The sequence below is a fragment of the Dactylosporangium sucinum genome (assembly GCF_014647515.1).
GTDB lineage: Bacteria > Actinomycetota > Actinomycetes > Mycobacteriales > Micromonosporaceae > Dactylosporangium > Dactylosporangium sucinum.
The window spans coordinates 55,868-169,706 of record NZ_BMPI01000009.1 but is presented as its reverse complement, the minus strand read 5'-3'; the positions used below and the strand labels follow the sequence as shown (position 1 = coordinate 169,706).

Below are 113,839 nucleotides of genomic sequence, written 5' to 3'. Positions count from 1 at the left end.
GTCGGCCACGGCGAGCTGGATGCGCTGCCGGTCGGCGGCGATGATCGCCTCGGCCAGCTGCTCGGCGAGCAGCCGCTGCTCGGCGACCGGGTCGACGCGGTCCCGCTCGGTGAGGGCGGTGAGCCGGGGGTCGGTGGCGAGCGCCTCGATCTCGGCGAGCAGCGGGGTGCGCTCGGCGTCGAGGGTGGCCCGCCGATGGGTGAGCTCGGTGATCGACGACTGCACGGCGCTGCGCTCGCGCTCGTGGGCTGCGCGGTCCTCGGCGAGCCGGGCCGCGGCGGCCGGCAGCTCGCCCGTGAGCCGCTCGTCGGCCTCCCGGTCCTCGTCCCGCCCGGCCGCGAGGGCCGCGTCGAGCTCGCCGTCCGGCGGCAGGTGGCCGGCGGCGACCGCGGCGGCCAGGTCACTGTCGAATGCGGACAATGCCCGGGCGACGGTGCCGGCGCGGGCGTCGAGCCCGCCGAGCTCGGAGCGCAGCGCGTCGGCCTGGGCGCGGGCCGCCGCCTGCTCGGTGGCCGCCGCGTCCGCCGCCGCCCCAGCCGTCGCGACCGCGGTGTCGAGGCCGGCGCAGGCGGCGCGCAGCGCGGCGACGTACACGGCGGCGGCCGCCGAACGGGCCCGCCGCAGCGGTGCGGCGCCCTCCTCGGCCTCCTGCTGCTGGTGGCGCAGGGCGGCCAGCCGGCCGGCGAGCGCGTCCCGCTCGGTGAGCAGCGGCACCAGCTGCCAGGCCCGGTGCGAGCGGTGCCGCTCGTGGACGACCGTCGCCGACGCCCGCACGTGCAGTACCGCTGCCGCCAAATGCTGGCGGGCGGCCTGGAACCGCAGGTCCCGCACGCGCGCGTCCAGCGCCCGCGCCGTCGACGCGGCGCGCTCGGCCTGCGTGAGCGACGACGCCCCGCCGGCCCGCGCCGCCTCCGCCGCCTCGTCCGCGACCGTCGCGGCGAGCGCGAACGCACCGGCCAGCCGGGCCGCGGCCGCCCGCTCCGCCGCCGCCAGCTCCTCGGCCGCGCCGAGCGACGAGCGGGCCTTGCCGAGGTCGGCGAGCAGCCCGGTGGCCTCGTCGCAGAACGTCACCTCGGCCCGCAGCCGCGGCTGGCGGGCCAGGCGCTCGCGGGTGCCGCGCAGGATCGTGGCGACCTTGGTGGCCGAGGTGGGCTCGGTGACCAGGCTCAGCAGGTACTGCACGAAGTCGTCGGACGTCTTGAACTTGAAGTGGTGCTCGATGCCGCCCTCGGTGGCGTTGATCTTCAGGATCGCGGTGAACAGCCCCGGGTCGAGGCCGCGGTCCTGCAGTGCCTGCGCCCAGCGGTCCTGCTTCGCGGTCACCACGGCGTCGGTCTCGGGCGGCAGCGTCTCGACGGCCCGCACGAAGTCGCGCAGGTCGGTCGGCAGGCCGCCGAGCCCGGCGAACGGCAGCTGCTCGATCTCGACCCCGGCGGCGGGGGTGAACGCGTACCAGCTCTGCTTGAGCCGGTCGTGCGCCGCGTTCGGGTCGGCCGGCTGCGCCCGGTCGGTCCACTCGTAGACCGCGCCGGTGACCAGCCGCCGCCCGTCCGGGTCGGTCCACTCGACGACGACGTGGCCGGTGTCGGCGCCGAGGACGCAGTCCTCCAGGTGCCGGCCGGTCGTCGCGGTGGCCAGGAAATCGCGCCGGTCCGGGCGGACGAGGGCGCAGACGAGCGCGATGAGCGTCGACTTCCCGCCGCCGTTGCGCATCCACAGGATGGTGTCGAGCGGGCGGCCGTCGCGGCCGGTGAGGTCCAGCCAGACGTCGCGGAACCGGGCGGCCGGCGAGCCGACGCGGTCGAGGTGGATCCGGCGGATGCGCCACAGCCGGGCGGGCGCCGCCATCAGGCCGCCGCCCGCAGCGCGGAGAGCGCCTCGCCGCCGGCCATGTCGGCGACGAGCAGCCGGAAGCGGTCGGTGAGCTGGTACGTCGACGGGCCCATCTGCGGCATCGCGCGGGCGGCGCCGCGCTCGACGAGCCAGCCGAGCACCTCCTGCACGGCGAACTGGGTGCAGCCGCGGGCCGGCCCGGGCTGGCGGTCCTTCGGCCGGAACGCGGCCGTGCGCCGGTAGACGTCGGCGGCCCGGCGGTGCTCGGCGTCGCCGCCCTCGGGAAGCCGCTCGATCGCGTCGCGGATGAACCGGTCCAGCGCCGCCACCTCGACGATCTTCACCTCGGTCGCGTCGAGTTCGGCGTCGGTCGGGAACGCGTACGCGGCGATGCCGAGCACGGCCAGGCCCGCGACGAGCTTGTCGTCGGCGCCGAGGTTGCCGCCCCGCAGGTCGGCCATGCGCACCGCGAACACGCTGCCGGGCTGCGTGGTGAGCACCAGGCCGGTGCGCGGCGGGGCGCCCAGGACGACCAGGCCGAGGCCGCCGGCGACGGTGTCGACGGTGTCGCGGAAGGCGGTGCTCGTGCGGTACCGCTCGAGCAGCAGACCATAGGGGTTGCCCTCGGTCGGCCGGGCGCCGGGCCGCAGCCCGAACGCGACCAGCTCGGCCGCCGCCCACACGTCCTCCATCGGCACCGTCACGCCTCGGGCTCCTCTCGCCGGTACGTCACCATCAGGTCGTCGCCCCACACCTCGGGGTGGTCGAGGACCGCCCCGGACCGCTCGGCCGCCACGCCGGCGGTGAGCGCCGTCAGGTCGTCCTCCTCGTCGGCCGGCGTGCCGTCGGGCGCGTACGCCCACAGCGCCGACAGCAGCACCAGCTCGCGCTCGTCGGCGTCGCGGGCCTCGGCGAGCAGCGCGGACAGCGGGACCGGCCGGTCCTCGGCGCGGCGCAGGATGCGGGTGGCCGCCGCCACCACGGCCGGCGGGTACGACTGCAGGTCGACGCCCTCGGTGTCGCCCGGCAGCTCCGGCTCCGCCTCGGCCGGCTCGGTCACCCGCGGCGGGGCGAGCAGCATCTCGGTGAGCCCGTCCAGGTGCAGCAGCCGGGGCACGCGCAGGCCCAGGATCCGGTCGCCGAACGCCTCCGCCACCGGCTGCGCCCGCTGCTGGGTGAGCTGCAGCACCGGCCGGAACAGCTCGGCCTCGACGTTGAGCAGCCGCAGCTGGACCCGGCGGGCGAAGACCTGGCTCAGCTGGGCCTGCAGGAACACGCCGCGGGCGCCGGCCACCCGCTCGGCCAGGTCGAGGTGGACCTGGCGGATGCGGCGCAGCGTGTCGACGAGGTCACCCGACGCCCGCCGCACCGCGCCGTCGGTCTCGGTGTCGATGCCCGCGGCGACGTGGTTGAGCACCTCGGCGTCGGCGGCGATGCGGTCCTCGACGTGCTCGCGCGCCCGTTCGAGCCGGTGCGGCACGTCGGTCACCCAGTCGAAGGCCCGCACGTCGCGCCGGGTGGCGTCGAGCACGTCGGCGAGCGACGCCGACATGGCCACCGACACCCGCTCGGCCTGCGTCGCGGTGCGGCCGGCGGCCTCGAACCTCCGGTCGCGGAGCTGTCGCTGGAGTACCACGGAGAACGCGGCCTCGGCGTCGTCCACGTCCAGGTCCAGGCCGTTGAGGTACACCATGACCGCCTGCGGCGACGCGAGCACGACGGCGCCGTCCGGCCCGTCCTGCAGCTGGAGCAGCTTGAACGCGTACTCCTCGGCGGCGCCGCGCTGCGTGTCCACGAACGGGTAGACGAACGCGCTCTGGTTGTCGGCGTCGTTGAGCAGCCCCTTGATCACCCAGCGGGCCGCGTCGAGCGCCGCCGCCGGGTCGGGGTGCATGAGCGCCGCCAGCCCGGCGATCTCGTCGACCAGCTCCGCGAGGGTGACCTGGCGGGCGAACCCGAGCGAGGCGACCGCGATGTCGATCGCGGCCAGGGCCAGCTGGCGCAGGTCGTACGCCTCGTGCACGCCCGCGTGCGCCGCGTTGCGGACCAGCCGGGCGACCGGGTCGGTGAGGATGAGCGCCCGCCAGCGCGCCCGCATCGAGGCGTCGGCGACCGGCGAGCGGACCTCCGGCGCGTCGGACCGGACGACCGGCGACACGTCGAAGAGGTCCGGCTGCACCGGTGGAGGATATCGGGACCCGGGGTTTCACGATCGGGCGACGGGTATTCACCGGCCTGTGACCGGAACCGTGAACCCGGACCGCGCCGAGTGGGACGTCGTCGTCATCGGCACCGGGCCGGCGGGGGAGACCGCCGCCCTGTACGCCACCCGCTTCTCCGGCCTCGACGCCGTCATGATCGAGCCGGAGCTCGTGGGCGGCGAGTGCCCGTTCTGGGCCTGCGTGCCGAGCAAGGCGCTGCTCGCCCCGGAGCACCTGCTGAGCGCCGGGCGCGACCTGGGGGGCGTCCGCGAGCTGCTGGCCGACCGGCACCTCGACGTCGAGGGAGTGCTGCGCCGCCGCGACGCGCTCGTCGACCACTACGACGACACCGGGTTCGTCGGCACCGCCCTGTCGTGGGGCGTCGACGTCATCCGCGGCAAGGGCCGCGTCACCGGCGAGAAGACCGTCGAGGTCAACGGCCGGACGATCCGCGCCCGGCACGCGGTCGTCGTGGCCACCGGCAGCGTCCCGTACTGCCCCGACAACCCCGGCCTGGCCGAGGCCCGCCCGTGGTTCTCCCGCGACGTGACCGCGGTCCGCGAGGTGCCCCGCCGCCTGCTCATCGTCGGCGGCGGGCTGGTCGCCTGCGAGTCCGCCACCTGGCTGCGCGCCCTCGGCGCCGTGCAGATCACGATGGTCGAGCGCTCGGACCGCCTCCTGCCGTCGCAGGAGCCGTTCGCGGGCGTGGCGGTGGCCGACAGCCTGCGCGCCTCGGGCGTCGACGTGCGCCTCCGCGAGTCGGTCGAGCGGGTCAGCCGGGAGATCGTCACCGACGCGGGCGCGGGCCTGGTCCACGGCGGTCCGGCCGTGGTGCTCCTGGCCGGCGGCGAGGAGCTCGTCGTCGACGAGATCCTGGTCGCGGCCGGCCGCCGCCCGGCGTCCACGGCCGCCGGCCTCCCCGAGCGGTTCACCGTCGACGAGCACCTCAACGTCGACGGGCACCCCTGGCTGTACGCCGTCGGCGACGTGAGCGGCGAGTCCTACCTGACCCACATCGGCAAGTACCAGGGCCGCGTCGCCGGCGAGGTGATCGCCGCCCGCGCGACCGGCGCCGCCCTGGACGAGACCCCGTTCAACCGCCACACCGACCGCATCCGCGCCGGCAGCGTGGCCCAGGTGATCTTCACCGACCCCGAGGTGGGCGTGGCCGGCCTGACCGAGGCGGCGGCGCTGGCCCGCGGCCACGACGTCGAGACGGTCGAGACCGACCTGTCCCAGGTGTACGGCGGCCGCGTCCAGCGCGACCACTACCGCGGCCGCGCGAAGCTGGTGGTGGACCGCCGCACGGACACGCTGCTGGGCGCGACGTTCGTCGGCACCAACATCGCCGAGCTCACCCACTCGGCCACGGTGGCGGTCACGGCGGGCGTCCCGGTCCGGGCACTGTGGCACGCGATCGGCAGCTTCCCGACGCTGAGCGAGGTCTGGTCGTACCTCCTGGAGGCCCTCGACACCCAGCGCATGGCCTGGACGAGCCGCTCCTAGGCGCCTCTCCCGCACCCGTGCGAGAGCCGCGCCGGGACGGCGAGGCTGTGCGGGTCGAACCCGGTCGTCCAGGACACGTTCGCCTCGGTGCGGATCTCCACCGTGGCGTTGTCGGGGAACCGCGCCGAGGCGAACGTGTCCGCCGGCCCGAGCGGGTCGAACGGGAACGCGAAGCAGGCGACGTCGTCGCGCGACTCACGGCTCAGCAGCCCCGCCCGGGACCGCAACCGGTAGACGTCGAGCTCCCGCATGAAGACCGGGTAGTGCCGGACGGCGAGCTCGAACCGCCCGTCCGGCGACACCGCGACGATCTCGGAGCCGGCCTCCGGCTCGCCCCCGTACACCGACCGTGCGGTCGAGAGGTACCCGCCGGCGCACACCGTCACGATGGACAGGCCGGCCGCGACCCACCCCACGGCGATCCGGGCTGCGCGATCCCGCGTGAGCAGCCCCACGGCCACGGCGACGAGCACCGGCGCGACGGTGAGCACGGCCACCACGACCGGCGTCCGGCCCAGCTCCAGCAGGTAGACGTACCGCCACGGGTTCACCGCCGCGGCACCGGCCAGGGGTACCGCGACGGCGACCGATCCGATCAGGACGTACGCCGTGACCCGCCGCCTCATGCGGAGATCGTCCACGGCCCGGCGCACACCCCGCAACCCCGGGTCAGCCCGGGCGCTCGGCCGTGACGATGACGGTCGCCTCGGCGCGTGTCCATGTCGGAGAGGAGCGGCTCTGAACAGCAAGAATACGTGTGCCGGGTGCACTCGGGTACGGTGGTTCGTCGTGACGGAATATCTGCAGGTGTCGACGGCGTTCACGGCCCGGCAGGACGCGGCGTACGTCGCGCGGTCGGCAACCCACTCGCGGCTCGCCGCCGCCGCGCAGGTGATCGGACCGGTGCTGTCGATGCGGTGGCAGGACGGCGCGCTGGTCGAGACCGAGGAGTGGCAGCTCATGCTGCGCACGCGGGTCGATCGGTTCGACGAGCTGACCGCCTACCTGGTCGAGCGCCACCCGGAGCCCAACCCGGAGATCGTCGGCGTGCCGATCGTCCCGGGCACGCGGTCGTACCTCAACTGGCTGGACCAGCGGGTGACCCTTTAGGTCGCGGCGACGACACCGCCCCACAGCAGGGCGACGATGACGCCGCCGAGCGCGGCGCGGTAGTAGACGAACGACGCGATCGAGTGACTGGCGACGAACTTCAGCAGCCAGGCGATCGACGCGTACGCGACGACGAAGCTCACCACGAGCCCGACCCCGACCGGCACCCAGCCGACGGTCTCCGCCACCTCGCCGGCCCGCTGCACGCCCTCGAGCGCGCCCGCCGCGGCGAGGGCCGGGATGCCGAGGAAGAACGACAGGCGGGTCGCGGTCACCCGGTCGAGGTCGCGGAACAGCCCGGCGCTGATCGTGGCGCCCGAGCGGGACACGCCCGGCACCAGCGCGATGCACTGGGCGATGCCGATGACCAGCGAGTCCTTCCAGGTCACCTGCCCCTCGCCGCGCCGGTGCCGGGCCAGGTACTCGGCGGTGACCATGACCAGGCTCCACACGACGAGCGCGCCGGCGACGAACCACAGGCTGCGCAGCGCGCCCTCGATGAGGTCCTTGAACAGCAGCCCGACGATCGCGATCGGCACCGACCCGATGATCACGTTGACCGCCATCCGCCAGCCGTCCTGCTTGCGGCCCTCGGCGCTGGCGACCCCCTTGACGAACCCGGTGATGAACCGCCCGATGTCGGCCCGGAAATAGATGATCGCGGCGATGATCGCGCCGACCTGGATGATCGCGGTGAACGCGGTGACACCCTTGTCGTCGATCGGGATGCCCATGAGCTTCTCGGTGATCGTCAGGTGCCCGGTGGAGGACACCGGCAGGAACTCGGTGACCCCCTCGACCACGCCGAGCACAACCGCCTGCCAGATGTCCACCGGGGCAACCTACCGGACAATGGCGTGATGGCCACCCCCGACTGGGCGTCGCTGCGCCACGCCTACGGCCCGGCGACCAGGCCATGGGTGCCTGAACTTCACCGAGCTCATCGACGAGCACGGGCTCACAGCGCCTGTACCCCAACCGGGAGCGGACCGCTGGCCACGTGGTTGAGCAGCGTCTCGCGCATCGCCTGGGCGGCGTGGGACAGGACCGAGCCGCGGCGCCGGGCCAGGGCGATCGTGCGGTGCACGTCCGGGTCGGCGAGGGGCGTGGCGCGCAGCAGCGGCCGGTTGACGAGGGCCATGCTCGGCACCAGGGCCACGCCCAGGCCGGCCTCGACGAAGGCGAGCACCGCGTCCATCTCGCCGCCCTCGACGGCGTAGGTGGGCGTGAAGCCGGCCCGGCGGCACGCCTCCAGGGTCGCCTCGCGCAGGTCGTAGCCGGTGCGGAACATGACGAGCGGGGTGTGCCGCAGCTCGGCGAGGGAGAGCCGCTCCGGCAGCGGCGCGACCGAGGCCACGACCAGGCTCTCGCGCAGCAGCGGCACCGCCTCCAGGGCCGGGTCGGTGCCCCGCGCCGGCTGCACCACCAGGGCCAGGTCGAGCGCGTGCGCGACCAGGTCGGCGACCAGGTCCTGCGAGCCGCCCTCGTCGACGTGCAGCTCGATGTCCGGGTGGCGGGCGTGGAACTCGCGCAGGACGACCGGGACGAGCGACGTGCACAGGCTCGGCGTCGCGCCCAGCCGGACCCGGCCCCGGCGCAGGCCGACGACCTCCTGGACGGCGTCGCGGGCGGAGTCGGCGTCGGCCACCACGCGGCGGGCGAGCGGCAGCAGCGTCTCGCCGGCGGTGGTGAGCACGACCGTGCCGCGGGACCGGTCGAACAGCGGCGCCCCGAGGGTTGCCTCCAGAGTGTGAATCTGCTTACTCAGCGTTGGCTGGCTCACACCCAGCAGCTCGGCCGCCCGGGTGAAATGTCGGTGTTCGGCCGTGGTTACGAAGTATCGGAGCTGTTGGAGCTGCACCTTGATAGCCTACGGCTATCGCGGGTGCGGTCCTCATGCATTGGACGAATGGGACCTCCGACCCTAGCGTCGGGCTCGTGGCGGTACTCACGGCCCCGCGCGCGGTACCGAAGAAGCGCAACCGACCCGGCAGACGTACGTCTTCCGTCGGGCTCAAGCTCGTCATGGCGGCGAGTGGCATCCTGCTGGTGCTCTTCCTGTTCGCGCACATGCTGGGCAACCTGAAGATCTTCGTCGGCGCCGAGGCGTTCGACCACTACGCGGCCTGGCTGCGCGAGCTCGGCTCGCCGGTGTTGCCGCACCAGTGGTACCTCTGGATCCAACGCGGCGGCCTGACCGTCGTCGTCGTCGCGCACGTCGTCGCGGCCACGATCCTGGCCCGGCGCGCCCGCGCCGCCCGGCCGGTCCGCTACGCCCACCGGCCCAAGGTCCAGGGCAGCTACGCCGCGCGCACCATGCGCTGGGGCGGCGTCATCATCCTGCTGTTCGTCGTCTTCCACATCCTGGACCTGACCACCGGCACGGTGAACCCGGTCGGCGACCCGCACCACCCCGCCGCCAACGTGGTCGCCGACTTCGCGCCGGCGCGGTGGTACGTCACCCTCTTCTACACGCTCGCGCTCGTCGCCGTCGGGTTCCACCTGCGGCACGGCGTCTTCAGCGCGCTGCGCACCCTCGGGCAGCGCACCGCGCGCGGCGAGCGGTTCGCTCGAACCGCCGCGCTCGCCGTCGCCGTCGTCCTCGTCGCCGGCTACCTGTCGGTGCCGTTCGCCGTCCTCACGGGGCTGGTGTCATGACCATGAATCTCTGGAACGAGGGCGACCCGATCGCCGACACGGCCGCGCCGGACGGCCCGATCGAGACCCGCTGGGAGCGCCGCCGGTTCGGCGCCAAGCTGGTGAACCCGGCCAACCGCCGCAAGCTGTCGGTCATCGTCGTCGGCACCGGCCTGGCCGGCGGCTCGGCGGCGGCGACCCTCGCCGAGGCGGGCTACCGCGTCCGCTCCTACTGCTACCAGGACAGCCCGCGCCGGGCCCACTCGATCGCCGCCCAGGGCGGCATCAACGCCGCCAAGAACTACCGCAACGACGGCGACTCGATCTACCGGCTGTTCTACGACACGGTCAAGGGCGGCGACTTCCGGGCCCGCGAGTCCAACGTGTACCGCCTGGCGCAGGTCTCGGTGAACATCATCGACCAGTGCGTGGCGCAGGGCGTGCCGTTCGCCCGCGAGTACGGCGGCCTGCTCGACAACCGCTCCTTCGGCGGCACCCAGGTGTCGCGCACCTTCTACGCCCGCGGCCAGACGGGCCAGCAACTGCTCCTCGGCGCGTACCAGGCGATGGAGCGGCAGATCGCCGCCGGCAACATCGAGATGTTCGCCCGCCACGAGATGCTGGAGCTCGTCGTCCTCGACGGCCGCGCCCGCGGCATCGTGGTGCGCGACCTCGTCACCGGCGAGATCACCACCGACCTGGCCGACGCCGTCGTGCTGGCCAGCGGCGGCTACGGCAACGTGTTCTTCCTGTCGACGAACGCCAAGGGCTGCAACGTCACCGCGACCTGGCGAGCACACCGCAAGGGCGCGCTGTTCGCCAACCCCTGCTACACGCAGATCCACCCGACCTGCATCCCCGAGTCGGGCACGCACCAGAGCAAGCTCACGCTCATGAGCGAGTCGCTGCGCAACGACGGCCGCGTCTGGGTGCCGCTCCGCGCGGGCGACGACCGGGCCCCGGCCGACATCCCCGAGGACGAGCGCGACTACTACCTCGAGCGGATCTATCCGGCGTTCGGCAATCTGGTACCGCGGGACATCGCCTCCCGCGCCGCCAAGAACGTCTGCGACGAGGGCCGCGGCGTCGGCCCCGGCGGGCTGGGCGTCTACCTCGACTTCGCCGACGCGATCGGCCGGCTCGGCCGGGCCGCGGTCGAGGCGAAGTACGGCAACCTGTTCGAGATGTACCAGCGGATCACCGGCGAGGACCCGTACGTCACGCCGATGCGCATCTACCCCGCGGTGCACTACACGATGGGCGGCCTGTGGGTCGACTACGACCTGCAGTCGACGATCCCCGGCCTGTTCGTCGTCGGCGAGGCCAACTTCTCCGACCACGGCGCCAACCGGCTCGGCGCGTCGGCGCTCATGCAGGGCCTCGCCGACGGGTACTTCGTGCTGCCGAACACGATCAACGACTACCTGGCCTCCGGCCCGTTCCCGTCCGTTGCCGCCGATCACCCCGCGGTCGTCGACGCTCGCTCGTCGGTGCGGGATCGTCTCGCGAAGCTGCTGTCGGTCGACGGCGACCGGACCGTGGACTCGTTCCATCGCGAGCTCGGCCACATCATGTGGGAGTACTGCGGCATGGAGCGCACCGAGGAGGGCCTCACCAAGGCGATCAGCCTGATCCGGTCGCTGCGCGAGGAGTTCTGGACCCGCGTCAAGGTCCCCGGCACCGGCGAGCAGCTCAACCAGAACCTGGAGCGCGCCGGGCGGGTCGCCGACTTCTTCGAGCTGGCCGAGCTCATGTGCATCGACGCGCTGCACCGCGCCGAGTCGTGCGGCGGGCACTTCCGGGCCGAGAGCCAGACGCCCGACGGCGAGGCGCTGCGCCACGACGACGAGTTCTCCTACGTGGCCGCCTGGGAGTTCGCCGGTACCGGCGAGCCGCCCGTCCTGCACAAGGAAGTGCTCGACTTCGAGTACGTCCACCCCACTCAGCGGAGCTACAAGTAGATGGACATCACCCTGCGCGTGTGGCGCCAGGCTGGCCCCTCCGACCGCGGCCGGATGGTCACCTACCGGGTCGAGGGCATCTCGCCGGACGCCTCGTTCCTGGAGATGCTCGACGTCCTCAACGAGCGGCTCATCCTGGAGGGTGACGAGCCGATCGCGTTCGACCACGACTGCCGCGAGGGCATCTGCGGCATGTGCGGCATGATGATCAACGGCTCGGCGCACGGCCCTTCCCGGTTGACGACGACCTGCCAGCTCCACATGCGCGAGTTCAAGGACGGCGACACGATCGACGTCGAGCCCTGGCGGTCGGCCGCGTTCCCGGTGGTCCGCGACCTCGTCGTCGACCGCTCCGCCTTCGACCGGATCATCCAGGCCGGCGGGTACATCACCGCGCCGACCGGCGCCGCGCCCGAAGCGCACGCCACCCCGGTGCCGAAGGCCGACGCCGACGCCGCGTTCGAGGCGGCCACCTGCATCGGCTGCGGCGCGTGCGTGGCCGCCTGCCCGAACGGCTCGGCGATGCTGTTCACCGCGGCCAAGGTCGCCCACCTCGGCCTGCTGCCCCAGGGCCAGCCGGAGCGCGACACCCGGGTGGTCGGGATGGTCGCCGCCCACGACGACGCGGGCTTCGGCGGCTGCACGAACGCGGGGGAGTGCACCACGGTCTGCCCGAAGGGCGTCCCGCTGACGCTCATCGGACGCTTGAACAGCGACTACCGGAAGTCGGTGACCGGGCGGGGCCGATAGGGTACCGCCATGCACCTGTCCGAACTGCGCGGCCGCCGGGTGGCGGTCTGGGGCACCGGCCGCGAGGGCAAGGCGGCCGTCGCCGCGATCGCGCCGGTCGGGCCCGCGAGTCTGGTCGTCGTCCAGGACAAGGCGACGTTCCTGGGCACGCCCTGGGACGCGACCCTGGCGCCGCTGGTCGAGGGCGACGCCGCCTGGCCGGCGCTCGACGACGTCGAGATCGTGGTCCGCTCGCCCGTCATCGGCGAGTCGCACCCGTGGGTCCAGCGGCTGCGCGAGCGCGGCGTGCGGATCACCGGCGGCACCAGCCTCTGGATGGCCGACCGGGCCGGCCGCACGATCGGCGTCACCGGTTCGAAGGGCAAGAGCACCACCACGTCGCTCATCCACCACCTGCTGGTGGCCTCCGGCCGGCCGGCGGTCATCGGCGGCAACATCGGCATCGCGGCCTTCGACCTGCCGGACGCGCCGCTGTACGTCCTGGAGCTGTCGATGTACCAGTCGGCCGACCTCGACGACTCCCCGCGCGTGGTGGCGCTGACGTCGCTGTTCGAGGAGCACCTGGACTGGACCCGCGACGGCCTCCCGGCCCAGTACTATGCCCACAAGCTCAACATCGTCGCGCACGGCCCGTCAGCGGTCGTCTACAACGCGACCGACCCGGTCCTCGCCGCCGAGCTGGCCGCCCGCCCCGGCCTGCCGCTGCGCCCGGCGGCCGTCCCGGCCGGTTTCCACGTGCGTGACGGCCGCGTCCTGCTCGGCGCCGACGACCTGTTCCCGCGCGAGGCCTTCCCGCTGCGCGGCATCCACAACGACGGCAACCTGTGCGTGGCGCTGGGCGCGCTGCGGGCCTGGGGCGTCGACGTGCCGGGGGAGCGGGGCGCCCTGGAGGCGGGCCTACGCTCGTTCCAGCCGCTGCCGCACCGCCTGACCCCGATCTCCGACCCGTCGGGCGTGGAGTTCGTGAACGACTCGCTGTCGACGGCCCCGCAGACCGCGATCCACGCCATCGAGGCCTACGCGGGCCGCCCCCTGGTGGTCATCGTCGGCGGCCAGGACCGGGGCATCGACTACACGCCGCTGCGCGACTACCTGTCGTCCCGGGCGGTCTCGCTGACCCTGATCGGCGTCCCGGACAGCGGCGAGCACATCCTCGACGTGGTGGGCGACCTCCCGGGCGTCACGCGGGTCCTGGCCGACGACCTGCCGGACGCGGTGCGCCGCTCGCGCTCGATCGTGCCTCCGGGCGGCGTGGTGCTGCTGTCCCCGGCGGCGCCGAGCTACGGCCGCTACGACAACTACGAGGCCCGCGCGAGGGCCTTCCAGGAAGCCATCACCGCGACCGCGCCGTAGCCCGCCCACTTTTGCGTCGATCTTGCAGTTGTGGTGCCGCGACACTCCCGGAATGCCGGCTTTGCGGCCAACCACAACTGCAAGATCGACGCGGTCAGGAGTCCGGTGGGGCCGTCTCGCGCAGGGTGCGGGCGCTGAGCGTGAGCCACCTGTCGACGGCTATGTCCCGCAGGAAGCGTTCGTCGTGGCTCACCACCACGAACGCGCCGCGGTACGCGGTCAGGGCCGCCGTCAGCTGCTCGACGCTCGTCAGGTCCAGGTTGTTCGTCGGCTCGTCCAGCAGGAGCAGGTGCGGGGCCGGGTCCGCGCACAGGACGCACAGCAGCGTCGCGCGGAGGCGTTCGCCGCCCGACAGGGTGGCCACCGGCTGGGCCGCCCGGTCCGGCTTGAACAGGAACCTCGCCAGCAGGTGCATCTGCTCGGTGCGGGGACGGTCCGGCGCGGCCGCGCGCAGGTGGTCGGCCGTCGACACCGACGGGTCGAGCAGGTCCAGGCGCTGGGAAAGGTACGCCACCCGGCCGTCGGCGCGGGTCACCGTGCCCGAGGACGGGGACTGCAGGCCGGCCAGGACGCGCAGCAGGGTCGACTTGCCGGCGCCGTTCGGGCCGGTGAGCGCGATGCGTTCCGGGCCGCGGATCGTCAGGCCGGCCCCGTCGAAGAGGTCGCGGACGCGCACGTCCGTGGCGGCGACGACGGTGCGGCCCTGCGGTACCACCGTGTCCGGCAGCGACAGGGCGAGCGTGTCGTCCTCGCGCAGGGCGCGGTCGGCCTCGTCGACGCGGGCCCGGGCGGCGTCGACGCGCTGCCCGTGCAGGTCGTCGGCGCGGCCGGCGGACTCCTGCGCGCGCCGTTTCAGGCCGCCGGCGATGATGCGCGGGATGTCCTGGCCCGCCCGGGCGCCGGCCGTCGCGCGGCGGGCCGCCCGCTCGCGGGCCTGCTGCAGCTCCCGCTTCTCCCGCTTGAGATCCTGCTCCGCGGTGCGCAGCCGCTGCTCGGCGACGTCGCGGGCGGCACGCTTCGCCTCGTGGTACATCGTGAAACCCCCGCCGAACATGCGCAGCTCGCCGCGGGTCAGCTCGGCGATGCGGTCGACGCGGTCGAGCAGGTCGCGGTCGTGGCTGACGACGAGCAGGGCGCCGCGGAAGTCGGCGAGCGCGTCGAGCAGGCGCGCGCGGGCCGCGCGGTCGAGGTTGTTCGTCGGCTCGTCGAGCAGCAGGACGTCCGGGTGCTTGAGCAGCTGGGCGGCGAGGCCGAGCGACACGACCTGGCCGCCGCTGAGCGTCTCCAGTGGCCGGTCGAGGGCGACGTCGCCGAGGCCGAGCCGGTCGAGCTGGGCGCGGGCGCGCTCCTCGACGTCCCAGTCGTTGCCGACGGTGGCGAAGTGCTCCTCGGCGGCGTCGCCGGCCTCGATGGCGGCGAGCGCGCGGACGACGGGGGCGATCTCGAGCGCGTCCGCGACGGTGAGACCGCCGTCGAGCGGGAGGTTTTGCGGGAGGTACCCCAGGACGCCGTCGACGGCGATGGTCCCGCCCGTCGGCGTCAGGTCACCGGCGACGAGCCGCAGCAGCGTGCTCTTGCCGGCGCCGTTGGGCGCGACGAGGCCGGTCCGGCCGGGGCCGACGGCGAAGGTGAGGTCGTCGAAGACGGGGGTCGCGTCGGCCCAGGCGAACGACAGACTGGTGGCGACGATGGAAGCCTTGGACATGAACCGATCCAGGAGAAGAGAGCGGAAAAGGGACGTCGAAAATCCGGGGCTCACCCGGAGATGTCGTCCTCGCTCAACACTGGTCTCGTCCTCACGTTTCGGGCGCCCGTCCCACCACGGTGGCCGGCGCCCCCCAAGATCTGCTCGCACCAGGTTACCACCAGCAACCGATACGGCAAGGTTTCCTCAAGGTCGTCTCGCTTGCCTGGTTCGCGTGCATCCGCGGCACCTACAGTCCTCGCGGCCGTCTCTCGGGATCCGGAGGACCAGTGACAATCAGTGCGACGCAGGCACACAGGGCGCGGTCGACCGCCGTCGTCCTGGTGGCGGCGGTGACCCTCGCCGGCTGCGGCACGAAGCGCGAAGGAGCTGGACAGGATCCGGACACCCCGGTCCATGTCCGGCTCTACGGCTCGGACGCCAACATGACCAACTCGCTGCGAAACAAGCTCGACGGGAACCCCGGCCTGCTGTCCGGCATGACCGGCACCGCGCCGCTGCTGAAGCTTCCCGAGACGTTCAAGACGCGGCTGCGCTCGGTCGACGCGTCGCTCGCCGACTTCGGGTACGCCGCCGAGGCCTACGACGCCGTGATGATCGCGGGACTGGCCGCGGAGTCCGCCCGTACCGTCGAGGCACCCACCGTCGCGAAGTTCATCGTCCCCGCCACGACCGGCGGCGCCGAGTGTGACAGCGCGGCCACCTGCCTGCCGCTCGCCAAGTCCGGCCGCGACTTCGCCTACCGCGGCGTCTCGCTGAGCCGCAGCGGCCTGACCGACCAGGGCGAGCCGTCGTCGGCCTCCTACGGCACGCTGCACTTCGGCCGCGACGCCACCATCAACGACAACCTGACCGAGTACGTGGGCGCCGGCGACGAGCGGTCGGCGAGCACCGCGGCCGCGCCGCCGCCCGCGGCGAACCCGAACTCGAGCTCGAACAAGAAGCGTGCCCTGAAGGTCGGCGCGCTCATGCCGCACACGGGCCGGCTCGCGTACCGCAGCGGCCCGCGCTTCGCCGGCGCCAAGCTCGCGGTCGCCGACCTCAACGCCGCCGGCGGCGTGCTCGGCGAGCCGGTCGAGTGGATCGACGGCGACGACGGCACCGACGCGGCCGTCGCCGCGGCCACCGTCGACCGGCTCGTCGGCCTCGGCGTGCAGGTCATCATCGGCGCGTCGTCGTCGAGCGTGACCAAGGCGGTCATCCCGAAGATCGCCGCCGCCGGACGCATCCTCATCTCGCCGTCGTCGACGTCGGACGAGCTGAGCGCGGTGCCGGACGGCGGCATGTTCTTCCGCACCGCGCCGCCGGACACGCTGCAGGCGCGGGCCCTCGCCGACGTCATCATGCGCGACGGCCCGAAGCGGGTGGTCGTCGTGGCGCGCGAGGACGCGTACGGGATGGGCCTGCAGCAGAACGTGAAGGCCGACCTCGTCGCGGCCGGGATGGCCGGCGACGACATCGCGCTGCTGAGCTACCCGGCCAGCGCGGAAGACTTCGCCGGGATCGCGGCCGGCGTGCGCGAGGCGCGGCCCGACGCGGTGCTCATCGTCGGCTACGAGGAGACGGCGACGATCGTGCGGGCCCTGGCCGCGCGCAAGGTGGGCACGGAGAGTGGCCTGGCCGGCTACTGAGCCGGTGTGATGCGGGCGCGGCCGGGCTGCCGGTCGCGCCCGCACCGGTGTCGGCTTCCCGACACCAGCCGTCCCTCGCCGGCCCGCTCCGGCAGCCGCACAGCCGTCAGCGTGCGGTGCCGTAGCGCTCCGCCGCGCGAGCCTTGGCCTTGGCCGCCTCGACCTCGCGGTCGCGCGGCGGGCTGTTGGTGACCAGGGCGTCGAGCAGCACGCGGGTCGCGTCGGCGACGGCGGCCACGGCGGCGTCGAACGCCTCCTGGTTGGCCGCCGAGGGCCTGGTCATGCCCGCGACCTTCCGCACATACTGCAGCGCGGCGGCCTCGATCTCGTCCTCGGTGGCGGGCGGCTCGAAGTTGTTGAGCACGCGGATGTTCCGGCACATGCCTCCACCTTGCCAGGTCTTTTCCAAAACTGTCGCACCCGATGGCTAGTCTCCCGGGGTACTTGATGCTGTTCCCTCATTTCCGCATCAATCCGATTGATCCCCCCTGAGATCGGTGAGGCAGTGATCGCATGACGTGGTTGGCGGCGAGTGGTGGCTACGAGGTCACCCTGGTGTCCGGGCAGATAGCCTGCCGCAACGCGAAGGGCAAGGTGCTCAAGTCGGTGCCACCGGCGCTGCGCGACGACCCGGCGGTGGCCGGGCTGCGGCAGCTCGTCGAGTGGCTGGGCCGCCACGAGGCGCAGGTCCGCGAGCAGGTCGACCTGTGGATGGTCCGGTCGCTGCCGGTGCCGGCGGCGGTCCTGGCCCGGGTCTGGGCCGACGAGACGTGGCGGGCGGCGCTGACCGACCTGGTCGTGGCCGTCCTCGACGACGACGGCGGCTGGGACCCCGACGAGGTCGGCTTCCTGCGCGACGCGTCACCTGACGGCGTCGGCATCGTGAACCTCGACGGCGAGACCGTCCGGCTGCCGGCCGAGCGGGTCGCGATCCCGCACCCGGTGCGCCTGCCCGACCTCGACGACCTCCGCGAGTTCGCCGCCGACCTCGGCGTCAGCCAGTCCGTCGACCAGCTGTTCCGCCAGACGTGGGTGCGCCCGGCGGTGTTCGACGCCAACGCGCGGGCCGTCCGTGACTACGCCGGCGGCCGGTTCGCCGAGCTGCGGCACCTGCTCGGCCGGGCTTCCTCGCTGGGCTATCCGGTGAAGGGCGGCTACGCGGTCTGCCGGGTGTTCGAGGGCGGCGACGTGGTCGAGGCCCGCAGCTGGGTCGGCGCCGACGACCCCTGGTCCGAGGCCGAGACCGGCGACCTGGTGTTCGTGCGGGGCGACGGCGCGGGCCTGCCGCTCGCCGAGGTGGGGCCGGTGGCGTGGTCCGAGGGCATGCGCATGGCGGCGGCGCTCTACGCCGGCCGGGTTGTCGAGGAGAGCGGCGAGGAGGCGGCGGCATGAGTGAGGCGATGCTGGATGCGGGAGCGGTGCTGCTGCCCGGGGCGGAGGCGGTGGCCGACACGGTCGACGTGCTGACCACCCGGGCCTACCGGCACCCGGTGCTCGGCGAGCGGACCGTGGTGCGGCTGGTGGCCCGCACGCTCGGCCCGGCCGAGGACCTGACGATGGAGTTCCTCGGCTTCGCCGCGCCCGAGGAGGTCGCCGAGGTCGGCGTCGTGCGGCAGCAGGCACTCGGCTTCCCGGCCTGGGCCCTGGTCCACGACCCGGCCAACGGCCACCACGCCCTCGCGCTGGTGAAGGACATCGAGCGGCTCTCGCGCGTGGCGAAGTCGCGCATCGGCCCGGCCCGCGACGGGTTCAACGAGCTCGGCGAGCGGCTCGCCCGGTCGGTGCCGCACTTCCTGCCGACGTTCTACGAGGAGGCGGCCCGCGCGTTCCTCGTCGCCGACAGCACCACCTATGCGGCCACGATGTTCGGCAAGGCCCGCGAGGCCGAGCGGCTCTTCGCGCTCACCATCGACGAGGAGCGCCAGCACACGGTCTTCCTGGAGTTCGCCCTCGCCGGCGCGCTCACCGCGAAGGCGCTGTCGGCCCACGCCCGCGACCTCGCCGGGCGCAGCGCGCCCGCCGTCGCCTACGAGCGGTTCCGCCGGCTGTGTGTCGAGCGCACCCTCGGCGGCATGCCGCCCTATGCGCAGATGCACGTCGACCTGCGCCGCCTGGCGAAGGCGGCCAAGGTCGGCGAGGACGACGAGGAGCGCCTGATCGCCGAGCTGCTCGAGGCGCCGTCGGTCCTGCGCGCCCCCGGCGGCTTCTGGACGGCATACCGGTCGTCCCTGGTCCGCCTGGCCCGCCGCGACCCGCGGATCCGCGGGCAGCTGCTGGGCATGTTCCCCCGGGAGTGCCCGGGCGACGTGTGGCTCGACATCCTCGACGAGTCCGGGGCGAGCGAGGCGCTCACCGGGCCGGCCGGGTCGGTCCCGGCCGAGGCCGAGCCGGCCGACGGCCCGGCCGGCTGGCTGTCCCGGCTCGACGACCACCGCGCCGGCTGGCGGCGCAAGCGGCTCCCGGCCCAGCTGCGGCTCATCGAGCGCATGGCCGAGCGGCTGCGCGCCGACGGCGCCCCGGTCGACCTCGGCAGCACCCGGCAGGCCGTCGACCTCGACGTCATCGACCTGTGCCTGGAGCTCGGCGTGCCGCTCGGTGAGTTCGCCGACGACGTGCACTGCCCCGTCGACGCCTGGCTCAAGGACGAGACCGAGGGCCGCCGCGACCTGGCCCACGTGGGGCGGTTCGAGCCGCTGCTCGGCCGCCTCGGCGATGCGGTCGAGAGCGTCCTGCGCACCGGCTGGGGCGACAACGTCAGCGTGTCCCCGGAGCGGGTCGCGGCCGTCGTCGCGGTGCCCGGCCTGCGCGCGGCGCTGCACCGCTGGCTCGACCGGCTCGCCGACCGCATCCTGCGCGAGGGCCTGACCTCGCTCGCCCCCGAGCTGGCCCGGCTCTCGCTGGTCGCCTGCCCGGAGGGCCTCGCGGTCAACCCGGAGGCGATCCGGCGCATCACCGAGCACGACCTCGGCCCGATCCTCGGCGCGTCCCTGCGGGCCGGCGTCTTCGACGAGTACGGCTGGCCGGCGCTGGAGGACGCGGTCACCCGGCTGCCGTCCGGCGGCAACGAGCGGCCCGAGGTGCAGGCCCAGTGGCCGCAGCTGATGCTGCGCTCCGGCGACCAGGTGGTCGTCACCGGCCCCGGCGGCGTCGAGCTGGAGCACCTGCTGCGCATCCCGGCCGCGCAGCGGCAGTGGCGGTGGCGGCAGACGCTGCGGTATGTCGACGGCCAGCTCCTCGTCACCTGGGACGCCGACGACAAGCGCGCCGGCTACTGGACCGGCGCCCCCGACGACGTGTTCGAGGCCCCGGAGGACGCGTTCTCGGGCAGCGGCGAGGGCTCGTTCGCGCTGCCCGGCGGCGGTCGCACCGGCGGGCACCGGCCGCTGCACGCGGGCGACCGGTCCGCGATCGAGCGGGGCACGGTGGCGACCGACGGCCTGCACTACTGGGTGCTGATGTACCACCAGAACGACTACACCTGGCGGTGGCGCGAGTTCGACGTCGCGACCGGCGACCTCGGCCGCGCGTCGATGCCGGCGTTCTTCGAGTCCGGCGGCGTTCCCGGCTTCGAGCTGGAGTCGCTCGCCTGCCGCCTGCGCCCCGGCGGCCCCGAGACCGCCGACAGCCCGCTCGGCCAGCGCGACGGGCTGGTCGGCTGGCGCCTGCGCAGCGGCCCGGGCGGTGCCCAGCTCGGCGAGGGCGTCGACGGCCGTTCGTTCACGGTGCCGGGCCAGCCCGGCGGCGGCACCACCGGCCAGCTCGTCGGCGCGATCCGGTTCCCCGGCGCCGAGACGCTGCACGGCCTGCTGCGCCAGGACTCGTACCGCAACAATGCCGTCGTCCTCACCACCGCCGACGGGCTGCGGTTCGCCCACGTCCGGCTCGAAGGGGAGAGCGGCCCGTTCGCCGAGGGCACCCCGCTGGTGCCGCCTCCGGCGTACTGGCACTACCTGCGGCCGCGCGACGAGGCCGGCTCCGCGGTGCTGCGCGGGCTCACCGACGCCGCGGCCGGCGAGCTGCTCGCCGCCGCGCTGGCCCAGACCACGACCGAGCCGGACGCCGACGTCGACGCCGAGGCCGTCCGCAAGCTGGTCGGCGACGCGCTGCCCGGGCTGACCCACCCGGCGCTCGTCACCGGCGTCGCCGGGGTCGTCCGGCACGCCGCCCGCTCCGCGCGGCGGCTGCGGCGGCTCACCACGGCGACCGCCGAGATCGCCGCCCAGTCGGTCGCCGGGATGACCGACCCCGACGCCGACAAGCCCTCCGATCGGCTGCTCAACGCGGCGCTCAGCGGGCTCATCCCCGGCTGCTACGACCACGGGCACGAGGGCGTGCGGCTGTTCCGGCTCACCGGCGCGGCGCTCACCGGCCGCGAGCCCGACCGGCCGCTCGGCGACGTGCTCGCCCGCGCCGACGTCGACTGGTTCGACACCATCGGGGCGCTGCCGGCCGTCCTCATGCGGGCCGTCTCGCCGCTCACCCCGGCCGAGCACCGCACCGCCCTGCTCGACCTGCTGGAGATCGTCGCCGACTCCGGCCTGGTGGTCGCGGGCGGGCGGTTCCGGCGGATGCTGCTCAAGTCCGACACCGGCACCCCGGTCCTGAGGGCCGGCGAGGTCGTCGACCTCGGCGACGGCCGGCGCCTGGTCCCGACCCGGGTCGACCGGGAGGACGGCGACGCGGTCGTGCTGGAGCTCGCCACGAGCGGCCGCTCCGGGCCGATCCCCGGGCACACCATCGGCGCCGAGCACCGGGTCATGCACAGCCACGGCATCGGTGCCGCGCAGGTGACCGCGTTCGTCGCGGCCGCCCGCGCCAACGGGCCGCTGCCCTTCCGGCCCGACCTCGTCCGGGCCGTCTCGACCGCGGCCGGGATCAGCCTCGCCGAGGCCACCGTGCTGCTCACCGGCCCGCGCGACAAGGAGGCGTGGGAGCAGCGGCCCGAGGGCTGGGAGCTCGACCCGGCGGTGACCCCCGCCACGGTCGAGCTGGCCGTCGAGCGGCTCCGCCGCGACAGGACGCTGTCCCCGGCCGCCGGCATCCATGCGGTGCTGCTGCCCGAGGACCCGGCGACGCTGTGGACCGCCGGCCCGGCGCTGGACCGGCTGGCCGCCTGGTGCACCGAGCGCGTCGGCGCCCGCACGCCGGTCGACGACGGGCTCATCCTGGAGCTGCACCGCTCCGGCTCGGTCACCGGCCTGAGCGCCTCGGAGTTCCTGCACGGCGTCGCCAACGCGGAGACCTGCCGGTGGCTGCAGGGCAACGTCGAGGGCGTCGACGTCGACGACGTCGTCGTCTCGGTCGTGCGCAGCGTGCCGTGGCTGGTCCGGCGGCTGCCGGTCGGCGACCCGATCCGCGCCGCGCTGCCCCGCGTGCTGGAGCTGGCCGGGCAGCGGCTGCGCGACCCGGAGACCACGTTCGTCGTCGGGCACAACGACACCGAGTCGTTCGAGAAGTTCGTCGCCGGCCTCGGCACCCCGGTGACCCGCGACGAGAAGGCCATCGACACCGGCCTGTTCTTCCAGACGCAGCACGGGTACTGGAACGCGATCCACCTCCGCCCGGCCCGCATCGCCGGGCTCGACGATCCGTTCCTCGGGGCGCTCGTCGCGTTCACCGGCGAGAGCCAGGCGATCGTCGCGACCCGCGCGGTGCTCGGCGACCAGCTGGCCGACTGGATCGCGGCCGAGCCGGTCGACGACGCGCACGACCCGTCCCGTTCGGTGCCGGAGCTGGTCGCCGTGGTCGCCGAGCGGCACGGCCTGGGCGCCGACGCCGCCACGGTCTACCTGCAGCTGCTCGCCCTGCCCGACCCGACCGACCGCAACGTGGCGGCCTGGACGGGCTGGAAGCCGGCCCGGCTCAAGAAGGCCCGGGCCGAGCTGGCCGCCACCGACCTGGTCGTCGAGGCCAAGCGGCCGCGCGCCGGCCGGTCGCTGTTCCTGCCCGGCGGTTGGCTCGCCCTCGGCGCGCCGCACGTGCCGCTGGAGCGGTGGAAGCTGCCGCTGCTCATCGGCGACGGCGAGGACATCGGCGGCCTCGGCGTCGTCGTGCCGGTCGCGCCCGCGCCGCGGCTGTTCGAGCTCGCCTGGGGCCGGATCACCGCCGGCGACCTTCCCCGATTCGAAGAACTCACCACGAACACGAAGGGACGCCGATGACGGCCTCGACCCTGACCCGGCAGATCGACCCGGCCGAGTTCGCGCACGCGACCGAGCTCGCGTTCCTGGCCGCCTTCGACGGCGGCCCCCGCCCGCCGGGCTGGCGACTCACGCCGCGCGCGGTGGTGACGTTCATCGCCGGCAGCGACGACCGCGAGCTGACGCTGCCCAAGGGCGTGCGGCCCGAGGGCGTGCCGGTGAAGCTCACGATCCCGCGGAAGTTCGTCGGCGACCGGGCCCTGGTCGAGCGCTGCGTGGTGACCCTGGCCGGCGAGCGCGGGCTGCTGCTCGTCGGCGAGCCCGGCACCGCCAAGTCGATGCTGTCCGAGCTGCTGTCGGCGGCCGTCTGCGGCACCAGCGAGCTGGTCGTGCAGGGCACCGCGGGCACCACCGAGGACCAGCTGCGCTACGGGTGGAACTACGCGCTGCTGCTCGCGTCCGGCCCGAGCCCGGAGGCCCTGGTGCCCTCGCCGGTGCTCACCGCGATGCGCAGCGGTGGCGTCGCGCGCATCGAGGAGATCACCCGCTGCCTGCCCGAGGTGCAGGACGCGATGGTGTCGATCCTGTCCGACCGGCGCATCGCCGTGCCCGAGCTGGCCGGCACCCCGGGCGCCACGATCCACGCGGCGCCCGGCTTCACGCTCATCGCCACCGCCAACCTCCGCGACCGCGGGGTGTCGGAGATGTCGGCCGCGCTCAAGCGCCGGTTCAACTTCGAGACCGTCGGCCCGATCCCCGACCTGGCCGCCGAGACCGCGCTCGTGGCCCGGCAGGCCCGGGCCGCGCTCGACCGGGTCCAGACGCCGTTCGCGGTCGACGACGCGGTCCTGGAGGTGCTCGTCACCGCCTTCCGCGACCTGCGGGGCGGCCGGTCCGTCGAGGGCTGGGAGGTCGAGCGCCCCTCGACGGTCATGAGCACCGCCGAGGCGGTCGCGGTGGCGACGTCGCTCGGCCTCGCCGCCGCCTACTTCCCGGGCGACCGTGACGTGCTGTCCCTCGTCCCCGCCCACCTGCAGGGCGTGGTGTGCAAGGACGACCCGGCCGACGGCGCGAAGCTGCTCGGCTACTGGGACGGGGCCGTCCGCCGCCGCGCCGAGGAGGGCGCGCGGCTCTGGCGCCAGCTGTGGGAACTGCGCGATGTCCTCCAGTCCTGACACCGCCCTCGCCGCGCTGGCCGGCTCCACCGCGCCGTATCTCATCGGTGTCCGGCACCACTCGCCGGCGCTGTCGGTCGTCGTCGACGAGCTGCTGTCGAAGTTCGGGCCGGAGGTCCTGCTGCTGGAGCTGCCGGCCGAGTTCGCCCACTGGCTGCCCTGGCTGGCCGACGAGGCCACCCGGGCGCCGGTGGCGCTTGCCGGCGTGGTCGGGGCCGGCGGCGGCCCGGCGTTCTACCCGTTCGCCGACTTCTCGCCGGAGCTGGTCGCGGTGCGCTGGGCGGCCCGCAACGGGGTCGAGGTGATCCCGTGCGACCTGCCGCTCGCCGACCGCCGCTGGCACTCCCGGGAGTCGTCGGCTGCCGAGGGCGCGTTCCCGTATGCGGACTCGCTGCGGCGGGCGGCGTCCGGCCGGTCCGACGAGGACATGTGGGACCGGATGGTCGAGGCGCGCGCGCCCGGCTCCGACGCCGAGTCGGTGCGCCGCGCCGCGCTGCTCGTCGGCTGGGCGATGCGGGAGGACGCCGCCGGCGGGGCCGGGGTGTCGCCGGTCGACCTGGACCGCGAGGCGTGGATGCGCCGCTGCCTGGCCGCGGTCGGCGGCCGGCGGGCCGCGGCCGTGGTCGGGTCGTTCCACGCCGCCGCGCTGCTCTCCGGCGATCCGGCCGGGGACGGCGAGCCGTCCCGGGAGGAGGTCGTCACCTCCCTCGTGCCGTACAGCTTCGGCCTCCTCGACGCCCGCTCCGGCTACCCCGCCGGGATCCGCGACCCGCGCTGGCAGCAGGCGGTCGTCACGGCCGGCGGGCAGCCCGAGGCGGTGGAGTCGGCCGCGCTGGCCTCGGTGGTCGAGGTCTGCGCCCGCATCCGCGCCGCCGGCCACCCGGCCGGTCCGGCCGAGGCCCGCGAGGTGTTCCGGCTCGCCGCCGACCTGGCGCGGCTGCGCGGGCTGCCCGCCCCGGGCCGCGGCGAGCTGGTCGAGGCGCTGCAGAGCGTCCTCGCCCACGGCGAGGTGCTCGGCCGCGGCCGGGCCGTCGCCGCGGCGATGGAGCACGTGCTCGTCGGCGAGGTCCGCGGGGCGCTGGCCCCCGGCGCTCCGCGCTCGGGGCTGCGGCCGGCCGTCGAGTCGCTCGTCGCCGGGCTACGCCTGCCCGGGCCCGGCGAGCCGTCCCGCGACGTGCGGCTCGACCCGCTGCGCTCCGACCTCGACCGGCGCCGCGAGGTGGCCCTGCGGCGCCTCGCCGCCTGTCACGTCCCCTACGGCGAGCGCACCGCCGTCGAGGGCACCGGCGGCGCCGACGCGCTCACCTCCCGCTGGACCGTCCAGTGGGCGCCCGGCACCGAGGCGATGCTCGACGTGGCCGGCCTGCGCGGCGTCACCCTGGCCCAGGCCGCCGAGGGCGCGCTGCGCGAGCAGCGCCGCGCCGAGCGGGCCGCGGACGGGCCGACGGCCGCACAGATCATCGCGGGCCTCCAGGCCGCGGCCGAGTGCGGCCTCGCCGAGCTGGCCCGCGAGCGGCTCGCCGAGTTCGAGGCCGAGATCCCGGCCAGCGCGACGCTCGGCGAGCTGATGACGGCCCTGGCCCTGGCCGACCGGCTGCGCCACGGCCACGTGCCGGGCCTGCCGGACGCCGCGTCGCGCGGCGACCTCGGCGCGGTTGTCGGGGCGCTGGAGGCGGCGGCGGTCCGCCAGGTCGACGGCCTGGCCGGCTCCGACGCGGTCGCCGACGTCCAGGCCCTCGTCGCGCTCGCCCAGCGGGTCGACGCGGCCGGGGCCGGCCTGCGGCTGGGCGACGCCCTGGCCCGGCTGGCCGCGACCGGCACGCCCGCGATGGCCGCGGGCGCGGGCGCCGTGCAGGTGCTGCTCGGCCTGTCCTCGGCCGCCGACCTGGGCGCGCGGGTGGCGTCGTGGGTGGACCAGGCCGTGGCCGACGAGAGCCGGCGCCGGCTGCTGGGCCACCTGCGCGGGCTCCTCGCGGCGGCCGAGCCGCTGCTGCAGTCCGGCCACGGTGTGCTGGACGGCCTGCTCGACCGGGTGGCCGGCCTTCCCGACGCCGGCTTCCTGTCCCGCCTGCCGGCGCTGCGCGGGGGCTTCCAGGTGGTCAGCCCGGCGGGGCGGGATCGGCTGCTCGCGGTGGTCGAGGCCCGGCTGGGGACGGACGAGCTGTCCCGCGACCCGCAGGCGCTCGATCCGGGGCTGCTGTTGACGCGGCTGCTCGCGGACCGGGCAGGCTCGGCCGCGGTGACCGCGCTGGCCCTGCCCGCCGCCGGGCGACCCGATCCGTCGGGGGCCGCCACGGCCGCCACGGCGGCTGCTTCGCCGCACGCGGGGTTCTCCGCCCCCGCCGATACCCCGACCGCCGCACCCTCGGTGCCTGACGATTCCCCTGCGGCCGCGGGCCTCGCCGCGCCTGGGTCGCCTTCCTCCGCCGCTTCCGCCGGGGCCGCCTCCACTCTGTCTACTGTGGACAGATGGCGGCTGCTCCTCGGGCGGCAGCCGGAGCAGCTGTCGGGGCGGGCCGGGCGGTATGCGACGGCGCTCGACGAGCTGTACGGGGCGGGGACCGGCGAGGGATCCCGGGCCGACGCCGCCGCCCGGGCCGGGCGCGAGGCTCCCTTCCCCGGCGTGCGGGAGTGGGCCGAGGAGCTCACCGCGCTGTTCGGTCCCGGCATCCGCGAGGAGGTCCTGGCCCGGGCCGTCGAGGGCGGCCGGCGCGACGCCGCGCTGCTGCTCGACCCGCAGGCGGTGACGCCCTCGGTGGAGCTGCTGCAGACCGTGCTGTCGCTCGTCGGGGCGATGCCCGAGTCGGCCGTGGCCCGGCTGCGGCCGCTCGTCGCCCGGATCGTCGACGAGCTCACCCGGCAGCTGGCCACCCGGCTGCGGCCCGCGCTCGCCGGGGTCACCACGCCGCGGCCGACGGCGCGGCCCGGCGGTCCGCTCGACCTGCCGCGTACGCTGCGGGCCAACCTGGCCACCACGCGGCGGGACGCGGACGGGCGGGTGACCGTCATCCCGGAGCGGCCCGTGTTCCGCACGCGGGCCCGCCGCGGCGTCGACTGGCGGCTGGTGCTCGTGGTCGACGTGTCCGGCTCGATGGAGGCGTCGGTGATCTGGTCGGCGCTGACCGGGGCGATCCTGGCCGGGGTGCCGGCGCTGAGCACGCACTTCATCGCGTTCTCGACCGAGGTCGTCGACCTCACCGACCGGGTCGGCGACCCGCTGGGGCTCCTGCTGGAGGTCCGGGTCGGCGGTGGCACCCACATCGCGGCCGGGCTGCGGCACGCGCGGTCGCTGGTGACCGTGCCGTCGCGGACGATGGTGGTCGTGGTGAGCGACTTCGAGGAGGGGTATCCGCTGGGCGGCCTCCTCGCCGAGACGCGCTCGCTCGTCGAGTCGGGCGTGACCGTGCTCGGGTGCGCGAGCCTCGACGACGGGGGGCGGCCGCGGTATTCGGTGTCGGTCGCCTCGCAGCTCGTCGCGGCCGGGATGCCGGTCGCCGCACTCAGCCCGCTGGAGCTGGCCCGCTGGGTCGGAGAGAAGGTGCGCCCGTGAGCGCCTCGTCCCTGCCGCCGATCGCGGCGCCGGTGCTGGTGACCGCGGTCGACGGGCTGCCGGCCCGGCTGCGCAAGAAGCTCGACGACGCCGCGGCGAAGCTGGCGGATCGGCCGGTGACGGCGGACGGCCCGCGGTACACGGTGGCGATCGACGACGCGACGACGGTCACGCTGGTAACCGAGCGCGGCGTGGTCCGGACCGCGGACGCGGTGACGTGCACCTGCCTGCTCGCGCCGAACTGCCTGCACCGGGCCGGCGTGCTCACCCTGGCCCCGGTCGACGCCGGCGACGGCGAGCCCGACGAGGGGCCGGCCGCCCGCGGTCCCGGGACCGGCGCGGGCGACGCCGAGGAGGTCGCGGGCGACGCCCGGCTTCACGCGGGTGACGCGGATGCCGACGCTCGTGCCGGCGATGCCGGTCCGGGAGCCGCGGCTACGGCCGTCGTGGTCTCCGGCGAGGAGCCGGCGGGGCTGACGACGCAGCAGACGGCGGCCGTCGCGCACCTGTGGCGGGCGGCGGTCGCGGTGCTGGCGTCCGGCGTCTCCGGCTCGGGGGCCGTCGCGCGCACCGCCCTGCTGCGGGCGGCGCACGACGCGCAGGCCTGCAAGGTGTACCGTCCGGCGGCCGCCGCCCGCACCGTCGCCACGCTGCTGCAGGCGGCTCGGGCGGGCGAACCGCAGTACCGGCTGGGGGACCTCGCCGACGCGATGCGTGAGCTGCTGGAAGTGACGCACCGGCTGCGCGTGGCCCCGGCGGCGGTGCTGCTGGGGACGGCCCGCCGCACGTACGAGCTGCAGGGCAGCCTGCGCCTCTACGGCCTGTGCACGACGGCGGTGGTCGCGGGCACGGGGTATGCGGGCGTCGTGACGTACGTCGTCGACCGCGACGGCGGGCTCTGGATGATCGCCGACCTCTACCCCGGCACGGCGCGGCGGGCAGCGACGGCCGGGAACGCGACCGTCAAGCTCGGCGAGACGGCGCTGAGCCACCGCGCGCTGACCCGCGCCGGCCTGGTCGTCTCCGGCGCCACCGCGGCCGCCAGCCGGCAGCTCGGCGCCGGCAGGTCGGTGCGGGCCGTGACCGCGAGCGGGGTGTCCTGGCACGAGGAGCCGCTCGCCGGGCTGTGGGCGCAGCCGGCGGCCGAGCAGGTGCACCGGGCGTTCGCGGCCCTGGGCCAGCCGGTGACCGACCGCCCGGCCGGCGCCGACCTGCTGTTCCTGTCGGTCTGCCTCGACGGGCCCGACGGCGACGCGGTCCGGGCCACCGCCGCCGACGGCACCCGCCTGACGCTGCGGGTGGCGTCGGACCATCCGTCGCTGGCGTACCGGGACAACCTCCGCCTGCTCGCCGCCCGCCCCGGGCTGGAGCTGCTGCTGGTGGGCCGGCCGGACCCGGGGCGGCCGGGCACGGTGTACCCGCTCGCCGTCGCCCCGCCCGCCGGCACGACGTGGCCGTTACCGGCGCCGCACCAGGGCCACGCCGACCTGGCCTTCGACCGGCTGCACCGCAGCCACGTCCCGCCGGCCGCCGCTCTGGACGAACCGGCGGAGGTGGCCGACGTCGCCGAAGTCGTGGCGGACGCCGGCCCGGACGCTGAACCGCCGGTGTCCGACGGTGCGGTGGAGCTGGACGTGCTCGACGGAGGCGACGGCGGGGCGTGGCGGCCGTCGGTCGGCGACCCGGCGCTCCAGGTGCTGCGGGTGCAGGTCGAGCGGACGGTGTCCGGCGGCCGGATGGTGGTCGCGCTGCCCGCCGGACGCGGGCCGACGGACGCCGACCGGCTGCGGCGGGCGCGGCTCGACGCGGGAGCGGAGCTGGTCGACCGGCTCGCGGTGGCGGCCGGCAACCGGCCCCGGGACGCGTTCGGGCGGCTGTCCGACGACGACGGCGCGGCGTTCGCGCAGGCGTGGCTGGCCACGGCGGTGTACTCGGACGCGGCCGAGCGCGCGTACGCGGAGGCGACCTGGCTCCCCGACCGGCCGGAGGTGGAGCCCGCCACCCACTGACGAGCGTCGGGCCCGCCCGCGGCCGGCGGACGGGCCCGCTTCACGTTGAGGAGCGTCGGGAGCGTCGGGACATCACCGCGAGGGGGCCGCCATCGGGGTCGTGGAGGTCCACGAGGGGCCGAGCCGGAAGTGGTCCATGGACGTCACTCCGGCACGAACACCGGCCGTTCGATGCCGTCGTGGGCGGCGATCGCCGCCATCGTGTCGCGGTACTCGGCGCGGTCGAGCGTTCCGGTCATCCGGCGGTACACGGCCTCGCGTTCGATGTCGGCGAGCCGGCGGCTGCGGCCGGAGTCCCCGCCCTCGGCCCGCGCCGAGCGGAGCTGCCGGGCGATGAGCATCACGTAGAGCGCGGCCAGGACGCCGGCCACCACCATCGTCGCGATCACGCGCGCCACTGTAGCGGCCCGGCCCGGCCCGGGCGGGACGGTCGGGTTCACGTCGCCACCGGGTCCGCGCCGGTGCCGGCGTGGCCTGCGGCGAGCTTCGTGGCGGACCGTTCGGCGGCGTCCATCGCCGCGTTCGTCGTGGTGCGCAGGCCGAGCAGGGTGGTCAGGACGAGCACGCCCATGACGGCGAACACCGAACGCACCCCGAACGCCTCGGCGAGCAGGCCGCCGGTCGCGGCGCCGAGCGGCATCGTGCCCCAGGCGACCAGGCGGTAGCAGCTGTTGACCCGCCCGAGCAGCCGGTCCGGGGTGATCGACTGGCGCAGCGACACCATGACGACGTTCGCGATCACGATCCCGGCGCCGCCGACGACGAACGCCGCGCCCAAGACGAACGGGTTCGCCGTCAGGGCCGGCACGCCGACCATCGCGACGGTGACCAGGGCGACGGCGAGCGCGCGGGCCCGCCCGAGCCGGCGTACGACGGGCCCGGCGGCCAGCGAGCCGAGGAGGCTGCCGCCGGCGAGGGACGTGAGGAGCCAGCCGTACTGCGGGGCGGACAACCCCATCGCCGAACCCGGCCCGACCGCGTACACGACGAGCACCGCGAAGGCGGCGTTCGACGCGAAGTTCGAGACGCCGACCATCGCCGCGAACGTCCGCAGGATGCGCTGCCGCCACAGCCAGCGGACGCCCTCCGCGATCTCCGCCCGGAGGCTGCCGCCGTCGGCCGCCGTCCGGGCGACGCGGAACGAGCCGCGCATCGGCAGCAGGGCGGCGGCCGCGGCCAGCCACAGCCCGGTCGCGCCCAGGAACGGGGCCGCGGCGCCCGCCACGACCAGCGCGCCGGCGAGCGGGGGACCGGCGAACTGGTTCGCGGTGAGCTCGGCCGCGTACAGCCGGGCGTTCGCGGCGGGCAGCCGCTCCCGGCTGACGACCTGCGGGACGATCGACTGCGCCGCGGTGTCGTGGACGGTCTCGGCGATGCCGACGCAGAACGCGACGAGGTACAGCAGCCAGATCGTCGCGACGCCGGCGAACAGGCCGCCGACCAGCGCGGCCAGCAGGACGGCGCGCAGCACGTTGGCGCCGGCCATCGCGCGGCGCCGGTCGATCCGGTCGACGAACGCGCCGGCCGGCAGCGCGAACAGCAGCCACGGCAGCGTGACCGCGAAGGCGAGCCCGGCCACGAGGGCGGGCGACCGCGTGACACCGACCGCGACCAGCGGCAACGCCACCTTGAGCACTCCGTCGGCCAGCCCGGACAGGGCGGCGGCACTCCACACGAGTCGATACGCGTGCCTCATACTGATGGAAAATACTCCATCGATGTGAAGATTTTCCATCGGTACCGTATGATGAGGCGTGAGCGAAGCACCTCGACGCCGTCCGGCGACCGCCCAGGAGGCCAAGGCGCTGGGTCATCCGCTGCGGCTGCGCATCCTGCGGCTGTGTCAGGGCCGCGAGCTGACGAACAAGCAGCTCGCGGACCGTCTCGGCCGCGATCCCGGCACGGTGCTCTACCACGTGAAGATGCTGGCGGCGGCCGGCCTGCTGGAGGCGGCGCCGGCGCGTTCGGGGGAGAGCGGCGCGTTGGAGAAGCCGTACCGCTCGACGGGCATGACCTGGTGGCTCGACGGCCCGCTGGTGGACGCGGATCCGGACACGGCGTACGCGCCGGTGGCCGCCTTCACGGACGAGCTGCGCGAGGCCGGCCCGGCATCGGTGCGCTTGTATGAACGGTTCAGCCTGCACCTGTCGCCCGAGGAGGTGGCCGAGCTGGACCGGCGGATCCTGGCGGTGCTGGACGAGTACGTGGCTACCGACCACGAGCGCCTGGACCGCCCGGCCTTGGGCGGCATCTTCCTCCTGCACCACCTCCCCGACTGACCGCGCGCTGGCGATGCCTGCAAACTAGGTTCCTAGGAAGCTTGAGGCGGTGTGGCGGGGCGCGTGGCTGGCGGTGTGGCGGCCCGTGGGCTCTCATGATCCATGGAGCGATCTGGTTGCCATGGCAGCCGGAAGTCTCCATCGATCATGGGGCGCGCCGCATCGGACGCGAGGCGCGGGGCGCGCCGGGGCTCGGGCGCTGGGCGCGAGGATGTCCGCGGTGCGATCGGCGCATTGCCGGGCGGCGGCGCCGGCGGCCCAGGCAGAGGGTTCGTGATCGCGGAAGTTCGTGTGTCGCCGGCGACGGGAAACGTCCGTGATCATGGCGGAGGAGTGGTGTCGCTCGCTGTTTCGGGGCGCCCTCTCCCGTCGGCCAGCGAAGTTAGGTTAGTCTTCCCTGACTTTGGCCCGGATGATCGACGTCTGGGCAGGGTCGTACGGCGCGGGGCGAGTGCCGGTGAACGTCGAGGAGGACTGCGCGATGCCGACCGGCCCGACGACTGGGGCGGGGGTTCTGCGGCGGGCGCTCCGGAGGAACACCCGGCGGCTCGGGCTCGGGACGCTGCTCATCTGTGCGCACCAGCTCTGTGAGGCCGCCGTCCCCATCCTCATCGGGGTCGGGATCGATCGGGCCGTCGCGCCCGGGGACGCTGTTGCCCTCGTCGTCTGGGTGGCGGCGCTCGGGGTGCTGTTCACCGGGCTGACCATGGCGTACCGGTTCGGGGCCCGGCAGCTCATGCACGCCATCGCCGACGAGGCGTACCTGCTGCGGGACGAGCTGGCCGCGAAGATTCTCCATCCGCGGGGGATCCGGACCGAGCTGCGGGCCGGGGAGCTGCTCACCGTTGCCTCCACCGACGCTGACAACGTCTCGTACCTGCTCGACTACGTGCCGCGGATCGCCGGAGCGCTCACCGCCACCGTCGTGAGCGGGGTGGTGCTCGTCGCGGTCGACTGGCGGCTCGGGGTGGCCGTGCTCGTCGGGACGCCCGTGGTGCTGGCCGGGTTGCAGCTCGCGGCGCCGCGGATCGCTCGGCGGGTCGAGGCACAGCAGGAACTGGCCGGGCGGGCGGCCGCGCTCGCCACCGATCTCGTCACCGGGATCCGGCCCATCAAGGGGATCGGGGCCGAACGTGCGGCGGCCAGGCGGTACCACCTGGTCAGCCGGGCCTCATTGCACGCCTCGCTGCGCGCCGCTCGGACCCAGGGGACCTACCTCGCCGCGTCCGCGGCGGCCAGTGGGCTGCTCGCCTGCGGGGTGGCGGTGCTCGCCGGGTGGTTCGCGCTGACCGGGCGGATCAGTGTCGGGGAGCTCATCGCCGTGATCGGGCTGGCGCAGTTCCTCATGGAGCCGCTCGGGCTGCTCGCCATCATCCCCAGCTGGGTGGCCGAGGCCCGCGGGTCCGGCGAGCGGGTCGCGCTGGTGCTCGGGGCCGAGCCCGTCCTGCCGGCGGGGACCCGGGAGGGTACCCGGAAGGCGACCCTGACGATCGAGCAGCTGCGGCACCAGTCGCTCGACGGGCTCGACCTGACGGTCGGCGACGGGGAGTTCGTCGGGGTCGCCGTGTACCGGCCCGGGGACGCCGACGCGCTCATGCAGGTGCTGGCCGGGCGGGCGGCGCCCGGGGAGTACGGCGGGCGGGTGCTCCTCGGGGGCGTCGCGCTGCCCGACCTCGACCTGGCCCACGCGCGCGCGACGCTGCTCGTGGAGCCGCACAACACCGATCTGTTCGCCGGTACCGTCGCGGAAAACCTCGACCCGGGAGGCCGCGCCGACGGGGACGCGGTGGGCGCCGCGGTCCGGGCGGCCGCGGCCGACGAGGTGGTCGGCGACCATGACGCCGTCGACGAGCGGGGGGCCGGGCTCTCCGGCGGGCAGCGGCAGCGGCTCGCGCTCGCCCGGGCGCTGCTGGCCCGGCCGCCGGTGCTGGTGCTGCACGACCCGACGACGGCGGTGGACGCGGTGACCGAGCAGTCGATCGCGCGCGGGGTGCGGGCGCTGCGCGCCGGGTTGACGACGCTGGTGGTGACCAGCAGCCCGGCGCTGCTCTCGGTCGCCGACCGGGTCGTGGTTGTCGACGCCGGGCGGGCGAGCGCCGAGGGCACGCACGAGACGCTCGGGGCGGCCGACGCCACCTACCGTGCGGCGGTGCTGCGATGACGCTGCCCGTTGCGACCGGGGGCGAGGCCTGGCGCTGGCTGCGCCGCGAGCTGGGCCGGCGCCGGCTCGAGGTGGCCGCGACCGTCGGGGTCGGGCTGCTCGGCGCGGCCGCGTCGGTCGTGCCGGTCAACGCGCTCGGCGTGCTCGTCGACCGGGTCCGCGCCGGCGCGCCGGCCGGGACGCTCGCCGGGATCGGGGCGGTCATCGGCGTCGCGGCGCTGGTGGCGGGGGCGACGACGGGCCTGGCCGCGTACCTCGTCGCGCGCGCCGGCGGCCGCATCCTGGCCGAGCTGCGCGAGGCGACCGTCGAGCGGGCGCTGCGCCTGCCGACCGCGACCCTGGACCGTGCCGGCCGCGGCGAGCTGCTGTCCCGCGTCGGGCCGGACGTGGCGGCGGTCGGCCGGGTGGTGTCGGAGATCCTGCCGACGATGATTTCCTCGGTACTGCTGGCAATCCTGAGCCTGGCCGCGATGACCGGCATCGACTGGCGCCTCGGGCTGGCCGGCGCGGTGGCCCTCCCGTTGTACGCGATCGGCCTGCGCTGGTACCTGCCCCGCTCCGCCCCCGTCTACCGGGCCGAGCGGGAGGCGATCGCCGACCGGTCCCGCCTGCTGGTGGAGAGCATGCTCGGCCGGCCGACCGTGCACGCGTACCGCCTGGAGGAGCGCCACCTGCGCGGCATCGACGGCGCCTCGGCCCGCGCACGTGATCTCGCGGTCGGCGTGTTCCGGCTGTTCACGCGGCTCGTCGGGCGGGTCAACCGGGCCGAGTTCGTGGGCGTGGCGGCGATCGTCGTCGTCGGCTGGTTCCTGGTGCGGGCCGGTCACGTCACGGTCGGCCAGACGGCGGCCGCGGCGGTGCTGTTCCACCGGTTGTTCAACCCGATCGGCGGGCTGCTGTTCAGCTTCGCGGAGATCCAGGCGGCCGGCGCGGCCCTGTCCCGGCTCGTGGGCGTGGTGACGATCCCGCGGGAGGACGGCGAGCCGGCAACGGCCGTACCGGAGGGGCCGGACCTGGTCCTCGACGGCGTCCGGTTCGGCTACGACGGCGGCGACGTCCTGCACGGCGTGACGGTCCGGGTCGAGCCGGGCACCCGCGTGGCCCTCGTCGGCTCGTCCGGCGCGGGCAAGACGACCCTGGCCGCGCTCGCCGCCGGCCTGCTGCGGCCCCGGGAGGGCACGGTCAGCGTCGGCGGCGTGGTCCGGGACCTCGACGGCCTGCGCGCCTGCACGGCGATCGTCACGCAGGAGACGCACGTGTTCGCCGGCCCGCTGGTCGAGGACCTGCGGCTGGCCCGGCCGGACGCCACCGAGGCGGAGGTGGAGGCGGCCCTGGAGCGGATCGGCGCGCTCGGCTGGGTGCGGGCGCTGCCCGAGGGCCTGGCGACCGTGGTGGGGGAGGGCGGTCACGCGCTGACGGCCGCGCAGGCCCAGCAGCTGGCCCTGGCCCGGGTGGTGCTCGCCGACCCGCCGGTGGCGATCCTCGACGAGGCCACCGCCGAGGCCGGCAGCCTGGGCGCCCGCGACCTGGAGCGCTCGGCGTTCGCCGCGACGGAGGGCCGCACGACGCTGGTCGTGGCGCACCGGCTCACCCAGGCCGCGGCCGCGGACCGGATCGTGGTCCTGGACGGCGGCAAGGTCGTGGAGGAGGGCGACCACGCCGAGCTGGTCGCCGCGGGCGGCGCGTACGCCCGGCTGTGGCAGGCGTGGGAGGCCCGCACCGCCGGTCCGCTATGAGGGCGGGTGGAGCCGGAGGATGCGGTCGTCGGTGTTCTCCGGCTCGCCGCGGCCGTCGCGGTTGGAGGTCAACACCCACAGCGAGCCGTCGGGGGCGGCCGCGACGTGCCGGATCCGCCCGTACCGGCCGGCCAGCAGGACCTGCGGGTCGCCGCCGTCGAGGCCCAGGCGGTACACCTTCTGCCCGCGCAGGCAGGCCAGGTACGCCCGTCCGCCGGCGATGGCCAGGCCGCTCGGCGACGCGTCGTTCGTGGTGAAGGTGGCGACCGGCTCGACGTACCGGGCGTCGTCGCCCTTGCCCTCGACCTCGGGCCAGCCGTAGTTGCGGCCCGGCTCGATCCGGTTGAGCTCGTCGTAGCGGTTCTGGCCGAACTCGGTCGCGTACATCCGGCCGTCGGCGTCCCAGGCCAGGCCCTGCACGTTGCGGTGGCCCATCGTCCACACCGGACTGTCGCCGAACGGGTTGCCCGGCGCCGGCCGGCCCTCGGGCGTGACCCGCAGGATCTTGCCGCCGAGGTTGGCGCGGTCCTGGGCCCGGTCCGACTGGGCGGCGTCGCCCGTGCCGACATAGAGCATCCCGTCGGGTCCGAACGCGATCCGTCCGCCGTTGTGGTTGCCGGCCTTCGGGATGCCGGTGAGGATCGGCTGCGGCGGCTCGCCCAGTCGCATGCGGGCCACGCGGTTGTCGTTCTCGGCGGTGTAGTAGACGTAGACCCAGTCGTCGCGCACGGCGATGCCGAGCAGCCCGCCCTCGCCCCGCGGCCGGGCCTCGGCGATCCGCTGCACCTCGGTCACCGTCCCGCCCGGTGTGACCTTGCGGATGCGCGCGCTGTCGCGCTCGGTGACCAGCGCCGACCCGTCCGGCAGGAACGCGACGCCCCACGGCGCCTCCAGCCGGCTGGCGAGCACCTCGACGTCGGCCGCGACGGTCGGCGCGTCCCGGACGGTCGGGTCGGCGAACCACCCCCGCCACCAGGCGACCGCGCCGATCCCGGCGACCACGACGAGCACGACCCCGCTGACGATCCACCACCGGCGCATGCTCCCAAGCATGCAGGAGTCCGGTGCTGGCACGAAATAGCGTTGCCCGGGTTGGGTGGGGGCGCGTACCTTGGTTGGTGTACGGCGAGAGCCCAAGCTTCGAAGGAGCAGACCGATGACGACGTGGACCGCCACCCAACCCCGGCTGCTGCCGGCGTTCGGTGCCGCGCTGCCCACGGCCGCGGCGCTCCGACCGAAGCATTTCGCCCCGGGACGGCGTCGAGGATAAGCGTTTCCGCTTCCCTCGACCGCCCGCTCCCTGACTGGGAACCGGGCGGTTCTTCTTTTCCCTGCAGGGACGGCACTTCGCCGGTCCCGCGAGCAGACGCGCCTTCGTTCGTTGACAAGTCCACAGTGGATGCAGCGTTCAGATCGGGAACGACCGGCTCGGTGACCGGACCTGGCCTGGGACCAGGAAGTGCGGGGTTCGACTCCCCGGTTCCCGACTGTGTGCCTCGCGCCGCCGGCGCGAGGCGATGGGGTTGTAGCTCAGTTGGTAGAGCATCGGCTCGGCAGACCGAAGGCCGGGGTTCAATTCCCCGCGACTCCACGATTCCCTTGCCCCGCAAGCTCAGCAGGCAGCAGCACCCGGAGGTTGCCCGTTCGATCCGGGCGCGGGGCACGACAGAACGGTGGTGGGAGCTCGGCTAACGGCAGGCCACCAGAGTGTGCAGCGCTGTCTTGCAAACAGCGCCCGTTCGGTTCGATACCGAGGTTGTCCATCCATGCCCGTCTGGCCCAACGGAAGAGGCGCCGCGCTCAGATCGCGGAGGTTCAGGGTTCGAATCCCTGGTCGGGTACGCAGTACGACGCCCCTGTAGCTCAACGGATGAGCAGCAGTTTACGAAACTGTGGGTATGCGAGTTCGACTCTCGCCAGGGGTACGCACGCGCCGTTAGCTCAGTCGGGTCAGAGCGGCTGGCTCTTAACCAGCGGGTCCGGGGTTCGAATCCCTGACGGCGCACGGTGTTCATGGTGTACGGGTTGTGCACGCCAGATTGTGGCTCTGGAGGTTCGGGTTCGACTCCCGGTGATCACCCTTCCGCGGACGCTGTCATCCACTGTGGACACCGGCACCGAACGGGAACAGCACCGTCGCGCCGTCCGGGGTGCGGATCGTCACCGGGAGGCGGCCCCGCGCCGGGGCCGCGCCCGTCAGGACGTCCGCCAGGGCGGTCAGCGACGGGGGCTGGTAGCCGTACGTTGCCAGGTACACCGGGGCCGACGGGAAGTACGCAATATCGTACGGGCCGCCGACCGACGCCACCACCACCGGCCGGCCGGTCGCCAGCAGGGCCGCGACCAGGCGTTGCTGCGTGGCGTCCGACCACGCGTTGGACGTCGTCACGACCGTCGCGTCGACCGTCGCGGACGCCGCCACGGCCTGGGCGATCACGGCGTCCGACGGGGAGCCGGTGTAGAGGCGGGTTGCCGCCAGGCCGCGGGCCGTCAGGGCCGTCGTCAGGGTCTGCGTCGTGGAAACGCCCCAGCCGGTGACCAGGACCGAGCCCGAGCGCAGGGGGAGCGGGGCACCGGTGCGCAGGGCCGTGATCGAGCCGGCCGCCGCGCCGGCCATCGTCGCGAGTGCGGCGGGGGTGCCGACGACGGGCGCCGGGACGTACCGGTGCTGCCACAGGCCCAGGTCCTGCTTCATGCGGAGGATCCGGCGCACCGACCGGTCGATCCGCGCCTCGGACAGCGTGCCGGCGCGGACGGCGTCGAGGACGGCCTGGTAGGCGGCCGGCAGGTCGCGGGGCATGAGGAGCTGGTCGACGCCGGCGTCGAGCGCCTGCAGCACGATCTGCTCGGTGGTCAGGTCCGCGAGGGCGGCCGCGTCGAGGGCGTCGGTGACGACCACGCCGTCGAAGTGGAGGCGGTCGCGCAGCAGGCCGGTGACGATCGGCTTCGAGAGGCTGGCCGGGCGGCCGGACGGGTCGAGCGACGGCGCCACGATGTGGGCCGTCATGATGCTCGGCACGCCGGCGGCGATCGCGGCCTGGAACGGCGGGACGTGGGTGGCCAGGATCTCGGCGCGTGACTCGTTGGTGACGGCGACGCCGTTGTCGGTGTTCACCGTCGTGTCGCCGAGGCCGGGGAAGTGCTTGGCCTGGGCGCCGATCCCGGCCAGCCGGTAGCCGCCGGCGGCTGCCGCCCCGAACAGCGCGACCTGCGCGGTGCGGTCGCCGAACGCCCGCGGGCCGTCGGCGGTGTTCCGCGGGTTGGTGTTCACGTCCACGACGGGGGCGTCGACCATGTTGATGCCGAGCGCGCGCAGTTCGGTACCGCTGACTCGGGCGACCCTCGAAGCCTGGAGCGGGTCGAAGGTGGCGCCGACCGCCATGTTGCCGGGGGAGACCGCGAGCGGGGCGCCGATCCGGTTGACGACCCCGCCCTCCTGGTCGGTGCTGATGAGCAGCGGCACGGAAGCGGCGCGCTGCAGGCCGTTGGACAGCTCGGCGATCTGGGCCGGCGTGCCCAGGTTGCGGCTCCAGCTGAAGTAGATCACGCCCCCGAGGTGGTACCGGGCGACGGCTGCGGCGCCGGTGTCGACGCCGAGGGCGGCCTGGTTCGCCGCGACGTCGGCCGCTTCGGTGCTGCTGGCGCCGGCCCCGTAGACGTAGGTGACGAACAGCTGCCCGACCTTCTCTTCGAGCGTCATGCCGCGCAGCGGGTCGGCGGCGGAGGCCGGCGCGGGCCAGCCCGCCAGGACGGTGACCAGGGCCGCGGAAAACGCCACAAATCGCCGGAAGTGCATGGCATCCACCCTCCATCCATCGACGAGCGTTGTCAACGTAGGTTGGCGGGATGTTCAGCGTTCCGCTTGCCGAAGGCGCCGAGCTGCGGCCGTTGGAGCCGTGGCAGGCCGGGGAGTTCCTGGCCCACATGGACCGGGCCCGCGCCGTGGTCGACCCGTGGATCCCGTGGGCCGGGCGGAGCACCGACCTGGAGACGACCCGGCTGACCCTCCAGCGGTATGCGGACCTGCAGGCGCGGGACGCGGGCCGGCTCTTCGGCATCTGGCTGGACGGGACGCTGGTCGGCGGCACGATGTTCGTCTCGTTCGACGCCGAGGGCGGCGTGGCCGAGGTCGGCGTCTGGCTGGAGCCGGCCGCGCAGGGCCGCGGCCTGATCACCGCCGCCGTGCGGGTGCTGATCGACTGGGCCTTCCGGGTCCGGGGGCTGCACCGCATCGAGTGGCACTGCCGCACCGACAACGTGGCCAGCTCGAACGTCGCCCGGCGCCTCGGCATGCGCCTCGACGGCGTGTTGCGGGAGTCGTACCTCTACAGGGACGTCCGCCACGACACGCAGATCTGGTCGATCCTGGCGACCGACTAGCCCTGCGGCGGCCAGCCGGAGGCGTTGAGGCGGCGCAGCCGCTCGACCTTCTCGGTGATGTCCGCGGTGATCTCCTCCGGGTCGCGCCCCTCGTCGAGGGCGGCCTGCCGGGCGCCGCGCAGCGCGTCGTGCAGCAGGTTCACCACCCGGTCCTCCGGGGCGTCGGGCTCCGGCGGCGAGGGCGGCTCGGGTAACGGCATGGTGGACCTCCGGGGCGTTTCTGGTACCGCCCAATACTGACGGACCGTCGCCCGGCCGACCACCGCACCGGCCGGTCGGGTGGCCGACCCTGCCCGGGTGGCGGCGAGAACGGCACCGTTGTGCCGTGCCGTCCGGTTCGCCTTGCCTCCAAGATGGCGTACGCGGAGTCCGCATGCCGTTACGGAGAGGGGACCGGGATGCCGCCGCGCGGTGACGAGGCAGCGATCGTCGAGGTCCGGGAGCTGAGCCGGCACGGCCGGCTCAGCGGCACGATCGCGGAGCACACGGGCGCACAGCGGCGGCGGCTCATCGGCGCCGTCTACACGATCGCGATGCCGGTCGTGTTCACGCGCGTGACCCGGCGCATGGAGCTGCGGCGCGGCCACCACGCCTGCGCGACCTCGGTCCGGCACCTGACCGACGACTGCATGGACCGCTTCGAGGACGACATGGAGGCGGTCGTCCTCGACGTCGAGCGGCGGGCGACGCTGCCGATCCGCGACCTGGAGGCGTGGATCGCGAGCCGGGTCGGCCAGGCGACCGTCGACGGGTACCGGCGGCGGCGCGGCGCGGTCGGCGCGCTGCAGCGGCCCCGGCTGCCGCGCTGGCTCGGCGAGGAGCTGGCCGGCGATCGCTGGCTGTGCGAGCTGGCCCTGAAGATCCTGTCCTGGGCGGGCAGCCCGGCGACGGCCGGCACCGAGCTGTGGCCGACCGAGGCGTGGCGGGTGGCGCGGGCCGAGTTCCGCGACGACCGGCAGGGCGCCGGCATCCGCGGCGACATCGCGGCCGTGCTGGCGGCGATGCGCACGCGGCCGGACTGGTTCGCCGCGTACGTCGAGGGGCCGCTCGGCTACAAGCAGACGCCGGTCGCGTGGCTGCTGGAGGACGACCGGGGCCACCCGGCCGAGCATGCGGCGTTCACGTTCGTCGACCGCGACGAGCAGGACGACGCGCAGCTGCGCGTGCTGGCCTACCAGGCGTTCGAGGCGATCCGGCTGCGGATCGGCCGGGGCGAGGCGGCGCACGCCGTGGTGGTCGACGTGATCGGCACGATGTTCGGCGGGACCGCCGCCGGCCCGGCCGACGACCGCCCGCTGGCGGCGATGCGCGACGATCCGGTCGAGCGTAACCGGATCGTGGCCGCCGTCCTCACGTTGCTCGACGAGCCCGGGGCGTTCTGAACCGGCGAGACCATCCGCCACCGGTCCCGGCGACCGGGCGCCGCTCGGCCCAGGCGCCGGCGAACATCGCGGCCCGGCTCACGGGCGGGCTCGCGCCGCGGCGGCCGGGCGGGCTCGCCGGCTGAACAGCCGGTTGGCCGCGTCGAGCAGCTGCTCGCGCAGCGTGTCGTCGTCGAGGTGCTCCAGGGCCGCGTCGATGCCGGCGACGATGAGCCCGCCGCTGATCATCGAGGCGGCGACGCTGGTCGCGGTGTCCGGGTCGGGCCCGGTGATCAGCTCGCGGATCCGCAGCATCGACACCATCGCCGGGTGGCTGGTGACGATCTGCTGGACGACCGGGTCGAAGCGCATGACCGCGGCCACCCGGCGGTGCGCCACGACCAGGTCGACGACGCCCCGCAGCGCGACGTCCCGCCGGGCGGCCGGGGTGCGCCGGGCCTGGGCCGCGTCGGCGATGCTCGCGAGCGCGTCCAGGGCGGGGCCGATGACCGCGAGGACGATCTCCTCCTTGGTCGGGAACTGGTGGTAGACGGCCGCCTTCGTCACGCCCAGCCGGTCGGCGATCATCTGCAGCGACGTGCCGCTGACGCCGTGCTCGGCGAACAGGTCGAGGGCGGCGTCGAGGAGCCGTTGCCGTGCGCTCATGCGTCCATCCTGCCCTTGCCTCTGGGTAGCCGATCGGCTAGCTTACCTGCCTAGCCGATCGGCTAGGCACTGGAGGTGGGAGCGGTGGACGAACGCTGGGACCGCGAGGTCGACGTGCTGGTGGTCGGCACCGGCGCGGCCGGGATGACCGCGGCGATCACCGCCGCCGACGCCGGCCGCACGGTGCTGCTCGTCGAGAGCACGGACAAGTGGGGCGGCACGACCGCGCTCAGCGGCGGCGGCCTGTGGATGCCGACCAACCCGCTCATGGCGAAGCTCGGCCTTGACGACTCGGTCGACAAGGCCCTCACCTACCTGCAGGCCGCGATCGGCGAGGCCGGCCCGGCCAGCTCGCCGCAGCGCCGGCGCGCCTTCGTGGAGACGGTCCCCGAGGTGTACCGCTTCCTGGAGCGCCTCGGCGTGCGCTGGACGGCGGCCAAGGACTACCCCGACTACTACCCCGACCGGCCGGGCGGCATGACCGGCCGGGGCATCGAGGCCGAGCCGTTCGACACCCGCAAGCTCGGCGACCGCTTCGCCACCTTCCGCGGCCGGGAGAGCATCCCGGCGCCGCTGAAGACCGACGACGTGTGGCTGCTGTCGCGGGCCTGGTCGACGCCGTCGGGCTTCCTGCGCGGTGCCCGCTTCGTGCTCCGCACGCTGGGCGGGCTGGTCACCGGCAAGCGGCTGTTCGGCATCGGCGGCGCGCTGACCGCGAACCTGATGGCGATCCTCATCCGCCAGCGGGTCGAGCTGCTCCTGGAGACCCCGCTGCGCTCGCTGGTCCTCGACGAGTCCGGGGCGGTCACCGGCGCCGTCGTCGGCGACCTGCGGGTGCGGGCCACCGGGGGCGTGATCCTGGCCGCCGGCGGGTTCGCCCGCAACACCGAGTGGCGCCAGAAGTACCACGGGATCCCCGGCTACACGTCGGCCGCGCCCGGCGACCTCGGCGAGGTGATCGGCATCGCCGAGGCGGCCGGCGCCCGGCTGGAGCTCATGGACGACGCCTGGTGGGGGCTGTCGGTGCCGACCGCCGACCATGGCGCCCAGTTCGTGCTCTCCGAGCGCTCGATGCCCTTCGGGATCATCGTCGACGGCAACGGCGAGCGGTACCTCAACGAGTCCGCCAGCTACATCGACGTCGGCCACGCGATGCTGGAGCGCGGGGCGGGTGCGATCCCGAGCTGGCTCGTGGTGGACGCCCGGCACCGCCGGCGGTACCTCTTCAACGCCTTCCTGCAGGGCACCAAGAAGCTGCGGGCGGCCGGCATCGTCCGCTCGGCGAAGACGCTCGACGAGCTGGCGGCCGCGCTCGACATCGACCCGGTGACGCTGCGCGCCACCGTCGCGCGGTTCAACGGCTTCGCCCGCCGCGGCGTGGACGAGGACTTCGGCCGGGGCCGGACCGTCTACGACAACTACTACGGCGACCCGCGCGTCAAGCCCAACCCCAACCTGGGCCCCCTGGAGAAGGGCCCGTTCACGGCGGTCCAGCTCGTGCCGGGCGACCTGGGCACCAAGGGCGGCCTGCTGACCGACGCCGACGCGCGGGTGCTGCGCGGCGACGGCTCGGCCGTCGAGGGCCTGTACGCCGCCGGCAACACCACCGCGTCGGTCATGGGCCGCACGTACCCGGGCCCGGGCTCGACGATCGCGCCAGCCGTCGTCTTCGGCTACCGGGCCGGCCGCGCGGCGAGCCGCCGCATAGAACCCGCCTGACCATCCGCCGGGTCCGTTCCCGCTCGCTCCGGATTGTTGACAATAGTGTCAGAACACTGCGAGACTGGCCGTCGTCAGCACCGTTTGCCTCGGAGAACGCATGCCCGACCCGTCCGCACCACCGCGCCGGCGCGCGCCCGGCGCCTCGGCCGCGGAGGCGCGCGAGCTGCTGCGCGCCGCGATCCTCGGCGGCGAGTACCTGCCCGGCGAGCGCCTCGTCGAGGCCCAGCTGTGCGAGCGGTTCGGGGTCAGCCGGTTCAACATCCGCACCGCCCTGCAGGAGCTGGCGGCCGACGGCCTGGTCGAGGTCCAGCGCAACAAGGGCGCCCAGGTCCGGAAGGTGTCGCTCGGCGAGGCGGTCGAGATCACCGAGGTCCGCATGGTGCTGGAGGGGCTCGTCGCCGCGAAGGCCGCGATCCTGGTCACCGACGAGCAGGCGAGCGAGCTCGACGAGATCGGCCTGCTGATGCGGCGCGCGGTGGCGGCGGGGGAGTTCCGGCGGTACAGCGACCTCAACCAACGCCTGCACGCCCTCATCCGCACCATCGCCGGCCACCGCACCGCGGACGGCATCATCGAGACCCTGCGCGGCCAGCTGGTCCGCCACCAGTTCATGCTGTCGCTGCACCCGGGCCGCCCGCTGGTCTCCCTGCCCCAGCACGAGCGCATCATCGAGGCGATCCGCGAGCGCGACCCGAAGGCCGCCGAGTCCGCGATGCGCGACCACATCGCGAGCGTCATCGAGGCGCTGCGCGGCATCGACACCCCGGGCCTGCGATGACCACGGTCGCCGTGCTCGGCCTCGGTGAGGCCGGCGGCCACATCGCGCGCGACCTGGTGCGGGCGGGCGCAACGGTCCGCGGCTACGACCCGCGCGTCACCGCCCCCGACGGCGTCCTCAACGCACCCGACGCGACCGAGGCCTGCCGCGGCGCGAGCCTGGTGCTGAGCGTCAACAGCGCCGCCGACGCGCTGGACGCCCTGGCGCAGGGGCTGCCGGGCTGCGCACCGGGCACGGTCTGGGCCGACCTGAACACCGCCGCCCCGGCGGTCAAGGAGGCCGTCCACGCGGCGGCCGGCCACCGGGCCGTGGTGGCCGACGTGGCGCTGATGGCCCCGGTCCCGCCGAAGGGCCTGTATACGGCGATGACCGCGAGCGGCCCGGGGGCGGAACCGTTCGCCGCGGCCGTGCGGGCGTTCGGTGCCGCGGTCGACGTCCTGCCGGGCCCGGTGGGCGTCGCCGCGACCCGCAAGCTGCTGCGCAGCGTCTTCTACAAGGGCCTGGCGGCGGCCGTGATCGAGGCGCTGACGGCGGCTCGCGCCGCGGGCCTGGAGGACTGGCTGGCGGCCAACATCACGGAGGAGCTGACCCGCGCCGACGCGGCGACGCTGGACCGCCTGGTGACCGGCTCCAAGGCCCACGCCGTCCGCCGCACGCACGAGATGGAGGCGGCGGGCGAGCTGCTCGACGGCCTGGGCGTCCCGGCGCGGGTGACCGACGCGAGCCGCGACTGGCTCAAGGACCTGGCTGATCCGCCGGCGCACCGGAACCGGATCGACTGACTAACATGCGGGGGTGACGAGCACCCCTCGGGAGGCGGAGGCGCGCCTCGGTCCGATCGGCGCGCTGCTGTGCCGACTGGCGTTCCTGGCCATCTGCCTGCCCGGGCCGGTCCTGCTCGCCGCCGCCGTGACGCTGGACCCGGCCCGGTCGCCCGCGGACTTCTGGGGCCTGCTCGCCGGTGGCGTGCTGGTGACGATCGCCGGTGTCGGGTTCGGCGTCTTCGGCTTGCGTCTGGTCACCCGCTCGCGCCGCGACGGGCGCCGGCTGTCCGCCGCCGGTGTCGCCGCGACGGCGGAGATCCTGGCGGTGGCGCACCATCTGGGCGGCGAGGATCCCGGGCTGGAACTCCACCTGCGGATCAGCGGGCCCGGATTCGCCGCGTTCGAGGCGGACACGATCCGCGCCGACGACCCGGCGCTGGTGCCCGGCGCGTTGCTCGCCGCCGTCGTCGACCCCGTTGATCGTCTCTTCTCGATCACGTAGCGCGAGCGTCGTGGTCCGAGCCTCGGCGTGGCTCAGCCGGTGCTGGTGAACCGCCGTTCGTGGTGGATCAGCGCCGGGCCGTCCGGGCCCGGGACGACGTCGGTGACCTGGGCGACGACGAGCGTGGAGGCGCCGACGGCCACGCGGTGCAGCGGGACGCACCGCAGGGCCGCGGGGGCGCCGGCGAGGCCCGGCTCGCCGGTCGGCAGCGTGATCCACCCCTGGCCGGCGGTGAACCGGGGGGCGCCGTTGCGGGCGAAGTCGCTGGCCAGCCCGGCGTGGGCCGCCCCGAGGAGGTTGACGACCACGCTCGATGCCGCCGCGATGACCAGGGCCGAGGGGGAGTCCATGACGGAGAACGACAACGCGGGCGGCGCGACGGAGACGGACGCGACGCTGGACGCCGTCAGGCCGACCGGGCCGTCCGGGCCGTGGGCGGTGATGATCGCCACGCCGGTGGGGTAGCCGCGGAACGCGGTCCGGAAGAGCTCCGCGAGCTCGGTACCGGCAATGATCGTCACGACCCCGAGCCTAGAACCTGAACCAATGTTGAGGTCAAGTCCGCGTTGACATGTGACCAAATGGTCACCTATTTTCGAACGCATGACCACCGCTGTGAACGTCCGGCCGTCCGTCGCCACGCGGCCGTTGCTGCTCGCCGGGGCCGTCGCCGGTCCGTTGTTCCTCGTCGTCGTGCTGATCCAGGCGTACACGCGCGACGGCTTCGACCCCGCCCGGCACCCGCTCAGCTCGCTGGCCCTCGGCCCCATGGGCTGGGTGCAGGTCGCCAACTTCATCGCCTGCGGGCTGCTCGGCCTGGCCGGCGCAGTCGGGCTCCATCGTGCGCTGGGCGGCTGGGGACCGGTCCTCGTCGGTGGCGGCGGCGCCGGGCTGCTGGTGGCCGGGCTCTTCCGGACCGACCCGGTCAACGGATACCCGGCCGGCGCCGCCGACACCGTCACCTGGCACGGCACCGTCCACTCGATGGGGCCGGCCGTCGCCGGGCTCACCGGTCTGGTCGCGTTCGTGGTGTTCGCCCGCCGGTTCGCCCGCCGTCAGGAGCGCGGCTGGCTCGCCTGGACCGTCGTGGCGCCGGTCGCGGTGCTGGCCGCCGACGTGGCCGCCTTCGCCGCCGGCGACTTCCGGCTGCTGGTGGTCGCTCAGGCGGTCGCGACGGCCTGGACGACCACGCTGTACGGCAAGATGCTCCGATGACCCTCAGCTACGAATGGCGCGGCGACTTCGGCGACCCCGAGGTCGCCGCGCTGCACGCCGGGTCGTTCGGGCCGGGAGGCCGCGACGCCTGGCGGGAGCGGCTCGAACGCCACGCCCTCGGCTGGGTCTGCGCCCGCGACGACGGCGAGCTCGTCGGCTTCGTGGTCGTCGCCTGGGACGGCGGCGCCCACGCCTTCGTCCTCGACACGATGGTTGCGCCGCAGGCCCGCCGGCAGGGCATCGGCGCCCGCCTGGTCGCCTGCGCCACCGAGCAGGCCGAGGCCGCCGGCTGCGACTGGCTCCACGTCGACTTCGAGCCCCACCTGCGCGACTTCTACCTGAAGGCCGGGGGATTCGCCCCCACCGACGCCGGCGTCAGGTCCCTCCGGGCACCGTGACCGCGGCGGGCGGTGCGCCGGCCACGGACAGCCGGCACGCCGGCGTCTGCGCGCGGTCGTGCTCCCCCGGATTGACGGCCATCGTAGAAGCGGGGGTGATGCGCTGCGGTACCCTACCCAGTCAGACCGGGTGAGACCGGGGAAACGGGGGAGTCGTGAGCGCGGGAGGCTTGCTGGATCCGGACGGCGCGATGGAGCAGGTCGCGGAGTGGCGCGGCCGCATCGAACGCATGGCCGCCGAGACCCAGGCGATGAGCGACCGGCTGCAGGAGCTGCGGATGAGCGCCGCCGATCCCAACGGGCTCTGCGAGGTGACCGTCGATGCCAGCGGGGCGCTTGTCGACCTGCGGCTCGGGCAGCGCATCCAGCGGGTCGCGCCCGACGTCGTCGCCCGCACGATCATGAGCACCATGCGGGAGGCCAAGGCGCGGCTGGCCGAGCGGTCCAGGGAGGTCATCGAGGAGACCATGCCCGGATCACCGACCGGGCGGGCCATCGCCGAGCGGGTCCGGGAGCGGCTGAACGAGCCGGGCCCGGCGCCGGACCACACGTCGGACCAGGGGCCGGACCAGCCGCGGGACCGGTGGTGACGGCATGGCCGACGGCATGCGGGTCGACACGGCCGAGATCCGGGCGCACGCCGGCAAGATCGAGGACCTGGTCGCGCGGTTCCACGCGGTGAAGACCGCCAGCGCGCACATCCAGCAGGACGACCGGGCCTACGGGCTGCTGTGCGGGTGGATCGCCGCGATCCTGGAGAGCCGGCACGCGAAGCAGGACGAGCTGATCGCGTACGTGCAGGAGAACCTCATGCTCGTCCTGCAGGGCCTGGACACGACCGCCAACGCCTACGACGCCGTCGAGAGCGACAACGGCGACATGATGAACAAGTACGGCAAGTCATGACCGACGGCTCCCTGATCGCCCCGGTCGAGTCGACCCGCCGTGCGTGGACCGGCTCGTCGATGGGCGAGAGCATCCAGGGCCTGGTCGACGCGATCCACAGCAAGGGCTGGGTCGACGACGTGCTGGCCGGCGCCGGCCTCGGGCTCGAGGTCGCCTCCACCGTCATGGACCCGTTCAGCGCGCTGCTGGCCAACGGCCTCGGCTGGGCGATGGAGTACTTCGAGCCGCTCCGCGAGATGCTCGACCAGCTCACCGGCATGCCCGACGTGGTCCGCTCGCACGCCGCGACCTGGAACAACATGGCCGACGAGCTGTACCGGATGGGCGAGGACCTGCAGCGGGCACTCGGCGCCGACATGCCGAGCTGGCACGGCGAGGCCTCCGACGCGTACCACGGGCTGATGCTCAACAACGTCGACGCGCTCAGCGGGCTCGGTGCCGTCTCGGTCTGCATGGCCGAGGCCACCTACGCCGCCGGCGAGCTGGTGCAGTTCACCCGCGAGCTCGTCCGGGACCTCATCGCCGACCTGGTGGCCCGGGTGATCGTGTGGGCCGTCGAGGCGATCTTCGTCGTCACCATCCCGGTGATCGCGGCGCAGATCGTCGCCGCCGTCCTCAAGTGGGCCGGGCGCATCCTGTCGTACATCTCCGCGCTGATCATGAGCCTCACCAACCTGACCAAGCTGCTGAACGGCTAGGGCGATGGGCAGACCACACGGACCGACCACGACCGGTGGCGGGGGCACGCACCCGCACGGCGGCGACGGCGACGGCGCCGACACCACCCACGGCGGTGACGGCGGCGACTCGCCCAGGCGGGTCCGGCCCGCCGACGCGCAGACCGTCACCCAGGCGCAGGAGACGACCGGTCAGGCGGCCCAGGCCGGCCGGCCGCCGCTCGCGCTGCCGCCCGGCACCACCTCCCGCACGCGCAGCCAGGTCCTCAACACGAAGGACTACCGGGAGCGCTGGCGGCGCGGCGAGGAGTGGGTCCGCGAGCTGTGGGGCGGCGACCCCGAGCAGCACTACCCGGTGGACATGAACGACGACCCGGACTTCCCGGTCACCACGCCCGGCGGCCGCTACGTCGACGTCCCGGTCCACGTCAACGGGCAGACGATCGCGGTCGAGGTGAAGACCTACGGGCCGTACCGCACGGTCGAGGTCGACGGCCAGGACGTCACCGTCAAGGTGGAGGTGCCGCTCAGCGACAAGATCAAGGAGCAGATCAACAAGGACGTCGCCTTGCGCAACGCCGATCCGACCTATGATCCGCGCTGGGTGTTCGTGGGTGCCCCACCGTCGCCCGAGCTCCTGAGATATCTCAACAGCGCTGGTATTATCGCCAATATTCATGGCTGAATGATGGGAATTGCATGAGCGAGAACGCGGCTCAGGCCCGCGAGGATCTGCCGGTCTGGGCGAGCGAGTCTCATCAGAACTTCGAGGCCCTGGTGCGCGGGCTGGACGCCCCGGCCCAGGCCGTCGCCGCCGACCCGTTCGTCCTGGTGCCCTATCTCCAGGCATACGTGTCGGGGCTGCCGCTGAGCGAGTTCCAGCAGGACGACTGGGTCACGCTGCACACCGACCTCGGCTCGTTCGTCGCCGAGTACATGATCGTGAAGCACGGCGCCCGCTGGGCGATCCGCGACGCGCCGCGCTCGCCGCGCGGCTTCCGCTACGTGATCGAGACCGCCAGCGGGTTCGTCGACCCGTTCGCGGTGGTGGCGACCGAGTTCCGCGCGCTCCCCATCGAGATCACCCGCATGATCGCCAGCGCCGAGCTCACCACCGGCGTCATCCGCCAGCGCGACGAGTGACGCCGGCGCACCGCCGGCCGGGTCACTCGTCGCCACCGGGAAGGGCCGCGAGGGCGCGCCGGCCCCGCTGACGGGCCCGGCCCTCGTGCCCGGCCACCGCGTCCAGTTCGGCGATGCGCGCGTGCAGGGCCGCCTCGGCCAGGGGCGCGCCCGCGTCGCCCGGATCGAGCGCCGCCCGCCGCCGTGACGCGGCGACACCCTGCCGGAACAGGGCGCGGGCCGCGGCGTGGTCGCCGGTGTCGCGCAGCCAGTCGCCCAGCCGCTCGGCCGCCGCGGCCAGCTCCCGGTGCCGGCCGGCGGCGCGCGGGAAGCGGTGCACGAGCCGCTCCGCGATCTCCAGCGCCCACTCCAGGTTGCCCCGCACCTCCTCCGGCCGGCCGTTGGCGGCGGCGTGCTCGGCCGTGCGGCGCAGCGCCGTCGTCAGGTCGCGCCACGCGTCGAGGCTGTCCGGGTCGGTCTCGGCGAGGTGCTCCGCGAGCGACAGGCCGCTCGCCACGTGCTTGCCGGCGCAGGCGAGGTCGCCCGCGTCGGTGTCCATGTCGGCCAGCCGCCAGTACGAGGCGAGCAGCTCGCGCTTGCGGGGCAGGCTCTCCGGGTCGGCCTCGGCCAGGCCCGCGATGATCCCGGCCGCCTCCAGGGTCAGCTCCCGGGCCCGACCGGGATCGCTCCCTTCGGCCCGGACGAGGTCGGCCAGGGCGCTCACCGCGCCGGCGAGCTCGTCCTGCAGCGACGGCTCGTCCACGGCGAGCCGGCGCCACAGCTCCAGGGCCTGCTCGGTCAGCTGCCGGGCCGCGGCGGTGTCGCCCTCGGCGCGCGCGACGGCGGCCAGCAGGCCGAGGGCGGTGGCGAGGTCGACCTGCGGTGCCGCCGTGTCCGGGTGGGCCTCGGCGAGCGCCCGGTGGATGTCCAGCGCCGCCGCGCCGGCCGTGCGGGCGTCGCCGAGGTCGCCGCCGTCGAGGGCGAGCTGGGCCAGCCGGCGGTGGCTCAGGCCGACGTTGCGCCGCAGCCGGTCCTCGCCGGGCTCGGCCGAGCTGAGTCGCTCGTCGATGTCGAGCGCCTCGGCGTAGCAGCGGCGCGCGTCGTCGGTGCGGCCGAGCCGGTGCAGCAGCCGGCCCTGCGTGTCGAGCGCCGCACTCAGCTCCACCCAGGCGGACGCGTTCGGTTCCGCCTCGGCGGACGCGTTCGGTTCCGCCTCGGCGGGCGCGTTCGGCTGCGCCCCGGCCGCCGCGCGATGGCACGCGATGACCGTGTCACCGAGCGCGGCGGCGTCGGCGGTACGGCCCAGCGCCTCCAGCGCGTCGCGTGCGCGCTCGGCGAGGCGGGTGAAGGCGGGGTGCTCCGCCGGCAGGTACGTCGTCACCGGGTCGAGGAACGTGGCGACCGTCAGCGCGCCGTCGAGCTTCGGCAGCACCCGCCCGGCGAACGCGGCCAGCTCGTCGGCCGCGTCGAGGGCCCGCAGGTGGTGCACGGCCTCGGTCAGCGTGCCGAAGTCGGCCCGGTTCGCATCGAAGACGTGTGCGCACATCGCGGCGGCCCGCCGGTGCCGGTCGGCGAGCCGGTCGCCGTGCAGGCCGGCCAGCGCCTCGCGGACCCACGGCTCGACGAGGACCCCGTCGCCGCCGGCCGCGACGAGCGTGAGGCCCCGCAGCCGCACGAGGTGCGCGGCCGGGTCCGTGCCGTCGAGCGCGACGGCGAGGTCGGCGGCGGTCAGCGGTATCCGTACCACGGCGGCCTGCAGCAGCGTCTCGCGCTCGGCGGGGGAGAGCAGGCCGACCAGCTCCTCGATGAGCATGTCCCGGGCGGCGAGCGTGACCGCCTGCCGGGTCGCCGCGGCCGCGCCGGGCGCGTCGGCGGCCGAGCGGGCCAGCGCGATCCGCTCGCGCCGCGCGAGGGCGCGCAGCCGCTCGGTGACCTCGGGCAGCCGGGCCCGGCCGCCCTTGCCGCGCAGCAGCGCGTCGACGAACTCGACGAGCCGCGGGTGCCCGCCGATCGTCGCCAGGATCGTGGCCCGGTCGTCGGGGTCGACCTCGCGCAGCGCGGGCATGCGCAGCAGCAGCCGGCTCAGCTCGGCGTCGCCCATCGGCGGCACCTCGACCCGCCGCAGCGGCGCGTCGCCCGGCACCGGGTGCCGGCTGGTCACCAGGATCTTGCCGCGCTCCGCCGCCTTGCACAGCGCCGCGAAGGCGTCGGCGAACCCGGGCTCGCGGAACGCCTCGCCGCCGACGGTGAGGTGCCGCTCGAAGTCGTCGAAGAGAACCAGCACGCGCCGGGTGCGCAGCGCCTCGGTCAGCTCGGTCAGCTCGGCCACGTCGCCGAGGTCCGAGGCGGGCACGACGATCGTCCACGGGTCGTCGTCGTCCTCGCGCAGCCGGTTGAGGGCGCGGCCGGCCAGCGCGGTCTTGCCGATGCCCGCGACACCCGTCAGGACGACGCCGTTGACGAGCGCCGAGCCCTCCGCGGGCGGCAGGTCGTCGCGCAGCGTCCGCAGCACGGTGCGCAGCAGGGCGCGGCGGCCGACGAGCTCGCCGAGGGCCAGCTCCCGCACGCCCGTCCCGCTCGGCGGGTCCGTCGGGTTGCTCAGCGGTACCGCATCCAGGTCCGCATTCCACAATGGACCGTCGCCGGCGGCGAACAGCGTCGCCACCGCGTACTCGGGGCGCCCCTCGTCGTCGAACAGCGCCGCACGCGCCCCGGCGAGGGCGGCCGCCACGGGCCGGTTCTCCTCGGCCAGGGTCCGGTAGACGCGGGTGAGCAGGCCGGTCGCGTACCGGTCGCTGACCGACGTCTGCATCGCGATCACCCGCTCGGCGCCGTGCCGCAGCAGCGTCACCGCCAGCCCGGTGGACGCGTCGGCGGCACCGTCGCAGCTGGACAGCACGATGAGCGGCAGTGGACGGCCGCCGCGGCGCAGCACGCGCACCAGGTCCTCGGCGCCGACCTGCACGGCGTTGCCGTCGCGGTCCTCCAGCTCGACGCCGTGCGGGGAGCCGTGGGCCGACAGGTGCAGCACGTGGTACGCGTCGCGGCGCAGCGCCTCGGCGATCTCCTGCGGCCCGGCCACCTCCAGGATCGTGACCTCGACCCGGCGCAGCCCGTCGACGACACTCATGATGGCCTGCATCTCGGCCTCGATGTCGAGCGCCACGTTCTCGGTGTGCTCCGGCGCGCCGACCGCGACCAGGATCTTCAGCGGCCCGGGCGACGGCGGCTGGACGGCGGTGTCCACCCCGGCGACCGCCCGCGTGAACCGCACGCCGTCGACCGTGGCGAGGACCCGCTGGTCGGTCAGCCGGATCAGCTCGAACGGCAGCTCGTGGGCGGGCCCGTCGCCGGTGACCACGACGTCGACGGCCGCGCCGTCGCCGACGAGCGTCGTGAGCCGGTCCAGCGCGTCGGCGTCGAACAGCGCGGCCGACAGTCGCTGCCCCAGCCGGCCCAGCCGCTCGGCGGCGTCGGGCCGGTCGAGCAGTGTCCAGACCTCGTCGCGCCCGAACGGCAGCGGCTCGTCCCGCTCGCACAGCGGCGCTCCGTTGAGCATCGCGGTGCTGCGCATCCGGCTCTGCGCGACGCGGACGTCGAGCCGCAGTTCGTTCAGGTCGCTGCCATTCATGGCCGCCATCATGTCAGCCACTCGTCAGCGGGTCGGACCGGCCCAGTGCATAGGCATGAGCGGACTCCTCTCTGCTTTCACAGCACCGACAGGGCGGCCCAGGCGGTCAGCAGGCCGGTGACGAGGGCGACGGGTGTGTTCCGGCTACGCCACCACACCAGGGCACAGACGAAGGCGGCGGCGAGCGTCGGCAGTACCGACGCATCCCCCGCCGGCAGGAGCAGCGCGGGCGTCACGAGGGCGCCCAGCACGGCCGGTCCGATGTGCGGCAGGGCGCGCCGCACGGGCGCCGGCGCCGCGCCGCGGCCCGGCAGGAGGAACGCGACCCGCATCAGGTAGGTGCCGGCGCCGACCGCCGCGAGGACGAGCCACTCACGCATCGCCGCCGCCGGCGGACATCCCGGCGAGGGCGCCCGCGGCGCCGCCGAGGAGCACGTTGAGCCCGAGCGGCAGCCCGGCCGTGGCGAGCGCGACGGCACCGCCGGCGGCCGCGGCGGCGATCGCCGGGAGGTCCTTGAGCATCGGCAGGAGCAGCAGCAGGAAGCCGAGCGGCACCGCGAACGTCAGCGGCAGCGTGTCCGGCAGGAGCCCGGCCAGCAGCACGCCGGCGCCGGTGATCAGCAGCCAGCCGGGCCACAGGACGGCCGCGACGCCGGCGTAGTACCGCAGCCGCGCGGCCGGCCGTTCGCCGACGCGCTCGAAGCGGCCGATGGCCAGCGCGTAGACCGGGTCGGCGAGCACGTATGCGCCGAGCAGCCGCCAGCGGCGCGGCCAGGGCTGGGCGTAGGGCGCGATCGACGCGCTGTAGAGCAGGTGCCGCGCGTTGACGACGAGGGTCATCGCGACGATCAGGGCGGCGTGGGCGCCGCCGTCGAGCAGCTGCACGGCGACGAGCTGGGCGCCGCCGCCGACGATGAGCCAGGACGAGGACCACCCGGTGAACGGGCCCACGTCGCTCGCGGCGACGGCCGCGCCGACGGTGAGCCCGAACGGGACCAGCGCCGCGAGCATCGGTAACGCGTCGCGGACCCCGGTCGGTGGCCGCTGTCCGGTGATTTCCATGCCGGTTTCCATGCCACCGACGCTAGGCGCGGCACGGCCCCCGGGAATCGGAGCGATCCCCCAGATCGGGGCGGGGGGCTCCCCATGTTGGGCGCGGCGGCCCGCCCGTCGGCGTGCGGGCCGCCGCGTCCGGATCAGCCGTTGAGGATCTCGTACGCGCTGGCCGGGGCCTCGACGACGGCCTTGCCGGTCGGCTTGGCCGGGATGGTGACCGTGCCGTACTGCGTCACCTTGAGCGTCAGCTGGTGCGGCTTGGTCTCGCCGGCCGCCGGCACGTCGATCGTCATGTCGGAGAACCGGCCCTGGGCGTCGACGGTCGCGGTGAACGGGACGGCGGCGGCCTTGTCGGCGAGGGCCTTGACCACGGCCTCGTCGGTCATCGGCGAGTCGTCGCCCTTGGCCAGGTCGAGCGTGCCGGTGAACTTGCCGTCGCCGCTGGTCTTGACGTCCTTGGCGCTGTCGAGCAGGGCCTTGAGGTCGAGCATGTCCGACTCGTCCTCCTTGATGCCGAGGGTGTCGGCGTCGGTGATCTTCGCCTTGTCGAGGTGCATCCAGGTCTTGCCGGTCATCAGCGACATGCCCGGCAGCTGCTTGGCCAGGTCGCCCATGTCCATCTTCAGGTAGGCGTCCGGGTCCAGCAGCAGGATCTCCATCGTGAACGCGGCGTCCGGGTCGGTCGAGACCATCTTCATGTACGCGTGCTTCTTGGTCGCGTCGATCGCGCCCGAACCCTTGTTGTCCCGGCCGGTGAACTCCATCGCGTAGACGCCCTTGTCGTACTCCGCGAGCGAGCCGAGCAGGACCTGCTTCGCCTCCGGCGCCTTGGAGGTGGTCGCCGCGGCGCCCGGCGTGCCGGTGCTCTCCGTGGCGTCGGCGCAGGCGGTCGTGCCGAACATCAAAGTGGCCGCGGCGATTGTCGCCGCGGCCCGTCCCCATGCGAGCTTCATCGAGTTCTTCCTAAGAGTGGGATGGCGCGAGGATCGTACTGGCGCCAGCTGTCCGTGGTGTGTCCCGGACGATCACTTGTCGGTCACGGTCGTGCCGAGGTGACGCGGCTCACAGGGCTTCCCAGCCGTACAGTGACGTCGGGGAACGACCCGTCCCCGAACAGCACCCGGCGCGCGGCGGCCCGCCCGGCCGGCGTCCGCAGGGCCGCCACGGCCGCCTCGGCGACGGCGGGCCGCCGGATCCCGGCCAGCAGCCGCCGCATCGCGAGCCGCCCGCGGAACCGCTGCCGCAGGGCGTTCCCGTCGTACTGCCGGAGGACCGCGTCGTCGCCGCTGTGGAGGTACCGGACGACGACGTCGGCGGCCAGCTCGGACAGCCGCAGGCAGGGATCGAGCCCGCCGGCGGTGAGCGGTGACACGGCCCCGGCGGCGTCCCCGACGAGCAGCCCGCGCGGGCAGGCCAGCCTCCTCAGGATCCCACCGACGGGAATCGGCCCCCCGCGCCGCTCGACGTCGCCGGTGGGCTCGGACCTTCCGGGCGCGGTCGCGGCGAACACGTCGAGCAGCCGCTTCACGCCGCCATTCATGGCGCGCTGGTATCCGGCGACGCCGATGTGGGCGTGTCTCCCGTCGTCGATGACCCAGCCGAGGTACCCGGGCGCGACCCGCGGGTCGAGCACGCAGTGGAAGGCGGGTCGCCGGTCCCCGGGCCGGATCGGATGGACGATCTCCGCCCCGACGAGCAGCTGCCGGTTGACGTCAAGCCCAAGGTCCCTCGCCACCGCCGACCGCGCCCCGTCCGCCCCGACGACGAACCGCGCCCGGACCGCGTCGTCCCGCCCGAGCCGGACGACGTTCCCGTCGACCCCTTCGTACCGGACCCCGAGCCGCACCTGTACTCCGGCGGCTCCGGCGGCCCGCCGGGCGTGCTCGTAGACCCCGGGCATGTCGGCGACCCGGTACTCGTCCCGCTCACTGCTGAGCCGCACGGGCGCCCGCCGCGAGGGCGGATACAGGAGCACGTCCCGAACCCCGGGCCCGAGCAGGTGCTCGGGCAGGTCGAAGTCCTCGAGCGTGCGCCGCACGAAGATCCCGGTGGTGCGGATCCCGGCCGACAATGACCGCCGCCGATCAACGACGACCACGCTCAGCCCGCGCTGCCCGAGCAGCCGCGCGGTGTGCAGCCCGGCCAGGCCGGCACCTACCACGAGGACGTCAACACTAGGCACGCTACCGAAGCTACGGCCGCGGCGCCGGATCGCGGCGCTCCTGCACGCTACCCACCCGCGACCTTCACACGCCGGCCACACACCCAGCAGCGCGGCTTGACCGGACGGCCGGGGCGGCTGGAGGCGGCGCTTCCGGTGCGGGTGTGCCGCTGCCGCGACATTCATGCCTCACGAGTGACACCCATCGCCTCCCAGGCGGGTGGCGGCCAGCCGGTCAAGCGCACTCCGCACGGAGCGCGTCGAACGATCGTGCGTGCGGAATGCCCGTGGCGTGTGTCTGGCCGCCAGGCCGTGCGAGCCGGGCGCGCCGTGCGAGCCGGGCGCGTGCCGTGCCGGCCGGCCGCCCCCGTTGCCTGCTTGGGCGGGCGCCGCCGGCCGCCGCGCACGCCCGGTTCGTGTGGCGTGCGCGGCGGAGGGCGAGACCGGCCGTGGGTTACGCGTTGACGTACTTGGCCAGGTGTTCGCCCGTCAGGGTGGAGCTGGTGGCTACCAGGTCGGCCGGGGTGCCCTCGAAGACCACCTTGCCGCCGTCGTGGCCGGCGCCCGGGCCCAGGTCGATGATCCAGTCGGCGCGGGCCATCACGGCCAGGTGGTGTTCGATGACGATGACGGACTTGCCCGCGTCGACCAGGCGGTCGAGGAGGCCCAGGAGCTGCTCGACGTCGGCCAGGTGCAGGCCCGTCGTGGGCTCGTCGAGGACGTAGATGCCGCCCTTGTCGGCCATGTGGATGGCCAGCTTCAGGCGTTGGCGCTCGCCGCCCGACAGGGTGGTCAGGGGCTGGCCCAGCGTCAGGTAGCCCAGGCCGACGTCGGCCATGCGGAGCAGGATCGCGTGGGCGGCCGCGGACTTGGCCTTGCCCGTGGCGAAGAAGCCCTCCGCCTCGGCGACCGGCATCGCCAGGACCTCGCTGATGTCCTTGCCGCCCAGCTTGTACTCCAGGACGGACGCCTGGAACCGCTTGCCCTCGCACTCCTCGCACACCGTCGACACGCCGGCCATCATGGCCAGGTCGGTGTAGATGACGCCGGCGCCGTTGCAGTTGGGGCAGGCGCCGGCCGAGTTGGCGCTGAACAGCGCCGGCTTCACGCCGTTGGCCTTCGCGAACGCCGTGCGGATCGGGTCGAGCACGCCGGTGTAGGTCGCCGGGTTGCTGCGGCGGGAGCCGCGGATGGCGGTCTGGTCGACCGAGACCACGCCCGCGCCCTTGGGGATCGAGCCGTGGATGAGCGAGCTCTTGCCCGATCCGGCGACGCCGGTGACGACGCACAGGACGCCGAGCGGAACGTCGACGCTCACGTCCCGGAGGTTGTGCCGGGTCGCGTTGCGGATCTCGAGCACGCCGGAGGGCTTGCGCGGGTCGGGCTTCAGGGTGGCGCGGTAGTCGAGGTGGCGGCCGGTCAGCGTGTCGCTCGACCGCAGCCCGTCGACGGTGCCCTCGAAGCAGACCGTGCCGCCCGCGCCGCCGGCGCCCGGGCCGAGGTCGACGACGTGGTCGGCGATCTCGATCGTCTCCGGCTTGTGCTCGACCACGAGCACCGTGTTGCCCTTGTCGCGCAGGCGGACGAGCAGCCCGTTCATCCGCTGGATGTCGTGCGGGTGCAGGCCGACGGTGGGCTCGTCGAAGATGTATGACACGTCGGTCAGGCTCGAACCCAGGTGCCGGATCATCTTCGTGCGCTGCGCCTCGCCGCCGGACAGCGTGCCCGAGGGGCGGTCGAGGCTGAGATAGCCGAGGCCGATCTCCACGAACGAGTCGAGCGTCTGCTGCAGCGTGGCCAGCACCGGCGCGACCGAGGGCGCCTTGATCGCGCGGACCCACTCGGCGAGGTCGCTGATCTGCATCGCGCAGGCCTCGGCGATGTTGATGCCGTTGATCCGCGAGGCGAGGGCGGCCTGGTTGAGCCGGGCGCCGCCGCACTCGGGGCAGGCGGTGAACGTGACCGCGCGCTCGACGAAGGCGCGGATGTGCGGCTGCAGCGCCTCCTTGTCCTTCTGCAGGAACGACTTCTGGACGCGGGGGACCAGCCCCTCATACGTCATGTTGATGCTCTCCACCTTGACCTTGACGGGCTCACGGTAGAGGAAGTCGTGCAGCTCCTGCTCGGTGTAGTCACGGATCGGCTTGTCGCCGTCGATGAAGCCGGAGGCCGCGAAGATGCGCACGAGCCAGCCGTCGGCGTTGTAGCCCGGGATGGTGATCGCGCCTTCGTTGAGCGACTTGTCGCGGTCGAACAGCTCGTCGAGGTCGATGTCGCTCGCGGTGCCCATGCCCTCGCACCGCACGCAGGCGCCGGCCGGCACGTTGAAGCTGTAGTGGAACGCCGGGCCCGCGCTCGGCGCGCCGAGCCGGCTGAACACGATCCGCAGCATCGCGTTGGCGTCGGTCGCCGTGCCGACCGTCGAGCGGGAGTTGGCCCCCATCCGCTCCTGGTCGACGATGATCGCGGTGGTCAGGCCTTCGAGGAGGTCGACGTCGGGCCGGGACTGGCTCGGCATGAACCCCTGGACGAAGGCGCTGTAGGTCTCGTTGATGAGCCGCTGTGACTCGGCCGCGATCGTGCCGAACACGAGCGAGCTCTTGCCCGAGCCCGAAACCCCGGTGAACACCGTCAGGCGCCGCTTCGGGATCTCGACGCTCACCTCGCGCAGGTTGTTCTCACGGGCCCCGTGGACCTTGATCAGATCATGACTGTCTGCCGCATGCACCGGGTCACGATATCCGCCAGGTCTGACACTTTCCGGCAGCAAGACAGGCTTGACACCATCCGTGTTATCGCTAACACTCCCTCGTAACGAGCCGTCCGCCATACGGCCGTCGATGAGTCGACGCCCCCCATACGCACTGCCGACGACACCCCCGCCGCCGAGCCCTTCCCGCCGGTCCCGTCACGCATCGCAAGAATGTTAACGGTAACAGGCCGGTGCGGGCGCGCCCAGAGAGGACCGCAACGTGCACCTGAGCCGCCGAACGTTCGTCCAGCTGACCGGCCTGTCCGCCGCCGCCACCACGATCGGCGTCACCGCCACCGCCGATGTCGCCGCCGCCGCCAACAGCGCCTACGTCTTCGCCTACTTCACCGAGTCGCCCAGCATGACCGGCGCCAACTACGGCCTGCACCTCGCGGTGAGCACCGACGGCCTGAACTGGGCGCCGCTGAACCAGAACAACCCGGTCGTCACCCCGACCGCCGGCACGCTCGGCCTGCGCGACCCGTTCGTGCTGCGCAAGCAGGACGGCACGTTCGTCGTGCTGGCCACCGACCTCAACGGCACCGACTTCGGCCAGAACAACCAGTACCTGCACGTCTGGGACTCGACCGACCTCACCGGCTTCTCGGGGTACCGCCGGATCCGCATGCACACGCTCAACACCCACACCTGGGCGCCGACCGCGTTCTGGGACGCGGCGCGCGGACAGTACGGGATTGTGTACTCGGCGAACAACGGCGCCGACGTGTTCATGGTCAACTACACGTCGGACTTCCGCACCGTCAGTGCCAGCCAGGTGTACTTCAGCCCCGGCTCCGGCGTCCTCGACGGCGACATCGTCGTGGACGGCGGCACGTTCTACCTCTACTACAAGAACCTCAGCAACGGCCTGACCTACGGCGCGCGCTCGTCGACCGGCGCCGCCAACAGCTACACCACGTACACCTCCGGCCTGCGCCAGGGCAGCGCCATGGAGGCGCCGATGCTGGTGCGCAACAACGCCGGCACGGGCTGGTGGCTGTGGGGCGACTCGTTCAGCCCGGTCAACAACGACTACTACGCCTGGTCCAGCACCAACGTCGGCGGCAACGCGTGGAGCGTGCTCAACCAGCGCGACTACACCCCGCCGCTGAACGCCAAGCACGGCTCGATCGCCGGCATCACGTCGGCCGAGTACAACGCGCTCGTGTCCCGCTGGGGCCTGCCGGCCTGGGTGCGGCTCAAGTCGTCGAACTTCCCCGACCGCTTCGTCCGCCACGCCGACAACGTCGGCCGGATCGACGCCTACCCGTTCGACCCCTACCAGGACCAGCTGTGGAAGCTGGTGCCCGGCCTGGCCGACAGCGCCGGCGTGTCGTTCCAGTCGGTGAACTACCCCACGCGGTACCTGCGCCATTACAACTACGAGATCCGCCTCGACGCGAACGACAACACCGCCGCGTTCCGCGCCGACGCCACCTTCACCCGCGTCGCCGGCCTCGCCGACTCGACATGGTCGTCGTTGCGGTCGTACAACTTCCCCGACCGGTACCTGCGCCACTCCAACTACGTGCTGCGGATCGACCCGATCAGCACCGCCACCGACCGCCAGGACGCGACGTTCAAGGTCACCTCGTGAGCCGTCACGTCGTGCGGCGCGCCCTCGCCACGGTGGCCGCCGTGTGCTGCCTCCTGCTCGCGACCGCGACCCGGGCCGCCGCGCTCGACCCGTTCACCGGGTACCTCCTCGCGCACTTCATCGGCGAGTCGTCGACCGCCCAGCAGATCTACTTCGCCCACAGCAAGGACGGCCTGCACTGGACCGACCTGAACAACGGCGGGCTGGTGCTGCGCTCCACCGTCGGCACCAAGGGCGTCCGCGACCCCGCCCTGGTCCGCTCGCCCGCCGGCGACCGGTACTGGATCATCGCCACCGACCTGTGCATCTCCTGCGGTCAGGACTGGAGCACCGCCCAGAACAACGGCAGCCGCAACGCGTGGGCCCCGGAGGCGATCTGGAATCCGGCCACGAACGACTACGTCCTGTACTGGGCGACGAACGCCACCCTCAACGGCGTCCTGAAGCACCGCATCTACTACGCCCGGACGTCGAACTTCCGCAGCATCACCACCCCGCAGCTGTACATCGACCGCGCGGGCACGCAGGGCATCATCGACACGCAGATCATCGAGGTGCCGACCGGGAGCTACCGCTACGTGCGCGCCTCCGGCGACGGGCAGATCACCGTCGAGGGCAGCAACGCGATCCTCGGGACGTGGACGAACCTCGGCAACCTGTCCGGGATCGGGCTGACCGGTTCCCAGGTCGAGGGCCCGATGTGGATGAAGTTCAACACCGGCAGCGAGTGGGCGTTGTACCTCGACCAGTACGCGTCCGGCCGCGGCTACCTGCCGGTGCTGACCACCAACCCGGCCACGCCACCGGCGAGCTACCGGATCCCGGCGGCGGGCAGCTACGCGATGGGCGGCACGAAGAAGCGCCACGGCGAGATCCTCAACCTCACCGCCGCCGAGGAGAGCCGCGTGCTGGCCCGCTGGCCGAGCACGACGGCCGTCAACCGGATCCAGTCGTACAACTTCCCCGACCGGTACATCCGCCACTACAGCTACCAGCTCCGGCTCGACCCGATCACCGACGCGACGGGTCGCGCCGACGCCACCTTCCGCATCACGACCTGACCCGCTGACACCGGCGCACCGTCCCGCGCGGGCGGTGCGCCGGGCATCGCACGCCCTTGTGAACGCTCACATAGCCGATCGGATTGGAACAGGATGAGACACCGCACATCCGTACGCGTCCTGCGAACGCTGGCGATCGCCGCCACGGCGACGCTCCTGACCAACGTGGCCGTCGGCGTGTCGCCGGCCGGCGCCGCCGAACCGCCGCTGCCCGCGGGCGCGTGGGTCGACGCGTTCGACGGCACCGCCCTCGGCCCGGACTGGAGCGTCGTCAACGCCGTGCCGGAGGCGCTCGCCGTCACCGGCGGGCAGCTGCGGCTGACCTCGCAGACCGGCGACACGTACCGCACCGTCAACAGCGCCAAGAACATCGTCCTCGTCGACGTGCCGAACGGCGACTTCACCGCGATCACCCACCTCACGGGCGCGGTGTCCAAGACGTTCCAGGGCGCGGGCCTCATCGCCTGGCAGGACATGGACAACTACGTGCGGTCCGGGCTGACGTACGTCGGGACCCTGTCGCCGTCGGGCCGCGCGATCGAGAACGACGTGGAGGCCGCCGCCGCCTTCACCGCCAACAAGTTCACCGACCGGCCGGGCTCGTCCGCCGAGACCCTGCGGATGCAGCGCACCGGCAACACCGTCGCCACGAGCTACTGGGACGACGCCCAGCAGCAGTGGGCCGACGCGGGCGCCGTCACGGTGACGTTCCCGATCACGAAGATCGGCGTCTACGCGTTTGCCGCGGGCGACGGCACCACCCACGAGGCCGCCTTCGACTACTTCGCGCTGGACGCCGCCGAGGGTGCGGATGTGGTACCGCCGCAGCCGTTCACGTTCACCAACCCGTACCTGGCGGAGCGGGACGGCGGCCTGGCCCTCGACGCCACCCGCCCGGCGAACGCGGTCACGCTCACCGCGACCGCGGCCGGCACCCCGTCCGGCACGGTCAGGCCCGTGACGCTCAAGGCCGGCGACCGGCCGGTCGTCGCGCAGGCGGGCCGGCTCGCGCTCGCCGCCCCCGGCGCCGAGCCGACCCAGCTGCGGCTCACCGACGCCGGCGGCGGCAAGGTGCTCCTGCACAACGGCGCCGGCGCCTTCGCGGTGCGCCGGGCCACCGACGGCGCCCTCGTCCTCGGCGACCGCGCCAACGCGGCCAAGCTGACGATCACCGACGTCACCGTCGCGGAGCACGACCTGGTCGTCGACACCGCCGCGCCGCGCACCGACATCAGCGACGACCTCTACGGCATCTTCTACGAGGACATCAACTACGCCGCCGACGGCGGCCTCTACGCCGAGCTCGTGCGCAACCGCTCGTTCGAGTTCAACGCCTCCGACAACAGCTCGTTCACCGGGCTCACCGCCTGGGAGACGGTCAGCCGCGGCGGCGCGACCGCCACGCCGACCGTCGGCACCGGCAGCGGCCGGCTCAACGACAGCAACCGCTACTACCTGACGCTGACCACCACCGGCGCCGGAGCCGGAGTCCGCAACACCGGCTACAACACGGGCTTCGCCGTGCAGCAGGGCGCGCGCTACGACCTGTCGGTCTGGGCCCGCTCGGCCACCGCGCAGGACCTCACCGTGCGGGTCGAGGACGCGGCCGGCACCGGCGTGTTCGCCACCGGCACCGTCCACGTCGACGGCTCGAACACCTGGAAGGCGTACCCGGCCACGCTCACCGCGACCGGCACCACGGCCGCCGGGCGGCTCGCCGTCCTGGCCGGCGCCGCCGGCACGCTCGCGCTCGACATGGTCTCGCTCATGCCGCAGGACACCTGGGTCGGCCCGGTCAACGGCCGGTCCGTGCTGCGCAAGGACCTCGCCGAGAAGATCGCCGCGCTCCAGCCGAAGTTCCTGCGCTTCCCCGGCGGCTGTGTCACCAACGTCGGCACGTTCAACACGTACCTGGAGAGCAACGGCGCCGACCGCCGCCGCACGTTCCAGTGGAAGGAGACGATCGGCGCCGTCGAGCAGCGGCCGACGAACTGGAACTTCTGGGGCTACAACCAGTCCTACGGCATCGGGTACCTCGAGTACTTCAAGTTCGCCGAGGACATGGGCGCCACCCCGCTGCCGGTGCTGTCGGTCGGCGCGAACGGCTGCGGCAGCACGATCCCGGAGATGACCGACGCGGCCCGCATCCAGCGGTGGGTGGACGACACCGTCGACCTCATCGAGTTCGCCAACGGTCCCGTCACCACGGAGTGGGGCGCGAAGCGGGCGGCGCTCGGCCATCCGGAGCCGTTCCACCTGCGGTACATCGGGCTCGGCAACGAGGAGAACACCACCACGTTCGAGGCGAACTTCCCCGCCTTCCGCGACGCGGTCAAGGCCGCCTACCCGGACGTCACCGTCATCTCCAACTCCGGCCCCGCCGCGAGCGGCGCGCGGTTCAACACGCTGTGGAACTACAACCGCCAGCAGAACGTCGAGATGGTCGACGAGCACTACTACCTCGACCCGGCGTGGTTCCTGGCGAACAACCACCGGTACGACTCCTACGACCGCAACGGGCCGCACGTCTTCCTCGGCGAGTACGCCTCGCGCGGCAACACGTTCGCCAACGCCCTCGCGGAGGCGTCGTACATGACCGGCCTGGAGCGCAACGGCGACCTCGTGGAGCTGGCGTCCTACGCGCCGCTGCTGGCCAACGAGAGCTACGTGCAGTGGTCGCCGGACGCGATCTGGTTCGACAACCGCCAGTCGTGGGGCTCGGCGAACTACTACACGCAGCAGCTGTTCTCGGTCAACCAGGGTGACCAGGTCGTGCCGAGCACCGTCACGGTCGGCGCCGCACAGGCGAACGTGGTGCGCGGCGGGGTGTTCCTGTCGACCTGGAACACCAGCGCCGCCTACGACAACGTGAAGGTTGCCGCCAACACCGGCGGCACGGTGCTGTTCCAGGACGACTTCTCGGCCGCCCCGGCCTGGGCGACGCAGTCCGGCAGCTGGGCCGTGCAGAACGGCCAGTACGTGCAGTCGTCGACGACGGTGACCGACGCCCGGTCCGTCATCCCCGACGCGTACACCAGGAACTGGACCGACTACACCCTCGAGCTCGACGCCCGCAAGGTCGCCGGCTCGGAGGGCTTCCTGATCGGCTTCGGCGCCGGCTCGCCCGGCGACTACTACTGGTGGAACCTCGGCGGCTGGAACAATACCCGCCAGGCGCTCGAACGGGCCGTCGGCAACTCGCGCGGCGAGGTCGCGGCCGGCCCGGACACCGGGGTCGTGACCGGCCAGACCTACCACGTGAAGATCGTCGTCGAGGGCGCGAAGATCAGCCTGTACCTCGACGGCGCGCTCCAGCTGACCTACACCCAGCCGGCGCCGCAGGTCCTCTACCAGGTCGTCACCCGCGACGAGGACACCGGCGACATCGTGGTCAAGGCGGTCAACCCGACGGCGACGACGGCGCGCACCCGCGTCCAGGTCACCGGCGGCACGCAGATCGCGTCGCAGGCCACCGTCACCGAGATGAGCGGCCCGCCGACCGCGACGAACACCAAGGCGGCGCCGACCGCCGTGGTGCCGGTCGAACGGTCGTGGACCGGGGCGTCGAACGACTTCACCTACGACTTCCCCGCCTACTCGATCACCTTCATCCGCCTGCACCAGGCGAGCGACCCGGTCGGCCTGACCGTCTCCGCCGCGCCGAGGTGCATCGGCGGAACCGCATATCTCGCCGTCACCGCCGTGAACCACGGCACCGGCGCGGCGGCCGTCGGCTTCACCACCGCGTACGGCAGCAAGACCTTCCCCGCCGTCCCGCCCGGCAAGCAGGCGTACCAGTCGTTCAACGCCCGGGCCGCCGCGCTGCCCGCCGGCCGGGCGACGGTGACCGGCACCCGGGACGGGCAGACCGTCACCTACCACGCCGACTACGCCGCCATCAGCTGCGCCTAGGAGAGGTCCTACTTGAAACCGCACCACATAGCGGCCGCCGCGGCGCTGGTTGTCAGCGTCGTGGCGGCGGCCACCCCGGCCCCCTACACCGCCATCACCTGCAACTGAACCGACCGAGAAGGAGCACGGGCATGACCCCCTCGACCACCGCCCGCTTACTGGCCGCCTCGGCCCTCGGCGTCGCGCTCGGCGGCGTCGCGGCCGCGGCCCCGGGCCTGGCCGCGCCCGGCGACCCGGACGTCGACATCTCCGTCGTCATCGACGAGATCAGCACGCCCGGGCAGCTGACGATGACCGTCGCCGACAACAACGGCGTCACCCTCACCGAGAACGGCTCGAACGCGGCGGCCCGGCAGTTCACCGGCGTCACCCCGACCGTCACCGTCACCGACACCCGGAAGCCGGAGGAGATCCCCGCCGGCTCGTTCTGGGCCGTGGTCGGCCAGGCCAGCCAGTTCGTGCCGACGGGCGGCGGGGCCGGGTTCGGCCCGCAGTACCTGGGCTGGAGCCCGCGGCTGCTGACCGGGTCGACGACCGGCGCGGTGTCGCCGGGCGAGCCGGTCTCCAGCGTCATCTCCGACGGGACCGGAGCCCCGACGGTCGGCCTGCAGGGCCAGGAGCTGCTGGTGTCGACCGCGAACGCGGCCGACGAGACGGGCTCCTGGGACGTCAACGCCGACCTGGTGCTGCGCACCCCGGTCGACGTGCCCGCCGGTGAGTACCACTCGACGCTGACCCTGTCCCTGTTCGACCAGTCCTGACCCGCTGTACCCGGGGCGCGGCACGTCGCCGCGCCCCGGGCTTTCCTGTTGGGGAGCCCCGATGCGCAAGATCCGGCTTGTACTCGCGGTCCTGGTCGCCGTGCTGGGCGCCCCGGCCCAGGCGGCCCGCGCCGAGCCCGCGAAGGGGGACGTGACCTGGTCCGTCGTCCCGGCGACCGCCGCCGGGCCCGACTCCCGGCGGGTCATCGACCTCGCCCTCGCGGGCGGCGCGAAGGTCACCGAGCACGTCGCGGTGACCAACCACTCGGCCCGCCCGGTCGCCTTCACCGTCGACGCCAACGACGGCTACCTCACCGCGGGCGGGCTCTTCGACATGCGCGCCGCCGACGTCACCCCGACCGACGGCGGCTCCTGGATCACCGTGCCCGACACCGTCACCGTGGCCGGCGGCGCCACCGCCGTCATCCCGGTCGTGATCGCCGTGCCCGCGAACGCGACGCCGGGCGACCACCCGGCGGGCGTCACCGCGTCGCTCGACACCGCGGCCGGCCAGGTCCGCGTCCAGAACCGGGTCGGCGTGCGGATCAACCTTCGCGTCACCGGCGCCCTCGACGCCCGGCTCACCGTCGCCGACGTCCGCGCGACCCACCACCGCTCGTGGAACCCGTTCGCGGCCGGGGCGCTCGACGTGCGGTACACGGTGAGCAACCCCGGCAACGTCCGGGCCGCCGCCGACACGCGCGTCACCACCGCCCACCTGTTCGGCAGGCGCACCTGGACCGACCCGAGCAGCGCCCGGGTCCGCGAGGTGTTCCCGGGCGGCACCCGCGAGTTCTCGACCCGCCTCACCGGGCGGTGGCCGCTGGGCCGCATCAGCACGACGGTGACGGTCTCCGCGTCCGCCGACGGCGCCACGGCCGCCGCTCCGGCGGAGGTGACGGTGACCGGCTGGGCGCTGCCGATCCCGCAGCTGCTGCTGGTGCTCGCTCTGGTACTGCCGGCGTTGGCGGCCCGCACGTGGCTGCGCCGCCGCCGGGCCCGTTTGGAGCGGCTGCTCGCCCGGGCCCGCGCCGAGGGCCGCGCGGAGGCGGCCGGCAGCGCCTGACGCCGGGTCAGGGACAGGTCGTTGCGGAGTACGCCGCCTGGTAGGTGCTCGTGACCGGGGTGCCGCCGATCGTCGCCGTCGCGGTGACCGTGACCGTGCCGGCAGCGACCTGCCCCGCCCGCGCGCTGAACGACTGGTAGGCCTGCCGGCCCGGCGCCACGTCGGCGATCGTGCGGCTGCCGAACGGCGTCGTCAGGGTGATCGTCGCCACCGTCACCATCAACGGCACCACCCAAACCGCCACACCCGGCACCTACGCGAGCATCACCCGCGCCTGGGCGAGCGGCGACACCGTCACCGTCAAGCTCCCCATGCGCGTCGTCATGCGGGCCGCGAACGACAACCCGAACATCTCGGCGGTCACCTACGGGCCCGTCGTGCTGTCCGGCAACTACGGCGACGCCGCGCTCACCGCGCCGCCGCAGCTGACGGTCGCGTCGATCAGCCGGACCAGCACGACCGCGCTGCGGTTCAGCGCGACCGCGAACGGCGCAGCCGTCGAGCTCGGGCCGTTCTACGACGCGCACGGGCACAACTACGCCGTCTACTGGACGGCGCCCGGTGAGGGCGCGGTCCTCAGCACGCCGACGTTCCGGCTGGTGAACCAGGCCTCGGCATCCTTGCTCACCGGCCGGCGGCCAGGTCGGCCGTGCCCGGCCGGGTCAGGTCGGCGGGAACGACGACGCGGTCGAACAGGTCCTCGGTGACGCCGCGCTGCAGGGCCGCGTCCTTCAGGGTCAGGCCGTGGTCGACGGCGAGGTGGGCGATCTCCGACGCCTTGTCGTAGCCGATGACCGGGGAGAGCGCGGTGACCATCATGACCGAGCGGTCGACGTTCTCCCGCAGTTGGTCCTCATGGAGCTTGACCCCCTCGACGAGGAACCGGCGCAGGTGGTCGGACATGTCGGCGAGGATGCGCACCGAGTGCAGGACGTTGCTGATGACGATCGGCCGGAACGCGTTGAGCTCGAAGTTGCCCTCGCTGCCGGCCACGGCCACGGCCGTGTCGGAGCCGATGACCTGGACGCAGACCATGAGCATGGCCTCGGCCTGGGTCGGGTTGACCTTCCCCGGCATGATCGACGACCCCGGCTCGTTGGCCGGCAGGTCGAGCTCGTGCAGGCCGGTGCGCGGCCCGGAGCCGAGCCAGCGCAGGTCGTTGGCGAACTTGAACAGCGCCACGGCGACGCCGCGCAGGGCGGCCGAGGTGCGCACGAGCGTGTCGAGGGAGCCCTGCGCCGCGAACTTGTTGGGAGCGGTGACGAACGGCCAGCCGGTCAGCGAGGCGATCGCCCGGGCGGCGTCCTCGCCGAAGCCGGGCGGGGCGTTCAGCCCGGTGCCGACCGCGGTGCCGCCCATGGCCAGCCGGTACAGGCCGGCCCGGGTGGCGGTGAGGTGGTCGGTGGCGTCCCGCAGCTGGGCGGCGTAGCCCGACCACTCCTGCCCGACGGTCAGCGGGGTCGCGTCCTCCAGGTGCGTGCGGCCGATCTTGACGACGTCGGCCCACTCGCGGCTCTTGCCGGCGATCGCGTCGTGCAGGCGGGTGAGCGCCGGCACGAGCTGCTCGTCGATCGCCGCCACGGCGGCGATGTGCATCGCCGTGGGGAACGTGTCGTTGGACGACTGGCCCATGTTGACGTCGTCGTTGGGATGGACCGGCGCCTTGCTGCCCAGCCGGCCGCCCGCGAGCTGGATCGCCCGGTTGGCGATCACCTCGTTGACGTTCATGTTGGACTGGGTGCCGGAGCCGGTCTGCCAGACGTACAGCGGGAACTCGCTGTCCAGCGCGCCCGCGATGACCTCGTCGGCCACCCGCGCGATGAGCTGCGCCTTCCACTCCGGCAGGCGGCCGGCGCGGGAGTTCACGACCGCGGCGGCCTTCTTGACGTAGCCGTAGGCGTGGTAGACCGCCTTGGGCATCCGGTCGTCGCCGATGTCGAAGTGCTCGAGCGACCGCTGGGTCTGCGCGCCCCAGTAACGGTCGGCGGGGACGTCGACGGCGCCGAGGGAGTCGGTCTCGGTGCGCGTGCCGGTGGCGTCGATGCCGATCGGCAGGTCGCGCTGGTGGGGTTTCAGCTGCTGGGTCACGGCGCCTCACCCGGCCTTGATCTCGCGGTACCGCGGCTGCCACATCGCCTCGCGGACCTGCTTGGCGGTGTCGGTCAGCCTGGCCCGCGCGACGCCCTCGACGGCGGCGTCGTCGGCGACCGCGGTGGCGACCGTCGCCGACACGTGGCGGAGGTCCTCGACGTGCGGCAGCACGGACGCGCCCGGCGTGCTCACGTCCACCATCCGGGCGACCGCGTCGGCGGCGGCGTGGAACATGTTGTCGCTGATCCGCGTCGCCCGGGCCGTGATCGCCCCGAGGCCCAGGCCCGGGTACAGCAGCGCGTTGTTGGCCTGGCCGATGGCGTACGTGGTCCCGTTGTAGGTGACCGGCGCCACCGGGATGCCGGTGGCGACCAGGGCCCGGCCGTCGGTCCACGGGATCAGGTCGCTCGGCATCGCCTCGATGCGCTCGGTCGGGTTCGACAGCGGGAAGATGATCGGCCGGTCGACGTGGCGGGCCATCTCCCGCACGATCGCCTCGGTGAACGCGCGGTGCGCGGTCGAGGTGCCGATGAGCATGGTCGGCTTGACCTGCGCGACCGTCTCGGCCAGCCCGATCCCGCCCCCGGCGACCTCGCCCTTGGGGCGGGCGTAGGCGACCTGGAAGTCGCGCAGGTCGGTCATGTCGTCGGTGAGCAGGCCCTGCCGGTCGACGCACCAGATCCGGCGGGTGGCCGTGTCGCGGTCGAGGCCGTCGCGGACCATCGCGTCGCGGAGCTGGTCGGCGATGCCGATGCCGGCGGTGCCGGCGCCGAAGACGACGATGCGCTGGTCCCGCATCCGGGTGCCGGCCACCCGCAGCGCGCTGAGCGCGGCGGCGAGCACGATGGCGCCCGTGCCCTGCATGTCGTCGTTGAAGGTGCAGATCCGGTCGCGGTACCGCTCCAGGATCCGCCGGCCGTTGCTGGGGCCGAAGTCCTCCCAGTGCAGCAGCGCGTTCGGGAACAGGCGGGTCGCCGTCGTGACGTAGGCGTCGATGAACTCGTCGTAGCGTTGCCCGCGGACCCGTTCGTGCCGGTTGCCGAGGTAGTCGGGGTCCTGCAGCAGCTCGGCGTTGTTCGTGCCCACGTCGAGCGAGACCGGGATGACCCGGGCCGGGTCGATGCCGGCGGCGGCGGTGTAGACGGCGAGCTTGCCCACGGCGATGTCGATGCCGCCGACGCCCCAGTCGCCGATGCCCAGGATCTCCTCGGCGTCCGAGGCGACGATGAGGTCGACGTCGTCGGCGCCCAGCCCGAGATCGGCGAAGGCGGCCTCGATCCGGTCGGGCTCGGCGATCGACAGGTACACCCCGCGCGGGCGGCGGTACTCGTGGCTGTAGCGCTTGATGGCCTGACCCACCGTGGGGTCGTAGACGACCGGCAGCATCTCCCGCAGGTGCTCGGCCAGCAGGCGGTAGAACAGCACCTCGTTGTTGTCCTGCAGCATCGCCAGGAAGACGTTCTTGTGCAGGTCGGTCGGCTGGTCGGCATACTGCTCGTACACCCGCCGGACCTGCTCCTCCAGCGACTGCACCGCGGCCGGCAGCAGGCCCTCCAGCCCGAGGTCCCGCCGCTCCTGGCGGGTGAACGACGCCCCCTTGTTCAGCAGCGGCGTGTCGAGGACCTCCGCGCCCCGCACCGTGGCGACGTAGCTGTCACCCTCGACGCGGAACTTCCGTCTCGCCGACACCAGCGTCGCGGCAGTCATGGCCACCCCCTGCGGCGTGTGGTTGTCGCCCCCGGACCGGGGCACGGTCCTAGCTACCCGCTGCCGGCGGGACAATCCTCCGGCCGTCAGTGGCGCTCGATGATCCGGGTCAGCTCGGCGGCCTTCTCGTCGTTGCCGACCCGGCGGAACAGCGTCCGCGCCTCCTCGAAGGCGGCCCGCGCCGCGGCCGGGTCGACGCTCGCGAACGCCTCGCCCAGGCTGCTCAGCGCGGACGCCTGATACGAGTGCCAGCCGCGGGTGCGCCACAGGGCCACCGACTGCTGGAGGTGCTCGATCGCATGCCGGGGCCGGCCGGCGGCCAGCTCCAGCTCGCCGAGCAGCCCCAGGCTGTCGGCGAGGTGGTGGGTCATGTTGTACTCGCGGCTCAGCGTCGACGCCAGCTCGGCCGTGTCGCGGGCGCGCGGGTCGCTGCGCAGCTGGTAGACGCGGGCCAGCGCGACGAGGGTGAGCGTCTCGGTGTAGTTGTCGCGGTACCGCCGGGAGATGGCCAGCGACTCGCCCAGCAGCCGCTGGCTGAGCTCGAGGTTGCCCAGCTCGCGATGGCCGATGCCCAGGTACTGCAGGACGGTCGCCTCGGCCCGGGCGTTGCCCAGCGCCCGGGCGTGGCCGAGCGCGGCGTCGGCGTGCCCGACCGCGGCGCCGAACGAGGCCTGATCGAACTTTGCCACCGCCAGGACCAGGTTGGCCCGCACCAGCCCGCCGACGTGACCGGACCGCTCGGCGCTGCGCAGGGCGCGCTCGCCCATGGCGACCGCCGGCCCGTGGTCGGCGGCGGCGACGAGCGCCCACGAGCACATGACGGCGGCGTCCGACTCGCCCCGCTCGTCGCCCAGCTCCTCGAACATCTCCAGCAGGCGGAACGCGTCGGTGCGCGACCGCGCCATGACCGTGCCGTCGGTGCGGTCATGGGTCCACATCATCACGTCGATCAGGCCGCGCAGCATGACCGCCTCGCCGAGCCGGTTGCCGGCGCGCCGGCAGGCCGCCAGCACGGCCGTGTTCGTGCTCGTCCAGTCGCGGTACATGCCGCGCATGTCGAAGTACTTCTCCAGGCAACCGGCCAGGTCGAAGGCCAGCGCGTCGAGGCCGAGCCGGCACGCCTGGTACACCGCGGAGAGCAGCGCCTCCCGCTCGGCGTCGAACCAGTCGACCGGCTCCATCGGATACACGTGGCCCTCGGCCCAGCCGATCGCCGGCCGCGGCGCGGGCCCCCGGATCTCGGCGAAGCAGGGGCCGGGGATGCGGCGGGCCATGTTCTCGGCGAGCGCGAGCCAGCCGCCGAGCCCGCGCGTCAGCACCTGCGCCACGTCGTCGGCGAGTTCCTCCGCCGCCGCGCGCTCGCGGGCGTAGAGGCGGACCAGGTCGTGGAAGCGGTAGCGGTACTGCCCGGCGGCGTCCGTCCCGGCGTCCGCGAGCAGCTGCGCGTCGACGAGCGCCTCGGCCAGCTCGGCCGCCTCCTCCAGCGAGCAGTCCAGGACGACCGCCGGCAGCCACACCGGGAAGTCGGGCGCGTCGAACAGGCCGAGCAGGCGGAACAGCCGCTGCGAGGTCCCGTTCAGCCACCGGTAGCTCAGCGCGAGCGAGGCCCGCACCGCGAGGTCGCCGGCGTCGAGGGCGTCCAGCGGGCGCGACGCGCCGCGCAGCAGGGCGACGAGCCGGGCGACCGGCCAGGTGGGCCGGGCCGCCAGCCGGGCGCCGGCGATGCGGACCGCCAGCGGCAGCCCGGCGCACAGCGCGACGAGCTCCGCCGCCTCGGCCGGCTGGCTGGCGAGGCGCTCCGCTCCGGCCATCCGGGCGAGGAGCCCGGCCGCCTCGTCGTCGGAGTAGACGTCGAGGTCGGTGAATCGGGCGCCCTCGATGCCCTTCAGCCGGGCCCGGCTGGTGATGACGACCGCGCACGTGGCGGCGCCGGGCAGCAGCGGCCGGACCTGCTCCTCCGACAACGCGTTGTCCAGCACCAGCAGGAACCGGCGCCCGGCCAGCCGGGTGCGCAGCAGCGCCGTGCGCTCCTCCGGGTCGTCCGGCATCGCCCGGCTGTCCACGCCCAGCGCCCGCAGGAACCGGGCCACCACGTCGGCGGGTTCCAGCGGCGCCGCCTCCACCCCGCGGAGGTTCACGTAGAGCTGCCCGTCCGGGTACGCCTCGGCGACGAGGTGGGCGACGTGCACGGCGAGCGCCGTCTTGCCGATGCCGCCCATGCCGGCCAGCGCGACGATGACCGGCGCCGTGGCCGGCCGGTCGCCGGTGAGCGTCGCGCACAGCCGTGCCACGAGTGCCGTGCGGCCGGTGAAGTCGGCGATGTCGGGCGGGAGCAGGGCCGGTACCGCCGGTACCGCCGGTACCGCCGGTACCGCGGTCGCCGTGGGAAGTTCGGCCGCGGCCGCCGGCTCGGCGACCGCCTGCACGGCGATCGTGTCCCGCACCGCGGTCCAGCGACCGGCCGACGCCTCGTCGAGGCCGCACGCGCGGGCGAACGCCACGACGAAGTCGCGTCTGGGCAGGCTCGACCGGCTGAGGGTCGAGGCGATGGTGCTGGCGGGCAGCGCGTCACCGACCGCGTCGGCGCGGGCCGCCAACTGCCGGTAGGTGTGCCCCGACCAGGCCCGCAGCTCGCGCAGCGCCGCGACGAACGACGCCGGGCCGGTCGCGGCAGTGGGGTCGGGTTCGCCGTCGTTCGCCAATCCCGCCTCCGCCGTTCAACGCCGCTGGGCATAGAGCCTAGTGGACGCCGGCCACGGGTCGGTACCGCGGCGGTGACCGCCCCCCGCACGGTCACCGCTGTGATGCCCAACGATGCCATCGGGCCGGCGCCCGGACACCCCGCCGGGCTGTTCGGATCTGTACGAGTCCGTTCGGAACACTTGAGACCGCGCCGGCCGGGCGGGAACCTCGGGCATGACCTTCCGGGTGCTCGTTCGTGGGGGCGGTGGCGTGATGGAGGCGGGACCGGTCCGGCGGGCCGCCATCCGTGCGGCGGCCGGTCGCCGGCCGCTCGGCGGCACGTCGGCAAGCCTGGTGGAGCTGCTGCACTCGACCGGTGCGTGGCCGGTGCGGCAGGCGTTGTCGCATCTGCCCCGGCTGGCCGGCGATCTCGACCGCTGCGCCGCGATCGCCTACCTCGCGCCGCTGACCCCGCGCGGCCTGCTGGGCGACGTGTGGGCCGCCGCGCGCGGGATCGCGGACGAGGACCGGTTCGTCGAGGCGGCCGTCGTCCTGGCCCCGTACCTACCCGCCGAACTGCTCGACCCGGCCAGGACGCGGCCCTGGCTGCTGGCCGCCCTCGTCCCGCACCTCCCGGCCCGGCTGCTGCCGGCGGCGCTCGCCGCGGCGGAGACCTTTCCCGTAGCACTTGCCGCCGTCGCCTTGCGGCTGCCCACCGACCGGCTCGGTCCCGTGCTGCGCACGATCGCCGCCGAGCCCGACGAAGGGTGCCGGGCCCGGGCCCTGGCGACGCTCGCCCCGGGCCTGCCGCCGGACCTGCTCGGGCCGGCGGTCGCCGCCGCGTCCACGCTCACCTCCCCGTCGCCGCGCGCCGAGGCGCTGACCGCCCTCGTCCCGCACCTGCCCGCCGGCGCCCTGCTGGACGCGGCGGTCGACGCGCTCGCCACCGGCCCGGCCCGGGCGAAGGCGCTCACGGACCGCATCCCGCACCGGTACGGCGCCGACCGTGCCGACGCGGCCCGCCGCGCGCATGCCGCCGCGCTGGCCGTCAGCGACGCCGCCGGCCGGGCCAGGGCGCTCGCCGGTCTCCTCCCGCACCTGCCCGACCCCGCGTACACGACCGCGTCGCGGCAGGCGCTGGCCGCCGCGACGGCCGTCACCGGCAGCCGGGACCGGGCGAGGCGGCTCACCACCCTCATCCCGTGGCTCGCGGGCCACCTGCGTGCCGACGCCGTCCGCGCGGCGCAGGCGGCCACCACGGCCGTCGTCGACCCCGCGCGCCGCGCGTCCGCCGAGGTGGACCTGATCCGGTTCCTGGACGGCGCGGACCGCGACGCCGCCGTCCGGCGCGGCCTGGCCGTCGCGGCGGCGACCGTCCGGGACGACCGACGCTGCCGGCTGCTCACCGGGCTCGCCGCCCACCTGCCGCCCGATCGGCACGCCGACGCCCTGGCGGTGGCGGCCGCCGCCCCCGCCGAGGGGTGGCGAGCACACGCGATCGCCGGCCTGGCCGGGCACCTGCCCCCGCCGCTGCTGGCGGAGGCCCTCGCCGCGGCAAAGGACATCGGCAGCGGCTACTGGCAGGCGGTCGCCCTCAACGGCCTCGCGCCCCACCTGCCGGCCGGCCTCCTGCCCGAGGCGGTCGCGGCCGGCCTGACGATCGCCGCCGCCTGACCGGGTGTCCACCAACCGGGGCCGGGTCAACGGCTGGACGAGCCCGGCGCGCGTGTTCGGCATCTGCGTCGCCGTCGACGGGGTCGCCCGGCTCCGCATCGAGGGCAAGGTGGCACGCAACGGGTCCGCTACAGGTGGGTCCGGAGGAAGTCGGTGATCTCCGCACGGGCCGCCTTCGCCTGGGGGACCACGCCGGGCATGCTCACGAACGCGTGGGGCGCGCCCGCGTGCTCGGTCAGGCGGGCGGCGGTGCCGGCGGCGCGGAGGGCCTCGGCGTACGCGCGGCCGTGGTCGGCCACCGGGTCGAGCGTCGGCACCACCACGAGGGCCGGGGCCAGCCCGCTCAGGTCGGCGGCGAAGAGCGGCGACAGGGCCTTCGCGTCGGTGCCGTCGGGCACGGCCAGGCGGAGGAACAGCTCCATCTGCGTCACGTTCAGGGTCGGGCTGTCCGCGTGCTCCCGCATCGACGGGTAGTCGAACGCCGACGGTGTCAGGTCCGCCACCGGGTTGACCAGGACCTGGGCCCGCAGCGGCAGGGCGGCGTCGCGGGCCCGCAGCGCCGACAGGGCGGCGACGACCGAGCCGGCGCTCTCGCCGACGAGGGCGACCCGCGCCGGGTCCGCGCCCCACTCGGCCGCGTGGTCCAGGATGTGGCGCAGCACGTCCCAGCCGTCGTCGACGGCCGCCGACAGCGGGGTGTCCCGGCTGACCAGGCGGTGCTCGACCGACACCACCACCGCGGGCAGCCGGGCGGCGAGGTGGCTGTTGATCCAGTCGCTCTGCGGTGCCGTGCCCACGAACCCGCCGCCGTGCACGTGGATGACCAGCGGGTGGGCGGCCGGGGTCGCCGGGCGGTACACCCGGACCGGCAGCGTCCGATCGGGGAGCGCGACCCGCTGCCAGCCGATCGTCGCCCCGCGGTCCGGGAACCCGGAGATGACCCGGACCAGCCGTGAGGACCGCCGGCGGTTCTCCGCGTCGCGGAAGGCGTCCAGCTCCGCGGGCGGCATCGCCAGCCAGTCGGGCTGCTTCCGCACGGCGTGCAAGAGCCGGATTCCCAGCGGTGGTCGAGCACTCATGACTCCCCCTCAATTACGCTACTTCAAGTATCGATACCAAAGGTAGCGGTATTCTGTGGGCATGTCCACGAGACCGCCCGGCCGCCCGCGCTCCGGGATCGACGACACGGTGTTCGCGGCGACGCTGCGCACGGTCCACGAGCTCGGCTACACGCGGGCGACGGTCGACCGCATCGCGGCCGCGGCGGGCATCGCGAAGACGACGATCTACCGCCGCTGGCCGTCAAAGGGTGCGCTGATCACGGCCTGCCTGGTCGACGCGTTCGGCCCGGCGCCGCTGGAGGGCGCGGACCGGGCCGAGATCGTCGCGTCGGCGATCCGCTGGATCGCTGGGAAGATCGGCGAGCCCGGCATCGGCGCGGCCTTCGCGGGCGTGTTCACCGACGCCGTCAACGACCCCGAGCTGCGGCACATCCTGTCGACGCAGCTGCAGGACCCGTACCGCATCGCGCTGCAGGAGGTCCTGGGTGAGCCCGAGCGGCGGGTCCTGTTCGTCATCGACGTCGTCGTCGGCACGCTGCTGCACCGGCTGGGCATGACCGGCGAGCCGATGGTCGACGTCGAGGACCTGGTCGAGCTGGTCGTGCGCGACTTCCGATAGACGAACCGCGCTACACCAGCGCGAGGACCCGGTCGGTGTCGAGGACGTCGCCGAAGCGTGGGAAGACCACCGACAGGGCGTGCTCGTGCTCTGCGGCGGTCATGCCGCTCATGGCGTCGGCGACGAACAGCACCTCGAAGCCGTGGTCGGCGGCGGCCCGCGCGGTCGACTCGACGCCCATCGTCGTGGCGATGCCGGTCATGACGACCGTGTCGATCCCGCGCTCCCGCAGGCGGTCGGCCAGGCCGGTGCCGTGGAACGCCCCGATGGTCCGCTTCACCACGACGACGTCGCCCACGCGCGGCTCGAGCTCCGGCACGAAGCCGCTGCCGGGCGGCTGCTCGGCGACGTTGGGGCGCTCCACCCGGACCAGCACGACGGTGCCGCCGGCCCGCCGGAAGGCCTCGGCGAGGCGGACGGTCCGTTCGACCACGTCGGCGCCCCGGTGCGGGCCCATGTCCTGCTCGACGATGCGCGGCATGAGATCCACCGCGATGAGCGCTGCCCGTTCCGCCGCAAATGCCATGCACGTGAGCCTAGGCACTTTCGCTTGCCCTCCGCCGGGCGGGGCGGGTTGGGTCACCTCATGGGGCTGATCGCATACAACGGCGTGGATGCGGCGGCGTTCGCGGCGAACCGGCATCTCGGCGACGACGCGCTCGGCGCCTGGCGGGGGGCGATCCTCCGGTACCTCGACCCGCGCCCCGGGCTGCGCCTGCTCGACCTCGGCTGCGGCACCGGCAGCTGGACCCGCGCGTTCCGCGAGTGGTGGCCCGGCGTCGAGGTGGTCGCGGTCGAGCCGTCCGCGGCGATGCGTGAGCGGGCGGTGTTCGAGCCGGTGCTCGCCGGCGACGCCGCGAGCATCCCGCTGGCCGATGCGAGCGTCGACGCCGTCTGGCTCTCCACCGTCGTCCACCACATCCCCGACCTGGCGGCCGCCGCCCGGGAGATCCGCCGGGTCCTGGCGCCGGGCGGGCCGGTGCTCATCCGCTCGGCGTTCGCCGGGCGCCCCGACGGGATCGGCCTGTTCCGGTACTTCCCCGAGGCCGTCGCGGTGCTCGACCGGTACCCGAGCGTCGCCCGCGTCGAGGAGGCCTTCGCCACCGCCGGTTTCACGACCACGGATTTCGCGCCGGTACCGCAGGTCACCGCGCCGTCGCTGGCGGACCTCGCGACCGGCCTGCGCCGCGAGGCCCACACGCCGCTGCAGCTCATCAGCGACGAGGCGTACGCGGCGGGCGTGGCCCGGCTGCGGGCGGCCGCCGAGACGACGCACGGCCCGGCGGTCGACGCGCTCGACCTCCTGGTGCTGGCGTGAGCCGCCTGGCCGTGGTGACCTACTCGGCCGGCCCGTCGTAGAGCTCGGCGAGCCGGGGGAGGCGGCGGCGCATCTCGGCTCCGTCGTCGAAGTCGAAGTCCCACGCCGGGTCCAGCGCGGGGTAGCGGATCGTGAAGGCGCCCGGGGGCAGCTCGCGGCCCGTCGCGGCCAGGTGTGCGTCCCAGGCGACGCCGAGGATCTCCCCGCACTCCAGTTCCTCGTCGTCCGCGGCGGCCCGCCGGACGACCGGGTTGCCGGCCAGGCGGTCCGGGTCGGCCAGGACCTGTTCGTACACGGTCCGGCCCTGCGCCACCAGCCAGCCGCGGAAGTAGTCGAAGCCGTCGTCGGAGGCGCCTGCGTTGATCAGGTAGGCGGCGGCCCACAGGTCGGCACGGTACGACTGGATGAGCAGGTCCCACAGGGGCTGGGCGAAGGCGACGATCTCGGCCGGGTCGCGCCGGGCCAGCAGCGCACTCATCCGCTCGGCGACCTCGCCGGCGTCGGCCGTCTCGGCCAACTCCTGGCGCGCCTGGTCGACCAGGCGCCACACGTCACTGGTGTCCACGGTCGACCAGTGTCGCTCATCGCCAGGCCGTGACGACCGGCAGGCGCTCGACCTTGCCCGGGGACGCCTCGACCGCGGCGGTCCACGCGCGGGTCGTCCGTCGGGGCACCCAGTCTCCCACGACCCGAGGGCGGTCAGAGGCGGTCGTACAGGCGGGACAGCGCGACGAGCATGTCCTTGCGGCGCTTCGCGGCCTTGAACCAGCCCGGCAGCCGCGAAATCATGGTCGTGTTGCCGCCGGGGCCGCGCTCGCGCAGTGTCGCGGTCGCATAGTCGCGCAGGATGTCCAGGTGGTGGCGGTTGAGGGCCCAGACGACATGGCTGCGCCAGCGGGTGCGCAGCCAGAGCGGGCGGGCGAAGTACGGGTCGACCGGGCGGCCCCAGACCGTGCCGCGCGGTGACGGGCGCCAGGTGGCCGTGTAGGCGCAGTGCCGGCAGGTGAGGCGGCGCGGGGTCGGGGTCACCAGCGCGTGCGCCGAGCAGCGGGGGCATACCACGTCGATGTCGTGGCCGGCCAGGTCGGACAGCCGCAGGCCCGGGTCGCGGTACCGGCGCTCGCTCACGAAGGGAGCCACAGCAGCGCCGCGAGCACCGCGAAGCCCGTCAGCTGGAGCGCGGCGCCCCCCGACAACCAGTGCTCGGCGCTCGCGAGGACCATCCGGTCGAGCGCGGTGACCGGGCCCTCGCCGGGCACTGCGCGCAGCGCCGAGCGGTTGGCCACGCCCACCGCGCCCTCGGTCGCGATCCAGCGGTGGAGAGCACCGACGAAGAAGCCGGTCGCGACCGACCGCACCACCGCCGCGGCGGCGAGCAGCAGGGCGAGGGCGCGGTACGGGCGGGGCACGGCTAGGGGGAGACTCAGGAGACGTAGCGCAGCTTCTGCGGCGGCACGCCGGCCGAGCAGAGGAGGTCGGCCAGGTCGGGCTGGGGGTTGTCGACGAAGACGGGGACCTCGTGGTCGTCGCCCAGGGTGCAGGCGGCCGCGAGGGTGCCGACGTTGATCGGGTCGATGGCACCGACGTCGGTGAGGTCGAAGACGAGCCGAAGCGGGCGGACGTGGCGGACCGTGCGGAGGATCAGCTGGCGCAGCTCGGCGGCGCGGTCCTCGCCGACGATGCCCCAGGGATGGATGATCACGCTGCCGTCAGGAGTGGTACGGACATCGAGGGACTGGGCACGCATGGAACCGCCTCTCGTCACCGAGTGTTCACCCTCAGGGCCACCATAGGGGGATCCCCCGCGGTTCGGAACCCGCCACATGACGGCACTGCCCTAACCGTGACCCGCGCATACTGTCCGCCGAGCTCGTCGAGCACCTCGCGACGCTGCCCGGGGTGACCGCCGTGGACTGGTACGAGCGGGAGGTCGTCCTCGTCGACACCCCCGCCGCGCCGACCCAGGCGGTGCGGCGGTGGTGGACGCGGCGCAGCGGGAGCGGCCGCCGTCGACCTCCCTGCGCTCGTCGCCCTGTCCACTGTGGACCAGCTTCTGCACCGGCCGACCGGACCGCGGCTGCACGCCCGGCTGCTCGTCGCGCGGGGGCGGATGGCCGAGTCCGCCGCGGCGTACCAGGAGGACCCCGGCTCGCCGCCGGGGCCCTGTCCGGCGGAACTAGTCGAGGTACTTCTGCCAGGGCCCGGTGATCGCGAGCGTGATGCCCGGGGTCTGGATGTTCACGAACAGGACCTTGCCGTCGGGCGAGAAGGTCGGGCCGGTGAACTCGGAGTACGTCGGGAAGCCGCTCGACGTGCCGTTGCTGAGCATGTTGCGGGCGATGGCGTACGTCGGGCCGCCCGGCACCGAGCTGAGCACGTGGGAGGCGCGCACGCCGTCCTCGGCCAGCACCAGCGTGCCCCACGGCGTGACGGTCACGTTGTCCGGCCCGTCGAACGTCAGGTCGGCGTACCTCGGCGACGCGCCCTCGCCCTCGGCGGCCGGGTTGTGCGGGAAGTACGTGACGAGCGTGATGGTCTCGTCGCTGTAGTCGTAGTACCAGACCATGCCGTCGTGCTTGGTGGCGTCGGCCGGCAGGTCGCTCGAGCCGAAGGCGAAGCTGTTGACGATGTAGCAGCCCTTGCCGGTGCTCCACACGCCCTCGAACTTCTTGCCCCGCGTGACGGTGCCGTCGGTGAACTGGCTGCGCACGCTCTGCGTCTTCGCGTCGCGCTCGGGCACCGCGATCCAGGTGACCTTGAACGGGCGGCCCAGCTGTGCCGAGGTGAGGTAGGCGACGTCGGGCAGGATGCTGCCGTCATCCATGCGGATCTGCATCGCCTCGAGCACGCCGGCGTCGTCGGCGAGCGTGGTCGCGGCGCCCGGGCCCAGCTTGCCGCCGCGGGGCGCGGTCCAGCGGTAGAACAGGCCGTTCGGGCCGCTCGCGTCCTCCGAGAGGTACACGTGGCGCAGGTTCGGCTCGACCGCGAGGGCCTCGTGGTCGTACCGCCCGAACGCCTTGATCGGCTTCGGCAGCTGGTGCGCCGAGTCACGCGGGAAGACCTCGAAGACGTAGCCGTGGGCCTTCTCGTAGGTGCCGGTCCGGCCGCCCGCGGACCACGTGGCGCCCGCGTTGATCGTGGTCTCCTCGCAGGTCAGCCAGGTGCCCCACGGGGTCACGCCACCGGCGCAGTTGCGGACCGTGCCGGCGATGCCGACCCACTCCGAGATCAGCTTGCCGTTGCCGTCGGTCGTGATGACCGTGCAGCCCCCGGCGTTGGCCGCGCCCGGGTCGTAGACGGTGCCCGCGATGTGCGGCACGCCGTACGTGGTCATGAACGGGGTCAGCTCGTGGTTCTGGATGATGGTCAACCGGTTGTGGCCCGAGCCGACGACGCCGGTGCCGTCGTGGAGGCCGGGCGTCTTGCCCTGGCCGCCCGACATGTCGGTGACGCCCTCACGGGTGACGATCTTGTAGGAGAACCCGGCGGGCAGCGCGAGGATGCCGTTCGGGTCGTCCTGCAGGGGCGGGAAGGGACGGCCGCCGGACGACGGGCGCTGCTCGTGGGCGGCGGCCGGCTCGGCGAGGGTCGGCAGGACGCCGGCGACGGTGAGCCCGACGCCGGCGGCGGTGCTGCCCTTGATGATCTGACGACGAGAAACTGTCACGGTCGAACGATTTCGCCGCGCTCGATGGCGTGCCAGGGTGTTCAGGTGGCCGGTTGGTGAACGCCGTGTAAGGGGTGAGGTTAGGCGGTCCTAAGCATGACCAGCTGTTGTGTTGCTCGCGTCATCGCCACATATCGATCGACGGCGCCCTCGATGCCGTCGCCGAAGTTCTCCGGATCGACGAGGACCACCAGGTCGAATTCGAGCCCCTTCGACAGCTCCGGGGTCAGCGACCGCACCCGATCCTGCGAGCGGAACTCGGGGGAGCCGATGACACAGGCGACGCCCTCGGCGTGCTCGGTAAGCCAGCGAGCCACGAGACCGTCGAGCTCCGAGGCCTTCCCGTGTACCACGGGCCGCCCGCCCGTGCGGATCGACGTCGGCACGTTCGCGTCCGGCAGGGCGGCCCGGATGACCGGCTCCGCCTCCGCCATGACCTCGGCCGGCGTGCGGTAGTTGACGGTCAGCGAGGCCAGCTCGATCGCGTCGAACCCGGCCCGCTCCAACCGCTGCGCCCACGACTCGGTGAACCCGTGCCGGGCCTGGGCCCGGTCCCCGACGATCGTGAAACTCCGCGACGGGCAGCGCCGCAGCAGCATCTGCCACTCGGCGTCGGTCAGCTCCTGCGCCTCGTCCACGACGACGTGCGCGAACGGGCCGGCGAGCCGGTCCGGGTCGGCGCCGGGCAGCGCGGCCTCGTCGACCAGCGCCTCCTCGAAGTCCTCGCCGCGCAGCATGGTGACCAGCCCGACGCCGTACTCGTCGTCGACCGACGCGATCAGGTCGTCGACCACCCGGCCCATGCGCTCGCGCTCGGCGGCGACGGCCGCGTCGCGGCGCCGGTTGCGCCGCTCGGTCTCCGGGTCGCCGAGCCGCTGCCGGGCCGCGTCGAGCAGCGGCAGGTCGGCCACCGTCCAGGCCCGGGCGTCGCGCCGCTGGAGCCGCAGCACCTCGTCGGGGCTCAGCCAGGGCGCGCACCGGCGCAGGTAGGCCGGGACCGACCAGAGGTCCCCGACGAGGTCGGCCGCCTCCAGCAGCGGCCAGGCCCGGTTGAACGCGGTGCGCAGCTCCCGGCTGCGGGCGAGGGCGTCGGTGTCGTCGTACCGCTCGCCCAGGATGGCCAGCAGCTCCTCCCAGATCTGCTCGCGCGCCTCGTTGTGCGGGGTGCCGGGCTCCACCGCCGCGAACGCCTCGGCCCAGTCGCCGGCGCTCACCCGGACGTCGTCCCACTCGGTCTCGATCGTCATCGCCTTGGCCGGCGGCTGCTCGTAGAACCGGACCGCCTCCTCGATGGTGCGCACCATGTCGGCGGACGACTTCAGCCGGGCCACCTCCGGGTCGGGCTCCGGCCCAGCCGCGGCGCCCTCGGCGACCAGGTCCCGCAGGGTGCAGGTCTGCACGCCCTCCTCGCCGAGGCTGGGCAGGACGTCGGCGACGTAGGCGAGGTACGGCTGGTGCGGGCCGACGAACAGCACCCCGCCGCGCCGGTGGTCGAGGCGCGGGTCGGCGTAGATGAGGTACGCCGTGCGGTGCAGCGCGACGACGGTCTTGCCCGTGCCGGGGCCGCCGTCGACGACGAGCGCTCCGCGGGAGCCGGCCCGGATGATGGCGTCCTGGTCGGCCTGGATGGTGCCGAGCACGTCGCGCATCCGGCCCGAGCGGGTGCCGCCCAGGCTGGCGATGAACGCCGACTGGTCGTCGAGCGCGGCGTGTCCCTCGAAGCCGTCGGGGGTGAACACCTCGTCCCAGTAGTCGGTGACGCGGCCGCGGGTCCAGCGGTACCGGCGGCGGCTGGCCAGGCCCATCGGGTTCGCGTGGGTCGCGCCGAAGAACGGCTCGGCGGCCGGCGAGCGCCAGTCGACGAGCAGCCGCTTGCCCGCGGCGTCGGTGAGGCCGAGCCGCCCGACGTAGACGGGCTCGGTGCCGTCGGTGCCGTCGGTGCCGTCCGGGCCGACCATGCGCCCGAGGCACAGGTCGAGGCTGTAGCGGCGCAGGGTGCGCAGGCGGGCGGAGAGCCGGCGGACCTCCTGGTCCCGGTCCAGCGCCCGCTGGCCCACGCCGGCGGGCGCCTTGCGCTCGGCGTCGAGGCGCCCGGACAGCTCGGCGGACACCTGGTCGAGCCGCTCGGCGATGGCCGCGAAGTGCCGCTCGTCCGCGGCGGTCAGCGCCGGGTCCGCCTTGGCGGCGAGTCGGTCGGGAAGGTCGAACACGCTGCTGTGCACAAACACCGTCCGTTTTGCGGGTTTCGGTTCGTTCGGTTGGTGATTGTGCGCCACCACCGGGGTCTTGCCACAAGCCCCCGGGTACGGTATAGCTTGAAAGTGGAGAGATCCGCTATTGCAGCGGGTCGGCCGGCCAGGCGCTCGGCGCTCCACCAACCCACACCACGCCCGTGGCGAGCCGCCGGACCCACGCCGGGTCGGGTGCGCCGCGGCGCCGCCGATCCGTTGCACCCGCGCTCCTCGTGATGCGCATTACCCCGGTCACCTGGCGGTGCCCCTGCGGAAACACGCCGCGGGAAGGATGGGCGCCGTGACTACCACCCAGGTCCGGGCCGCGACCCAGAACACGAGCGGGTCGGCCGGGGCCGCGCTGTTCGCGCTCGCGATCGGCGGGTTCGGGATCGGCACCACCGAGTTCGCCACGATGGGGCTGCTGCCGCAGATGGCCGGCGAGCTGCGGGTGTCGATCCCCGTGATGGGGTACGGCATCACCGCCTACGCGCTCGGCGTCGTCGTCGGGGCGCCGGTCATCGTGGCGCTCGCCGCCCGGGCGCCGCGGCGGGGGCTGCTGCTCGTGCTCATGCTCGCGTTCGTGGCCGGCAACGCGCTGACCGCCGCCGCGCCGGGCATCTGGTCGCTCGTCGCCGCCCGGTTCCTGACGGGTCTTCCGCACGGGGCGTACTTCGGGGTCGCCTCCGTCGTGGCCGCCGGACTCGTCCCGCCGGACCGCAAGGGCCGGGCCGTGTCGCGGGTCATGGTCGGGCTGACCGTGGCCAACGTGGTCGGCGTCCCGCTCGTCACGCTCGCCGGGCAACTGCTCGGCTGGCGCGCCTCCTACGCGGCGATCGCGGTCATCGGCGTGGTGACGATCCTCGCCGTGCGCCGGTGGGTGCCGCCCGTCGCCATCGAGGACGGGGCGAGCATCGTGCGCGAGCTGGGCGCGTTCCGCCGGGTGCACGTGTGGATCGCGCTGCTCACCGGCACCGTCGGCTTCGGCGGCATGTTCGCCGTCTACAGCTACGTCGCGCCGACCCTGACCGAGGTCGCCGGCCTGCCGACCGGGGCGGTGCCGTGGGTCCTCGCCGTGTTCGGCCTGGGGATGACGATCGGCGCGCTGCTCGGCGGCCGCCTCGCCGACCGGTCCGCGCTCGGCACGCTCGTCGGCGCGCTGGTGGCGATGACCGCGGTGCTGTCGCTGTACGCGCTGACGGCCTCGTCGCCGGTCGCCGCGGTGCTGCTCGTCTTCGCCGTCGGCCTGGTCTGCCAGGTGCTCGGCGGCGGTCTCACGATCCGGCTCATGGAGGCGTCCCCGGACGCGCCCGCGCTGGCCGCGTCGTCGAACCACTCCGCGCTCAACCTCGCCAACGCGATCGGCGCGTGGCTCGGCGGCGTCGTGATCGCGGCCGGGCACGGGTACCTGGCCACGGCCTGGGTCGGCGCCGCCCTCTCGGTGGCCGGCCTGCTGTTCGTCGGCGGCTCGCTGCTGGCGCCCCGGTTCCGGTCGTAGAACGTCCGGAACCGGCGGTACGGTGCCCGCATGGCTATCGCACGCTTTCCCGGCCTCGTCATCGACTGCCCCGACCCGGCCGAGCTCGCCCGCTTCTACGGCACGATGCTGGACTGGAAGGTCGAGATCTCCGACGACTGGGCCGACATCAAGGCCGAATACGGCCACACCATCTCGTTCCAGCAGGTGGAGGGGTTCTCACCGCCCGTCTGGCCGGGCCAGGAGCGGCCGCAGCAGATGCATCTCGACGTGATCGTCGACGACCTCGACGCGGGCGAGGCGGCGGTGCTGGCCCTGGGCGCGACGAAGCACGAGCACCAGCCCGGCACCACGTTCCGCGTCTTCCTCGACCCGGCCGGCCACCCGTTCTGCCTCTGCGTGGAGTGACCGCCGGCCCTTCCCGCACATAGTCTTCATATGTAGACTTTGGGCATGCCGCGCTTGCCGCACTCCTCCCCGCAGACGCTGCGGGTCTTCGACGCGTTGCTGGCCGAGCCCGCGACCTGGCGCTACGGCTACGACCTGAGCCGGGAGACGGGCCTGGCCTCCGGCTCGCTGTATCCGATCCTGATCCGCCTCGCCGAGGCGGACCTGCTGGAGACCCGGTGGGAGCCGGCCGAGCAGCCGGGCCGCCCGCCCCGCCACCTGTACCGGCTGACCGCCGACGGTGCGGCCCTCGCGCTGCAGCGCCGGCGCGAGGCCGCCGCCCGCGCGGCGGCCCGCCCCGCCACCCGCCCGGTCCCGCGGACCGCGTCGTGACCCGCGACCTGAGCCGCGACGGAAGCGGCGAGCGCCGCGGCATGAGCCACCTGCACCGCGCCGGCCGGTGGCTGCTCGCCCGCGCCGCCCGCGGCCCGTGGAGCGGGGCCGTGCTCGCCGAGCTGGACCAGGTGACCGGCCGCTGGGCGACCGTGCGCTGGGTCGCCGGCGGCCTGCGGGTCGCGTGGCGCGAGCGGTGGGCCGCCCGCCGCCGGTGGCCGCTGCGCGTGGCGGTCGCCGCGGTGGCCGCCGTGGCCGCGCTGACCGCGGTCAACCAGCTGCTGCTCACGGTCCGCTTCATCCCGAGCGGCGCGATGGAGCCCACGCTGCGGGTCAGCGACCGCGTCCTGGTCGACCGCGTCTCGTTCCGGGTGACCGGCCTGCGACACGGCGACGTGGTGGTCCTGACCGTCCACGACGGCGCAGCCACCTACACCGCCGTCGACCGCGTGATCGGCCTGCCGGGCGACCGCATCTCCTGCGCCGACGGCCGCGTGCACCGCAACGACACCCCACTTGACGAGCCGTACGTCCAGGGCGCCGAGACCCTGTGCATCACCGCGACCGTCCCGGACGGCGAGATCTACGTCCTGGGCGACAACCGCCCGGTGGCCCGCGACTCGCGCTACTACGGCAGCCAGCCGGTGTCGTCCGTCTCCGGCCGCCTCATCACCTGAGCCCGCCGCGCGGCGGTTTGAAATCGGGCCGGGCAGGTAGGTGGCCGGAATGGCACGCACCCCGCAGGACGTCTTCGAGCACCACGCCCAGGCGCTGATGGCCGGCGACCTCGACGAGCTCGTGGCGGACTTCACCGACGACGCCGTGCTGATCACCCCCGCTGGGGCGTTCCGGGGACGGCCGGCGATCCGCGAGGGCTACGCCCGGCTGTTCGAGGACCTGCCGGACGCGGAGTGGGACGTGCCGACGCGGGTCTTCGAGGGTGACGTCCTGCTCCTTGAGTGGTCCGCGGTGTCCGCCGATGCCCGGGCCGTGGGCGGCGTCGACACGTTCGTGTTCGGTGACGGCGGCATCCGGGTGCAGACGGTGCGGTACACCCTCGTGCGGTGAAGAACCTACTGGCTACCGTACCGCCCACGCTCCCGCGATCCGCCACCACCGCACGTTCGGCGGCCTGTCGGACGGTGCGTTTGCGATGATTCCCCTCGTCGAGTCGGTCGAGGACGGTCGCCGGCCGTTCTGAGGAGGCATCGTGGAGGTGGCGTTTGACGCGGAGCTGTGGGTGTGGGACGCGCGGCGCGACGAGAGCTGGACCTTCGTGAGCCTGCCGGTCGAGGCGTCGGAGGAGATCCGCGACCGGGCGGGCGGGCTGCGCCGCGGCTTCGGCTCGCTGCGGGTGCGGGTGTCGCTCGGCGGCAGCACCTGGTCGACCTCGATCTTCCCGGACAGTGCCCGGGGCGCCTACGTGCTGCCGATCAAGCGGGCGATCCGCAAGGCCGAGTCCCTTGCCCCGGGCGACGTCGCGTCGGTCACGGTCGAGCTGGTGGACCTGTGACGGGCGATGCGGTCGTCGTGCGGTACGGCATCGCCCGGATCATCGGGACCTTGTCGATCCGCTTGCACACGACCGGATGCGATGCGCCGGCGGCAGGCTGGACCTTGCCCCAGGGGTAAGCCCCACGATCGACGTGCCGACCCGTGGTCGGGCGATCGGGAGGAGGGGCTCCGTGAACCTGGGCGCGTACTTCGTCGACCGCCGGCCCTTGACGATTCCCAGCTTCCGCCGCCTCTGGGTGGCGTCGGCAATCACGGCGGTCGGTGGCTCCTTCAGCCTCATCGCGGTGCCGACGCAGCTCTTCACGCTCGGCGGGTCGTCGGCCATGATCGGAGTGTCGGCCGCGGTCTCGTTGTGCACACTCATCGCGTCGGCGCTGTGGTCCGGCGCCCTTGCCGATGCGATGGACCGTCGACGGCTGCTGTTGGCCGGCAACACCGGCCTCGGGCTGGCCTACCTCGGCATGTGGCTGAACGCCGTGCTCGGGCTCAACTCCGTCGCGCTCCTGCTCGTGCTTGTCGCAGCGCACGGTGTCAGCTTCGGCACCACCCTGACCGCAATGGGTGCCGCGGTGCCCCGCGTTGTGCCCACCGAGCAACTGGTCGCGGCGAACGGCCTCAGTTCGCTGACCCGCTACAGCGGCGCCGTCGTCGGGCCGCTGCTCGCCGGTGCGCTGATTCCGGCCATCGGACTCGGCACGCTCTACCTGTTCGACGCGCTTGCGCTCACCATCGTGCTGTGGGCGGTGGCCAGGCTGCCGGAGATGCCCCCGCCGGCGGGCGCACCGGCAATCCGGGTTGCGGGCACGCTGCGCGCGCTCGGCGACGGCTTCCGTTACCTCGCTGGACACCGGGTAATGATCGCGATCCTCGCCGTGGACCTGGCCGCGATGGTCTTCGCACTGCCGCACGCGCTGCTCCCGGAGCTGGCCGAGCGTACATACGGCGGCCCGGCCGGCGGCGGCGCGGAGCTTGGCGTGCTGTTCGCGGCGTACCCAGCCGGCGTGCTCCTCGCCGGGCTGCTGTCGGGAACATTCAGCCGCACCCGGCGGCACGGCGCGTTCATGGCATCGGCCGCGATGGCCTGGGGTTGCTGCGTCGTGCTGCTCGGCCTGGCCGCGAACCTGCGAATCGCGTTGGTGGCGCTGGTCGCGGGCGGCGCCGTCAACTTCGTGCTGAGCACGTTCCGCAACGCGATCTCCCAGGCGTACACGGATGACGCCCTCCGCGGCCGGATCCAGGGCTCGTTCACGGTCGTCCTGATGGGCGGTCCACAACTGGCCAACATGCTGCACGGCTTCGGCGGTGCCGTGCTCGGTGTTCGCTCGGCAATCGGCATCGGTGGAGCACTCACCGTGCTGACGGTCGCGCTCCTGGTCCGGGCGGTACCCGAGCTGTGGCGCTACGAGGCGGGGCCGGCCGCAGTGCGGCCGGCCCCGATTCCCCCGGCTGGTCGTCCCCAAGCGCGGCCAGCCTCGCAGCCGCCGCTCTCAGGACGCTCTTCGCCGGCTACGCCGTCCGGCGGGCCGGCAGCCGGCGGCCGGAGTCGGCAGGATGGTCGCGCTGGTCACTCCTCCAACTAGGTCGCGCGGAACCGGAAGGATCACCTCCCGGTTCCGTTCGTGTCAGGAACCCTGCGGGAGTGCCCGGCCCAGGAACGCGGCGAGCCGGTCGGCGGCCGTCGCCCCGGCGGGGACCGGCTGGACCGGGCCGAACGAGCCGCCGGGTGTGCGGGGCAGGTCGCGGTGCATCTCCTGGACCGGGCCGAGGAGCGCCGTCGCGACATCGGGGGCGAGGTCGGTGTCCTGCCCGGTCGCGGCGGCGAGGTCCCAGCCGTGGACGAGCAGCTCGATGGTGACCTGCTCGACGATCCGCCATCCTCTGGCCGGCCCGTACTCCTGGGTCAGCATGCCGGGCCGCCGGAACGCGATCAGGGCTCGGGTCGCCGCCTCGCGGAACGCGGCCACGTGGTCGTCGCCGAGGTGGTCCGCCGCGAAGTCGCTCCGGGGACTGCCCTCCGCGAGGCTGGTCCACATCAGGTTCTCGTAGACGAGGTGGTTCAGCAGTTCCCGGACCGTCCACCCGGCGCAGGGCGTGGGGTCCGCGAACTGCGCGCGGGTGACGGCCGCCACGATCGCGTCCACGTCGGCCACCACCCGTTCGTAGTGCGCCAACGCGGCGGCCGCGGACTCCTCCGCCTCCTTCGCGAGCGCCTCGGCGATGCGCTCGGCCCGGGCGCCCGGCGTCGGGTTGGCCCGCAGGGCGGTCATCAGCCACTGCCCCTCCCGGGCGATGCTCGCCCGCACCGGCCGGCCGTTGATCACGCACAGCAGCTGCCAGTACCGCTCGGCCCGCGGATCAGCGGCCATCTCCAGCTGTTCGAGCAGCTTGTGCCGCGGATGATCATGCACGTCGACGTCGGGCTGCAGGGGCAGCCACGCTTCGACCACCTCGGCGACGACCGCTTCGGCCGCCGGCGAGTCCGCGGGAGTACCACTGTCGATAGCGGCGGCGACCTTGCTCACCCAGAGGTCGGTCAGTGCCTCGGCGACCTCCACGTCCCGTTCGTCGTACGTCTCGGGAGCGTGCGCGGCGGCGTACTCGGCCATGCCCCGCACGGCTTCCTGCAGCCGCGGATCCTGGACGAGCTCGGCGAGCTCTATCCAGGCGTCGATCTGCTCGTCGCCGGGTTCGTCGGGCAGCTCGGGCATGACGGCGAGCAGCCCGTCCCGATATCCGCTCGCATCGATCTCCCCAACGGCGCCCACGAGGAACTCCTGCACGATCGCGTGCCGCTGCTCCGCGGAGAGCCGGGCGACGTTGCTCACGGCGGCGAGCTCCTCGGCGGTCGCCCCGCGCCGTGCGACGGCCCGCAGCACGGCGCACTGCACCCGCAGCGCCCGGATCTGCGTCGCCACGGCGTCGGCGTGCAGGGCGGCGACCTCGGCAACGCTGCGTTCCCCGTCGAGCAGCGCGCGGATGGCGGACATCCCGAGCCCGAGCTCCCGCAGTGCGCGCGCCAGTTCCAGCCGCCCGACGGCCGCCTCGTCGAACCGCCGGTACCTACCCGCGCTCCGCCCGGAGGCGGGCACGACCCCGATGTCCGACCAGTGCCGGACGAGCTTGACCGACAACCCGGTCCGCTCGGCAACTTCCCCGATGCTCATCAACACCAGGCCATCGTCACGTCTCCCAAGCAGGGAGAGTCAAGCCCAGGGGCGACGGCGCACCGTGGCGTTCACTGCTCATTCATTGCAACGAGAAAGTGATCGTTGCGTTGATTTCACGATCGTTGCAATGATTTTGTGGCTCTGAACTGCAAAAATGCTCCTGCTATGCAATGGGGATGTTGCCTGATGTGCGAAGGCAACGTAGCGTTTCTGGTATCAGAAACACGGATCGAATGTAGGAGCGCATGATGCAGCAGTTCGCCACCCCCGCCCCGATCGCCGCCGTCCTGGACATCCCCGCCGGCCGCGTCCAGTTCATCGCCGCCGACCGCGCCGACACCACCGTCGAGGTCCGGCCGGCCGACCCGGCCAAGGGCCGCGACGTGCGGGCCGCCGAGCAGACCACCGTCGCCTACGCCGACGGTGTCCTGCGCATCCACGCCCCCGAGCCCAGCAATCAGCTCTTCGGACCGTCGGGTTCGCTGGAGGTCACCGTCCAGCTGCCCGCCGGCTCCCGCGTCGAGGCCAAGGCCGCCAGCACCGAACTGCGCTGCGTCGGCCGCCTCGGCGACGTCAGCTTCGACGGCGCCTACCGCCGGATCAAGCTCGACGAGGCCGCCAGCCTCCGCCTGACCGCGATCGACGGCGACGTCGAGGTCGGCCGCCTCGGCGGCCCGGCCCAGATCAGCACCGCGAGGGGCGACATCCGCATCGCCGAGGCCGTCCGCGGCGCGGTCGTCCTCAGCACCCAGTCCGGCGACATCTCGGTCACCGCGGCGGCAGGCGTCTCGGCGGCGCTGGACGCCGGCACCGGCCACGGCCGCATCAGCAACGCCTTGAAGAACACCGGCACCGCGGACCTCGACATCCGCGCCACCACCTCGCACGGCGACATCACCGCCCGCAGCCTCTGAACGCGAAGGAGATCGCTCACCGGCATCCCGCTCACCCAGGTCGGCATGTCCGTCCCCGACTCGGCGCGCCTCATCCACGACTTCTGGACCACCCTCTAGCAGGCCATCGACGACTGAGGCGGGCCGGCTCCGGGTGCGACCGCCCGGCGGCCGGGCGCCGAGTTTCGACTCGCGCCCGGCCGTCGCGGGCGGGACTGTGGCGGACGTCACAGTGCCCTCGTCGGCCCCCGTCGGCCCCTTCGTACGTGACGCGGATTGGTCCACACGGGCGGCGGACGCGATCGGGGGATCTGGTGGGCGATGCCGGAGAGGGGCGGAGCCGGTTCGTGGGCCGGCTGCTGGTCATGGCGCTGTGTGCCGTGGCGCTGTTGCAGGCGGTGCGCCCGGCGCTGCACTCGGCCCGGGCCGGGATCCGCATCGTCTCCGATGGTAGCGAGCGCGCCTTTCTGGACCAGTTGGAGTATCTGAGCGACGAGTTCCAGCGGCAGGTCCCGGTCGGCGCGCGGGTCGCGGTCGTCGACGAGGACGCGGAGTGGACCATGCGGCTGAGCGAGCTCGCCACCCTGCACGGCGGCATCGTCGTCCTTGCTGCCGAACACCCGGACCTGGAGGTGTCGCGAGTCTCCGACCCGGCCGCGCCGCACGGGATCGGGCTGCTGACTCGCCGGCCGGTGGCGCGATGAGCAGTCTGCTCGGCGTCGCCCTGCTCGCGGCGGCGGGGCTGCCGCTCGCCTTCGCGCTGACCCGGGCGCTGCCCCTCGCCCTCGTGTTCGCGCCGCTGGCCGGCGCGGCGGTGGCCACCGCCGCCGTGGTACTGATGATCGTTGTCGGCGGTCCGATGCTGCTGTGGATGATGCCGGTGCTGCTGCTGACCGGCTACCTCGCGTGGCGGCTGCGCACCCTGCCACGGTTGGCCCACAGCTCCTGGCGCGACGCCCTGCTGTTGACGGTGCCGCTCGTCCCGCCGTTCCTGCCATTCCTGCAGCAACCCGCGTCGTGGGACGCGCACCTGATCTGGTGGCTGCACGCCGGATACTTCACCCACGGCGGCGGCTTCGCCCGCGACGCGATCGGCAGCCAGGCCCTCGCCTTCAGCCACCAGGACTACCCGCCCCTCGCTTCCGCCGCGGTGGCGCTGGTCTGGCTCGTCCTCGACACCCGCGACTTCTACCCGGCGGCGATCGCGACCGGGGCGGTGACGGCCGCGGCCACCGCCGCCGTGGTCCATGCGGTGCGGTCCGTCACCGCGAACGGGTCCGCGCTGCTGTCCTGGGTCGTCGCGGTCGCGGTCGGCTACTCGGCGTTCAGTCCACTGTGGCTGGTGCCAACCGCCGGGTTCAGCGACGCCATGTGCGCCACCGCCTTCGCCGCAGGTGCCGTGCTGCTGCTGCTCGCCCGGGAGCCCTTCGGGCGGATGCTGCCCATGACCCTGCTCCTGCTCAGCTGCGCGGCGCTGATGAAGAACGAAGGACTCAGCCTGGTCCTCGCCCTCGCCGTCGTCGGCACGGCGAAGCACCGCCGGACCATCCGCCGCGTCGGATGGGTCTGGCTGCCGGTCGCGGTCGCCGCGGCCTGGTCGGTCATCGCCCGGGTCTTCGGCGCCCGCACCGACGTCCTGGCCGGTCCCCGCCTCGGCGAGCTGCTGCACGGTGACCCCGGCACCGTCGGCCGCTTCCCGCTGGTCTTCGCCACGATGGCCGGCAGGGTGGACCAGATCGTGGTGTTCGCGGTCGCCGCCGCGCTGCTCGGACTGCTGCTGTTGCGCGACCGGCGGCGAGCGTTCGGCCTGCCGAGCGACCTGTGGCTCTGGGCCGTCGCCGCACTGTACTGGGTCGTCATCACCGTCATCTATCTGATCACGCCGATGTCGCTGCAATGGCACCTGGACACCTCGGTCGACCGGGTCGTCATCGCCTTCGTCGTCCTGGCCTGCGCCAGCGCCGCCTGCTGGGCCGTGACCGCCTGGGGCCGGCCCACCACCGCCGAGAGCCACGCCTCCGTCGCACCGGCAAGCCCGGTCAACACCGCTCTGGAGCAACGATGAAGCTGTCCATCCTCATGCCGGTCTACAACGAGGAAACCCGCCTCGAACGAGCCCTCAAACAGGCCCTCGGCGTGACCTACCCCTGCGAGATCGAACTCGTGGTCGTCGACGACGGCAGCACCGACAGCACGAGCGACATCCTGCACCGCGCCGACGACCCGCGACTGCGCTCGATCACGCATCCGAGCAACCAGGGCAAGGGCGCCGCCATCCGTACCGCGGTCCAGCACGCCACCGGTACCCACATGGTCATCCTCGACGCCGACCTCGAATACGACCCGCTGGACATCCCAGGACTGCTCAAGCCGGTCCTGGACGGCGACCCGGACACCGTGGTCTACGGCAACCGCACCTTCGGCAGCCACAGCTCGTTCTCGTTCTGGTACGTCCAGGGCAACAAGGCCGTCACCACGTTCGCGAACATCCTGTTCAACTGCTACCTCAGCGACCTCGAGACCTGCTTCAAGCTCATGCCGATCGACCTGTACCACTCGCTGAACATCAGATCGAAAGGCTTCGGCATGGAAGCCGAGGTGACCGGCAAACTCCTGCGCCGCGGCATCCGCCCGTACGAGATCCCCATCGCCTACCGCGCCCGCACGCGCGAGGAAGGCAAGAAGATCACCTGGCGGGACGGCGTCGAGGCGCTGTGGATCCTCGTCCGCGAACGCCTCCGCAAGCCGCCCCGTCAGCCGGCCTCGTCTCGCTCGTAAGCGCGTCACCGCACCGCCGCGCCGGCAGGTTTCGCGCGAGTCAGCGGGCCTCGGTGAACACCTCCTCGACCAGGTCGCGTGGAATGCCGTGCGTGTCGTGCAGGTAGTGCAGGTCCTCGTCGGTGAGCGGCCCCCGCGCGAGCAGGCGCTCGACGATCGGCCGCCCACGGCGCAGCAGCGCGCCGAAGCGCCGCTCCTCGTACACCAGGACATCCTGGACATAGTTGGGGTCGACCCGCAGCCGGAACTGCTCGACGGTCGCCGCGATCGGCTCGACGGGCAGATCCCCGAGCGACCGCGTGGGATCGTCCCGCCACAGCCGGGTCAGCACCCGACGCACGAGCCGCCGCAGCACGTATCCGCGCCCGGTGTTCGACGGATGCACCCCGTCACCGACGACCACGACGGACGAGCGCAGATGGTCGACGACGACCCGGTCGGTGACCGCCCGCGTCCAGGGCTCAAACACGTCGATGTCGAACACCGAGGACCGTCCCTGCAGGACCATGGCCATCCGCTCGAGCCCCATCCCGGTGTCCACGCTCGGCCGCGGGAGGGGTCCTCGCGTGCCGTCCGGCTGCTGGAGGTACCGCATCATCACGTGATTCCAGACCTCGACCCAGCGAGGCTCGGTGGACGGCGTCCCGGTGGGCGGCCCGTCCCCGGTCCACACGAAGATCTCCGAGTCCGGCCCGCATGGCCCGGATGTCCCGTTCGACCACCAGTTGTCCGCTTCACCGAGGATCTCCAGCGGTACCCCGAGCGACTCCCACGTCGCCCGCGAACGCTCGTCGCCGTCGAACACGGTGACGTGCAGCCGCCCGTCCGGCACTCCGAACCCGTCGCGGAGCAGCTCGTACCCCCACCGCAGGCTGGTCTCGCCGGGATAGTCCCCGAGCGACCACGACCCGAGCATCTGGAACACGGTGAGATGGGTGTCGTCCCCGACCTCGTCCAGGTCGGTGGTCCGCAGGCACCGTTGCAGCCCCGTGAGCCGCTGCCCCGAGGGGTGCGGTCGCCCTTCGAGATAGGGCGTGAGCGGATGCATCCCCGCACTGGTGAACAGCACGGGATCCCGGTCGGGCGTGATGAGCGTGGCGTCGCCGACGAGCGCGTGCCCCCGCTCCCGGTAGAAGTCGAGAAACGTGTCGACGATGCGCTGGGTGCTGGTCATCGGGGTGGTCCTCTCGGGGAGTGGACCGGACCACGGCACGCACAGGACACAGAACAGCCGGCGAACCGTGTTCCGGTCGCCGGCTGAAGGAGGTCTTCAGATCAGGCAGCGGCGCCCGGCGAGCGGGAAGCTCGCGCGGCCGCGACGATGGATCGCCTGAACTGCATGGCCCCGACTATAGCGCACCCCCGCGCTCTCCCGCTGTCAGGACCTGTCCGTGCCGCGCCTCCTTCGCCGGGAGTGACTTCGGCGAAGGAGGCGCGGGTTCAGCGGTGCGTCAGCGGCCGGCGGCCGGGTTGGCCACCTCGACCTGGTTGATCTGCTCGCCCGTCAGGACGTCGAAGGCGCGCACGATCGTGCGGTCCGGGTACACCGCCACGGTCAGCACCGCCGGGGACTCGGGGCGGTCCGTGGCCGAGTCCTCGTCCCACGGGTCGTCCGGGCTCGGCGCGAACTCCATCGCCAGGGCGCCGGTGTTGATCGCGGTGTAGCCGTCCGGGCTGCCGCCCTCGGTGACGACCCGGGCGGACCAGTCGCGGCGGTACGGGGACCAGTGCGTGTGGCCGCTCAGGTAGATCACGTTCGAGTACTTGCCCACGACCGCCTCGAGCTCGAACTCGCGGGGGCCGTTCTCGTAGAAGTTGCCGTACGTGCCCGACACCGTCCACTCGAACGGGTAGTGGCGCATCACCAGGACCTGCTTGCGCTGGCCCGCCCAGTAGGCCAGGCGCTGCTTCAGGAACGCCATCTGGGCGTCGCTGATGTCCTGCTTCTCCTCCCCGGCGACGCCGGCCTCCGGGCCGATCACGATGATCGGGACGCCGCCGACGACCTTCTCGTAGTAGGTCTTGTCGATGCCGGCGCCCCACTTGTTGGCGAACGCGAGGAAGTTGGCCTGCTGCTGCTCCCGGGTCAGGACCCGGCTGCGGACGTCGTGGTTGCCGATGGCGGGCAGGACGGTGGGGAGCCGGTGGCGGGCGAACGCGGCGCTCACGTCCGCGTACTCCTTGACCTGCTGCTCCTGGGTCTGGTCACGCGGCCCGGAGATGATGTCGCCGACCAGCAGCATCGCCTTCGCGCCCGGGGCCTGGCGGCGCAGGAGCTCGAGCGCGCCGTCGGTGTACGGCAGGCCCTCCACCTGGATGTCGCTGAGCACCTGGAACGTCGTCGCCTTGGCGTTGCGGGCCAGCGCCGGCAGCGGCGTGCGGACCACGACGTCGTCGATCGCCCAGTACTGCTGCGGCCGGTTGTTGCTGTACGCGAACCGGAAGACAGCGGTGCGGGCCCGCGCCGGCACGTCGACGCGGAGCACCTCCTGGCCGGAGATGACGTCGCCGCCGCCGTTGGCGCTGGTGCGGGCCGCGGAGTAGCGCAGGACCTCCCGCTCCGCCCCGCCGTCGAACGCCACCGTCACGCGGCCGACGGCCTTGTGCGCCTGGCGGTACTGCGAGGAGAAGACCAGCTCGACGGCGCGCTTGCCGCCGACCGGCACTCCCGGGCTGACCAGCGTGCTGTTGACCGGGTGGTCCCCGTCGACGGCCGCGCCCTTGGCCGCCGCGACGCCGTTGTCGGCGACCGCCAGCACGCCGCGGGCGCGCGAGAACTGGTTGCGCTGGTCGAGGAAGCAGCGCGGGTCGAGCGGCCGGTTCTTCTCCGGGTCGCAGCCGACGCCGGCCGGGGCGGCCGCGGCGAACCAGTCGTCGCGCTGGGTGAACGTCCAGCCGCGCCAGCCGGCCGCGGTACCGTCGGTCTCGACCTTCCAGGCATTGCTGCCGCCGTCGAAGTTGCCGCGCCAGACCGTCTCCTGCCCCGACTGGCCGTGCCCGGGCTCACCGGCCTGCGCGGCGGAGGGCACGAGGGCGATCACGGCGGCCGCGAGGACCAGCAGATGGCGTTTGTTGGATAGAGGGTGGGCCATCACGTCTCCCTGACTGAGACAACAGGTGAGGCTCACCTTGCCGACATTGATCAACACGCCGGTGAACGCGGCACGTTGGCCGGATGAGAAGCCGACGATGCACGTCGGGTGCCCGGGTCAGGCCGGCGCCCGGCCCAGGCGGCGCAGGTGGCCGGTGATCCGTTCGGTGTCGGGCACGCCGAGGCCGGTGTAGAGCTCCAGGGACCGCTCCCAGTGCCGCCCGGCGTCGTCCAGGTCGCCGACGGCGTGGTGGGCGGCGGCGAGCCCGTCGTGAGCGTCCGCCTGCTCGTGGCGGTCGCCGGTGTGCTCCGCGAGTGACAAGGCGATCGCGTACCAGTCGCGGGCGGCCGCCGGGTCGCCGGCGGCGAGCAGCGCGGCGGCCAGCCCGTTGACGGCCTCCACCTCGTTGGCGCGTTCCCCGATCTCCCGGAACAGGGCCAGGGCCTGCCGGTGGTGGCCGATCGCGGCCTCGGGCCGGCCGAGCGCGACGAGGGCGCGGCCGAGGCTGTTCAGCGCGGCCGCCTGCCCGGCCTGGAAGCCGATCTCGGCGCAGATGGCGAGCGCCTGCTCGTGGTACTCGACCGCCTCCCGGTACTCACCGGCGTGCTGATGGGCCAGGCCCAGATTGTCCAGGGAGTGGGATTCGCCGAGCCGGTGGCCGAGCTCACGCAGCAGCCCGAGGGCCCGCCGATGGCCGTCGATGGCGGCCCGGACGTCGCCGAACTGCCGGTTGCCGATGCTGATGTTGTTGAGCTGCGTCGCCTCGCCGAGCCGGTCGCCGATCGCGCGGAACAGGTCGAGGGCGCTGTGGTGGTGCTCGCGGGCGCGGTCGTAGTCGCCGAGGCGCCAGGCCGCGACGCCGAGCAGCTCCAGGCAGCGCCCCTCGCCGCCGGCGTCGCCCCTGGCGCGGCAGATCTCCAGCGCCTGCCGGTGCAGGCCGGCGGCGTCGGCGAAGCGGCCGACGCGCCGGTACGCGATGCCGAGGTGGTTCAGCGCCACGGCCTCGGCGGCGGGGGTGCCCTGGTGCCGGGCCGCGTCGAGCGCGCGGGTGTGCACGATGAGCGCGTCGGCGTAGTGGCCGGCGTCGAGGTACCGGTGCATCGCCGCGGCCAGGGCGATCGTGTCGGCGGGCCGGCCGTGACCGGTGAGCGCGACGATGTTGGCGCGTTCGCGGTCAAGCCAGGCCCGGGCGGTGGCGGGGTGGTCGAAGCCGCCGGTGGGTGCGCCGTCCGTCTCCCCGGGGAGCGCGGTCCCGACCGCGGCCGCGGCTGTGCTGACGTAGTGCTCGAAGAGCCGGCCGAGGGCCGCGGCGCGGGTGGCCCGGCCGTCCTCCTCGCGGCCGCGTTCGGCGGCGTAGGCCTGGAGCAGGTCGTGCATCGCGTAGCGGCCCGCGGTGGGCTCGGCGAGCAGGTGTGCGCCGGTGAGCTCGGCCAGCAGCGACGCGACCTGCGCCGGGCCGAGGCCGGCGAGGCGGGCCACGGCGGCCGTGCCGAGATCGGGCCCGGGGTGCAGGCCGAGGAGCCGGAACAGGCGGGCGGTGGCGGGGGTGAGCTGGCGGTACGAGCAGCCGAAGACCGTCCGCACGTCCGTTCCCGGTTCACCGCCGCTCAGCGCGTCGAGCCGGACGCGGTCGCCGCCCAGATCGGCGGCGAGGTCGGCGAGCGGCAGGCCGGGGCGGGTTGCCGCCCGGGCGGCGGCGATCGCCAACGCCAGCGGCAGCCGGGCACATTGCTCGACGACGGTGTCGACCGCGCCGGGCTCGGCCGCGGTGCGGTCCGCGCCGAGCCGCTGGGTCAGCAGGGTCCGGGCCTCGTCGTGCGTGAGCAGGTCGAGGGGTACGGGCAGGGCGCCCTCGGCGGCGACGAGCCCGGTGAGGCGGTGCCGGCTGGTGACCAGCGCCAGGCAGCCGGCCGCGGCAGGCAGCAGCGCGCGGACCTGCTCGGCGTCGCGGGCGTTGTCGAGCAGCACGAGCATCCGGCGGCCGGTGAGGAGGGTACGGTACAGCGCCGAGCGCGCATCGGGGTCGGCCGGGATGCGGGCGGGCGGCAGCCCGAGGGCGGTGAGGAACCCGTGCAGGGCTTCCGGTCCGCTCACGGCGGCGCCGGTGGGGTGGAAGCCGCGGAGGTTGACGTACAGCTGCCCCTCCGGGAAGCGGGCGCGGACCCGGTGGGCCCAGTGCACGGCGAGGGTGGTCTTGCCGACGCCGGCGGTACCGGAGACGACCAGGACGGCCGAGGACTGGGCGTCGAGGCCGGCGGCGAAACGGTCGAGCGCCGCGAGGGCGTCGGCGCGGCCGGCGAAGGACCGCAGGTCCGCGGGCAGCTGCGCCGGCGCGGGCTGGGGCGGGCCGGGCGGCGGACGGTGCTGGGTTGTGACCATCGTTTCCTGCCGCAGGACCCGCCGGTGCGCGGCCGACAGCTCGGGGCCCGGCTCGACGCCGAGGTCGCCGACGAGCCGCCGCCGGATGCGGGCGTACACGCTCAGCGCGTCGGCCTGCCGCCCCTCCGCGGCCAGCACCGCGATCAGGCACGCGTGGAGCAGCTCGTGGAGCGGGTTCGCGGCGGCGAGCTCCCGCAGCGTCGGCAGGCACCGGCGGGCCTGCCCGGCGGCGAGGGCGAGGTCGGCGTACCGCAGTGCCATCGCGATGCGCTCGTCGAGCACGGAGGTGATGAGCGGATGGTCGCGCAGCTGCGGGATGTCGTCGAGCGGGCTGCCCCGCCAGCGCCCGGCCGCCCACTGCAGCAGGTCCAACGCCCGGTCCGGGGGTGCGCCGTCGGCCCCCTGCACGGCGCGGCGGAACTCGCCGAGGTCGAGCTGGCCGTCGGTGAGGTCGAGCAGGTAGCCGCCCGCCGTCCGGTGCGGCCCGGACGGATGCAGCGCCGACCGCAGCCGCGACAGGTGCGTGTGCAGCGCGTGGGCCGCGTTCGCGGGTGGCCGCCCGTCCCACAGGACGTCGGCGAGGTCCGCCACCGGCACCGCGATGTTGGCCGAGAGGGCGAGCCGCCCGAGCAGGGCGCGCCGGGCGCTGCGGCCGACCGGCACCGGCTGCGCGCCGCGGTGGACGGTCAGCGGCCCGAGGATGCCCAGCCGCACCGGTGCGCCGGAGTCGGCCACGGGACTCGGCCCGACCGGCTCGGCACCGGCGGCGCGACGGAACGCCGCCTCGCCGTCACCGTCCAGTCGCAGGGCGCCGACCAGGGCGTCGACCGAGCGCAGGTGCGGCCGGCGGCTGCGTCCCTGCTCGAGGTCGCGGATCGCGGCGACGCTGACCCCGACCCGTTCGGCGAGCTCACGCTGGCTGAGTCCGGCCGTGCGGCGGTGCCCGCGCAGCACCGCGCCGAACCCGTCGACCCTGTCCGTCTCCACGTTGATCCGTTCCGCTGCGTCCGCCCCACCCTAGTACGGGCGGAGTACGGGTATCGCATCGCAACCCAGCGGACAGACCCGCCCGTGATGATCGAGGAGGGGCGGATCGACCCCGGCTGATCACGGGGCAGTCGGGGCGCCGCTCAATCTTCACCGGTACGGCAGGCAACGCTGAAGCGCCGGTGGCGGCCGTGCCAGACGGCGGTCGGCAGGGCCACGGCGGCGATCCCGGCGGCCACGACGCACACCGCGGGGTAGAGCGACAGCGCGTCGCCGCGCAGGCCGACGCTGATCGAGGCGGCGGTCACGCCGAGGTACACGCAGGAGATGAACGCGGCCGTGACCTCGCCGCGGCGCGACTCCGGCGCGAGGCGTACCCGGCATCGGCGCCGCGAACCGCGCTCACCCAGTTTGTGGTGTATCACGGCGGCGCCCGGCCGCTCCGTTGGTTGCCTGTACCTCCGTAGCGAAAGGTCGGTCACCATGGGCGCTGGAATCCCGCTGTTACCGCATCCACCTGATCCGCGACGCCACCCGGCGGTGCGCGGCCCGGCGGCCATGGCCGCTGCCGCCGCCCTGGTCGCGGGCATGCTCGTCGGCCTGCCGCACGCTGCCCGGGCCGCGGCGACGCCGCCTCCGGTCAGTGCGGTGATCACCCTGACGATGGACTACTTCGAGCGTTTCGAGGTCCCCGACGACGGTATCGACGAGGAGGGCGAGTTCGCCCCCGAGGTGTTCATCGGCGACGCCGCGACCGGTGGTGGCGGCGGTCAGCGGGGCGGCGTCGTCTCCGACGACCACTTCCACCCCAAGAACCTGACCGGCTCGCAGCGGTGGGTCTTCTCGCAGCGGGTCACGATGCCCGAAGGTCGCCGGACGCTGCCGATCACGGTCCGGATGTGGGACGTCGACGACTTCCTCAACTTCGGCGGCGACAAGATGGACATCAGCCCGGTCAACCAGGACATCGAGCTGAACCTGACGTACGACATCCTCACCGACACGTGGGCCGGCGACTCGCTCTCCTCGCGGGAGCCGTCCGGGTGCATCGACCACGAGGGCAACCAGCAGGGGCAGGTGTGCGCGATCGGCGACGGCGACCCGAACTTCGAGGGCGACGGCAACGGCAAGCGTGCCCAGCTGGGCCTGACCATCGTGTCCGAGCAACACAGCGACGCCGACGGCGACGGGCTGTCGGACCGGGACGAGCGGTTCGGCATCCGGTACCCCGACGACGTGATGGCGGTCGACCTGCCCCGGTACGGGGCCGACCCGCTGCACAAGGACCTGTTCCTGGAGCTGGACTACAGCGACGGCCAGGCGCCCTCAGCGCTGGCGATCGAGGCGGTCAAGAACGCGTTCCGGCTGGCGCCACTGCCGAACCCGGAGGGCGGGCCGGGGCTGAACCTGCACGTCGACTCGGGTGGCCTGTGGGACAAGGGCGGCATGGAACGCACCGGGCGGCCGGACAGGACCTGCAACGACGGCACCGACAACGACGGCGTGGACGGTGCCGACGGCGCCGACCCGGACTGCTACTACCGCGACATCGGCGTCGAGGACTTCACCGCCAACTGCAACAACGGCATCGACGACGACGGCGACGGCAAGAGCGACAAGGACGACCCCGACTGCATCGTCGGTGAGGACCTGGGTGGCGGGAACCAGCTCGCCGCGCACCTGGACAACTGCGGCTTCGGCGACGTGTTCAACCAGGCGAAGGGCTCACCCGGGCACAACTTCAACGCCATGCGGGCGCGCGCCTTCAACTACGTGATCTACACCAGAAGTACCGCCGACTGCGACAAGGGCGGCCAGGGCTCCGGCACCGACATCATCCTGTACCGCACCGACGGCGGCGCCCTGCTGCACGAGCTCGGCCACAACCTGGGCCTGCGCCACGGTGGCGGCGAGGACGCCAACTGCAAGCCGAACTACGTGTCGTTGATGAACTACGACATCAACTCGGGCATCCCGCGCGCCGGCGGCGGCCTGCTCCTGGACTTCTCACCGCCCCGGATCGACCTGTACGACGGCACCTCCCGTCACCCGGCGCCGCTGGCCAAGCTCAAGGAGGACGACCTCTACGAGGACGTCGCGCAGGATCCCGGCGACTCGCAGAACCAGTTCGTGTTCCTGGACGGCATGCGGGTCAAGCGGACGATCCCGCTCAATGCGCTGCCGGACTGGAACGGCGACAACCCCGCCGGCAACGGTGACGACGGGCACGCCAAGCAGAAGGTCAACATCGACAACACCGGTGCCGACGACTGCACCGACCTGACCAGGACCGCACCGGCGACCGACGACAGCGAGATCAACGGCAGCGACGACTGGAAGACCGTCCTGGCGTACCTGCCGCACCGGTTCCCGCAGCCGGGTGCCGCACCCCCCGCGGTCGAGCCGGGAACGTTCCCGAACGCGCAGCAGGCCGCCCGGATTCTCGCGGCCAACAACACCACGGATCTGACGGTCGGGATCGCCGACTCGCCGGACCCGGCCGCCGCCGGCGAGTCGGTCACCTGGACGATCACCGTGACCAACCGGGGACCCAACTCGTCCACCTCCACCGAGGTGGTCACCACCCTGCCCGCCGAGGTCACCGATCCGGCCACGAGCGCGCCGTGCACGGTCGACGGTCGCCGGGTCACGTGCAACCTGAGCGAGCTCAAGCCCGGCCGGAGCCGCTCGTACACGATCACCGCGAAGATCCCGGCCGGCCTGGTCTACGACAACGGCGGCCCGAAGATCATCGAGGCCACGACCAGGGTGCGCAACCTGGCCGGGCCCGACTCGGCCGGGGCCGACAACACCGCCACGGCGCAGACCACGGTCATCGCCAAGGCCGACGTCACCATCAGCAACGCCACGGCGGCCACCCCGCTGGAGGTCCTGATCGGCGAGCCGGGCTCGGCGGCCCTCCAGTTGACCGTGGCGAACGGCGGGCCGTCCACCCCGGTCGACGCCAACGTCACCGTCGCCGCCACCGCCGACCCGGGCGTCACCGTCGCTCCGGCGTCCGCGACGACCGCGGTGCCGGCCCTCGCCAAGGGCGCGCCCCGGCAGGTGAGCTTCACCGGGCAGCTGAGCTGCACCACACCCGGCGTCAAGACGGTGACGCTGACCTCGACGGTCGCCCTGGCGAACGCCGCGGACGTGGACCCGGATCCGTCCAACAACGTGCGGGTGACCACGTTCCGGATCGACTGCGTCGTGCCGATCGCGATCAACGTGCGCCCCGGCAGTACCACAAATCCGATCAACCTCAACACGGACGCGAACCTGGCGGCGCTCACGACGACCGCGGGCGAGTACGGCCTGCCGATCGCCTTCGACGCCACGACGATCGACGTGTCCAACACCCGGTGGGGCCTGCGCGAGAACCTGTTCAACACCGCCAACCCCACCGGAGCGACGGAGCGCCACGGCAAGGGCCATCCGGAACGCTCGTACGAGCTGGACGAGCGGACCCGTGACGCCGACACCGACCTGGTGCTGCACTTCCGCCCGTCCGACTCCGGCCTCACCGCGACGACGACATCAGCCTGCCTGAAGGGCAAGTACCGGGCGGCCGACGGCAACGTCTACACATTCCTCGGCTGCGACACGGTCCACATCGTGCCGTGATGCCACCGCCGGCCCCGGCGTACCCGCCGGGGCCGCGCACCTCCCGCTCGACGAAGCCCTCCGCTACCGGAAGTTCCGCGATCATGAACGCGTCCGTCGCGATGGCACGTCCGGACCGAGGGCCCGCGCCGGCTCGGCCGTCCGCGTGACCGGGGGTGGCCGGGTCGGTGGCCTCAGCGTGCCGGTGCGACTCGCCGGTCCGCAACTGCGCGGGGGAGACGTACACCTGCGCGAAATGCCGACGTAACTCGCCGCTGAAGCGGCTCAGCTTGATCGCCTGGTGGGACGCCGGGCGGCGTGGTTTTGCCGGCTGGTCACCACGATCGGATGATGGGGTCGTCGTGCCCGCCCCGCCGCCACCGCTCGTTGAAGCGGCGGAGCCGGTCGGGGTCGGAGATGCCGCGCACGACCCCGATCCGGTCGCCGCGAACGTCCAGGACCACCACGCCCAGGACCCGGTCGCCGAGCGCGGCGATGAGGGCGGGGCAGGAGTTGACCACGCCGGCGTGCATCGCGGGGGAGCCGCCGGCCAGTCGCCGCTTCGCCGGCGTCGGCTTGAACCCGGCCCGCAGGGCGGCGGCGATCCGCTCGGGAGTCGAGAACCGCAGCCATCTCGTGCCCTGCCCGGCGCCGTCGGAGATCCCGGTGGCGTCGTCGGAGAGCAGCGCCACCAGCCGTTCTGTGCGGCCCGAGGAGGCGGCCTCGACGAAGGCCTCGACGATGCGGCGGGCGGCGGCGTGGTCGATGTCGCCGGCGACCCGCCCGGCGGTGACGCGGCGCCGGGCGCGGTGGGCGTGCTGCTGGCTCGCGGACTCGGTGATGTCGAGGATCTCGGCGATCTCGGCGTGGCTGTAGGCGAACGCCTCGCGCAGCACGTAGACGGCCCGCTCGACCGGCGAGAGGTGTTCCATGAGCGTCAGCACCGCCAGGGTCACCGATTCGCGCTGCTCGACGGTGTCGGCGGGGCCGAGCATCGGGTCGCCGTCCAGGAGCGGCTCGGGCAGCCAGTCGCCGGCCGCACGTTCCCGCCGCGCCTGCGCCGACCGGAGCCGGTCGAGGGACACGTTGGTGACCACCTTGGTCAGCCACGCCTCGGGCACCTCGATGTGTTCCCGGTCGGCGGCGTGCCAGCGCAGGAACGTGTCCTGCACCGCGTCCTCGGCGTCGGCGGCCGAGCCGAGCAGGCGGTACGCCAGCGAGGCCAACCGGTCCCGGTTGGCCTCGAAGCGCTCCACGGTGGCAGCGTCCATGCGGTTCACGCTAACCAGCGACCTCCGCGGGTGCGCGGTGGCGCACAGCGGTCAGGCGGCGCCGTCGGGCCGGCAGTCCGTAGGTCGGGTGGCTCATGTTCCATGCGGCCCCGCTGAGCACGAATGCCTTGAAGCGCGCGGCCGTGCGGCCGCGCAGGGACCAGGGCTTCGACCGCGCGTCGCCGTCGACCGCCTGGAAGATCGCGTCCTTCCCGCCGAGGCTGATGCAGTTGCCGAGGTACTCGAGCGGGGTCTTCGAGATCCGGTGGCCGGTGAGGTCCCCGATGATCGCGGCCGTCGCCTGCATCCGGGTGAAGCCGGCCGACGCGCACGACATCGGCAGCGGCCGGCCGTTCGCGCCGATGACGTAGGCGCTGTCGCCGGCCGCGTAGACCCCCGGGTGCGAGACGGACCGCATCATCCGGTCGACGGTGATCCGGCCGTCGGCTTCGACGGCCAGGCCGCTGGCGGCGGCGATGGGGTGCACGGCGAAGCCGGCCGCCCACACGGTCGCGGTGGCGGCGAAGACGGTGCCGTCGGCCGCGACGGCACCGGCCCGCTCGACGCGTTCGACGGTGGCGTGCTCGTGGACGGCGATCCCGAGCCGGTCGAACGCGCGCAGCAGGTGCCGGCGGCCCTTCGGGGCCAGCCAGCCGCCCAACTCGCCGCTGGTGGCGACGGCGACCCGCAGCCCGGGCCGGGACTCGGCGATCTCGGTGGCGGTCTCGATGGCGGTCAGGTTGCCGCCGACGACGAGCACCGTCCCGCCCTCGCCCAGCTCGTCCAGGCGCCGGCACAGGCGCAGCGCAGCCGGCTGTCCGGCGACGTGGAAGGCGTGCTCGGCGACGCCTGCGACGCCCTGGCCGTCGATGGTGCTGCCGAGCGTGTAGAGGAGGCTGTCGTACTCGATCCGCTCGGTGCCCTCGCCGTCCGCCACGGTGACCGTCCGCTGCTGCGGGTCGACGGCGGTGACGCTCGCCACTCGCAGCCGGATGCCCGTGCCCGCGAACATCTCCGCCAGCCCGTGGCGGCGCAGCGGCCGGCCGGCGGCGAGCTGGTGCAGGCGCATCCGCTCGACGAAGTCGGGTTCGGCGTTGACGACGGTGATCTCGAAGTCGTCGGGCTGCAGGTGGCGGGCGAGGTATCCGGCCGCGGAGGCGCCGGCGTACCCGGCCCCGAGGACGGTGATGCGGTGCCGCATGTGCTTCCTCCCGTCTTTCGCTTGACCTCAGAACGAGATGGCGCACGGATTCCTGACAGGTCGGACTGTGGCGTGGGTCACCATGCAGGGCGGGCGGGCGAACTGCGCCAGGATGCTGCGCGACACCTGCAGCGGTGCCGCTGTCACCGAATCACCGGATCAACCCTCCATAGAATCTGACGAAAGCAGAAATTCGACTAAAATAGCCTCAATGCATGTCGGTTCGCTGTCCCGGCTGGTGCGACCGACACCCCCGCCCTATTGGCTGGGGATCGCGGTCGCCGCGTCACTGATCGTGGTGGAGACCCTCCTGGTCTATCCACTCCGGGGGCTCATGGCGCCGTTTTACCCGGGCATGATCTACATCTTCGGCGTGCTGGTCGCCTCGATGGTGTGGGGAATGTGGCTCGGGATGGCCACAGCGGTGGTGAGCACCGGGGCGTTCGTCTATTTCCACGTTCAGCCGCTCGACCGGTTCGCCGTCTCCGACGTGCGGCAGGCCGTCGGATTGGCGCTCTTTCTCGTCGTCGCGGTGGCGACGAGCGCGGTGGCGGACCTGTCCCGGCTGCGCGCCGTCCAGGCCGAGGAGTCTGATCTCACCGCTGAGATGGCCCGCCTGCTGCTGCACGCGGACGACCTCCCCACGGTGCTGCCCGCGGTCGCGCAGTGCATCGCGCGATCGCTCAAGCTGCCGGACGCGGTGATCCACCTCGCCATGGTCCCCGCCGACGACCGGCACTCGGCGTTTCCGCTTCGCGCCGGTGCCGTCTCGCTCGGGACCCTGGTGGTGCCGGCCGACGTGCCCGAAGTGACGATGCGGCGGCTGCGGGAGCGCGTTGTGCCGGCGTTGGCGCCGCTGCTGCACGCCGGCCGCGAACGTGCGGCCGTGCTGGACTCCCTGGAGGCAAGCCGGGAGCACCTGCGCCGGCTCGCCGCCGAACAGGCGGCGCTGGGGCGGGTGGCGCACCTGGTGGCCAGCGGCAGTGATACCCGCGCCGTCTTCGACGCGATCACAACGGAGCTGTACGGGCTGATGGGTGAGCAGTACCGGGCATGGCTGTGCCGCTTTGAGAACGACGCCACGGCCAGCCTCGTCTCGGCCAGCATGTCCGACCTGAGCAAAGATCAGATGCGCCTGTCGTTCGAGGGCGACAATGTCCTGGCGCTGGTGTGGGAGACCGGCCGCACCGCCCGGATGGACAACTTCGACAACGCCGCCGGCCCCGTCGGCACGTTCGCTCGTGCCACGGGCATCCGCTCGGTGGTCGGTGCGCCGATCGTTGTCGAGGGGCGGCTGTGGGGCGTGGCGGGCGTCGGATCGACCCGGCCCGAGGCACTACCGCCGGACACCGAGGCCCGCGTCGGCGCCTTCGTGGGCCTCGCGGCCATCGCCATCGCCAACGCCGACAGCCGGGCCGAGCTCACCGCGTCCCGGGCCCGGCTGGTCGCCGCCGCGGACCAGGCCCGCCAGCGCATCGAACGCAGCCTGCACGACAGCGCACTGCAGCAGTTCCTCGCCGTCGCGATGCAGGTCGGCGCCGTGCACGCCAGCCTGCCGCCGGAGCTGGAGCAGACCAGGGCGGAGCTGTCGCGCGCCCTGTGCGGCCTGAACAGCGCCGTGGACGAGCTGCGGGAGATTTCCCGGGGCATCCACCCGACGGTGCTGTCCGCGGGCGGTCTGCCACTCGCCCTCAAGGCACTCGCCCGCAGATCGGCGGTGCCGGTCGACCTCGACCTGCGCACCTGCCTGCGCATGCCGGCGGTGGTCGAGGTGGCCGCGTATCACATCGTCTCCGAAGCGCTGACCAACGCGGCCAGATACGCCAACGCCACGGTGGTGCACGTGGAGGCGGCAACCCGCGATGCCGCCCTGCACCTGTCGATCCGCGACGACGGCGTCGGGGGCGCCGAACGTCACCGCGGGACCGGCCTCATCGGCCTCCAGGACCGCGTCGAGGCGCTCGGCGGACACCTGACCATCACCAGCCCCACCGGCGGCGGCACGCTGCTGCTGGCCACCATCCCAACCGCATCCGCCGCCAGCGTTCCGCCCGAGTAGGCGAACCGGCTCGGCGGGGTCGGAGCCCCGCGGTCGATCACGGGGGGCCGCTGCCGTACGGGCGCGTGAGGATCTCCAGGTTGTGGCCGTTCGGATCGTCGAAGTACACACCGCGGCCGCCGTCACGGTGGTTGATCTGCTGCGGCTGGGCGTGGTGCGGATCGGCGTAGTAGGCCATCCCAGCCTCCCTGATACGACCGAAAATCGCGTCGAACTCGTTCTCCGAAACCAGAAACGCGTAGTGCTGAGCGGTGATCGGCTCGCCGCCGGTGTCGATGAAGTCCAGGGTGACGCCGTTGCTCATCTCGACCGGCACGAACGGGCCGAAGCGAGGACCCACCGGCACCCCCAACACCCCGGACAGGAACTTGGCGGACGTCTCCTTGTCGCGGGCCGCGACAATCGTGTGATTGAGCTGTATGGACATCGCGTGCCTCCAGACTCGTGGCGCTTTCATCCTCTTCCTACCTACCCCCGAACACCCGGGGAAACGGACCGGACCGCCGGAACCGGCCGGCGCAGCCCGGTCAGGCGCCGGGCTGGACGAGCCCGCACTCGTAGGCGAAGACGACCGCCTGGACCCGGTCGCGCAGGCCCAGCTTGGCCAGGATGCGCGTGACGTGCGTCTTGACCGTCGGCGGGCTCAGGTACAGCTCCGCGCCGATCTCGGCGTTGGAGCGGCCGCGCGCGATCAGGCCCAGCACCTCGAGCTCACGCGGCGTCAGCGCGCCGAGCTGGGAGCGGCGGGCGGAGTCCGGGCGGGGACGGCGGACGTACTCCTCGATCATCCGCCGCGTGATCTCCGGGGCCAGCAGCGCCTCGCCGCCGGCGACCGTGCGGGTCGCCCCGGCCAGCTCGCGCGGCGGGGCGCTCTTGAGCAGGAAGCCGCTCGCGCCCGCGCGCAGCGCCTGGTACACGTACTCGTCCTCGTCGAACGTCGTCAGGATGAGCACCCGGGCCGCGCAGCGGCCGCCCGCCAGCAGGCGGCGGGTCGCCTCGATGCCGTCCATGCGCGGCATGCGGATGTCCATGAAGATGATGTCGGGCTGCAGGTCGAGGGCGCGTTCGATGGCCTCGACCCCGTTGGCCGCCTCGCCGACCACCTCGATGTCGTCCTGGCCCTCGAGGATGGAGCGGAAGCCGCCGCGCACCAGGGCCTGGTCGTCGACCAGCAGCACGCGGATCATCGCTGGGCCGCCGGCAGCGGCAGGCGCGCCTCGACGGTGAAGCCCGCCCCGGGCGCGTCCGCGGTCTCGAGCGTGCCGCCGTAGAGGCCGACCCGCTCGTGCATGCCGATGAGGCCGTGCCCGACCCGTCCGGGGACGGGGTCGCCCGGTCCGCCGTGCCCGCCGGCCGGGCCGGAGTCGCGCACGCTCACCCGCACCGACTGCTCGTCGTACTCCAGCACGACGCGCGCGGTCGTCGGCGCCGCGTGCTTGAGGGCGTTGGTGAGCGCCTCCTGCACGATGCGGTACACGGTCAGGTCGACGCCGGGCGGCAGCGACCGCTCCGGGCCCTCCACCGTGAGCTCGACCGGCAGGCCGATCCCGCCCATGTGCTCGACCAGCCCGGCCAGGTCGGCCGTGCCCGGCTGCGGCTTCAGCGCGAGCTTCGACCGCTCGCCGCGCAGCAGGCCGAGCATCCGTCCGAGCTCGCCGACCGCCTGCCGCCCCGTCTCCTGGACCGACTGCAGCGGCGCCCGGGCGCGCGGCGGGTCGCGGTCGAGCAGGTCCTCGGCGGCGCCCGCCTGGACCACCATCACGCTGACGCAGTGGGCCACGATGTCGTGCAGCTCGCGCGCGATGCGGGCGCGCTCCTCGGCCAGGGCGGCCCGGATCGCCTCCTCCCGCTCCGCCTCGAGCCGCTGCGCGCGTTCGCGGTCGTCGGACTGGCTGCGGGCCCGGGCGCGCAGCACCCTCCCGGCGACGTAACAGGCCGCCAGCGGTACCGCCACGAACGGAATGTTGGCGACCGTGCCCGACTCGGGGTTGCGCAGGAACACGACGACCAGCCCGGCGACGATCGCGCCCGCCCCGGTGGCGGCGCGCTCCCGTGAGCTGTGCCGGGCGACCGAGTAGCCGGCGATGAGGATCGGCAGGAAGTCGCCCCACAGCGTGACGGTCAGCGGGGTGACGAGCATCGGCCCGCCGACCGCCAGGGCCACGGTCACGGCCGTGGCCAGGGGCGCGACCCGGCGCAGCGCCAGCACCGCCGTCGCGACCAGGGTGGCGGCGACGACCGCGGGCAGCGGCCCGTACGGCGTGGAGTTGTCCAGCCGCACCGCGACGTCGATCTGGGCGAACACGGTGACCGCGAGCGCGAACAGCGCATCGGGCAGCAGGCCCATAGGCCACACTCGCTTCGTCGTCACAACCGGCAAGCTACCGGCGCCCGGAGCTGCGCGGCGTCATCCGGAGGTCGCATATTCCGGCGGCCCGGTCGCCGACCGTGGCACGACGATTTCCCGCCCGGCCGGCCCGACCCTGGGATCCGCGCCGCCGAGGGGCGGCATCGTTGGAGGGGAACCATGACCGTGAACCTGAGGCGCCTCGCCGGATGGGCGCTCATCGTCGGCTCGATCGTCGCCGTGGTGGGCTACCTCGCCGCCAACCTGCTCGCGCCGGGCAGCGGCGAAGACGTGTTCCGCTACGAGGCCTGGCCGCTGTTCGAGGGCATCGCGCTCGTCGGCGACGTCATCGTCGCCCTCGGCCTGCCGGTGATCCTGACGTTCGCCGGCCGCGCGCCGAAACTGCACATCATCGGGTACAGCGGGATCTTCGCCGCCCTGGTGATGCTCAACCTCGGCGAGGGCACGACGGAGGCGTTCGTCAAGCCGTACCTGGTCGCCCACGGCGGCCTCCCCGCCGAGGAGCCCACCGGCTTCGCCGTCTTCGAGGGCGTGGCCCTGCTGGCCCTGGTGATCGGCTCGATCTGCCTCGGCATCGCCGTGCTGCGGGCGCGGGTCCTGCCGTGGTGGATCGGCGTGGCACTGATCGTCTCGTGCCTCGTCGGCGCGCTGGGCCTGCCCGGCGCCTGGTTCCTGCTGCCCGACTGCATCTTCTTCGCCGCTCTGGTGGCGATCGGCACCGTCGCGGTGCGCCCGGCCCCGGCGCCGGCCACCGCCGAGCTCGCCGGCGCCCGCACCGCCTGATGCGCTCGTCGACCGCCGGTGCCGGGCCCGGCACCGGCGGACGCGCCCTCAGGAACCTTCGCTACCCGGAACAACGCTGAGGGCGCCGGACGGGCAGCCCGCCACGGCCTGGCGGACGGTGTCCGACAGCTCCGGCGGGGGAGACTCGTCCAGCACGACCACCACGCCGTCGTCCTCGCGCTGGTCGAAGACCCGGGGGAGGAGCAGG

Annotated in this window: 94 protein-coding genes, 5 tRNA genes and 1 pseudogene (2 of these 100 cut by a window edge); 56 read left to right on the top strand and 44 right to left on the bottom strand. The window is 73.8% G+C overall.

Going from position 1 to position 113,839, the window contains the following annotated elements:
* The 3 genes in view from IEZ31_RS11695 to IEZ31_RS11685 are tightly spaced (each overlapping or abutting the next) and all read right to left on the bottom strand, a layout consistent with a single transcriptional unit that may run on beyond the window.
* Nucleotides 1–1,848, bottom strand: partial view of a hypothetical protein gene (locus IEZ31_RS11695; protein ID WP_190249812.1) — the 5' end (the start) only. 2,565 nt of this gene lie to the left of the window's left edge; the window shows 1,848 of its 4,413 coding nt (coding positions 1–1,848); its start codon is at nt 1,846–1,848; its stop codon lies off the left edge, out of view.
* Nucleotides 1,848–2,537, bottom strand: coding sequence for a hypothetical protein (locus IEZ31_RS11690; RefSeq protein ID WP_190249811.1), 690 nt, complete (start codon nt 2,535–2,537; stop codon nt 1,848–1,850). The genes IEZ31_RS11695 and IEZ31_RS11690 overlap by 1 nt, the downstream gene beginning before the upstream one ends.
* Nucleotides 2,534–4,012, bottom strand: a complete 1,479-nt coding sequence (locus IEZ31_RS11685) for a hypothetical protein (RefSeq protein ID WP_190249810.1) — start codon at nt 4,010–4,012, stop codon at nt 2,534–2,536. Before IEZ31_RS11685 ends, IEZ31_RS11690 begins: the two co-directional genes overlap by 4 nt.
* A 58-nt stretch (nt 4,013–4,070) precedes the next feature.
* Between IEZ31_RS11685 and IEZ31_RS11680 the strand changes: the two genes are divergently transcribed.
* The gene (locus tag IEZ31_RS11680) at nt 4,071–5,540 is read left to right on the top strand and encodes a dihydrolipoyl dehydrogenase family protein (RefSeq protein ID WP_229834732.1); all 1,470 of its coding nucleotides are present in this window, start codon (nt 4,071–4,073) and stop codon (nt 5,538–5,540) included.
* Here IEZ31_RS11680 and IEZ31_RS11675 read toward each other — a convergent pair.
* Nucleotides 5,537–6,166 carry a hypothetical protein gene (locus tag IEZ31_RS11675; RefSeq protein WP_190249808.1) on the bottom strand — a complete coding sequence of 210 codons (630 nt, stop codon included), beginning with the start codon at nt 6,164–6,166 and terminating at the stop codon, nt 5,537–5,539. The two genes, IEZ31_RS11680 and IEZ31_RS11675, sit on opposite strands and share 4 nt — an antisense overlap.
* A 163-nt stretch (nt 6,167–6,329) precedes the next feature.
* Between IEZ31_RS11675 and cutA the strand changes: the two genes are divergently transcribed.
* A complete protein-coding gene (gene cutA / locus IEZ31_RS11670) occupies nt 6,330–6,650 on the top strand; it encodes a divalent-cation tolerance protein CutA (protein ID WP_190249807.1) in 321 nt (106 codons plus the stop codon).
* On the opposite strand, the gene IEZ31_RS11665 is transcribed toward cutA, so the two are convergent.
* Both IEZ31_RS11665 and IEZ31_RS11660 read right to left on the bottom strand, forming a co-directional pair.
* On the bottom strand, nt 6,647–7,483 hold the full coding sequence (locus IEZ31_RS11665; RefSeq protein ID WP_190249806.1) for an undecaprenyl-diphosphate phosphatase: 837 nt from the start codon (nt 7,481–7,483) through the stop codon (nt 6,647–6,649). The two genes, cutA and IEZ31_RS11665, sit on opposite strands and share 4 nt — an antisense overlap.
* Nucleotides 7,484–7,608: 125 nt before the next feature.
* Nucleotides 7,609–8,517 carry a LysR substrate-binding domain-containing protein gene (locus IEZ31_RS11660; RefSeq protein WP_190249877.1) on the bottom strand — a complete coding sequence of 303 codons (909 nt, stop codon included), beginning with the start codon at nt 8,515–8,517 and terminating at the stop codon, nt 7,609–7,611.
* Between the two features lie 71 nt (nt 8,518–8,588).
* On the opposite strand from IEZ31_RS11660, the gene IEZ31_RS11655 reads away from it, so the two are divergent.
* From IEZ31_RS11655 to murD, 4 genes are read left to right on the top strand one after another with little or no spacing between them, the layout of a single operon-like run.
* A complete protein-coding gene (locus IEZ31_RS11655; protein WP_268241658.1) occupies nt 8,589–9,308 on the top strand; it encodes a succinate dehydrogenase cytochrome b subunit in 720 nt (239 codons plus the stop codon).
* A 2-nt stretch (nt 9,309–9,310) separates the two neighbouring features.
* Nucleotides 9,311–11,248, top strand: a complete 1,938-nt coding sequence (locus tag IEZ31_RS11650) for a fumarate reductase/succinate dehydrogenase flavoprotein subunit (RefSeq protein ID WP_229834764.1) — start codon at nt 9,311–9,313, stop codon at nt 11,246–11,248.
* Nucleotides 11,249–11,998, top strand: coding sequence for a succinate dehydrogenase/fumarate reductase iron-sulfur subunit (locus tag IEZ31_RS11645; protein ID WP_190249803.1), 750 nt, complete (start codon nt 11,249–11,251; stop codon nt 11,996–11,998). It begins immediately after the preceding gene.
* A gap of 9 nt (nt 11,999–12,007) precedes the next feature.
* On the top strand, nt 12,008–13,351 hold the full coding sequence (gene murD, locus IEZ31_RS11640) for a UDP-N-acetylmuramoyl-L-alanine--D-glutamate ligase (RefSeq protein ID WP_190249802.1): 1,344 nt from the start codon (nt 12,008–12,010) through the stop codon (nt 13,349–13,351).
* A gap of 94 nt (nt 13,352–13,445) precedes the next feature.
* Here murD and IEZ31_RS11635 read toward each other — a convergent pair whose 3' ends face one another.
* Nucleotides 13,446–15,056 (bottom strand): ABC-F family ATP-binding cassette domain-containing protein, encoded by a 1,611-nt coding sequence (locus IEZ31_RS11635; RefSeq protein WP_190249801.1) that lies wholly within the window; start codon nt 15,054–15,056, stop codon nt 13,446–13,448.
* 275 nt (nt 15,057–15,331) lie between these two features.
* Between IEZ31_RS11635 and IEZ31_RS11630 the strand changes: the two genes are divergently transcribed.
* A complete protein-coding gene (locus IEZ31_RS11630) occupies nt 15,332–16,687 on the top strand; it encodes an ABC transporter substrate-binding protein (protein WP_190249876.1) in 1,356 nt (451 codons plus the stop codon).
* 106 nt (nt 16,688–16,793) lie between these two features.
* On the opposite strand, the gene IEZ31_RS11625 is transcribed toward IEZ31_RS11630, so the two are convergent.
* Nucleotides 16,794–17,069, bottom strand: coding sequence for a DUF2277 domain-containing protein (locus IEZ31_RS11625; RefSeq protein WP_190249800.1), 276 nt, complete (start codon nt 17,067–17,069; stop codon nt 16,794–16,796).
* Nucleotides 17,070–17,200: 131 nt separating this feature from the next.
* On the opposite strand from IEZ31_RS11625, the gene IEZ31_RS11620 reads away from it, so the two are divergent.
* Genes IEZ31_RS11620 through IEZ31_RS11600 form a run of 5 tightly spaced genes read left to right on the top strand, consistent with a single transcriptional unit; the run spans nt 17,201 to nt 29,561 of the window.
* Nucleotides 17,201–18,079, top strand: coding sequence for a DUF4132 domain-containing protein (locus IEZ31_RS11620; protein ID WP_190249799.1), 879 nt, complete (start codon nt 17,201–17,203; stop codon nt 18,077–18,079).
* Complete coding sequence (locus IEZ31_RS11615) at nt 18,076–22,848, top strand: hypothetical protein (RefSeq protein ID WP_190249798.1); 4,773 nt, start codon at nt 18,076–18,078, stop codon at nt 22,846–22,848. Before IEZ31_RS11620 ends, IEZ31_RS11615 begins: the two co-directional genes overlap by 4 nt.
* On the top strand, nt 22,845–24,002 hold the full coding sequence (locus IEZ31_RS11610) for an ATP-binding protein (protein ID WP_190249797.1): 1,158 nt from the start codon (nt 22,845–22,847) through the stop codon (nt 24,000–24,002). The genes IEZ31_RS11615 and IEZ31_RS11610 overlap by 4 nt, the downstream gene beginning before the upstream one ends.
* Nucleotides 23,986–27,552 (top strand): vWA domain-containing protein, encoded by a 3,567-nt coding sequence (locus tag IEZ31_RS11605; protein ID WP_190249796.1) that lies wholly within the window; start codon nt 23,986–23,988, stop codon nt 27,550–27,552. The genes IEZ31_RS11610 and IEZ31_RS11605 overlap by 17 nt, the downstream gene beginning before the upstream one ends.
* Nucleotides 27,549–29,561 (top strand): hypothetical protein, encoded by a 2,013-nt coding sequence (locus IEZ31_RS11600; protein WP_190249795.1) that lies wholly within the window; start codon nt 27,549–27,551, stop codon nt 29,559–29,561. The genes IEZ31_RS11605 and IEZ31_RS11600 overlap by 4 nt, the downstream gene beginning before the upstream one ends.
* Before the next feature lie 143 nt (nt 29,562–29,704).
* Here the strand turns inward: IEZ31_RS11600 and IEZ31_RS11595 are convergent, their stop codons facing one another.
* Nucleotides 29,705–29,950: a hypothetical protein gene (locus tag IEZ31_RS11595; RefSeq protein WP_190249794.1), complete on the bottom strand. Its 246-nt coding sequence runs from the start codon at nt 29,948–29,950 to the stop codon at nt 29,705–29,707.
* Nucleotides 29,951–29,997: 47 nt separating this feature from the next.
* Nucleotides 29,998–31,242, bottom strand: a pseudogene (locus IEZ31_RS11590) (MFS transporter); the annotation flags it as partial.
* A 73-nt stretch (nt 31,243–31,315) separates the two neighbouring features.
* Between IEZ31_RS11590 and IEZ31_RS11585 the strand changes: the two are divergent.
* The 3 genes from IEZ31_RS11585 (at nt 31,316) to IEZ31_RS11575 (ending at nt 35,737) form a co-directional block, all read left to right on the top strand.
* Nucleotides 31,316–31,840 carry a winged helix-turn-helix domain-containing protein gene (locus IEZ31_RS11585; protein WP_190249792.1) on the top strand — a complete coding sequence of 175 codons (525 nt, stop codon included), beginning with the start codon at nt 31,316–31,318 and terminating at the stop codon, nt 31,838–31,840.
* Between the two features lie 412 nt (nt 31,841–32,252).
* A complete protein-coding gene (locus tag IEZ31_RS11580; protein ID WP_229834726.1) occupies nt 32,253–34,001 on the top strand; it encodes an ABC transporter transmembrane domain-containing protein in 1,749 nt (582 codons plus the stop codon).
* Nucleotides 33,998–35,737: an ABC transporter ATP-binding protein gene (locus IEZ31_RS11575; RefSeq protein ID WP_190249791.1), complete on the top strand. Its 1,740-nt coding sequence runs from the start codon at nt 33,998–34,000 to the stop codon at nt 35,735–35,737. Before IEZ31_RS11580 ends, IEZ31_RS11575 begins: the two co-directional genes overlap by 4 nt.
* Here IEZ31_RS11575 and IEZ31_RS11570 read toward each other — a convergent pair.
* Nucleotides 35,732–36,778 carry a PQQ-dependent sugar dehydrogenase gene (locus IEZ31_RS11570; RefSeq protein ID WP_229834722.1) on the bottom strand — a complete coding sequence of 349 codons (1,047 nt, stop codon included), beginning with the start codon at nt 36,776–36,778 and terminating at the stop codon, nt 35,732–35,734. The two genes, IEZ31_RS11575 and IEZ31_RS11570, sit on opposite strands and share 6 nt — an antisense overlap.
* A gap of 478 nt (nt 36,779–37,256) precedes the next feature.
* Here IEZ31_RS11570 and IEZ31_RS11565 point away from each other — a divergent pair.
* The 5 genes from IEZ31_RS11565 to IEZ31_RS11545 all read left to right on the top strand — a co-directional run bounded on the left by IEZ31_RS11565 (nt 37,257) and on the right by IEZ31_RS11545 (nt 37,818).
* A tRNA-OTHER gene (locus IEZ31_RS11565) sits at nt 37,257–37,328 on the top strand.
* Nucleotides 37,329–37,505: 177 nt separating this feature from the next.
* Nucleotides 37,506–37,578, top strand: a tRNA-Leu gene (locus IEZ31_RS11560).
* An 11-nt stretch (nt 37,579–37,589) separates the two neighbouring features.
* Nucleotides 37,590–37,662, top strand: a tRNA-Arg gene (locus IEZ31_RS11555).
* A 5-nt stretch (nt 37,663–37,667) separates the two neighbouring features.
* Nucleotides 37,668–37,742: transfer RNA gene (locus tag IEZ31_RS11550), tRNA-Lys, on the top strand.
* Between the two features lies 1 nt (nt 37,743).
* Nucleotides 37,744–37,818: transfer RNA gene (locus IEZ31_RS11545), tRNA-His, on the top strand.
* Between the two features lie 14 nt (nt 37,819–37,832).
* Here IEZ31_RS11545 and IEZ31_RS11540 read toward each other — a convergent pair.
* Nucleotides 37,833–39,533 carry a glycoside hydrolase family 3 protein gene (locus tag IEZ31_RS11540; RefSeq protein WP_190249789.1) on the bottom strand — a complete coding sequence of 567 codons (1,701 nt, stop codon included), beginning with the start codon at nt 39,531–39,533 and terminating at the stop codon, nt 37,833–37,835.
* 50 nt (nt 39,534–39,583) lie between these two features.
* On the opposite strand from IEZ31_RS11540, the gene IEZ31_RS11535 reads away from it, so the two are divergent.
* Nucleotides 39,584–40,117, top strand: coding sequence for a GNAT family N-acetyltransferase (locus IEZ31_RS11535; protein ID WP_190249788.1), 534 nt, complete (start codon nt 39,584–39,586; stop codon nt 40,115–40,117).
* On the opposite strand, the gene IEZ31_RS11530 is transcribed toward IEZ31_RS11535, so the two are convergent.
* Nucleotides 40,114–40,317, bottom strand: a complete 204-nt coding sequence (locus tag IEZ31_RS11530) for a hypothetical protein (RefSeq protein ID WP_190249787.1) — start codon at nt 40,315–40,317, stop codon at nt 40,114–40,116. The two genes, IEZ31_RS11535 and IEZ31_RS11530, sit on opposite strands and share 4 nt — an antisense overlap.
* A 198-nt stretch (nt 40,318–40,515) precedes the next feature.
* On the opposite strand from IEZ31_RS11530, the gene IEZ31_RS11525 reads away from it, so the two are divergent.
* The gene (locus tag IEZ31_RS11525) at nt 40,516–41,499 is read left to right on the top strand and encodes a hypothetical protein (protein WP_190249786.1); all 984 of its coding nucleotides are present in this window, start codon (nt 40,516–40,518) and stop codon (nt 41,497–41,499) included.
* Between the two features lie 78 nt (nt 41,500–41,577).
* Here the strand turns inward: IEZ31_RS11525 and IEZ31_RS11520 are convergent, their stop codons facing one another.
* Nucleotides 41,578–42,144 (bottom strand): TetR/AcrR family transcriptional regulator, encoded by a 567-nt coding sequence (locus tag IEZ31_RS11520; RefSeq protein WP_190249785.1) that lies wholly within the window; start codon nt 42,142–42,144, stop codon nt 41,578–41,580.
* 84 nt (nt 42,145–42,228) lie between these two features.
* Between IEZ31_RS11520 and IEZ31_RS11515 the strand changes: the two genes are divergently transcribed.
* The 4 genes from IEZ31_RS11515 to IEZ31_RS11500 all read left to right on the top strand — a co-directional run bounded on the left by IEZ31_RS11515 (nt 42,229) and on the right by IEZ31_RS11500 (nt 45,910).
* Nucleotides 42,229–43,863 carry an FAD-dependent oxidoreductase gene (locus IEZ31_RS11515; protein WP_190249784.1) on the top strand — a complete coding sequence of 545 codons (1,635 nt, stop codon included), beginning with the start codon at nt 42,229–42,231 and terminating at the stop codon, nt 43,861–43,863.
* Between the two features lie 100 nt (nt 43,864–43,963).
* On the top strand, nt 43,964–44,644 hold the full coding sequence (locus IEZ31_RS11510) for a GntR family transcriptional regulator (protein ID WP_190249783.1): 681 nt from the start codon (nt 43,964–43,966) through the stop codon (nt 44,642–44,644).
* The gene (locus IEZ31_RS11505) at nt 44,641–45,426 is read left to right on the top strand and encodes an NAD(P)-dependent oxidoreductase (RefSeq protein ID WP_190249782.1); all 786 of its coding nucleotides are present in this window, start codon (nt 44,641–44,643) and stop codon (nt 45,424–45,426) included. Before IEZ31_RS11510 ends, IEZ31_RS11505 begins: the two co-directional genes overlap by 4 nt.
* Before the next feature lie 13 nt (nt 45,427–45,439).
* Nucleotides 45,440–45,910, top strand: coding sequence for a hypothetical protein (locus IEZ31_RS11500; RefSeq protein ID WP_190249781.1), 471 nt, complete (start codon nt 45,440–45,442; stop codon nt 45,908–45,910).
* Nucleotides 45,911–45,942: 32 nt separating this feature from the next.
* Here the strand turns inward: IEZ31_RS11500 and IEZ31_RS11495 are convergent, their stop codons facing one another.
* Nucleotides 45,943–46,431 carry a flavin reductase family protein gene (locus IEZ31_RS11495; protein ID WP_229834720.1) on the bottom strand — a complete coding sequence of 163 codons (489 nt, stop codon included), beginning with the start codon at nt 46,429–46,431 and terminating at the stop codon, nt 45,943–45,945.
* A gap of 82 nt (nt 46,432–46,513) precedes the next feature.
* On the opposite strand from IEZ31_RS11495, the gene IEZ31_RS11490 reads away from it, so the two are divergent.
* The 7 genes from IEZ31_RS11490 (at nt 46,514) to IEZ31_RS11460 (ending at nt 50,249) form a co-directional block, all read left to right on the top strand.
* Entirely contained in the window at nt 46,514–47,125 is a 612-nt protein-coding gene (locus IEZ31_RS11490) for a DUF998 domain-containing protein (RefSeq protein ID WP_190249780.1), read from the top strand.
* Nucleotides 47,122–47,523 carry a GNAT family N-acetyltransferase gene (locus IEZ31_RS11485; protein WP_190249779.1) on the top strand — a complete coding sequence of 134 codons (402 nt, stop codon included), beginning with the start codon at nt 47,122–47,124 and terminating at the stop codon, nt 47,521–47,523. Before IEZ31_RS11490 ends, IEZ31_RS11485 begins: the two co-directional genes overlap by 4 nt.
* 155 nt (nt 47,524–47,678) lie before the next feature.
* Nucleotides 47,679–48,113: a YbaB/EbfC family nucleoid-associated protein gene (locus IEZ31_RS11480; RefSeq protein ID WP_229834716.1), complete on the top strand. Its 435-nt coding sequence runs from the start codon at nt 47,679–47,681 to the stop codon at nt 48,111–48,113.
* Between the two features lie 4 nt (nt 48,114–48,117).
* Complete coding sequence (locus tag IEZ31_RS11475) at nt 48,118–48,429, top strand: type VII secretion target (RefSeq protein ID WP_190249778.1); 312 nt, start codon at nt 48,118–48,120, stop codon at nt 48,427–48,429.
* On the top strand, nt 48,426–49,127 hold the full coding sequence (locus IEZ31_RS11470; RefSeq protein WP_190249777.1) for a WXG100 family type VII secretion target: 702 nt from the start codon (nt 48,426–48,428) through the stop codon (nt 49,125–49,127). The genes IEZ31_RS11475 and IEZ31_RS11470 overlap by 4 nt, the downstream gene beginning before the upstream one ends.
* 4 nt (nt 49,128–49,131) lie before the next feature.
* The gene (locus tag IEZ31_RS11465; protein WP_190249776.1) at nt 49,132–49,791 is read left to right on the top strand and encodes a hypothetical protein; all 660 of its coding nucleotides are present in this window, start codon (nt 49,132–49,134) and stop codon (nt 49,789–49,791) included.
* A 14-nt stretch (nt 49,792–49,805) separates the two neighbouring features.
* The gene (locus tag IEZ31_RS11460) at nt 49,806–50,249 is read left to right on the top strand and encodes a hypothetical protein (RefSeq protein WP_229834714.1); all 444 of its coding nucleotides are present in this window, start codon (nt 49,806–49,808) and stop codon (nt 50,247–50,249) included.
* A gap of 22 nt (nt 50,250–50,271) precedes the next feature.
* Here IEZ31_RS11460 and IEZ31_RS11455 read toward each other — a convergent pair whose 3' ends face one another.
* From IEZ31_RS11455 to IEZ31_RS11430, 6 genes are all read right to left on the bottom strand, one after another.
* Entirely contained in the window at nt 50,272–53,859 is a 3,588-nt protein-coding gene (locus tag IEZ31_RS11455) for a CHAT domain-containing protein (RefSeq protein ID WP_190249775.1), read from the bottom strand.
* Nucleotides 53,860–53,936: 77 nt separating this feature from the next.
* Nucleotides 53,937–54,239, bottom strand: coding sequence for an AzlD domain-containing protein (locus tag IEZ31_RS11450; RefSeq protein WP_190249774.1), 303 nt, complete (start codon nt 54,237–54,239; stop codon nt 53,937–53,939).
* Complete coding sequence (locus IEZ31_RS11445) at nt 54,232–54,933, bottom strand: AzlC family ABC transporter permease (RefSeq protein WP_190249773.1); 702 nt, start codon at nt 54,931–54,933, stop codon at nt 54,232–54,234. The genes IEZ31_RS11450 and IEZ31_RS11445 overlap by 8 nt, the downstream gene beginning before the upstream one ends.
* Before the next feature lie 122 nt (nt 54,934–55,055).
* Nucleotides 55,056–55,868, bottom strand: coding sequence for a hypothetical protein (locus IEZ31_RS11440; RefSeq protein WP_190249772.1), 813 nt, complete (start codon nt 55,866–55,868; stop codon nt 55,056–55,058).
* An 83-nt stretch (nt 55,869–55,951) separates the two neighbouring features.
* Nucleotides 55,952–57,097 (bottom strand): NAD(P)/FAD-dependent oxidoreductase, encoded by a 1,146-nt coding sequence (locus tag IEZ31_RS11435; RefSeq protein ID WP_229834711.1) that lies wholly within the window; start codon nt 57,095–57,097, stop codon nt 55,952–55,954.
* A gap of 433 nt (nt 57,098–57,530) precedes the next feature.
* A complete protein-coding gene (locus IEZ31_RS11430) occupies nt 57,531–59,804 on the bottom strand; it encodes an ATP-binding cassette domain-containing protein (protein WP_229834708.1) in 2,274 nt (757 codons plus the stop codon).
* Between the two features lie 244 nt (nt 59,805–60,048).
* Between IEZ31_RS11430 and IEZ31_RS11425 the strand changes: the two genes are divergently transcribed.
* From IEZ31_RS11425 to IEZ31_RS11405, 5 genes are all read left to right on the top strand, one after another.
* On the top strand, nt 60,049–61,425 hold the full coding sequence (locus IEZ31_RS11425) for a glycoside hydrolase family 43 protein (protein WP_229834705.1): 1,377 nt from the start codon (nt 60,049–60,051) through the stop codon (nt 61,423–61,425).
* Entirely contained in the window at nt 61,422–62,486 is a 1,065-nt protein-coding gene (locus IEZ31_RS11420) for an AbfB domain-containing protein (protein WP_229834702.1), read from the top strand. The genes IEZ31_RS11425 and IEZ31_RS11420 overlap by 4 nt, the downstream gene beginning before the upstream one ends.
* Nucleotides 62,487–62,579: 93 nt before the next feature.
* Nucleotides 62,580–66,398 carry an alpha-L-arabinofuranosidase family protein gene (locus tag IEZ31_RS11415; RefSeq protein WP_190249769.1) on the top strand — a complete coding sequence of 1,273 codons (3,819 nt, stop codon included), beginning with the start codon at nt 62,580–62,582 and terminating at the stop codon, nt 66,396–66,398.
* A gap of 131 nt (nt 66,399–66,529) precedes the next feature.
* Entirely contained in the window at nt 66,530–67,159 is a 630-nt protein-coding gene (locus IEZ31_RS11410; RefSeq protein ID WP_190249768.1) for a hypothetical protein, read from the top strand.
* A gap of 61 nt (nt 67,160–67,220) precedes the next feature.
* Nucleotides 67,221–68,225 carry a COG1361 family protein gene (locus IEZ31_RS11405; RefSeq protein WP_190249767.1) on the top strand — a complete coding sequence of 335 codons (1,005 nt, stop codon included), beginning with the start codon at nt 67,221–67,223 and terminating at the stop codon, nt 68,223–68,225.
* Nucleotides 68,226–68,232: 7 nt separating this feature from the next.
* Here IEZ31_RS11405 and IEZ31_RS11400 read toward each other — a convergent pair whose 3' ends face one another.
* Nucleotides 68,233–68,445: a hypothetical protein gene (locus tag IEZ31_RS11400; protein ID WP_190249766.1), complete on the bottom strand. Its 213-nt coding sequence runs from the start codon at nt 68,443–68,445 to the stop codon at nt 68,233–68,235.
* Here IEZ31_RS11400 and IEZ31_RS56520 point away from each other — a divergent pair.
* On the top strand, nt 68,423–68,932 hold the full coding sequence (locus tag IEZ31_RS56520; protein WP_308429375.1) for a beta-L-arabinofuranosidase domain-containing protein: 510 nt from the start codon (nt 68,423–68,425) through the stop codon (nt 68,930–68,932). The genes IEZ31_RS11400 and IEZ31_RS56520 overlap by 23 nt on opposite strands.
* On the opposite strand, the gene fumC is transcribed toward IEZ31_RS56520, so the two are convergent.
* The 3 genes from fumC to IEZ31_RS11380 form a co-directional block, all read right to left on the bottom strand.
* Nucleotides 68,850–70,313 carry a class II fumarate hydratase gene (fumC, locus tag IEZ31_RS11390; protein ID WP_190249765.1) on the bottom strand — a complete coding sequence of 488 codons (1,464 nt, stop codon included), beginning with the start codon at nt 70,311–70,313 and terminating at the stop codon, nt 68,850–68,852. The two genes, IEZ31_RS56520 and fumC, sit on opposite strands and share 83 nt — an antisense overlap.
* A 6-nt stretch (nt 70,314–70,319) precedes the next feature.
* Nucleotides 70,320–72,023, bottom strand: a complete 1,704-nt coding sequence (locus IEZ31_RS11385) for an NAD-dependent malic enzyme (RefSeq protein WP_190249764.1) — start codon at nt 72,021–72,023, stop codon at nt 70,320–70,322.
* 86 nt (nt 72,024–72,109) lie between these two features.
* Nucleotides 72,110–74,725, bottom strand: a complete 2,616-nt coding sequence (locus IEZ31_RS11380) for an ATP-binding protein (protein ID WP_190249763.1) — start codon at nt 74,723–74,725, stop codon at nt 72,110–72,112.
* A gap of 253 nt (nt 74,726–74,978) precedes the next feature.
* Here IEZ31_RS11380 and IEZ31_RS11375 point away from each other — a divergent pair, with 253 nt between their 5' ends.
* Nucleotides 74,979–76,379 (top strand): hypothetical protein, encoded by a 1,401-nt coding sequence (locus tag IEZ31_RS11375; protein ID WP_190249762.1) that lies wholly within the window; start codon nt 74,979–74,981, stop codon nt 76,377–76,379.
* A gap of 128 nt (nt 76,380–76,507) precedes the next feature.
* Here IEZ31_RS11375 and IEZ31_RS11370 read toward each other — a convergent pair whose 3' ends face one another.
* Nucleotides 76,508–77,458, bottom strand: coding sequence for an alpha/beta hydrolase (locus tag IEZ31_RS11370; protein ID WP_190249761.1), 951 nt, complete (start codon nt 77,456–77,458; stop codon nt 76,508–76,510).
* A 61-nt stretch (nt 77,459–77,519) separates the two neighbouring features.
* Here IEZ31_RS11370 and IEZ31_RS11365 point away from each other — a divergent pair, with 61 nt between their 5' ends.
* Entirely contained in the window at nt 77,520–78,059 is a 540-nt protein-coding gene (locus IEZ31_RS11365) for a TetR/AcrR family transcriptional regulator (protein ID WP_190249760.1), read from the top strand.
* A 10-nt stretch (nt 78,060–78,069) separates the two neighbouring features.
* Here the strand turns inward: IEZ31_RS11365 and IEZ31_RS11360 are convergent, their stop codons facing one another.
* Entirely contained in the window at nt 78,070–78,585 is a 516-nt protein-coding gene (locus IEZ31_RS11360; protein ID WP_190249759.1) for an isochorismatase family protein, read from the bottom strand.
* 60 nt (nt 78,586–78,645) lie between these two features.
* Between IEZ31_RS11360 and IEZ31_RS11355 the strand changes: the two genes are divergently transcribed.
* The gene (locus IEZ31_RS11355; RefSeq protein ID WP_190249758.1) at nt 78,646–79,377 is read left to right on the top strand and encodes a class I SAM-dependent methyltransferase; all 732 of its coding nucleotides are present in this window, start codon (nt 78,646–78,648) and stop codon (nt 79,375–79,377) included.
* A gap of 19 nt (nt 79,378–79,396) precedes the next feature.
* Here IEZ31_RS11355 and IEZ31_RS56515 read toward each other — a convergent pair whose 3' ends face one another.
* The 6 genes from IEZ31_RS56515 to helR form a co-directional block, all read right to left on the bottom strand.
* Nucleotides 79,397–79,942: a DUF4240 domain-containing protein gene (locus IEZ31_RS56515; protein ID WP_229834700.1), complete on the bottom strand. Its 546-nt coding sequence runs from the start codon at nt 79,940–79,942 to the stop codon at nt 79,397–79,399.
* A 134-nt stretch (nt 79,943–80,076) separates the two neighbouring features.
* Entirely contained in the window at nt 80,077–80,505 is a 429-nt protein-coding gene (locus IEZ31_RS56510) for a hypothetical protein (protein ID WP_229834697.1), read from the bottom strand.
* Nucleotides 80,502–80,786: a hypothetical protein gene (locus IEZ31_RS11345; protein ID WP_190249756.1), complete on the bottom strand. Its 285-nt coding sequence runs from the start codon at nt 80,784–80,786 to the stop codon at nt 80,502–80,504. The genes IEZ31_RS56510 and IEZ31_RS11345 overlap by 4 nt, the downstream gene beginning before the upstream one ends.
* 14 nt (nt 80,787–80,800) lie before the next feature.
* The gene (locus IEZ31_RS11340; protein WP_190249755.1) at nt 80,801–81,124 is read right to left on the bottom strand and encodes an STAS domain-containing protein; all 324 of its coding nucleotides are present in this window, start codon (nt 81,122–81,124) and stop codon (nt 80,801–80,803) included.
* A gap of 429 nt (nt 81,125–81,553) precedes the next feature.
* A complete protein-coding gene (locus tag IEZ31_RS11335) occupies nt 81,554–83,044 on the bottom strand; it encodes an alkaline phosphatase PhoX (protein WP_190249754.1) in 1,491 nt (496 codons plus the stop codon).
* A gap of 80 nt (nt 83,045–83,124) precedes the next feature.
* Nucleotides 83,125–85,266 carry an RNA polymerase recycling motor ATPase HelR gene (helR, locus tag IEZ31_RS11330; RefSeq protein ID WP_229834694.1) on the bottom strand — a complete coding sequence of 714 codons (2,142 nt, stop codon included), beginning with the start codon at nt 85,264–85,266 and terminating at the stop codon, nt 83,125–83,127.
* A 310-nt stretch (nt 85,267–85,576) separates the two neighbouring features.
* On the opposite strand from helR, the gene IEZ31_RS11325 reads away from it, so the two are divergent.
* From IEZ31_RS11325 to IEZ31_RS11295, 7 genes are all read left to right on the top strand, one after another.
* Nucleotides 85,577–86,773 (top strand): MFS transporter, encoded by a 1,197-nt coding sequence (locus tag IEZ31_RS11325; protein ID WP_229834691.1) that lies wholly within the window; start codon nt 85,577–85,579, stop codon nt 86,771–86,773.
* A gap of 30 nt (nt 86,774–86,803) precedes the next feature.
* Entirely contained in the window at nt 86,804–87,160 is a 357-nt protein-coding gene (locus IEZ31_RS11320; protein WP_190249751.1) for a VOC family protein, read from the top strand.
* 45 nt (nt 87,161–87,205) lie between these two features.
* Nucleotides 87,206–87,532 carry a PadR family transcriptional regulator gene (locus IEZ31_RS11315; protein WP_190249750.1) on the top strand — a complete coding sequence of 109 codons (327 nt, stop codon included), beginning with the start codon at nt 87,206–87,208 and terminating at the stop codon, nt 87,530–87,532.
* Nucleotides 87,529–88,209 carry a signal peptidase I gene (lepB, locus tag IEZ31_RS11310; protein ID WP_190249749.1) on the top strand — a complete coding sequence of 227 codons (681 nt, stop codon included), beginning with the start codon at nt 87,529–87,531 and terminating at the stop codon, nt 88,207–88,209. Before IEZ31_RS11315 ends, lepB begins: the two co-directional genes overlap by 4 nt.
* Before the next feature lie 49 nt (nt 88,210–88,258).
* Entirely contained in the window at nt 88,259–88,600 is a 342-nt protein-coding gene (locus tag IEZ31_RS11305; RefSeq protein ID WP_190249748.1) for a nuclear transport factor 2 family protein, read from the top strand.
* A 142-nt stretch (nt 88,601–88,742) separates the two neighbouring features.
* Nucleotides 88,743–89,045: a DUF1905 domain-containing protein gene (locus IEZ31_RS11300; protein ID WP_190249747.1), complete on the top strand. Its 303-nt coding sequence runs from the start codon at nt 88,743–88,745 to the stop codon at nt 89,043–89,045.
* 76 nt (nt 89,046–89,121) lie between these two features.
* Nucleotides 89,122–90,627 (top strand): MFS transporter, encoded by a 1,506-nt coding sequence (locus tag IEZ31_RS11295; RefSeq protein WP_229834750.1) that lies wholly within the window; start codon nt 89,122–89,124, stop codon nt 90,625–90,627.
* Between the two features lie 42 nt (nt 90,628–90,669).
* Here the strand turns inward: IEZ31_RS11295 and IEZ31_RS11290 are convergent, their stop codons facing one another.
* Nucleotides 90,670–92,211 (bottom strand): TIGR03086 family metal-binding protein, encoded by a 1,542-nt coding sequence (locus IEZ31_RS11290; RefSeq protein WP_190249745.1) that lies wholly within the window; start codon nt 92,209–92,211, stop codon nt 90,670–90,672.
* A gap of 251 nt (nt 92,212–92,462) precedes the next feature.
* Between IEZ31_RS11290 and IEZ31_RS11285 the strand changes: the two genes are divergently transcribed.
* The 4 genes from IEZ31_RS11285 to IEZ31_RS11270 all read left to right on the top strand — a co-directional run bounded on the left by IEZ31_RS11285 (nt 92,463) and on the right by IEZ31_RS11270 (nt 95,885).
* A complete protein-coding gene (locus tag IEZ31_RS11285; RefSeq protein ID WP_190249869.1) occupies nt 92,463–93,128 on the top strand; it encodes a DUF4097 family beta strand repeat-containing protein in 666 nt (221 codons plus the stop codon).
* A 326-nt stretch (nt 93,129–93,454) separates the two neighbouring features.
* On the top strand, nt 93,455–93,811 hold the full coding sequence (locus tag IEZ31_RS11280) for a hypothetical protein (RefSeq protein ID WP_190249744.1): 357 nt from the start codon (nt 93,455–93,457) through the stop codon (nt 93,809–93,811).
* Nucleotides 93,808–95,172: a hypothetical protein gene (locus IEZ31_RS11275; protein WP_190249743.1), complete on the top strand. Its 1,365-nt coding sequence runs from the start codon at nt 93,808–93,810 to the stop codon at nt 95,170–95,172. The genes IEZ31_RS11280 and IEZ31_RS11275 overlap by 4 nt, the downstream gene beginning before the upstream one ends.
* On the top strand, nt 95,169–95,885 hold the full coding sequence (locus IEZ31_RS11270; protein WP_190249742.1) for a glycosyltransferase family 2 protein: 717 nt from the start codon (nt 95,169–95,171) through the stop codon (nt 95,883–95,885). Before IEZ31_RS11275 ends, IEZ31_RS11270 begins: the two co-directional genes overlap by 4 nt.
* A 40-nt stretch (nt 95,886–95,925) precedes the next feature.
* On the opposite strand, the gene IEZ31_RS11265 is transcribed toward IEZ31_RS11270, so the two are convergent.
* The 4 genes from IEZ31_RS11265 to IEZ31_RS56505 all read right to left on the bottom strand — a co-directional run bounded on the left by IEZ31_RS11265 (nt 95,926) and on the right by IEZ31_RS56505 (nt 102,768).
* The gene (locus IEZ31_RS11265; protein WP_190249741.1) at nt 95,926–97,059 is read right to left on the bottom strand and encodes an alanine--tRNA ligase-related protein; all 1,134 of its coding nucleotides are present in this window, start codon (nt 97,057–97,059) and stop codon (nt 95,926–95,928) included.
* A gap of 277 nt (nt 97,060–97,336) precedes the next feature.
* Nucleotides 97,337–98,977 carry a metallophosphoesterase family protein gene (locus IEZ31_RS11260; RefSeq protein WP_190249740.1) on the bottom strand — a complete coding sequence of 547 codons (1,641 nt, stop codon included), beginning with the start codon at nt 98,975–98,977 and terminating at the stop codon, nt 97,337–97,339.
* A gap of 117 nt (nt 98,978–99,094) precedes the next feature.
* Nucleotides 99,095–102,343: a tetratricopeptide repeat protein gene (locus tag IEZ31_RS11255; RefSeq protein WP_190249739.1), complete on the bottom strand. Its 3,249-nt coding sequence runs from the start codon at nt 102,341–102,343 to the stop codon at nt 99,095–99,097.
* A gap of 143 nt (nt 102,344–102,486) precedes the next feature.
* A complete protein-coding gene (locus tag IEZ31_RS56505; RefSeq protein ID WP_229834688.1) occupies nt 102,487–102,768 on the bottom strand; it encodes a hypothetical protein in 282 nt (93 codons plus the stop codon).
* A gap of 58 nt (nt 102,769–102,826) precedes the next feature.
* On the opposite strand from IEZ31_RS56505, the gene IEZ31_RS11245 reads away from it, so the two are divergent.
* The gene (locus IEZ31_RS11245; protein WP_190249737.1) at nt 102,827–105,970 is read left to right on the top strand and encodes a CARDB domain-containing protein; all 3,144 of its coding nucleotides are present in this window, start codon (nt 102,827–102,829) and stop codon (nt 105,968–105,970) included.
* A gap of 314 nt (nt 105,971–106,284) precedes the next feature.
* On the opposite strand, the gene IEZ31_RS11240 is transcribed toward IEZ31_RS11245, so the two are convergent.
* Together IEZ31_RS11240 and IEZ31_RS11235 are read right to left on the bottom strand one after the other, a co-directional pair.
* A complete protein-coding gene (locus tag IEZ31_RS11240; protein WP_190249736.1) occupies nt 106,285–107,220 on the bottom strand; it encodes a sigma-70 family RNA polymerase sigma factor in 936 nt (311 codons plus the stop codon).
* Nucleotides 107,221–107,230: 10 nt separating this feature from the next.
* On the bottom strand, nt 107,231–108,421 hold the full coding sequence (locus tag IEZ31_RS11235) for an NAD(P)/FAD-dependent oxidoreductase (protein WP_190249735.1): 1,191 nt from the start codon (nt 108,419–108,421) through the stop codon (nt 107,231–107,233).
* Nucleotides 108,422–108,488: 67 nt separating this feature from the next.
* On the opposite strand from IEZ31_RS11235, the gene IEZ31_RS11230 reads away from it, so the two are divergent.
* Complete coding sequence (locus IEZ31_RS11230; protein WP_190249734.1) at nt 108,489–110,480, top strand: DUF4118 domain-containing protein; 1,992 nt, start codon at nt 108,489–108,491, stop codon at nt 110,478–110,480.
* A 37-nt stretch (nt 110,481–110,517) separates the two neighbouring features.
* Here IEZ31_RS11230 and IEZ31_RS11225 read toward each other — a convergent pair whose 3' ends face one another.
* The 3 genes from IEZ31_RS11225 to IEZ31_RS11215 all read right to left on the bottom strand — a co-directional run bounded on the left by IEZ31_RS11225 (nt 110,518) and on the right by IEZ31_RS11215 (nt 112,851).
* Entirely contained in the window at nt 110,518–110,907 is a 390-nt protein-coding gene (locus IEZ31_RS11225; RefSeq protein ID WP_190249733.1) for a VOC family protein, read from the bottom strand.
* 100 nt (nt 110,908–111,007) lie between these two features.
* A complete protein-coding gene (locus IEZ31_RS11220) occupies nt 111,008–111,667 on the bottom strand; it encodes a response regulator (RefSeq protein ID WP_190249732.1) in 660 nt (219 codons plus the stop codon).
* Nucleotides 111,664–112,851, bottom strand: a complete 1,188-nt coding sequence (locus IEZ31_RS11215) for a sensor histidine kinase (RefSeq protein ID WP_190249731.1) — start codon at nt 112,849–112,851, stop codon at nt 111,664–111,666. The genes IEZ31_RS11220 and IEZ31_RS11215 overlap by 4 nt, the downstream gene beginning before the upstream one ends.
* Nucleotides 112,852–113,007: 156 nt before the next feature.
* Between IEZ31_RS11215 and IEZ31_RS11210 the strand changes: the two genes are divergently transcribed.
* Complete coding sequence (locus IEZ31_RS11210) at nt 113,008–113,631, top strand: hypothetical protein (RefSeq protein ID WP_190249730.1); 624 nt, start codon at nt 113,008–113,010, stop codon at nt 113,629–113,631.
* 48 nt (nt 113,632–113,679) lie between these two features.
* Here the strand turns inward: IEZ31_RS11210 and IEZ31_RS11205 are convergent, their stop codons facing one another.
* A protein-coding gene (locus tag IEZ31_RS11205; protein ID WP_373294560.1) for a ferredoxin crosses the window boundary here: on the bottom strand, nt 113,680–113,839 show its 3' portion. The gene runs 59 nt beyond the window's last position; 160 of the gene's 219 nt are visible here — the last part of the coding sequence; the start codon falls outside the window, past its right edge — the gene reads right to left on this strand; the stop codon is at nt 113,680–113,682.

What these genes read in the sequence shown, in the direction of transcription:
- IEZ31_RS11675 (WP_190249808.1), bottom strand. Translation starts at nt 6,166, where the DNA reads ATGAGGCGGCGGGTCACGGCGTACGTCCTGATCGGATCGGTCGCCGTC.
- IEZ31_RS11650 (WP_229834764.1), top strand. Translation starts at nt 9,311, where the DNA reads ATGAATCTCTGGAACGAGGGCGACCCGATCGCCGACACGGCCGCGCCG.
- IEZ31_RS11645 (WP_190249803.1), top strand. Translation starts at nt 11,249, where the DNA reads ATGGACATCACCCTGCGCGTGTGGCGCCAGGCTGGCCCCTCCGACCGC.
- murD (WP_190249802.1), top strand. Translation starts at nt 12,008, where the DNA reads ATGCACCTGTCCGAACTGCGCGGCCGCCGGGTGGCGGTCTGGGGCACC.
- IEZ31_RS11635 (WP_190249801.1), bottom strand. Translation starts at nt 15,056, where the DNA reads ATGTCCAAGGCTTCCATCGTCGCCACCAGTCTGTCGTTCGCCTGGGCC.
- IEZ31_RS11625 (WP_190249800.1), bottom strand. Translation starts at nt 17,069, where the DNA reads ATGTGCCGGAACATCCGCGTGCTCAACAACTTCGAGCCGCCCGCCACC.
- IEZ31_RS11620 (WP_190249799.1), top strand. Translation starts at nt 17,201, where the DNA reads ATGACGTGGTTGGCGGCGAGTGGTGGCTACGAGGTCACCCTGGTGTCC.
- IEZ31_RS11615 (WP_190249798.1), top strand. Translation starts at nt 18,076, where the DNA reads ATGAGTGAGGCGATGCTGGATGCGGGAGCGGTGCTGCTGCCCGGGGCG.
- IEZ31_RS11610 (WP_190249797.1), top strand. Translation starts at nt 22,845, where the DNA reads ATGACGGCCTCGACCCTGACCCGGCAGATCGACCCGGCCGAGTTCGCG.
- IEZ31_RS11605 (WP_190249796.1), top strand. Translation starts at nt 23,986, where the DNA reads ATGTCCTCCAGTCCTGACACCGCCCTCGCCGCGCTGGCCGGCTCCACC.
- IEZ31_RS11580 (WP_229834726.1), top strand. Translation starts at nt 32,253, where the DNA reads ATGATCGACGTCTGGGCAGGGTCGTACGGCGCGGGGCGAGTGCCGGTG.
- IEZ31_RS11575 (WP_190249791.1), top strand. Translation starts at nt 33,998, where the DNA reads ATGACGCTGCCCGTTGCGACCGGGGGCGAGGCCTGGCGCTGGCTGCGC.
- IEZ31_RS11570 (WP_229834722.1), bottom strand. Translation starts at nt 36,778, where the DNA reads ATGCGCCGGTGGTGGATCGTCAGCGGGGTCGTGCTCGTCGTGGTCGCC.
- IEZ31_RS11540 (WP_190249789.1), bottom strand. Translation starts at nt 39,533, where the DNA reads ATGCACTTCCGGCGATTTGTGGCGTTTTCCGCGGCCCTGGTCACCGTC.
- IEZ31_RS11535 (WP_190249788.1), top strand. Translation starts at nt 39,584, where the DNA reads ATGTTCAGCGTTCCGCTTGCCGAAGGCGCCGAGCTGCGGCCGTTGGAG.
- IEZ31_RS11530 (WP_190249787.1), bottom strand. Translation starts at nt 40,317, where the DNA reads ATGCCGTTACCCGAGCCGCCCTCGCCGCCGGAGCCCGACGCCCCGGAG.
- IEZ31_RS11525 (WP_190249786.1), top strand. Translation starts at nt 40,516, where the DNA reads ATGCCGCCGCGCGGTGACGAGGCAGCGATCGTCGAGGTCCGGGAGCTG.
- IEZ31_RS11520 (WP_190249785.1), bottom strand. Translation starts at nt 42,144, where the DNA reads ATGAGCGCACGGCAACGGCTCCTCGACGCCGCCCTCGACCTGTTCGCC.
- IEZ31_RS11510 (WP_190249783.1), top strand. Translation starts at nt 43,964, where the DNA reads ATGCCCGACCCGTCCGCACCACCGCGCCGGCGCGCGCCCGGCGCCTCG.
- IEZ31_RS11505 (WP_190249782.1), top strand. Translation starts at nt 44,641, where the DNA reads ATGACCACGGTCGCCGTGCTCGGCCTCGGTGAGGCCGGCGGCCACATC.
- IEZ31_RS11490 (WP_190249780.1), top strand. Translation starts at nt 46,514, where the DNA reads ATGACCACCGCTGTGAACGTCCGGCCGTCCGTCGCCACGCGGCCGTTG.
- IEZ31_RS11485 (WP_190249779.1), top strand. Translation starts at nt 47,122, where the DNA reads ATGACCCTCAGCTACGAATGGCGCGGCGACTTCGGCGACCCCGAGGTC.
- IEZ31_RS11475 (WP_190249778.1), top strand. Translation starts at nt 48,118, where the DNA reads ATGGCCGACGGCATGCGGGTCGACACGGCCGAGATCCGGGCGCACGCC.
- IEZ31_RS11470 (WP_190249777.1), top strand. Translation starts at nt 48,426, where the DNA reads ATGACCGACGGCTCCCTGATCGCCCCGGTCGAGTCGACCCGCCGTGCG.
- IEZ31_RS11465 (WP_190249776.1), top strand. Translation starts at nt 49,132, where the DNA reads ATGGGCAGACCACACGGACCGACCACGACCGGTGGCGGGGGCACGCAC.
- IEZ31_RS11460 (WP_229834714.1), top strand. Translation starts at nt 49,806, where the DNA reads ATGAGCGAGAACGCGGCTCAGGCCCGCGAGGATCTGCCGGTCTGGGCG.
- IEZ31_RS11455 (WP_190249775.1), bottom strand. Translation starts at nt 53,859, where the DNA reads ATGAATGGCAGCGACCTGAACGAACTGCGGCTCGACGTCCGCGTCGCG.
- IEZ31_RS11450 (WP_190249774.1), bottom strand. Translation starts at nt 54,239, where the DNA reads ATGCGTGAGTGGCTCGTCCTCGCGGCGGTCGGCGCCGGCACCTACCTG.
- IEZ31_RS11445 (WP_190249773.1), bottom strand. Translation starts at nt 54,933, where the DNA reads ATGGAAACCGGCATGGAAATCACCGGACAGCGGCCACCGACCGGGGTC.
- IEZ31_RS11440 (WP_190249772.1), bottom strand. Translation starts at nt 55,868, where the DNA reads ATGAAGCTCGCATGGGGACGGGCCGCGGCGACAATCGCCGCGGCCACT.
- IEZ31_RS11415 (WP_190249769.1), top strand. Translation starts at nt 62,580, where the DNA reads ATGAGACACCGCACATCCGTACGCGTCCTGCGAACGCTGGCGATCGCC.
- IEZ31_RS11410 (WP_190249768.1), top strand. Translation starts at nt 66,530, where the DNA reads ATGACCCCCTCGACCACCGCCCGCTTACTGGCCGCCTCGGCCCTCGGC.
- IEZ31_RS11405 (WP_190249767.1), top strand. Translation starts at nt 67,221, where the DNA reads ATGCGCAAGATCCGGCTTGTACTCGCGGTCCTGGTCGCCGTGCTGGGC.
- IEZ31_RS11400 (WP_190249766.1), bottom strand. Translation starts at nt 68,445, where the DNA reads ATGGTGACGGTGGCGACGATCACCCTGACGACGCCGTTCGGCAGCCGC.
- IEZ31_RS11385 (WP_190249764.1), bottom strand. Translation starts at nt 72,023, where the DNA reads ATGACTGCCGCGACGCTGGTGTCGGCGAGACGGAAGTTCCGCGTCGAG.
- IEZ31_RS11375 (WP_190249762.1), top strand. Translation starts at nt 74,979, where the DNA reads ATGGAGGCGGGACCGGTCCGGCGGGCCGCCATCCGTGCGGCGGCCGGT.
- IEZ31_RS11370 (WP_190249761.1), bottom strand. Translation starts at nt 77,458, where the DNA reads ATGAGTGCTCGACCACCGCTGGGAATCCGGCTCTTGCACGCCGTGCGG.
- IEZ31_RS11365 (WP_190249760.1), top strand. Translation starts at nt 77,520, where the DNA reads ATGTCCACGAGACCGCCCGGCCGCCCGCGCTCCGGGATCGACGACACG.
- IEZ31_RS11360 (WP_190249759.1), bottom strand. Translation starts at nt 78,585, where the DNA reads ATGGCATTTGCGGCGGAACGGGCAGCGCTCATCGCGGTGGATCTCATG.
- IEZ31_RS11355 (WP_190249758.1), top strand. Translation starts at nt 78,646, where the DNA reads ATGGGGCTGATCGCATACAACGGCGTGGATGCGGCGGCGTTCGCGGCG.
- IEZ31_RS11340 (WP_190249755.1), bottom strand. Translation starts at nt 81,124, where the DNA reads ATGCGTGCCCAGTCCCTCGATGTCCGTACCACTCCTGACGGCAGCGTG.
- IEZ31_RS11320 (WP_190249751.1), top strand. Translation starts at nt 86,804, where the DNA reads ATGGCTATCGCACGCTTTCCCGGCCTCGTCATCGACTGCCCCGACCCG.
- IEZ31_RS11315 (WP_190249750.1), top strand. Translation starts at nt 87,206, where the DNA reads ATGCCGCGCTTGCCGCACTCCTCCCCGCAGACGCTGCGGGTCTTCGAC.
- IEZ31_RS11305 (WP_190249748.1), top strand. Translation starts at nt 88,259, where the DNA reads ATGGCACGCACCCCGCAGGACGTCTTCGAGCACCACGCCCAGGCGCTG.
- IEZ31_RS11295 (WP_229834750.1), top strand. Translation starts at nt 89,122, where the DNA reads ATGCGATGCGCCGGCGGCAGGCTGGACCTTGCCCCAGGGGTAAGCCCC.
- IEZ31_RS11290 (WP_190249745.1), bottom strand. Translation starts at nt 92,211, where the DNA reads ATGAGCATCGGGGAAGTTGCCGAGCGGACCGGGTTGTCGGTCAAGCTC.
- IEZ31_RS11285 (WP_190249869.1), top strand. Translation starts at nt 92,463, where the DNA reads ATGCAGCAGTTCGCCACCCCCGCCCCGATCGCCGCCGTCCTGGACATC.
- IEZ31_RS11275 (WP_190249743.1), top strand. Translation starts at nt 93,808, where the DNA reads ATGAGCAGTCTGCTCGGCGTCGCCCTGCTCGCGGCGGCGGGGCTGCCG.
- IEZ31_RS11270 (WP_190249742.1), top strand. Translation starts at nt 95,169, where the DNA reads ATGAAGCTGTCCATCCTCATGCCGGTCTACAACGAGGAAACCCGCCTC.
- IEZ31_RS11265 (WP_190249741.1), bottom strand. Translation starts at nt 97,059, where the DNA reads ATGACCAGCACCCAGCGCATCGTCGACACGTTTCTCGACTTCTACCGG.
- IEZ31_RS11260 (WP_190249740.1), bottom strand. Translation starts at nt 98,977, where the DNA reads ATGGCCCACCCTCTATCCAACAAACGCCATCTGCTGGTCCTCGCGGCC.
- IEZ31_RS11245 (WP_190249737.1), top strand. Translation starts at nt 102,827, where the DNA reads ATGGGCGCTGGAATCCCGCTGTTACCGCATCCACCTGATCCGCGACGC.
- IEZ31_RS11240 (WP_190249736.1), bottom strand. Translation starts at nt 107,220, where the DNA reads ATGGACGCTGCCACCGTGGAGCGCTTCGAGGCCAACCGGGACCGGTTG.
- IEZ31_RS11235 (WP_190249735.1), bottom strand. Translation starts at nt 108,421, where the DNA reads ATGCGGCACCGCATCACCGTCCTCGGGGCCGGGTACGCCGGCGCCTCC.
- IEZ31_RS11225 (WP_190249733.1), bottom strand. Translation starts at nt 110,907, where the DNA reads ATGTCCATACAGCTCAATCACACGATTGTCGCGGCCCGCGACAAGGAG.
- IEZ31_RS11220 (WP_190249732.1), bottom strand. Translation starts at nt 111,667, where the DNA reads ATGATCCGCGTGCTGCTGGTCGACGACCAGGCCCTGGTGCGCGGCGGC.
- IEZ31_RS11210 (WP_190249730.1), top strand. Translation starts at nt 113,008, where the DNA reads ATGACCGTGAACCTGAGGCGCCTCGCCGGATGGGCGCTCATCGTCGGC.